Origin of the sequence: Synechococcus sp. Cruz-7E5, assembly GCF_024345995.1 — a bacterium.
Lineage (GTDB): Bacteria > Cyanobacteriota > Cyanobacteriia > PCC-6307 > Cyanobiaceae > Regnicoccus_A.
This window is the reverse complement of the sequence record NZ_JAGQCE010000005.1, coordinates 1-108,606: the sequence shown is the minus strand read 5'-3', so window position 1 is coordinate 108,606 and position 108,606 is coordinate 1. Positions and strand designations below refer to the sequence as shown.

Below are 108,606 nucleotides of genomic sequence, written 5' to 3'. Positions count from 1 at the left end.
GGGTCGCCCTGTTTGATTTCACCCCCCGCCAGGACCACCATGGGCCCCTCCAGGGCCGTGATCCCAACCTCGGCGGCGTCGTAGTTGGTGGCCTTGCTGTCGTTGAACCAGCGCACACCATCCAGCAGTCGGATCTGCTCGAGGCGATGGGGCACCCCGGGAAAGCTGCGCAGGGCGGCCTCGATCACGGCGGGCTCCAGCCCCAGCTTGAGGGCGGCGGCGGCTACCAGCGCCATGTTCTGACGGTTGTGGGCCCCGGGCAGGGCCAGGGCGGTTGCGGGGAACAGTGCCCCGGAGGCTGCCATCACCATCCCCCCGTCGATCCAGAGGCTGGGCTGCAGGCCGTCACCCAGCTGATCCCGGGGGCCAGCGGTGACCCAGTCGGCCCGGACCCAGCTGCCGGCATGGGCGCGCAGATCGGCATCATCGGCGTTGAGCAGTTGCTCTCTGGAGTTATCCAGCAGGGTGCGCTTGATCGCCCGGTACGCCTCCAGCGTTCCATGCCGCTCGAGATGGTCGGGGGTGAGCGTGGTCCAGAGGCCCAGGCGTGGCGCCAGCTCCGCTGATGACTCGATCTGATAGCTGCTCAGCTCCACCACCAGCCAATCGGGCGGGGTGGTTCCGGCCTCGCGGCGCTCGAGCAGCAATTCGGCCGCCGAAATCCCGACGTTGCCCACCATCGGCGCATCCAGCCCGGCGTGGCTCAGAACATGACTGAGCAGATGGGTGACGGTGGTCTTGCCGTTGGTGCCGGTGATGCCGATCCAGGGAATGCTGCCACTGGCCTCCCAGGCCACTGACATCTCGCCACAGACCTGGACGCCCCGCTCTCTCAGGGCCTGCAGCACCGGATGATCCCAGCGGATGCCGGGGCTCACCACCACCCGGTCGTGTCCAGGCTGGAGCTGGGCGAAACGTTCGGCCGCCAGGGGTTGCCCCAGCTCCACCTCCACCCCACCGGATCGCAGAGCCTCGGCCTGCTGCTCCAGCTCGGGGCTGCGGCGACTCTCAAGAACCAGCACCCGCCGGCCGTTCGCCTTCAGGAGACGGGCGGCACCGGTGCCGGAGCGTCCCAGACCGATCACCACCTCCAGGGGGTGTGACGTGCTGGGCATCCTGAACTCCTTGTGCAGAGGATTCAGTGGGCGATACTGGAATCGAACCAGTGACTCCTACCGTGTCAAGGTAGTGCTCTACCTCTGAGCTAATCGCCCGGGTTCGGGAACAGGAATTCCCGTCGGTGCGACCCTGGTGTAACGGCCCTTCAGCGGCTTCACCAGAATCGAAGTCGGCAATTTAGCAGTCGACCTGCCACTACTCAGTGGCGCTCAAGTTCCAGGCGCCAGCGCTGACGCTTGGTGGGTTGGATCGAGAGCACGGTCAGCTCTCCGCGTTTCTCCAGCTGGATGCGGTCCCCGGCTTTGAGGTCCCGGCTGGGGCTGGTCACGGGTTGCCAGTTCACGCGGGCGTCACCACGGCGCACCAGTTCGGCCATGCGGCTGCGGGACAGCCCGAATCCGGCCGATGCCACCGCATCCAGACGCAGGGAGGCCTCCACGGTGGCCAGCTGGCGTGGCTGGGGTCTGGTGGGAAGTTGCAGCTGACCGAGATCCCTGGCCTCCAGCTCCACGTCCACGCTGCGCACCCGGGCCGTGGTGCCCCCCAGGCGGCTGGCCAGCATGGGGTCCACGATCACCTGGGCGCCGCGGTCGCCCCGCAGCCAGAGATCGCCCAGCTCCCCGTCGAGGGCGCCGGCCGCCAGCAGGGCGGCGCGGACATCGCTCGGTTCGGCCGGATCGAAGAGGAAGTTGCCGCTGACATCCAGACCGGCCAGAGGTGCCGGCGGCGGGGTTGACCCCGCAGCGAGATCGCGGCGCTGCAGCAGCAGCCGGCAGCGTTCGGCCTGGGGCCTGCCGCCCTCGGCGTCCAGGTGCAGCTCGCTGAGGCTGCCCAGCCGCTCCATTGCCTCCTCCCGGACCATGGCAGAGAGGAAGCCTGACCAGTGGGGCTGCCAGTCGCGCAGGGCCTGCTCGGCCAGGTCGATCAGTGGCTCGAGGGCCGCCGGATCGCGGCTGCCGCGCAGCAGGTCGGCGCCGGGGGGCGTGCGGCTCATCCTTCCCCGAGCCGCACCACCGCCTGGGGACCGGCCTGCTGAATCAGCAGCCAGGGGATCTCCTGTCCCGGGCTGCTCTCTACCAGCAGCAGCCAGCTGCCTTCCTCCAGCCGGTTGCGCAGGCTGCGGATGCGGTCGTCGGCTTCCGAGCGAACACTGGCGGCTGCGGCGTAGCTGCCCATCCAGCCCGAACCCATGCCCAGCAGCCCTCCGATCAGGGGTTCGCCGTAGGTGCCGGCAAAGGCAAAGGTGTGAAGGTTGGTGATGAGGCTGAACATGAGTCCGGCGAAGAATCCGAACGGCATCAGCCAGCGCACCATGCTGCGTTGCCGCCGCTGCCGAGCCAGGGCCGGGTTGAGCAGTTCGATGGAATCGATGCTGCTTTCTCCTTTCCCAAGGGCCATCAGTTCCCGTGGGGCGGGCTGAAGTTCGGCGAGCTGATCGCGCAACCGCCGCAGCTTGCCCAGGTCGTTCATCACCACCACCACCGACAGTCCCAAGACCGTGCGCCCAAAGGCCCGATTCTCGGGCTTGGAGGGGAGAGCCGTGGCCACCGCTCACTACACTTCACCCCCGGCAGTGTCTGGCGTTCTCCAGACCCCCTCTCTCTCCGCCCCGGGTCATGACAAAGGTTCTGGTTTCTGATCCCATCGACCAGACGGGTATCGACATCCTGTCCCAGGTGGCCCAGGTGGATGTGCGAACAGGGTTATCCCCGGAGCAGTTGCAGCAGATCATCGGCGACTACGACGCCCTCATGATCCGCTCGGGCACCCAGGTGACCGCCGCCATCATCGAGGCCGCCACTCGGTTGAAGATCATCGGCCGCGCGGGCGTCGGCGTCGACAATGTCGATGTGGAGGCCGCAACCCAGCGGGGCGTGCTGGTGGTCAACTCTCCGGAGGGCAACACGATCGCGGCCGCCGAGCATGCCTTGGCGATGATGCTGGCCCTCTCCCGGCATGTGCCCCAGGCCCACGTCAGCACCATGGCCGGCGGCTGGGACCGCAAGAAGTACGTCGGCAACGAGCTCTACAAGAAGAAGCTCGGCGTTGTGGGGCTGGGCAAGATCGGCTCCCACGTGGCCCGTGTCGCCAAGGCCATGGGCATGGAGGTGCTGGCCTACGACCCCTACATCTCCGCTGAGCGCGCGCAGCTGCTGCAGGTGCGCTTGATGGCAGTGGGCCCCCTGTTCGCGGAAGCCGATTTCATCAGCTTGCACCTGCCCCGCACCCCCGACACCGAGAACCTGGTGAACGCGGAGCTGCTGGCCACGATGAAGCCCACGGCGCGCCTGGTGAACTGCGCCCGCGGCGGCATCGTCGACGAGAAGGCCCTGGCCGAGGCCGTCAGCTCCGGCACCATCGCCGGCGCCGCCCTCGACGTGTACGGCAACGAGCCCCTGGAGGCCGATTCCCCCCTGCGCCGGGTGGAAGACCGGCTGATCCTCACGCCTCACCTGGGGGCCTCCACCGAGGAAGCCCAGGAGAACGTGTCGGTCGATGTGGCCGAGCAAATCCGCGACGTGTTGCTGGGGCTCCCCGCCCGCAGTGCCGTGAACATCCCCGGTCTGACCCCGGAGGTGATGGAGCGGCTCAAGCCCCACCTGCAACTGGCCGAAACTCTCGGGCTGCTGCTCAGCCAGCTGGCCGGAGGGTCGATCCAGGATCTGGAGGTGCGGCTCCAGGGTGAATTCGCCCACCATCCCTCCCAGCCGTTGGTGGTGGCGGCCCTCAAGGGCCTGCTCTCCAGCGCCCTCGGCGAGCGCATCAACTACGTGAATGCCGGGATCGAAGCCCGCAGCCGCGGTATCCACGTGCTCGAGGTCAAAGACGACGCCAGCCGCGACTTTGCCGGCGGCTCCCTTCAGCTCACCTGCAGGGGCGGCCAGGGCAGCCACAGCGTCACCGGGGCGGTGTTCACCGACGGCGACCTGCGCATCACCACCATCGATGAGTTCCCGGTCAACGTGATGCCCACCCGGCACATGCTGATCACCCGTCACCGCGACATGCCCGGGATCATCGGCAACATCGGCTCACTGCTGGGCGAGCACAACGTCAACATCGCCTCGATGCAGGTGGGCCGCCGCATCGTTCGTGGTGACGCCGTGATGGTGCTCAGCCTCGACGACCCGATCCCCCCCAGCCTGCTGGTTTCGATCCACGGGATCAACGGGATTCAGGAAGCCCATCCGGTCACGCTCTGAGCCCTGCTGCCATGTCCCCGGCTCCCCGCTGGTGGCGTCTGGAAATGGAGGCCCCTTCCGAGCTGGAGGAGTCGCTGCTCTGGAAGCTGCCCTCCCTCGGCATCCGCCGGGTGGCCATCCAGTTCAGCCCCGAGCAGCCCAGCTCCCACCAGTTGGTGGCCTGGCTGCCGGAGGCCGACTGGCCGGAGCCTGAGCGGCGGCGTCTGGCCGAGGAGCTTGAGCGCCTCACCGAGCCCTTCGCCATGCTCTTGCCGCCCCTCAGCTGGCAGCTGCAGGATGAGGAAGACTGGAGCCTGAGCTGGAAGCGCCACTGGCAGCCCGACCCGGTGGGTGAGCGGCTGCTGATCCTGCCCGCTTGGCTGGAGCCGCCCCAGGAGCATGCCGGCCGTGCCCTGATAAGGATCGATCCCGGCAGCGCCTTCGGCACCGGCAGCCACCCCACCACGCGCCTCTGCCTCGAGGCGTTGGAACGGCTGGCTCCGATTGATCAGCGCGTGGCCGATCTGGGCTGCGGCAGCGGCATCCTCGGCCTCGGGGCCCTGCGCCTGGGGGCACGCTGCGTGGCCGCCGCCGACACCGATCCCTTGGCGGTGCGCGCCACGGGCAGCAACGGCGAACTCAACGGCTATCCCGTGGTTCCAGGCGGGCCGTTGCAGGTGGTGGAGGGATCGGCTCAGGAGCTGGCGGGTCTTCTGGCAGAGGACGGCCCGGCCGATCTGCTGCTCTGCAACATCCTGGCGCCGGTGATCGCTGAGCTGGCCGGGCACTTCCACACGCTGCTGGCACCGGGCGGGGTTGGTCTGCTCAGCGGCCTTTTGGTGGATCAGGCGGAGGAGCTCTGCCGGCAGCTGGCTGCTCATGGCTGGAGCGCCGATCTGGTGGCCTCCCAGGGCGTCTGGGGACTGGTGCAGATCCAGTGGTGCCGGGCTGTGATCCCTGGGGATGTCGCATAAATCACGCTTATGCGTGCTCACCCTTTGATTGGGCTTCCGGGGCTGGGACGCCAGGATCGCCGTCAGCGCCCCTGTCCGATGTAGGACGGTGCTGTCCTACAGGCCCTGAGCACTCAGGAGTCTGTGAGCCCCAATCCTTTCCATGGCTTCCTACAAGGTCACCCTCATCAACGAGAGCGAGGGACTCAACAAGACCATCGAGGTTCCCGACGATCAGTACATCCTGGATGCCGCTGAGGAGCAGGGCATCGATCTCCCCTACTCCTGCCGTGCTGGCGCCTGCTCCACCTGTGCTGGCAAGCTCACCACCGGCACCGTCGACCAGTCGGACCAGAGCTTCCTCGACGACGACCAGATCGAAGCCGGTTTCGTGCTGACCTGCGTGGCCTACCCCACGTCCGACTGCACCATCAAGACCCACGCCGAAGAAGAGCTCTATTGAGCCCCAGGCCAGGCTTGGCTTGAATCCAGATCCCATCTCCGCCACCCTTCGGGGTGGCTTTTTCATGCCCGCGTTGGTGGATACCCTGATGGAGCCTGGCAGCGAGCACTGCAGTCCAGGCGGCCAGTACAGCTTCCGGGTGCTGGGTCCCTGCTGTCGTCTCTTTGACCGCGACGAACTGCCATGGCCCTGTTGCCGCCTGGCCTGGCGCAGCAAGGAGCCCAGCTGGCGCCGAATTGGCCGCCGCTTCGTGGCCGATCTGGCCTCCAGGCGCTGCCCCTCCTACTCCGTGGAGCTGCTCCAGCCCGGCGCCAGGCCCACCTGCACCGTGCTCACTCTCTTCCCCCAGCGCCTGTCACCGGCCCTGCAGGAGTGGTGGTACAGCAAGCAGCCGGGGTCGATGGATGCCGCCAACGTGAGCCCGCCCGATCTGGCGCCTGTGGCCCCATAAAAAACCGTGGCCCAGGGGACCACGGCAAAGTGCTGTCCTTAGCCAGCTGGATTCAGAAGTAGACCTTGCCACCGCCCCACTGGGCGCCATTCACCTTCGGGGCCACCAGGATGTAGCCGGCGATCACTCGCAGGTCATCGTCGTCAAGGTCGCGCATTTTCACGAACACGTCGCTGCTGCGCATGCTCGGGTGGACGTCGGCGATGCTGTACTCCCCGTCGTAGGAGGTTGGATCCTTGATGAAGTCCACCAGGGCCTCCACCGAGTCACGGGAGGGTGTGGCCAGGGCGAGAGTCTCGGGGTCGAGTCCCACGTTGTAGTTGGTCTTGGTGATGCCGCCGGCGTGGCAGGTGCCGCAGCTGTCGTTGAAGAGCTTGCGACCGCTCTTGATCTCCGCTTCGCTGAAGGTGACCAGGTTGCCGTCTGGGTCACCGGGCACCGTGAGGGTGGCGGTGTCCCATTGGGCGGCCTGGGCAGCAGTCACGCAGAAGCCAAGACTGAGCAGAAGCGCCAGGGGCAGAACCAGCAGGGTCCGGGCAACCGCCCGAAGGGCAGTGGGAACGAGAGAGGCCATGAAGGGAGCCGGCGAAAAGGCGGTAGGCACCGCACCTGAGACCTTGTATCACGGGGGAAGGGCCCGTCGGCCGGGAATCAAGAACTGTTGCAGCGATCACCGTTGCCAGGCGATTCCTCACGGACCCTTGCCGTCGCCTCCGGCGCACACCTCGAGGCTCAGAAAGTCTTTGGCCACGAGGGTGTTCGGGAATATCGCCCTGGCTTCGTTCACCAGGTCCTCGGGGGTGAAGGTGTTGCCGGCCACGTAGCGCGGACTGAGATGGGTGAGCACCAGTTGCTTCACGCCAGCGAGCGCCGCTGTCTGCGCGGCCATGGTGCTGGTGGAGTGTTGACGCTGGAAGGCCATCTCAGCTTCGCTGTGGGCGAAGGTGGATTCGTGGATGAGCAGATCGGCTCCGCGGGCCAGTTCCACCGCCGCTTCACAGAACACTGTGTCCGTGCAGTACACCATGCTCACGCCTGGGCGGTCGGGGCCGCATAGGGTCTCCCCCCGGATGATCCTTCCGTCCTCCAGGCACACCTCCCGACCGGCCTTGAGTTCGGCGTAGACCGGCCCTGGCGGGATTCCCAGTTCGCGGGCTTTCTCGATATCAAAACGGCCGGCCCGGGGTTTCTGCTCCACCCGGTAGGCGTAGGCCGGGATGCGGTGGGTGAGCGGGGTGCAGCGCACCATCAGGTCGTCGTCGTCGAGCAGCACGGCCCCGGCGTGGGCTGCCTTGTGGACCCGGTGGGTGCGCAGGGGGTAGCCGATCCTGGTCGAGGAGGTGCGCAGCACGCCTTCGAGGAAGTCGCGCAGGGGATCGGGGCCGTAGAGGTCGACGCCGCTGCAGGCTCCGGCCAGCCCGAGGCTGGCCAGCAGCCCCGGCAACCCGAAGACATGGTCGCCGTGCATGTGGGTGATGAAGATGCGCCTGAGCTGCGACACCCTCAAATCACTGCGCAGGAATTGGTGCTGGGTCCCCTCGCCGCAGTCGAACAGCCAGAGCTCTGCTCGCTGGGGCAAGCGCAGAGCCACCGCTGAGACATTGCGGGAACGGGTGGGTACACCCGAACTGGTGCCCAGGAAGGTGACTTGCACTCCGGATGACCCTTTGGCGCATGCTGCCACGTCAGGCTCTGTCCGGGTGGGCTCTGGCGTTGCCGGGATGGGCTGGTCACAATGGCGCGCACGTTGCATGGTTGCCGCCGTTGATGGCTGATCTCAACACCGGTCGGATCCGCTCCCTGCTGCTGGCCGCGGCCCTGTTGCCCCAGGCGCTGCTGGCTGGGGCAGCTGGGTTGGCAGGAGCCCCGGCCGTGGCCCAGAACGTGGCGGATCTCGACGCGCTCGAGCCCCTGATGGCCAGCCGTGCCACCAATCCTCAGCTGCGGGTGCTGCTGCTGGATCTGCCGGCGATCCGGGTGACCGGCAGCGGTGGTCTGCGCCTGCGCGACGCCAGGGGTGGAGAGCTGCTGCGGATGCCTGCCGGAGCCACCCTGGCCCTGCGCCAGGCCGGTGGCCGGATCCAGGCCCAGCCTTCGGCCACCGCCGGGGTCAGCCCCGGCACACTCAGCCTCAGCGAACTCTGGCTGGAGGCCCTTCCCGATCGGGGCGGCCTCGCCAGCCTGCAGATCGAGAACCGCCGCTACAGGGGGCGGCTGCAGGTGAGGGTTGAGGCCTCGAAGCTGCGGGCCATCAACGTCATTGAGCTGGAAACCTATCTGCCCAGCGTGGTGGGCAGCGAGATGCCCGCCAGCTGGCCCCTGGAGGCTCTGCGGGCCCAGGCAGTGGCGGCTCGCACCTACGCCCTGCGCCACCGCAAACCCTCGGCCGCCTTCGATCTGCACTCCACGGTCACCAGCCAGGCCTACAAGGGCCTGGAGGCGGAGACCGCCTCCACCCGTGAAGCGGTGCGCAGCACCCAGGGCCTGGTGCTCATGCACGGCAACAGCCTGATCAATGCTGTCTTCCACAGCAGCAGCGGTGGCAGCACCGAGAACAGCGGTGATCTCTGGTCGCGCCAGCTTCCCTACCTGGTGAGTGTCCCCGACTACGACAACTCCAGTCCCGTGGCCAGCTGGGAGAAAACCCTCTCCCCCCAGATGCTGGCCAGCGCCTTTGCCGAAATCGGCGGCGTCAGCCGCATCGATGTCCTCTCCACCACGAGCACCGGCCGGGTGCGCCAGGCGCGGGTGATCGGTCCCACCGGAGCACTGGTGCTCACGGGTGCCCAGCTGCGCAGCCGTCTGGGGTTGCGCAGCACCCTGGTGCGCTTCGAGGCTGCCCCCTTCACCTTCACCGCACCGAGCCTGGCCAGCGGCAGCCAGTTGCCAACGGGAATGGGTTCGCCGCTGGCACCACCCCTTCCCCGACCCTTGGCTCCACCCTCGCCGGTGATCATCGCCGTGGGCCGAGGTTTCGGCCACGGGGTGGGCATGAGCCAGTGGGGGGCCTATGCGCTCGCCCAGCAGGGCCGCCGCTTCGAGCAGATCCTGCAGCACTACTACCGCGGCGTTGAAGTGCAGCCGCTGCGTGCCGGATCCGGTCCCCTGGCGTCGGGTGCTGTCGCCGGGCGAGGCTCCTGAGCACCGGTCCTGCGGCTGCAGCGGCGGAGCGGTTGATCCCTACGCCTGCCTGCAGTGCCACTGCCTGCTTCTCCCGCCTGGTTGGCCGACCGCTTCGAGTGTTTCGAGCGGCCGTCGTCCCTCGCTGTGCGCGTCGCCGAGCTCCTGCACCAGGAGTTCAGCGACGGATTGAAGCGTCCTCTGGGTCTGGCCACCGGCCGCACCATGGAGCCTGTGTACTCCGCCCTGGTGGAGCGGCTGCTGGCCCTGCCAGCCGATCAGCTCAGTGACGTGCGCCAGCAGTGGTGCAGCTTCAACCTTGATGAATATGTGGGACTGGGGCCTGGGGATTGTGGCTCCTTCGCGGCGGAGATGGACCGCCAGCTCGCGGTTCCCCTCGGGCTGGAGCCCGGACGGGTGCGGCTCCCGGATGGTCTGGCCGCGGATCCAGCCGCCGAGGCCCGCCGATATGCGGATGCCGTTTGGACGGCGGGCGGCATCGGGTTACAACTGCTGGGGCTGGGCAGCAATGGCCATGTGGGTTTCAACGAGCCCCCCTGCGGCCCGGACGCTCCCAGCCGCAGCCTCAGACTCAGCACTGCCACCCGACGCCAGAACGCGGCGGCCTTCGGGGGGGATCCATCCCGGGTGCCTGCTGGGGCGATCACCCTTGGGATGGAGCAGATCCTGGGGGCCGAGAGAATCCTTCTGGTGGTGAGCGGTGCCGCCAAGGCGGGCATCCTGGCGCGGCTGCTGAAGGAGCCTCCGGGGCCCTCGCTGCCGGCCAGCTGGCTGCAGGACCATCCGGGCCTGCGCCTGATCGTCGATCGCCCGGCCCTGGGGGGCTGAGGGCTCAGCCCATCACGGCATCAAGCAGCTCGGCGTCCGCTTCCAGGTTGGAGGTAAGGCTGCGCACGTCATCGAGATCCTCGAGGGCGTCGAGCATGCGCAGGCAGCGACGCAGCTGGTCTTCGCACTCCAGCCGGCAGGCTATGGCTGACACCCAGCGCGACTCCCAGTCGTGCACGGGCCAGCCCAGCTGCCGCAAATGGTGCTGCAGGGCCTCCAGGTCGGTGGAGTCGCAGAACACCTCGGCGGTCTCCCCCTCAAGGCTGTAACCCTGCACAGGCGGACCGCCCTGATCCTCCAGGCTCAGCAGGCTCTCGAGCAGTCGCTCCTCACTGGGTATCGGTGGCTCCAGCCGCACGACCCCCTGCTGCTCGAACAGGTAGCCCACGCAGCCACTCTCCCCCAGGTTTCCCCCCTGCTTGCTGAAGGCCAGGCGCAGGTCGGCGGCGGTGCGGTTGCGGTTGTCGGTGAAGCACTCCACCAGTACCGCGACCCCGCCGGGGCCATAGCCCTCGTAGCGGACCGCCTCGAACTGATCGGCCTCGCCGCCGCCCTGGCCGGAGCCCTTGGCGATGGCCCGCTCGATGTTGGTGCTGGGCATGCCGGCAGCCTTGGCCTTGTCGATTGCGGTGCGCAGCTGGAAGTTCCCCGCCGGATCGGCCCCGTTGCGGGCCGCTACCGTGATCTCACGACCCAGACGGGTGAAGACCACCCCGCGCCGTGCGTCGACCACGGCCTTCTGGCGTTTGATCTGGGCCCACTTGCTGTGGCCGGCCATGGGGGGTCGATTGAAAAAGAGTGGGAGCGTGGCTGGGAACCAAGGAGCAGCAGGGGGATCCCAGGGAGGATCAGCCCATGGCCTCCAATACCAGCCGGGGCTGGAGCCAGCCGTCGGGGACGGTCCGGGCCATTCCTGCCAGGTTGCCATCCGGATCCAGTATCACCACCACCTGGTCCTCGCTCAGGTGGGCGGGACCGGCCAGGCGTCGCCCACAGCGCCAACTCACCAGATCGCCGGGCTCCAGGGTGAAGGCGGGGTACTGGCCCAGGGCAAGCAGGGGGGCAAGGGGCGGTGGCGGCGGTTCCGCCTCGAGATCCTCCAGGCCCACGGCACCGCTGAGTGTGAAGCCCAGGGCTTCGGTGCGGCGAAGCCTGGCGAGGGCCCCGCCGCAGACGAGGGCCTCGCCCAGGTCCCTGGCCAGGGAGCGGATGTAGGTGCCGGCGCTGCAGCGCACCTCCAGTTCCAGTTGGCCCGAGCTGGGCTCCCAGCTGAGCAGCTCCAGCCGCTCGATCGTGACAGCCCGCTCCTGCAGCTCCGAGTGCTCGCCGCGCCGGGCTCTGGCGTAGGCCCGCTCTCCTTGCACATGCACCGCAGACACCTGCGGCGGCCGTTGCAGGATCGGCCCACGGAAAGGGTTCAGGGCAGCCTCCAGCTCTTGCCGGCTGAGCGGCGGCAGCGGCCTGCGCTCCAGGACAGCGCCCGTGAGGTCGTCGCTGTCGGTGCAGAGGCCCAGCTGGATCACTCCCCGGTAGGCCTTGGCGCCGTCGAGGTAGGGCAGCAGGCGGGTGGCTGACCCCAGCGCCAGCGGCAGCACACCGGTCACTGCCGGATCGAGGGTGCCGCCATGGCCGACGCGCTTGAGGCCATAACGGCGGCGCACCAGCGCCACACAGCCGTGGGAGGTGACGCCGGCCGGTTTGTCGAGAATGAGGAACCCGCAGGGTGCCTGGGACTGGTTAGCGCTGAGGCGGCTGCCGGACGTGGTCATGGCAGGCACTGTTGCATCTGGGGCCCTGGCCTGCAGGCTGGGGGGAGCGCCCGTTTCCTCCTTCACCCGTGACCCTGCAGCAGCGCCGTGATCTGGCTTTTCTCGTGCTGGCCGGTCTCTTTCTCGGCACGATGGGCATGCTCAACATCCTTGGCCTCACCCGCTTTCTCACCCTGGGCTCGATCGGTGGCTGGCCGATCGTGGTGGCTGTGGGTGCCCTGCCTTATCCACTCACCTTCCTCTGCACCGACCTGATCAGCGAGATCTGGGGGGAGCGGCAGGCCAGTCAACTGGTGTGGGTGGGTCTGTTGCTCAACGGCTGGATCGTGTTGATTCTTTGGCTGGGGGGGATCCTGCCTGGGCTGGATGGCCATGGGGGCAGTGCAGGTCTGCCGCTGGCGCTGGCGGGTGAGCGCCTGCCGCTGTTCTATGAGATGCGATCCCTGGCTTTCGGGGCGGTGGGGGCCTCGATGGTGGCCTATCTGGCCGCCCAGTTCACGGATGTACGGCTGTTTCATTTCTGGAAGCGCCTGACCGCCGGACGAGCGCTGTGGTTGCGCAACAACGGCTCCACCCTCGTCAGCCAGCTGGTGGACACCACGGCCGTGGTGCTGATCAGCCACTACGCCGCGCACGTGCTCCCCATTCGGGGCGAGGAGGCGGTGCTGCCCCAGCTGGGGAGCTTCATCGCCAGCGGCTACCTGTTCAAGCTGGTGGCGGCCCTGCTCGACACCCTGCCGTTCTATCTGCTGGTGGCCTGGCTGCGCCGTTGGCTGGAGGTCCCCGGTGCCGGCGCGGAGCTGGAGGATCTGGGCTCGCCGTAACCTGCCTCCAGTTTCAGAAGCGTGTCATTTGCCTGAAGGAGTGAGCCCCCTGCCCGGCCCAGTCGCGACCCTGGACTGTGGGGGCGGTGCGGTGCGTGAGGGACTTGATCTTGAGTCCTTTCTTGGCGATGGATTTGCCTTGCGCCAGCAGCTGGCTTCCTATCTGGGCCTGACTCCTGACCAGCTGGAGGAGCGCCTGCCGCGCAGTTGCGCGGATCTGGCCTCTCTGCATCCCGGTGGGCTGGGTTTCGATCCGCAGCGGGTGGAGGCGTTCTACGAGCAGACCGTGGGTACCGGACATCTGCTGGAGCTGGCTGCCTGGCACCTGGGCAGTGCGGACTACATCGGCGACACCCTGCGGCTTCAGACCCGTTTTGCCCGTGGAACCGTGCTCGATTTCGGGGGTGGCATCGGCACCCATGCTCTGGCTGCCGCGGCAATGGATGAGGTGGAACAGGTCTGGTTCGTGGACCTCAACCCCCATAACCGTGCCTTCGTGGCCCAGAGGGCCGAACGCTTCGGGCTCAGCGATCGACTGAAGCTCTGCCGGGACCTGGGGGATCCTGGCCTGCCCCGGCATTTCGATACGGTGGTGTGCCTGGATGTGCTGGAACATCTGAGCGATCCAGCCGGGCAGCTGGAGCGTTTCGCTGCCCGCATGAAGCATGGTTCCATTGCCCTGCTGAACTGGTATTTCTTCCAGGGCTTTGCGGGGGAATATCCCTTCCACTTTGATGATCCAGCACTGGTGGAGATGTTCTTTAGAACCCTGCAGAGCCGGTTTCTGGAGGTCTTCCACCCCTACCTGATCACCACCCGGGCCTACCGGTTGATGGACTGAGCTGAAGTGGAAGAACTGGATTGCCTGATCGGGATCAAGCGGCTTGGGCCACGTGGATGCGCTTGCGGGCGCGCAGACCGCGTTTGATCGTCTCGAAGCTCACCACACCCGGCACGAGGGCGAAAAGGGTGTCGTCGGAGCCGCGCCCAACATTCACGCCAGGCATCACCGAGGTACCGCGCTGGCGCACGAGGATGGATCCGGCTGTGACGGTTTCTCCGCCGTAGCGCTTGACGCCGAGGCGCTTGGAATTGGAGTCACGTCCGTTGCGTGTGGAGCCTGTGCCTTTCTTGTGTGCCATGGGGGAAGCTGTTGGGAGGGTCTCTTAAATGGGCCGGAGCTCTGACGCTCAGTCGATCGGTTTTCCGTTGACGTTGATTGACTGGACCATCACCCGGGTGAGCTCCTGACGGTGCCCGTTCTTGCGGCGGGTTTTCTTTTTCGGGCGCATCTTGTACACCAGGATCTTCGGACCGCGTCGATGGGCCATCACCTTGAGCTCGATGGTGGCGCCATTGACATAGGGGTGGCCCAGGTTGGTGGCCTGTCCATCGCGGATCAGCAGCACGTTCTCCAAGGTGACTGTCTCATCCACCTCGGCGGCGATGCGGTCGAGGTCGTAGTAGCGGTTTGGCTGGAACCAGAATTGCTGGCCGGAGGCTTCGGCGATCGCGTACAGGTCGGCTCCCGGGGCTACGGCAGTGGAACTTTCCACTGCGATGGCTGGGCTCTCGGTGGCTGGACTCATGGGCTCAGGGGGCGTGGACAGGCCAGTGGGAGTTGGGGAGACCTTCGCCGCTTCCAACTCACCACTGTTTCAGGCCTCTCGCACAACCAATCGATCAACAACGAACGATCATCTCTCTTTGCCTGCCGAGTCGTCAACACTAAGGTCTGTCAACCGCTGCCGCCGTTTCTCTCCCCATGACCCAGCCGGCGCTCACCGTGGCCTCGCTGATCCGCGATGAGCCGTTGCGCCAGGCCTGCAGCACCTGGTTGCCGCAGGGTCGCTATGAGCTCATGGAGCTGGGCCTGCGGCAGAATCCTGCAGCCGAGCTGGAGCGCTGCTGGGATCAGTTCGATGCGGTCCTGCTCGAGCCTGGGGTGCTCTCCGTTGAGGCTTTTCAGCGGCTGCGGGCCCAGGGCATGATCCTGCCGGCGGTGGTGTTGGGGCCGATCAGCGGCCAAATGGAGTACTTCAAGGACGAAGTCCATCTCCCTCCCGACCAGATGGAGCAGCTCAGCTACAGCCTCGATGCGGCCATTTCCCGCTGCCTGCGCCGTAGAAGTTCACCAGGATCGGGGGATGACCTCGAGGCCAGCGATTCCCACGCTGGGGAGAGTGACCAATCCAACTGGAGGCTGCCCCATCGCCTTCGCGAAAGGCTTGGCTACCTGGGGGTGTTCTACAAGCGTGATTCCTCCCGCTTTCTGCGCAACCTCCCTGCGGCTGAGCGGAAAGTGCTTCTGCGTTCCCTGCGGAGAACCTATCGGGATCTGCTGATCAGCTATTTTCATGATCAGACAGCAGCCAATAAAGCCTTGGAAAGCTTCGTGAATACGGCTTTCTTCAGTGATCTACCCATTACCAAAACAGTGGAAATCCACATGGATATGATTGACGAATTCTGGAAAAAACTGCAACTGGAAGGCCACAGGCAGGATTTTCTCAAGGACTATCGCCTTGCCTTGCTTGATGTCATGGCCCATCTCTGTGAAATGTACCGACGCTCACTCCCCCCAGAGACGTCAGTCAAGGTCAACGATGGAATGGTCGGCGGAATGGTCGGCAAGGTCATCACCGCATCCCAGGTGCAATCATGAGTCCACAGAAAACCTACATCCTCAAGCTTTACGTTGCTGGCAACACCCCAAATTCGATGCGGGCTCTCAAAACGCTACGCTTGATTCTTGAGCAGGAGTTCAAGGGGGTCTACGCCCTCAAGGTGATTGACGTTCTCAAGAATCCACAGCTGGCCGAAGAAGATAAGATCCTGGCGACCCCCACACTGGCCAAGATACTGCCGCCACCAGTGCGTCGGATCATTGGCGATCTCTCCGATCGCGAACGGGTGTTGATCGGTCTCGACCTGCTTTATGATGAACTCACTGACCATCAGATCTCCGATGAGATGATGTCTGATTCTGATGACATCTGAATTCTTTAGATCACCCCTTCCTTTTTTGTTCTGTGCCGGACTGGGACCTAGATTCTGGGTCTAGGTCAAACGCCCTATGCAGGATTTCGATGCCGTCAGCCAGCCCAGCATGAGGTTGCAGAAGCTGCCCACAGGTGTGGAAGGCCTTGATGACATCTGTCAGGGGGGCTTGCCGATCGGGCGCTCCACGCTGATCAGTGGCACTTCGGGCACGGGAAAGACGGTTTTTTCCCTTCATTTTCTCCACAACGGCATCCGTCACTTTGACGAGCCTGGGATTTTCGTGACCTTTGAGGAGTCTCCCCTCGACATCATCCGTAATGCCTCCAGCTTTGGCTGGAATCTGCAGGAACTGGTGAATCAGGATAAACTCTTCATTCTGGATGCCTCCCCCGACCCGGATGGCCAGGATGTGGCAGGTAATTTTGACCTGTCTGGCTTGATCGAGAGGATTAACTACGCCATTCGTAAGTACAAGGCCAAGCGAGTGGCCATTGATTCGATCACTGCTGTTTTTCAGCAGTACGACGCCGTTTCGGTGGTGCGCCGTGAGATCTTTCGCCTGATCGCCAGGCTGAAGGAAATTGGTGTCACCACTGTGATGACTACCGAGCGAATTGATGAATATGGCCCAATTGCCCGCTACGGCGTGGAGGAATTTGTCTCCGATAATGTGATTATCTTGCGCAACGTGCTTGAAGGCGAACGTCGACGACGCACCGTGGAAATTCTCAAGCTGCGCGGCACGACCCACATGAAGGGCGAGTTTCCGTTCACCATGGGAGCCCACGGGGTCGCCATCTTCCCACTTGGGGCGATGCAGCTCACTCAGCGCTCTTCGAATGTGCGCATCAGCTCAGGGGTGCCGCGACTCGACGAAATGTGCGGCGGCGGCTTCTTCAAAGATTCGATCATCCTTGCGACGGGTGCCACCGGCACGGGCAAAACGTTGCTGGTGAGTAAGTTCGTCGAAGATGCCTACAACAACAAGGAACGTGCGATCCTCTTCGCCTATGAGGAGTCGCGGGCCCAGTTGCTGCGCAATGCCACCAGCTGGGGAATCGATTTCGAGCAGATGGAGCAGGATGGAATGCTCAAGATTATCTGCGCTTACCCTGAATCCACAGGTCTTGAAGACCACCTTCAGATCATCAAAACGGAGATCGCTCAGTTCAAGCCGGCACGGATGGCAATCGATTCCCTCTCAGCCCTTTCCAGGGGGGTCAGCCACAATGCCTTCAGGCAATTCGTGATTGGGGTTACAGGCTATGCCAAGCAGGAGGAGATTGCCGGCTTTTTCACCAACACTTCGGAGGAGTTTATGGGCAGTCACTCCATCACTGACTCCCACATCTCCACGATCACTGACACCATCATTTTGCTTCAGTATGTCGAAATCCGTGGTGAGATGGCCCGGGCCATCAATGTGTTCAAGATGCGTGGCTCTTGGCATGACAAAGGAATCCGTGAATTCGTGATCACTGGAACTGGCCCGGAAATCAAAGATTCCTTCGCCAACTTCGAGCGCATCATCAGTGGCGTTCCCCACCGGGTCACCACCGACGAGCGAGCGGAGCTCTCGCGCATCGCCCGCGGCATCGATGGCGAGGTCTCGTTCTAGAGCCGACTAGACCTCGGCCAGATACGGCTCAGCCTGACGGGATTTCTGGGAGCGCCGCTCCCCTTCCACCATGAGCTCATCGCTGTCGGCCTGCTCCAGGGGCAGGTCGAACCAGAAAGTGGTGCCTACCCCAGGCTCGCTTGCCATCTGGATGTCCGTGCCGTGTTTCTCGAGGATGCCACGCACGATTGAAAGACCAAGCCCGGTGCCAGCCTCGGTATGAACCGCATTCTCCACCCGGTAGAAGCGTTCAAAGATGCGGTGCTGGTCCTCTCGGGAAATGCCTGCGCCCGAGTCAGCGATCTCGACCCGCAGCCGCGGCAGGGGTGAGCTGAGTTCACAGCTCGGGGCATCACTGGCTGGTTGGTTGGAGGGATCAAAATGGCAGGAGTCGGGCCAGGGATAGGCCCTCAGCATCAGGCTGCCACCGGCCTGGGTGAACTTGAGCCCGTTGCCCACGAGGTTATCGAGAACCTGCAACAGCAGATCCCAGTTGCCCCGCACCCTGGGCAGCTGAGCATCCACCTCCAGCTCCAGCTTCACCCCCTTCTCCTCGGCGTTGAGGCGGTAGTTGCGCAGGGTCTGCTCCATGGCAGGGCGCACCTCCATCGGCTCCAGCATCCAGGTGCGGTCGGACTCCAGCCGCGAGAGATCGAGCACGTCGTTCACAAGCCTGGTGAGGCGGTCGGTCTCGGCGTTGGCGATCGCCAGGAATTCCTGGGTTTCTTCCTCGCTCAGCTGATCGCGCAGGTCGTGCAGAGTTTCGACGTAGCTCTTGATGTTGAACAGCGGGGTGCGCAGCTCATGGGACACATTGCTGATGAAGCGGCTCTGGGCAGCGTTGAGTTCGACCTCTCGAGTCAGGTCCTGCACGGTCATGGCAATGCCCTTCAGGCTTTCCCCCGAGGCATCTTTGACGGTTTGCAGAACGATCCGCAGGGTGCGCGGCGGCTCCCCGAAACTGCAGCGCACATCGGCGCTGTCCTTTTCCCCACATACCAGGGAGTCCAACGGTCCCTGCAGCTCCATCGCCAGCACATCGGGCAGTTCACTGCCCAGTTCGTTGCCTTCGAGGTTGCGGCCTTCCCAGCGGAACAGCCGCCTGGCGGTGGGATTGACCAGGACGATCCGCCCTTCGCCATCAAGCAGGGCCGCGCCATCCGCCATGGTGGCTATAAGGGTCTGCTGCTTCACCTGTGCGGCGGTGAGTTCCTCGATGTTGGCGGCGTCGTAGACCTCCAACTGGGAGGCCATGTCGTTGAAGCCATTGAGAAGCTCTCCCAACTCTCCGCCCACGGGCAGGGCGATGCGGGCCTCGAAATCGCCACCGGCAATCGCGCGCACACCCCGCAGCAATTCCTTCACCGGGCGGGTGATCGTGAGGGCATTGAACACCGCCCCCAGGATCACAAGCACCCAGATCGAGATGAACACCGCCACGGTCACCTCCCGGGTGAGGGCCGCGCTGGCAAGCACCGCTTCGTTGGGGTTGATGCCAAGGGCAAGCACACCCAGATAGCGCCCCTCGCTCACCATCGGCACGAACACATCGGTCACCTGGCCATCGGGGCTGAGGTGTTGCCGGATCAGGGGATTCTGGGGGCGGCGCTGCAGTTCGGCGGGCAGTTCCAGGCGACGGCTCAGCAGCAGCTCGCTGCCGCCGTTGGTGGCGCTGATCGGAATCCCGAGATAGATCACCCCTTCTGGATCGGCGAAAAAGATGTAGCGCAGGCTGCGGCTGGAGCGCCAGAAGCGTTCAGCCACCGCCGCCAGTTCCCGGTCATGCCCTTCCGCCACCAGCGGCGTCACATTGGCCGAGAGCAGCAGGCCCAGATCCCGGGCGAAACGGGTGTCGCTCATGCGCGCATCCCTCTGGATGCCATTGAGCGCAATGAAGGTGATGCCGGTCATCATCAGGCTGACCACCAGGGTGGCCACCGCCAGCAGCTTGGTCTGGAGGCTGAACTCCGCCCACCAGAGCTTGAGTTGCTCCCACCAGCCAGGGGGCAAAGGTATGCCGCCGACGCTGTCGGGGCTGGGGGTCGAGGACGGCAAGGCGTCGTTCACGCCTGGAAGCGAAGCTGCTCTGGCACCCTAGGGGCGCCGGACCTGGTGGCCGATGTCTCGGCGAAAGGTGATGCCTTCGTAATGCACCTGATCAAGGCCGGCGTAGGCACTGGCGAAGGCCGCATCGAAATCCCCTGCCTGCGCCACCACCGCCAGTACCCGGCCACCTGCGGTCACGCAGGTGCCCGACTCCTCCAGGCGGCTGCCGGCATGGAAGAGCTGTCGCTGGGGCGTGGTCAGCGGCTGGGTGTGGATCGCATCCCCCCGGCGCACCTCACCGGGGTAGCCCTCGGCGGCAGCCACCACACAGGCGCTGCAGCCCCCGGCGATCGTCAGGGGCGGCGCCTGATCCAGGCTTCCCTGGGCGCAGGCCAGCAGCACCGCTGCCAGTTCCCCGCCCAGCAGGGGCATCAGGGTCTGGCATTCGGGATCGCCGAAGCGGCAGTTGAACTCGATCACCCTGGCGCCGTCGTCGCTGAGCATCAGCCCGGCGTAAATCACGCCCCGGTAGTCGATGCCCCGCTGGCGCAGGGCCTCCAGGGTGGGTTCGAGCACCACCTGGCGGACATGCTCCAGTGCGGCGGCATCGAGCAGGGGAGCAGGGGCATAGGCCCCCATGCCGCCAGTGTTGGGCCCGGTGTCTCCCTCCCCGATGCGCTTGTGATCCTGGGCCGGTGGCAGCAGCACCATCGTCCGACCATCGGTGAGGGCAAACACCGACACCTCAGGACCGCTCAGCCGCTCCTCCAGCACCAGGCTCTGGCCGGCCTCTCCGAAGCGTCCAGCGAAAATGTCTTCGATAGCGGCGCGGGTGTCCTCAATGCTCTCGGCCACTGTGACCCCCTTCCCGGCCGCCAGGCCATCGGCCTTCACCACCAGGGGCCTACCCTCCCGCTCCAGCACCGCCAGGGCTTCGCTGCGGCTTGAGGCGGCCCAGTAACCCGCGGTGGGCACTCCCGCCTCCAGCATCAGCGCCTTGGCCCACTGTTTGCTGGCTTCGAGCCGGGCGCCGTCGGCCCCCGGCCCGAACACCGCCAGGCCCCCGGCCCGCAGGCGATCGGCCAGACCGTCGGCGAGAGGTCCCTCAGGGCCGACCACCACCAGGGTCACCCCCAGCTCCAGGGCTGCGCGCAGCAGGCCCTCCTGGTCGGACTCGCTGATGGCCAGGGCCTCACATCCCTCCAGCTGGGTCGTGCCTCCATTGCCCGGAGCCACCCAGACACCCTCCACTCCGGGGCACCGTGCCAGTGCCCAGGCCAGGGCATTTTCACGGCCGCCTGAGCCCACCACCAGCAGCCGCTGCAAGCTGGCCTCGGAGGCGGCGGAGGGTGGGAACGGGACCGAAGCTGTCATGGGGCCGGAGCGGCGGATGTGGCCAATCGGTTCCCTTAGGTTGCCCTCTGGTGGACCGCCAGCCGTGTCATTCCTTCTTTACTTGCCGGTGGTTCCCGCTGCACCGCGGGTGTGCCGTGCCCTGGCCCGCCGGGGTGGGCGAGCGGCAGGTCTGCTGACGCTGCTGTTCCTCTGCGCAGGCGTCTGCGTTGGCGCTCGTGCCCAACCACAGCCGGTTTTGCTGCAAGAGCCATTGCCAGAGCCATCTCCAGAGCCAGTGCTGCCTCTGCCGATGGACGAGCAGGTGTTTGCAGCCGCTCTGGCATCCGATCAGCTGGCGGTTCTGGAGCAGGCCTGCCAGGACGCGGCCCGGTTTGATCTGCCCGTGCGGCTCCGCCAACTCAAGGACCGGCTGGTGGCCCTGCGCCCCGCTCCCCAGCCCCTGCCGGTCGTGCTCGCCAATGCCAATGCCCTGATCAGTTGCCTGGCGCCGGAGGCAGCCCTGTCGGTGCTGGATCGCTATGGGCCTGGTCCTGGGCTGGAGCGGCAGCAGTGGCTGACCCTGCAGTGGCGGGCGGCGAATGCAGGCCTGAACCATCGCCGGGCCGCTGAAGCCCTGCGACGGCTGAGTGCCGGGGAGCGCAGCCTCCTGGAGACCATGGCGCTGCCGGTGCGGTTGCGGGATGACGGCAGCCTGGATACCCGCTCGGCGCTCGACGTGCTCGCCTCCCACCTGGCGGCGATGGGCCGCCGGCAGGAAGCGGCTGAAGTGTTGCTGGCCGGGCGCTTGCCTGGTGTGGTGGGGGCTGAGCGGCTGAAGTTGGCGGCTGCGCTGCTCGACGACCTTCCGCTGGCCCAGCGCAACGCCCTGCTGGAGATGGCCCTTGATCAGGCCGCCGTCGCTGGGGCCTGGGGTCTGGCGGCCCAGTTGCTTGATGACCAGCAGGCCCTGCAGCGGCTCGAAGGGGGCGATCCGGAACCAGCTCGGCAGAGGCGGTTGCGCCTCAGTCGCCGCATCGATGACGCCTACGCCGAATGGCTGCTGCAGCGCGATGATCCCTCTGAGGCTGAGCGCAACACAGTCTTGGAGCGGCGCCTTCGCTCTCCGCGTGAGCAGGGAGGCCATGCGCCCTCTGCAGCTCAGCCGGCCACCCAGGAGCCCCAAGAGCCCCAGGAGCCAGTGACCCCATCCGCCCCCGATTCCGCCGAGCCCACCACCCCATGACCGCGTTTCAGCTGGGCCCACTCCTCTACGAAGGCAAGGCCAAGCGGGTCTTCCAGACCGATCAGCCTGACCTGCTGGCCGTGGAGTTCAAAGACGAAGCGACCGCCTTCAACGCCCTCAAGAAGGCCGAGCTGGAGGGGAAGGGTGCCCTGAACTGCCGCATCTCTGCCCTGCTGTTCGAGCACCTTCAGCGCTCGGGGGTGCCCACCCACTACCTGGGGGTGCAAGGCCTGCGCTGGATGCTGGTGCGGCCGGTGCGGGTGATCCCGCTGGAGGTGGTGATTCGCAACCTGGCGGCCGGATCGCTGTGCAAGCAGATGCCGATTGCGCCAGGAGTACCGCTGGTTCCACCGCTTCTCGACCTGTATTACAAAGATGACGCCTACGCGGATCCCTTCCTGAGCGAGGCCCGGCTGGAGCGGCTGGCTCTGGTGAGCAGCCAGGAGCGCCTGGAGCTGGAAGCTCTGGCCCGTCAGGTCAACACGCTGCTGCTGGAGCTGTTTGCCGGCATCGGACTGCAGCTTGTCGACTTCAAGCTCGAGCTGGGTTTTACGGCCGACGGCCAGTTGGTGGTGGCCGATGAGATCAGTCCCGACACCTGCCGCCTCTGGAACCTCGACGTGGCCGACGCCAAGGAGCGCATCCTGGACAAGGACCGCTTCCGCCAGGACCTCGGCGGGGTGATTGAGGCCTATGGGGAGGTCCTCAAACGGGTCCAAGGGGTGATCCAGGGGCCGAGCACATACAAGTAGTGTCACGGCAATTTGCGGCACTGCCGCTTTGACTCGGAGACCCATGGGTGTCATCACCAACGCCCGCACTGGCACTGCTTTCTCCGAGGCTGGGCCTCGTCCCATGCCGCTGACCGTCTGGTTGGGGCTGCCCCTGCTGGCACTCCTTGCGGTCCTGCATCCCCTGAGGGCCGCTGCCCAGAGCCAGCCGGCTGCTGAAGTGGCCCAGGCCGCAGATCCCGCTCCCGCCTCAGAGGCAGAGCCGACCCCTGCCGCTCCAGACGCCGGCGAACCGGCTCCTGACACCACGGCTCCTCAGGATCAACCGTCCACCCCAGACACCGGCACCCCTGTTCCCGATCCTGCTGCAACGCCTGCAACCCCGCCTGCCGGCGCGCCCACTTCGATCAGCCCCGAAAGCCTCACCCCGGCCAAGCCGGATGAACCGCGGGTCCTAGTCAGTGAGGTGGTGGTTCAGGGTCTTGAAGGTCACCCCGAGCGTGAGCGCCTGGAGCTGGCCGTTTACGACGCCATGGTGGTGAGGCCCGGCAGCCGGGTCACGCGCAGCGAGTTGCAGACGGACCTCTCCGCCATCTACGCCAGCGGCTGGTTCTCGGATGTGCGCATCCAGCCTGTGGATGGCCCCCTTGGGGTGCAGGTGGTGGTGATCACCACCGCCAACCCGGTGCTGCAGAAGGTCGAGTTCGACGCCGCCAAGGTCAAGCTGCCGCCAGCTGTCCTGGCGGATACTTTCGCCGCTGACTACGGCAGAACCCTCAACCTCAACACCCTGCAATCCCGCATGCAGGAGCTGCAGAAGTGGTATTCCGATCAGGGCTACTCCTTGGCGAGGGTCACCGGTCCCAATCGGGTGAGTCCCGATGGCACCGTCCTGCTCAACGTGCGCGAGGGCACCGTCGAGGGGGTGGAGGTTCAGTTCCTCAACAAGGAAGGCTCGGCCACCAACGACAAGGGGGAGCCGATCCGTGGCAAAACCAAGCCCTGGGTCGTCAGCCGCGAGATCTCGATCAAGCCGGGCGAAACATTCAACCGCCGCAACCTCGAGGACGACATCAAGCGTCTCTACGGGACTGGCCTGTTCGGTGACATCAAGGTGACCCTGCGGCCCGTGCCGGCCAAGCCTGGTGAAGTGGTGATCGTCCTGGGCATCGTCGAGCAGTCGTCGGGTTCCCTCTCCGGCGGCCTCGGCTACAGCCAGAGCCAGGGGGTGTTCGGCCAGATTCAGCTCCAGGACAGCAACCTGTTCGGCCGGGCCTGGGATCTCGGGGTCAATTTCACCTATGGGCAGTTCGGTGGTCTGGCCGATATCTCCTTCACTGATCCCTGGATCAAAGGAGATGCCTATCGCACGGCGTTCCGAGCCAGGGTGTTCCTCAGCCGCGACGTTCCCCAGGTCTTCCAGAGCCAGGACAACGGCAACATCAACACGGTCTCGGACTTCTACAAAGCTCCGGGTACCAATGTTGCTTACAACATCAACAACAACAACAACCCCGAGAGCAAGACGTTCCGCTCGGTGTCCGAAGCCGAGTCGCAGTCGCCCAACAACAGCTGGTTTGATTACGAAGGCAATTCCGTAGCCATTCAGCGCGCTGGAGGCAACATCCAGTTCGTGCGCCCCCTCAATGGCGGCAACCCCTTCAAGCGGGCGCTCTGGAGTGTGGTTCTAGGCGCCAGTGCCCAGGAAGTCACGCCGATGAACTTCACCGGCTCCAACCGCCGCTTCGGTGTGAGCACCAACAACTTCGATGGCTCGGACGCCCCGGTTGACGATGTGATCTGCATCGCCTTCAACTGTGCCCGCAGCAACCAGTTGGTGGCGTTGCGGGTGGCCGCCACCCGCAACAATCTCAACGATCCCCGCAATCCCACCTCCGGTTCCTTCCTCAGCGTCGGCACCGAGCAATATGTCTCCGTCGGCCCCGATTCGCCCACCTTCAACCGTCTGCGGGCCAGCTACAGCTACTTCATTCCGGTCAACTGGCTGCAGTTCTACAAGGGTTGCCGGCCGAAGCCGGGTGAAACTCCCGATTGCAAGCAGACCCTGGCGTTCCAGTTCTCTGCCGGCACCAACATCGGTGATCTGCCGCCCTACGAAGCCTTCTGCATGGGTGGCTCCAACTCCGTGCGCGGCTACGCCGACTGCGACCTGGGCGTTGGACGCAGCTTTGGCGAATTCACGATCGAATACCGCTTCCCCCTGTTCAGCATCGTCAGCGGCGAGCTGTTCGTTGATGGCGGCACCACCTTCGGCAGTCAGTCGGGTGTGCCTGGTAATCCTGGTTCGCTTCTCGACAAGCCCGGCAGTGGTTTCTCCGTTGGTACGGGCCTGATCGTCACCACACCGGTGGGTCCCCTGCGCCTGGAGGTGGCAAGCGAGGGTTTCACCGGCGACTGGCGCTTCAACCTCGGTGTGGGCTGGAAGTTCTAGTGATCGTCTGGCCTGAGGACTACAGCCAGGCCTGGACCCTGGCGACGGCGGTCGAGCGCACAGGCGTTGGGTTGCACAGTGGCAGCCCCTGCCGAGTGCGCCTTCAGCCCAGCGAGCGACCCGGCTACGTGGTGGGTTGGCTGGATGCCCCGGCACTGGAGCCGGTGGAGCTTCACCCGTCCCAGGTGAGCGACACCCAGCTGTGCACGGCGCTCCGCCTCGATCAGCGCCGTCTCGCCACGGTGGAGCACCTGCTGGCGGCGCTGGCAGGAACAGGCCTTTCCCATGTGGAGTTGCTGGTGGAGGGTGAAGAGATTCCTTTGCTCGATGGTTCTGCCCTGCCCTGGGTCGAGGCCATCGCCGCAGCGGGCCTGCAGCACCTGGGCCCCCGAGCGCCCCTCAGGTCCCTGGATGCTCCGATCACCCTCCAGCAGGGCCTGAGCTTCGCCACCGCCCTGCCCAGCGATGCTCCCCGGATCGGCGCAGCGATCGAATTCAGCCAGCCCGCCATTGGGAGTCAGCTCTACTTCCTTGAACTCACACCCGCCGCCTTCGTGGAGCAGATTGCGCCAGCTCGCACATTCGGCTTCCGCGAACAGATCGATCAACTCCGTGCCGCTGGCCTGATCCGGGGTGGTGATCTGGAGAGTGCTCTGGTCTGTGATGGGGATCGCTGGCTTAACCCCCCCCTGCGTTTCCCCCAGGAGCCGGTGCGCCATAAGCTCTTGGACCTGCTGGGGGACCTGGCGCTGGCGGGCTTGCCCCAGGCCCAGGTCTTCGCCTTCCGTGGATCCCACGGACTGCACACTGCCCTGGCGGCGGCCCTGGCCGCTCCGTCCCGCTCGACCTGAAGCCAGTTGTCCGTTCCTCCCGCTGACGCCCCCCTGCTCACCTCCGAGCAGATCCTGAACCTGCTGCCTCACCGTTATCCCTTCGCTCTTGTGGATCGGGTGATCGAGTACGAACCGGGCAAGCGGGCGGTGGCACTCAAGAACGTCACCCTCAACGAGCCCCAGTTCCAGGGCCATTTCCCTGGCCGCCCCCTGATGCCCGGCGTCCTGATCGTGGAGGCCATGGCCCAGGTGGGTGGCCTGATCGTCACCCAGATGCCGGATTTGCCCAAGGGGTTGTTCGTGTTCGCCGGCATCGACGGGGTGCGCTTCCGCCGGCCGGTGGTGCCCGGTGATCAATTGCGCATCAGCTGCGAACTGCTAAGTCTCAAACGCAAGCGATTCGGCAAAGTGAGGGCTGAAGTCACTGTGGATGGAGGCCTGGTGTGCTCCGGGGAACTGATGTTCTCCCTGGTTGACTGAGGCCATGATCCGCACAGCCGTGGAAACCACGATTCACCCCACCGCGGTGGTCGACAGCCGCGCCCAGCTTGGCCAGGGTGTCCAGATCGGCCCCTTTGCCGTGATCGGCCCCGAGGTGCAGCTCGGCGCTGGCTGCCAGATCGGTCCCCATGTGGTGATCGATGGCCGGGTCACGATGGGCTCTGGAAACCGCATCTTCCCCGGCGCCTGCATCGGCCTCGAACCCCAGGATCTCAAGTACGGCGGTGCCCCAACCGAGGTGGTGATGGGCGACGACAACACCATCCGCGAGTGCGTCACGATCAACCGGGCCACCGCCGATGGTGAGCAGACGCGTCTTGGCAGCGGCAATCTGCTGATGGCCTACAGCCATGTGGGTCACAACTGCCTGCTGGGGAACCGGATCGTGGTGGCCAACAGCGTGGCGATTGCCGGGCACGTGGTGATCGGCGATCGGGCGGTGATCGGTGGAGTGCTGGGCATCCACCAGTTCGTGCACATCGGCAAACTGGCGATGGTGGGGGGGATGAGCCGTATCGACCGCGATGTGCCTCCGTTCGCGATCGTTGAGGGGCACCCCGGCCGGCTGCGGGGTCTCAACCGGATCGGTCTCAAGCGCAATGGCCTGGTGGATCGGGAGGGCGGAGCCGAGCTCAAACAGCTTCTGGCGGTGTGGAACCGGCTCTACCGCAGTCATGAGGTGCTGGCGGAGGCCCTGGCCCACATCCGCGCCGAAACCCTCCTTCCGGCCTCCGAAGAACTCTGCAGCTTCCTAGAGGCCTCGATTGCCCCAGGACGCCGCGGCCCCCTGCCCCACCAGCGCTGATGGTGCGGCTGCTGATCAGCACCGGTGAGGTGTCGGGGGATCTTCAGGGCGGTCTGCTGATCAAGGCTCTTCACGCCGAAGCCCAGCGACGGGATCTGCCCCTCCAGATCGATGCTCTCGGTGGTGAGCGCATGCGCCAGGCCGGCTCCCATCTCCTGGCCAACACCGCTCCGATGGGGGCGATCGGACTCTGGGAGGCTCTGCCCCTGGTGCTGCCCACCCTGCGGCTGCAGCGGCGGGTGGGACGTTGGCTCTCCAGCTGTCCTCCCGACGGGGTGGTGCTGATCGACTACATGGGGGCGAATGTGAGCCTGGGACGTCGTATTCGCCACCGCTTCCCTGCGGTGCCGATCACTTATTACATCGCACCCCAGGAGTGGGCCTTCCGCCTGGGGGAGGGGGGAACCACTCGTCTGATCGGTTTCACCGACAGAATCCTGGCGATTTTTCCTGAGGAAGCCAGCTTCTATGCCTCCCGCGGTGCACGGGTCACCTGGGTCGGCCATCCGTTGCTCGACACCCTCGGCTCCCCGCCCACCCCTGAACAGGCCCGCGGGGAGCTCGGACTGACCCCTGGCCAGCAGCTGCTGTTGCTGCTGCCAGCTTCCCGCCCCCAGGAGATGCGGTACATGATGCCGTCGCTTGTGTCAGCGGCGGCCGAGTTGCAGCGGATGCGTCCAGGGCTGCGGGTGATGGTGCCGGCCGGGCTGGCCAGCTTCGAGGCTCCGCTTGCCAAACAACTGGAGCGGGCAGGGGTAGATGCCACGGTGATTCCAGCCGATCGCGCCGATGCCCTCAAGCCGGTCCTCTGTGCTGCCGCCGATCTGGCCCTGACCAAATCGGGAACAGCCAACCTGGAGCTGGCCCTGCGCGGCGTTCCCCAGGTGGTGGGCTACCGGCTCAGCCGCGTCACAGCCTTCGTGGCCCAACGGCTGCTGGGCTTCAACGTGCCCCACATCTCTCCGGTGAACCTGGTACTTGGGGAGCGGCTCGTGCCGGAACTGCTCCAGGACGACCTGACCGCAGAGGCGATCGTGGCCGCCGCGCTGCCCCTGCTGGACCCAAGCCCAGAGCGGACCCGGATGCTGGAGGGCTATGGCCGGCTGCGCAGCCTGCTTGGGGAGCCGGGTGTGACCTGTCGAGCGGCCTGTGAGATCCTCGATCAGCTGACGGGATCCGAGACGTGAAGCCATCGCTCAGACGCCAGGACGGCTCCGGCCCAGGGTCTGAAGCCAGGCCATTCCAGCTTGAAGCGCCCCGGCTCAGGCTGTCCATGGGGCTCGTTCCATGGCTGCTGACGCTGCTGTTGCTGGTCCTCCCCGCCGCACCAGCGGTGGCTGCCGTCGAGGAGGCCGTGCTGGCCGGCGGTTGCTTCTGGTGCCTTGAGCACGATCTGGAATCCCTGCCTGGGGTTGTGGAGGCGGTCAGCGGCTTCAGCGGTGGCAGTGTCAGCAACCCCACCTATCGCCAGGTGACGGCTGGCGGCACCGGCCACATCGAGAGTGTGCGCGTCCGCTTCGATACGGCAAGGATCAATCTGCCCTCGCTCCTGCGCGCCTACTGGCGGAACGTGGATCCCCTGGATGGCGGCGGTCAGTTCTGCGACCGAGGCCCCAGCTACCGGCCCGTGATCTTCAGCCGCGGCACCGTCCAGCGGGATCAGGCCCGAACCAGCCTGGCCTCGGCCGCCCGGGAGCTGGGACTCAAGCCCAGCGCCATCAAGGTGGAGATCCGGGAGCTCACCAAGTTCTGGCCCGCCGAGCCGTATCACCAGAACTACGCCGATCGCAACAAGGTGCAGTACAGGTACTACCGCTGGTCCTGCGGCCGCGACCGGAGGCTTGATCAGGTCTGGGGCTCACGTGCTCGTGGATCGCTGCCGTGGCGTCAGAAAATCTGAAATCAGTGCCGGCTGGCTGAAAGAGGAATCCTCTGACCCTTCCCAGATCCGTGCGCGCCACCTACGGTAAATCCATACGGAGTCAAGGTTGCGTGGGTTGTATGTATCTGCTGACGATCCGGGACGGTCTGGTGACTCGCCACATCGGGCCTTACACCAGTCCCAAGCAAGCGGTTGATGATCTGGATCGCCTGCTGGCCTCATTTGGCGAGCGGGCCCGCTGGCAGATTCATGAACTGGAGGAACCTGGCAGCGTGCTGGAGAAGCCCAGGGATCCGAGCGGTCGGGAGCCCCAGTCTTTGATGGGCTCGTCGGCTAGTCCTGTGGCTGCCTGAACCTCTCAGTTGGGGTTGCCAGCCCCGGCGCGGGGGCTGCGGGGGTAACCGCGCAGCAGGCCGCTTTCCACCATCAGGCCCACACCTGCGGTCACGCAGATCAGGCCGAGGGTTCCGTACCAGAACCAGGGACCTGGTTCGGCCAGTTTCTGATTGAGCGCCGCCAGTTGCAGGGTGCGGCGGGTGATGGCCTCTCCCACCAGGCAGAGACCCAGCGGCAGGAGCAGGACCCCCAGCTGAGCGCGGATGTACCAGCGGATCTTCTGAGCAGCCATGGCGTCGGAGTCCGGCGTCAGCGGTGCCAACCCTAAGCCGCGCCCCCGCAGCTCACCCACTCCACCAGGGTGCGGACGCCGAAGCCTGTGGCACCAGCGGGGTCCAGGCCCCGTCCCTTGTCGCTCCAGACCGTACCGGCGATGTCCAGGTGGGCCCAGGCCAGATCGGCAGGCACGAAATCCTGCAGGAACAGCGCGGCGGTGATGGCCCCGCCGGGGCGGGGTCCGGTGTTCTTCATGTCGGCGACCGGGCTCTTGAGCCCCTTTTTGTAGGAGGCTTGCAAGGGCATCCGCCAGAAGGCCTCTCCACTGCTGCGGCCCGCCTCAACCAGCGCTTCGGCCAGGTTGTCGCTGGCAGACCACAGGCCGGCGATCTCCTCGCCCAGGGCGATCACGCAGGCCCCGGTGAGTGTGGCCAGATCCACAATGGCATCAGGTTCCAGCTTGGCTGCGTACACCAGGGCATCGGCGAGGGTGAGGCGGCCCTCCGCATCGGTGTTATTCACCTCGATGGTTTTGCCGTTGGAGGCGGTGAGGATGTCGCCCGGATGGATCGCCTCGCCGCTGATCATGTTTTCGCAGGCGGCCACGATCATGTGCACTTCCACGCCGGCGGGCCGCAGTTCGGCGATTGCCCGGGCGGCCCCGAGTACCGCGGCACTGCCGCCCATGTCGTACTTCATCATCTCGATCTGGGAGCCGCCGGTCTTGAGGTTGTATCCGCCGGAATCGAAGGTGAGGCCCTTGCCGATCAACACCAGCCGCCGGTTGGCTTCGCCCTCGGGGTGGTACGTGAGATGAATGAACTTGGGGGGCAGGCTGGAGCCCTGGGCCACCCCGAGATAGGCGCCCATGCCGAGGGCCGCGCAATCGGAGCGCTCCAGCACCTTCAGCTCCAGGCCGAACTCCCCGGCGATGGTCGCGGCGGTGTCGGCGAGGGCCTGGGGGGTGACCACGTTCGGTGGGGCCGCCACCAGCTGCCGTGCCAGCTCCACGCCCGCGCAGGTGGCCGCTACCGCCTCAAGACCGGCGGCGGCCCCTTTGGCCAGGCCCAGCAGGTTGATGACCTCGGGGATGGGCTTGGAGTCGGCCTCACTGCGGAAGCGCTGATCGACGTAAAGACTCAGGCGGACGGCCTCGGCCATGGCCCGCGCCGCTGAACGAGGGTCAAGCCCCTCGGCGGGCAGGGCCAGACCCAGCTTGAGGCCAGGACCCGCAGCAGTGGCGATGGCGGCCGCACCGCTGCGCAGGGCGTCGAGATCGAAGCGGCCCGGTTCTCCCAGCCCCACCAGCACCAGTTGGAGGGGAGTGGGCTGGAGCTGGGTGAGGGTGACGCACTCGCCTGGCTTGCCCTTGAAGCTCTGGCGCTCCAGCAGCGCCTGCAGTCCGGGGCCGAAGCGTGCCTCGAGGGCCACGAGGCGCTCGCCCGTCTCGCCCTGGAACAGGCCGACACCCAGGGTGTCACCGCTCCATTCGGCCAGCGGGGCGGAGGGACAGCTGAACTCCATGGGGGCCGGTCATCGGGCCGCGATCGTAGCGACGGCGCTCAGACGGGATCGCTGGTGAACGGGGTGCTCCAGCGCTGGCGGGTCTCCTTGTTGAACGGTGGCTGCCAGCGGCGGATCAGGGCCTGCTCCAGGGCCCGCCGTGGCCGCACACGGGGAGGCACGTCGCAGCAGAAACGGATGCTGCAGCGGGTTTCCAGGCCCGCTTGGCCCATGGCCTCGCCATAGGCCGCCAAGTAGCCCTTGCAGTCGTGCTCACCTTTCCAGCGCCGGTCGGCCTGGCCGGTCTCGCCCACGTAGAGCAGCAGCGGCGTGGCCAGCCGCGGCGGTCGGTCCATCACCAGGTAGAGGGCAGGACCCAGCTGGGGTGGTTCTGGCCAGCGCCAGAACTGCAGGTTCTGAGCCTGGAAGGCCAGGGGGTCGAAACGGTTGGCTCGCCCCTCGGGATCTTCTTGGCAGCTGTAGCCGGTGCTGTGGTCGGCGCCAAAGAGGCTGGCCTGCTGATGCTCCCTGGTGCTGCCCTCGAACAGCGGCCCTTGAAACTCAGCCAGGCGCCGTTGCCACTCGATCAGCTGGTCTCGCAGCAGGGGAGGCGCCGTTGGGGCCGGGCCGCCACAGCCGGGGGAACCCCCCTGGAACAGTTCCTGCTGGCGTCCCCTTGTCATGCTCAGCGGGAGGCCGGCGGCCGGGGCGGCCTGGGGAGCTCGGGGCCGATGGGTCCCTGGCCGAAGCACACCCGCCCGATCAGGCCCTCCACCAGCTCGGCAGGGAGTTGCAAGCGCTGCTGGAGATCGGCCAGGTCGCGGAACGGTGACCGGCTGCGCTCCTGCAGCAGGCGCCGGCAGCGGGACTCGTCCAGAGCGAGCTGGGCCCCGAGCTGCTCGGCCCTGCAGCGGTTCAGATCGAGCGGTGCCGGGCGTGCCGCCGGCGGGTCGCCATACCAGCGGAATTCCAGCAACGGCGTCCAGCTGCGGATCAGCTCCCCGTCGACATGGAGCAGGTTCTGGAGATCCTCCGTCCCGCTCAGCTGCACGCCACCGTTCTGCAAGCGCAGCAGCAGATCCACCTGACTGGGAGTGCAGCCCGGCAGGCGCAGCCAGTCGGCGGCGGTGGCACGGTTCACATCCAGACGCCAGCCAAGGGCAGCGGCCTGGCGCACCTCCTCAGCACTGCGAAGGCGCAAGCCGGGATTATGGGCAAGTTTGAGGGCCAGCAGGTCGCGCTCGACGCTGTCGTCGCGACGGCTTTCCGGCACAAGGCCTTCCGGCTCACTGCTTAGGGGCTCGCGGCTCTCGGGCCTCTGGCGCTTGGGGCCACGGCGAATCTGACCCGTGGCCTCCAGCAGGCTGCGGGCGAGGGGATCCAACCAGTGCCCCTTGGCCATGGCGCTGGGAAGGCTCCGCGCAACTGGAGGGAAGTTAGCGGCTGCGGCCTGGCTGTTACGCCAATCCGTACTCGCCCCGGGCGCTGGAGGCCCTCAGAATCGTGGTCATCGCCTCACGCCTGGCACGCCCCATGGCCTTCTTCGAATCCGAGATCGTTCAGGATGAAGCCAAGCGGCTGTTCACCGACTACCAGCAGATGACCCAGCTGGGGGGCGACTACGGCAAGTTCGACCGGGAAGGCAAGAAGCTGTTCATCGACCAGATGGAGAGTCTGATGGGCCGCTATCAGGTGTTCATGAAACGCTTCGAGCTCTCCGAGGATTTCCAGGCGAAGCTCACCGTGGAGCAGCTGCGCACCCAGCTGGGGCAGTTCGGCATGACGCCTGAGCAGATGTTCACTCAGATGCACCAGACCCTGGAGCGGATGAAGCGCGAACTGGAGGCCAGCGCCTGAGCCTGGCCGGCGGCTTCCTACGATCCGACCTGACGCAGGGTGCACGGATGGGGGAGGGTTTGCCGCCTTGGCTGGAGCGTGGACTGGCCGATCTCTTTCCCGCCGGAGCGCCGGGGGATCCGGATCAATCCCTGGCTGAGCGGCTTAAGCAGGCCGCCAATGACGCGCGTCCCCTGCGCATCAAGCTCGGAATCGATCCCACCGGCACCGACATCCATCTCGGTCACTCGATCCTGTTCCGCAAGCTGCGCGCCTTCCAGGATGCCGGCCACACGGCGGTACTGATCATCGGCGACTTCACCGCCAGGATTGGGGATCCCAGCGGCAAGAGCGCCACCAGGGTGCAGTTGAGCGCGGCCGAGGTTGAAGCCAATGCCGACACCTACCTGGTTCAGCTGGGACTGGGGCAACCTCCGGAGCGGGCTTTGCTCGATTTCACCACTCCCGGCCGGCTGGAGGTGCGCCGCAACAGTGAGTGGCTGGCAGGTCTGGATCTGCCCCAGGTGATCGAGCTGTTGGGCACGTCCACCGTGGGTCAGATGCTGGCCAAGGAGGAGTTCGCCAACCGCTATGGATCAGGCACCCCCATCTCACTGCACGAATTCCTCTACCCGCTGCTCCAGGGCTACGACTCGGTGGCGGTGGCCTCCGACCTCGAGCTGGGGGGCACCGATCAGAAATTCAACGTGGCCATGGGCCGCGACCTGCAGCGCCACTTCGGCCAGCGGCCCCAGTTCGGTCTGCTGCTGCCGATCTTGCCGGGGCTTGACGGGGTGCAGAAGATGAGCAAGAGCCTGGGCAACTCCGTGGGCCTGAATGAGGGGCCGCTGGCGATGTATTCCAAGCTGGAAAAGGTGCCTGATGCGGTGGCTGATCAGTATCTGACCCTGCTCACCGACCTGGATCCGGCCCACTGGCCAACAAGCCCAAGGGAGCGCCAGAAGGCCCTGGCTCTGGCGATCACGGCGTCGTGTCATGGCCTGGACGCCGCGAGCACCGCCCAGGCCGATGCTGCCCACCTGGTGGCCGGAGAGATGGCGGCCCGGACTGTACCGGAGGCCTCGCTCGCCGCCCTCAGCTTCCCCGCCAAGGCCTTCCATCTGCTCAGCGCCCTCGGCCTCTGCGTGAGCAGCAGTGAGGCACGGCGCCAGATTCAGGGCGGCGGGGTGCGCCTCGATGGCGAGAAGCTCACGGATGTGAACCGCAGCTTCAGCACCGCCTCCGAGCTGGAGGGCAGGGTGCTGCAACTGGGCAAGAAGACCTTCCTGCGGCTGGTGGCGTGAGCGTCAGCACCACGAGCACTCCTGGGACCGGAGGGCCAGCTGCCGAGAAGATCATCCTGGCGCTCGATCGGCCCGATGCCCCCTCTGCCCTGGCGCTGGTGGCCTCGATTCCCGATCTGCGCGTGGTGAAGGTGGGGCTGGAGCTGTTCTGCTCCGCTGGCCCCGAGGTGGTGCGGCAGCTGCGAGGCGAGGGCCTGCGGGTGTTCCTCGATCTCAAATTCCACGACATCCCTGTGACCATGGCCGGGGCCTGCCGCAGCGCCGCCCGGCTCGGAGCGGAGCTGATCACGGTCCATGCCAGCGCAGGCCGGGAAGCTCTTGAGGCGGCCCAGGCCGGTGCTCTCGAGGGGGCGGCCCTGGAGGATCTTCACCCGCCCACCCTGCTGGCGGTCACCGTGCTCACCAGCTGGGAGGCGTCACGCTTCAAGGCCGAGCTGGCGGTGGCGGAATCTCCTGAGGTCTACGTGCCCCGTCTGGCGGCGCTGGCGGTGGCCGCCGGCATCGGTGGGGCGGTCTGCTCCCCCCAGGAGGTGGCGGCCTTGCGCCGCGCCCACCCCGAGCCCTTTGCCCTGGTCACCCCCGGCATCCGTCCTGCCGGGGCGGCGGCTGGTGATCAGAGGCGGGTGATGACCCCTGCGGCCGCCCTCAGTGCGGGAGCCAGCCGGTTGGTGATCGGCCGGCCGATCAGTGCCGCCGCCGATCCAGCTGCCGCCTTTGCTGCCTGCTGCGCCGAGCTGGGTTGAACTTCGCAGAGGCAGCCAGGGTCCGTTTTCCAGCGTTGGCTGGCGATATGTCCATACTTGGCTGGTGATCACCCGGGCCTGGACGATGCGACGGATCCTTGGTGCCCTGGGGGCCGTTCCGCCGCTGCTGGTGCTGCTTGTGCTGCTGCTATGGCCTGGCCAGGGGGCCTGGGCGGCGGCGCCAGCCTTCACGCTCCCGGCTCTCCCCTATCCCGCCAATGCCCTGGAGCCGGCGATCGATGCCACCACGATGACGATCCACCACGACCGCCATCACCAGGCCTACGTGGACAATCTCAACGCCGCCGTGGCCAGGGATCCGGCCCTGAAGGGTCTCAGCCTGGAGGACCTGCTGGCGCGGGCCTCCAAGGCCACGGCGGCCGTGCGCAACAACGCTGGTGGCCACTGGAACCATTCATTCTTCTGGGCCTCCCTCACCCGGCCCGGGCAGGGGGGTGAGCCCAGTGAGGAGTTGCAGGAGGCCCTGGTGCGTGACTTCGGCTCGATCGAGCAGTTCCGCTCAGCTTTCCGGGCCGCAGGCCTGGCTCGCTTCGGCTCAGGCTGGGTCTGGCTGATCACCGATTCCGAAGGCAAGCTCGAGGTGAACTCCACCCCGAACCAGGACAACCCCCTTATGGACCTGGTCCCCGGGGGCGGCACACCGCTGCTGGCCAACGACGTCTGGGAGCACGCTTACTACCTCAAGTACCAGAACCGTCGCGCCGACTACCTCGATGCCTGGTGGTCCCTGGTGGATTGGTCGGTGGTATCCGACCGCTACAGCGCCCGTTAACGCCTCCCTCTGACCGCTGATGCCCCGCGCCGGGATCCTGGCCGCCCAACCGGCTCTTCGTTTCATCCCGCCGCAGTACAGCCGCTGGGTGCACCGGCTCTGCCGGGCTGCCTTGCCCATGCTGTTGCGCTCCCGGGGTCTGGTGCGTTTCGAGACCAGCGGCAGTGAGTGCCTTGCCGCCCTGTTCGCCGAGGCCCAGAGCGGCCGCAGCCGCTTGCTGATCGCCTTCCGCCATCCCAGCACCACTGACCCGCTGGTGATGGCCCAGCTGCTCTGGCGGGAGGTGCCCCGGGCGGCCAGAGCAGCTGGGCTGAGCCTCAAGGCCCCGGTCCACAGCCAGTTTCTCTACGACCGCGGCATTCCCCTCTGGGCGGGGGAGGCCGCCGGCTGGATCCTCTCGAAGCTGGGAGGCATCCCGATCCAGCGGGGCAAGCTGGACCGTCTTGCCCTCAAGACGGCCCGCGATCTCTTCGCCCACGGCCCCTTCCCCCTGGCGATCGCCCCGGAGGGCGCCACCAACAACCACGGCGAGCTGCTCAGTCCCCTGGAGCCAGGCCTGGCCCAGATGGCCTTCTGGTGCTGTGAGGATCTGGCGGCGGAGGGGCGCCACGAGCGGGTGCTGATCGTGCCGATAGGGCTTCAGTACCTCTCCACCAGCGACGACTGGGGACCTATCGATCGCCTGCTGGGGTGCCTGGAAGACCTGCTCGGCCCATCCACCACCTCCCCGACGGCCACATCCACGATGGCAGCCTCCCCGTTGCCCGCTGATCCCGACCAGGCCCAGCAGCAGCGCTACCAACGGCTTATCGCCCTCTCGGAGCGGCTGCTCTCCCTGCTGGAGGGCTTCTATCAGCGCAGTGATGGCGCGCCCTGGAAGCCGGCTGAGGAGGAGTGCGCTCCAGCCGCTGACTTCCTCGAGCGGTTGAGCCGACTGCGAGAGCAGGCTCTGGCCGTGGCCGAGGCCCATTTCCAGCTCTCCCCCAGGGGCAGCGTGAGCGAGCGCTGTCGCCGCATCGAGCAGGCGGGCTGGGCCTGCATCTACCGCGACGACCTGGACGATCTGTCCGAGGTGGAGCGTTGCCTGGTCGATTGGTCGGCGCGGGAAGCGGACATCCGCATGGGCCACATGCGCCTGGTGGAGCATTTCGCCACGGTGAGCGGCTCCTATGTGGCCGAGAAGCCCAGCATCGACCGCTACGGGGAGGTACTGATGATCCTCTGGCGGGCGATCGCCTGGATCCGTGGCCGTGAGGGTGAGCGTCCGCCTCTGCTTGGTCCTTGGCGGGTGCGCGTGGTGGTGGCGGAGCCCATCGATGTGGGCGAGAGCAGCACCGTCTACCGCCGCGACCGCCGCGGGGCTGTGGAGAAGCTCACTGCCGAGCTGCGCCAGCGACTGGAAGCGGCGATCGGCTGAGGCTCAGGCGGCAAGGCTGCCCTGGGGCACCAGCTCGGCGTAGAGCTCCTCGAGCTGCTTGATGTTGCGGGCCAGGGTGTAGCGCTCCAGGACCCGCTCCCGGGCCCGGCGTCCCAGCTCGGCGGTCAGCACCGGTTGATCGCGCAGCACCGGCAGCAGCGTGCGCAGCTGGGTGGTCACGCCTTGGGTGCTGATCACGATGCCGGCGCCTCCCTCCAGCACTTCGCCGTCGGCGCCGGCATCGGTGGCCACGCAGGCGGTGCCGCTGGCCATTGCCTCCAGCAGGGCCAAGGAGAGCCCCTCAACCAAGGAGGGCAGCAGGAAGACATCGGCTGCCTGCAGCAGAGCCACCCGCTGGTGCAGGTTCGCTTCGTAGCCCCACCAGAGCACGTCCTGCTCGTCGCTGTTGCCCTGCAGGGCCTGGCGCAGGGGGCCATCACCGACGATCACCAGCAGACAGCCTGCCGGCCGCACCAGCCGCCAGGCCCTCAGCAGCGCTTCCACGTTCTTCTCGGTGGCCAGCCGTCCCATGTAGAGGAAGAGGCGGCGCTGGCCAAGGCGGTCCCGGAGACTGGCCAGTTCCCGCGATGGTGCCGCCGGATCGGGGGGGCACCACAGACCGGGATCAACCCCGTTGGGGATCACGGCCAGCCGCTCCTCGCGCACGCCCAGTCTGGCCAGCACCTCTGCTTGAAGTTCAGAGAAGACGATCACCCGATCGAAGCGGGCCAGGGCCGGGGCGTAGAGCTGGTAGGTGAGCTGCTGGGTTCCGGCGGTGATGTTGCGCAAGCCGGCGTCGAAAGCGGGATGGAACGTGGCTACCAGCGGTACCCCCAGGTGCTGGCAGAGATCCGGCAAGCGGAAATCCAGGGGGGAGAGCGTCAGGCTGGCGTGCACCAGGTCGGGGCGCAGGCGCTCCAGTGATTCCCTCAGCTCCCGCTGGGCTCCCGGCGAGGGAATCGTGTACACCTGGGATTTGACCAGGTAAGGCAGAGCCACCTCATCAGCCCCAGCCCGGGGGTAATCCGTTGGGACCAGGCTCCGCGGTTGAATCCCGTCCAGTTGTTGGCCGGGATCCAAGGAGCGCCCGAGGCCAGTGGCGGGAGTATCAAAATGAATGAAACTGACCTGATGGCCGTGTTGCCGGAGCCGCTCGGTGGTTGAGAGGCTGTAGGTGACGTTGCCGCAGAAGGGTGACTTCTTACCCAGCCACGCGATGTGGGCCAACAATTCAGGCCTCGACCTGGAGAGAACGCTAGCAGCGCTGCCAGGGCTTCTCGATCAGGGCCGCCACCAGGGTGATCGCTGCCAGTCCCCACAGCACCGGCATCAGTCCATAGCGGCTCACCACAGCTCCGGCCAGTACCAGGGGCAGGCTGAGTGCCACGTTGATCAGGTTGTTCTGCAGACCGAAGACTTTGCCGCGCATCGCTTCCGGGGTGTCGTCCTGGATGGTGGTCTGGGAGGGGATGGCCACCAGCGCCGCGCCGATGCCGAGCAGGCCGCAGAGTCCGAGAGTGAGCAGAAGGCTTCCCCGTCCCTGGCCAAGCAGCACCAGGCTGAAGGCAATCAGCATCAGGCCTGTTGAGGCCATGCGCCGGCGGTTGAGGCCCTGGCCCAGCTGGGCCACACCAAGGGCGCCGCAGGCCATTCCCACGCCGCTCATGGCCAGCAAGGTGCCGAAGCGGGTCGGTCCCAGCCCTTCGATGGCGGAGGCCAGGCTGATGGCGAGCACATAGAGCGCCGCCAGGATGCTGTACAGGAGAACCAGTTGCAGCAGGGCCCTCCGCACACTTGCCCGTTCGCGCAGCACCTCGATTCCCTCGGCGATCTCACTCCAGACGCTGGTGCCCCGCTCCACCCGTTCCGGTTCCTCCATCCGGATCGTGCTGATGCACAGGGCCGCCAGCCCGTAGCAAAGCGGCAGCAGGACGAATTCCCCGCCGCCGATGCCGATCTCCTTGAGGCTGGAGCGCAGCAGCCGCAGCACCGGATCACCGATGGCGAAGCCCACGATGGTGGCCCCCATGCTGGTGGCCTGATACAGCGACATGGCCGCAAGCATGCGCGGCCTTGGCACCAGCAAAGGGATTGCGGCCTGCTCGGCCGGTGCGAAGAACTGGGTGAGCACGGACTCCAGGAAGGTCATGACTACCAGACCCCAGTAGCCCCAGCTCAGCCCCAGCCACTGGGGCCCTGGCAACAGAGCAAGAGGGGCCAGCAGGGTGAGCCCGGCTCGCAGTCCGTTGGAGGCCACCATCACCTGGCGCTTGGGCCAGCGGTCGGCCCAGACACCGGCCACTGTGCCCAGCACCATCGCCGGCACGGTGTTCGCCACGTAGATCCCCGTGGCCAGCAGGGTGATCATCTGGGCTCGTGTGTCCAGATCAAGCCTCAGACTGGCCGCCGCCTCGGCCAGAACCATGTTGTTCTGGGGGGTGTCCGTCACCCAGTACTGGGCGATCAGGAACACCATCAGCACGATGTAGAACTTGTCGGCCAGCTGGGAGAAGACCTGCCCAAGCCAGAGCCTCCGGAACTCGGGCAGGGCCAGCACGGCCTGCAGACCGGGGGTGCCCGATCCAGACTCCGGGTCTGATCCGGAGGCGGGGCCCGTTTCAGTGGCTGGGCTGGTGCCTTCGGAAGGTTCCGGAAGGGGCGTGGCGGTCGGCCGGGACAATCCGCTTCAGGTGTCATTCGTTCGGAGTCAATGATGGCGCAGCGCCATGGGGCTCCTTAGCCACGGAGCTGAAGCAGCCCTGCAGCAGGCGCAGGGCCTTCCCCCGGCAGCCCAGGTGCTCCTGGCACCACACCTGCAACAGTTCCAGCAGCCGCAGCCAGACCCAGGCCGGTCCCATCAGGCTGCCGTCCCGGCAGCGGGGCAATCCGGGTCGTGGCAGCCGTTGCAGCAGGGCCAATTCAGAAGCGTTCAGCACCAGCATCGCCCCGGCCACCGAGCCGATCGCCAGCCCCTCGCTGGGCAGCAGGCTGCAGCGCCATTCGCGGTTGCCCAGGGGAGGGGCCAGGGGCTCACCACTGCGGGCACAGCGCTGCAGCGGCAGCCCGTAGCCCCCCAGCGCCAGCAGGTGCACATGCCCTTGCACGGCGATCGCCAGCGCCTCAAGGCTGTCCTGACGCTCGCTCACCACCGATTCCAGACGACGCAGCTGCAGGGTTAGGTCGTCGAGGGCTCCGGCCACCCCATCCCCGTCGGGCACCAGGCGCAGGCAGAGCTCCGCCAGCGACTGGGCGGCTGCCAGGGCTTCGAGGCGCTGGCCTAGCTGGCTGAAGCTGTGAATCACCCGAAGCTGGCGCACCCGCCGCAGGCCACGGCCACCGCCGACCTGGAGCCGCAACTGGGACAGAGGCACGGCCGCCGCCAGGCTGCTGCGGGGCCGCCGGGCGCCAGGCACCGCCAGGCGGCTGAGGCCACCTCCTTCGCTGAGCAGGGTGAGCAGCCGGTCGTGCTCTCCGAGGGGGCCACATTTCAGCGAGAGACCCTCCAGCGATTCCTCGGGCATCAGGCCGGGGCGCGCATGGCCTCGATCAGGGCCACTCCGCGGCTGGTGCCAAGGCGTGTAGCACCGGCGGCCACCAGATCAAAGGCCTGCTCCAGCACGGCGATGCCACCGGAAGCCTGGATTCCCGCCCGCCCCCTGGCCAGCTCGCGCAAGTGGGCCACCTGCTCTGGGGTCACGGGAGATCCGAAGCCACTGCCGGTCTTGAGGTAGGCGGCTCCGGCATCGATCGAGGCCTCGACCAGCAGCTCCAGGGCGGCGGGATCCAGTCGTCCCACGTCCTGAATCACCTTGACCGGCAAGCCGAGTTCCACGATCGTCCCCAGCTCCTGATAAATCAGACTGCCATTTCCATCGGCAAGGGCGCCGTAATCGGGCACAACATCAAGCTCGTCAGCGCCAGCGCTGGCGGCGGCCTCCGCTTCTGCCAGCTTGATCAAGGCCGGCACCGCGCCGAAGGGGAAGGCCACCACGGCCACCAGCTTGACGCTGCCAGATCCGCCGAGCCGTTCGCGGGCGGCAGCAACCCAGCGAGATGAAACGCAGACTGCCGCAAAGCCGTAGTGCCGCGCCTGATCACAGGCCTGGTGCACATGCTCCAGGCCCCGGTGAGGATCCAGGAGAGCATGTTCAATGAGTGGGGCCAGATCGGGCAAGGGGCCCCTGAACCTTGAGTCACGCATCACCGGGGCCGAGGGGAGTCAGGATGGATCAGGATTCCTTCGGCTGGATCACACCAAATCCACCATGGTTGCGGCGATAGACCACCTGGATACCACCGCTGGATTCCTCCCGGAACACATAAAAATCGTGGTCGATCAGCTCCAGCTGGTGCAGGGCCTGATCCAGGCTCATGGCAGGCATTGAGAAGTACTTGCGCCGAACGGCGGGAACAGGCAGGGTCGGCTCCCGGCCGGCGATCAGATCATGGGGAAGGACTCCTTCCAGGCTGGGGGGTTCGGTATCGTCGCCAATGGCTGCTGCTGATCCGGCTCCGTGATGATCACTGAGGCGATCCTTGTAACGGCGGAGTTGACGGCTCAGCTTGCTCGCCACCATGTCGATGCTGGCGTAGAGGTTCTCACTGCGTTCCTGGGCACGGATCACCACCCCATTGGCAAAGACCGTGACCTCAGCGGTCTGTTGCGCCACCCTGGGATTGCGCGCCACGGAGAGATGAACATCGGCTTCTTTGACCAGCCCTTCGTAGTGATTGATGGCCCGTCCAAGCTTCGCTTCCGTGTAATCGCGGATCGCCGGCGTGACATCGAGATTGCGGCCGTGAATCAACAGCTTCATCGAGCAGTCCCCTCGCTGGTCGTTGTGGTTCAACTGTAGGAAGCCTTTCGCACATGACTCCGGCCCTCGACGCAATCCTTGTTGAACCACCCCTGCCCGTGCCTTTTGACCAGGCCTGGGCCTGGCAGCGGCAGCTGCAGGCGCGGCTGCTGAGCGACCCCGATGGCCCAGAAGCTCTGCTGCTGCTCCAGCATCCCCCCTGCTACACCCTGGGCCGCGGCGCCAGCGAGGGATTCCTTCGCTTCGATCCCGCCGATCCTCCCGCCCCCCTCTTCCGCATTGACCGCGGTGGCGAGGTGACCCACCACCTCCCCGGCCAGTTGGTGGCATACCCGGTACTGGCTCTGCAGCGCCACGGCGGCGATCTCCACCTTTACCTTCGCGACCTGGAGGGAGCGGTGCTGGAGGTGCTGGCAGCCCTCGGGCTTCGAGGAGAGCGACAGAAGGGCCTGACCGGTGTCTGGCTGGAAGGGCGGAAGGTGGCGGCGATCGGCGTGGGTGTGCGCCGCTGGATCAGCCAGCACGGCCTGGCTCTCAACGTGACCTGCCCGCTGGAGGGTTTCAGCGCTATTGTCCCCTGCGGATTGACGGGTCATGGGGTGACGCGACTGAGCGACTGGTGCCCGGGGCTGACCACCGCGACGGTTCAGATCCTGTTGCGCCAGTCCCTGGCCCGGCGGTTCGGGTTGGTGCTCCGGCCACCGAAGCCCACGGAACTGCCCTGGCGGTGATAAGCCTGGGCCACGCTCAGGACGCAACCATGGACGGCAAGGCCTCTGCTGGCAGGCTTTCAGACAGCACAGCCTCGATTCTCTGGTCGGGGGATCGGCTCGATGAACAGGCCCTGTCCAAGCGTGATGACTGGTATGGACTTCAGGGGCTGGAGGGCCTCTGGCCGATCCTCGCCCAGCGTCATGGCGAGGCGATCGCCCTCGATGCCCCCCACGCCCGTCCGCCGGAGCAGCTCTCCTTCCGCGAACTCAACGCCCGCATCGAGTGGGCTTCAGCGGCCTTCACGCTCCTTGGGCTGGGGGAGGGCGAGGTGGTGGCCCTGTTCGCGGAGAACAGTCCCCGCTGGCTGGTGGCTGATCAGGGGATCATGCGCTGCGGGGCGGCGGATGCCGTGCGCGGCAGCAGCGCACCTCTGGAGGAGCTCCTCTACATCCTTGACGACTGCGGGGCCGTCGGGATGGTGGTGGAGTCCGCGGCTCTGCTGGAGCGTCTGGCCCAGAAGCCCGGAGCCCTGGCCCGGCTGCGCTTCGTGGTGCTGCTGGAAGACGAAGCTCCAGTAACCGACAGCAGCACCTCATCACCTGGGCCGCGTCAGCTGAGCTGGGAGGCCTTCGAGACCCTGGGCCGTGGGGAGAACGCCCCCGTGCCGCCACTGCCGAGCCGGGGCCCTGAGCGCCTGGCCACCCTGCTCTACACCTCAGGCACCACTGGCCGACCCAAGGGTGTCCCCCTCAGTCACACCAATCTGCTGCACCAGCTGCGCACCCTGGGGGTGGCTGTGGCTCCAAGCCCGGCCGATCGAGTGCTCAGCGTGCTGCCGATCTGGCATGCCTACGAACGCACTGCCGAATACTTCCTGCTCTCCTGTGGCTGCCGCCAGAGTTACACCACCCTCAAGCATCTGCGCCCTGATCTCCAGCGGGTGAGGCCGCAGTACATGATCAGCGTGCCGAGGCTGTGGGAGGCCCTGCTGGCCGGCTTTGAGGACGCCCTTGAGGCCATGCCTCCCTCCCGTCAGGGCTTGATCCGCCAGGCCCTGCGGCTGAGCCGCTGGCATTGCCAGTCGCGCCGTCGCGCCCTTGATCTCACCCTGGAGCCCGAATCGCCGCCAGGACGTCTGGGCGCAGGGCTTGCCTGGTTGCTGAGCTGGCCGGGGCACCGCCTGGCTGCTGCCCTGCTCTGGCCCAAGGTGCGCCAGCAGCTCTCGGGCGGAGCCCTGCGCACGGCCATCAGTGGTGGAGGTGCACTTGCCCTGCATGTGGATGGCTTCTTCGAAGCGATCGGCATCGAGCTGCTCGTGGGCTATGGACTCACCGAAACCAGCCCGGTGCTGGCCTGTCGCCGACCCTGGCGGAACCGTCGTGGCAGTGCGGGGCAGCCCCTGCCGGATACGGAATTGCGCATCGTCGATCCCGAGAGCGGCGCGCCGCTGGGCTGGCGCCAGCGGGGCCGGGTTCTCGCCCGGGGCCCCCAGGTGATGGCTGGATACTTCGGCAAGCCCGAGGCCACCGCCGCAGTGCTGGATGGCGCCGGCTGGTTCGACACGGGCGATCTGGGCCAGCTTCTGGCTGATGGAACCCTGGTGCTCACCGGCCGGGCCAAGGACACAATCGTTCTCAGCAGTGGCGAAAACATCGAGCCGGGTCCTCTGGAGGAGGCCCTGGTGGCCCATCCTCTGGTGGAGCAGGTGATGCTGGTGGGCCAGGACCGCCGTCAGCTCGCTGCCCTGGTGGTTCCCCGCCCGGAGCCGCTGGCCGCCTTCGCCAGGGCGCGGGAGCTGACCGACCCGGGTGGAGCTGTTTCAGTAGCCGATCGGGCCCTGCTGAGGGCCCTCAGTGGTGAATTCAACCGGTTGCTGGCGGCCAGGTCCGGATCGCGGCCCGATGAACGCCTGGCAGGGGTTGCCCTGGTGGAGCCCTTCTCGATCGAGAATGGGCTGCTTACCCAGACCCTCAAGCAACGCCGGGATCGCATCAGCGACCGCGACGCAGCGGCCATCGAGGCGATCTACCAGGCCTGAGCTCCCCGCCCCCCGCGGTTGACCGCTGGACGCCTGGCTGAGAGCCTGGTCTCTGCGATCCCCCTCCCATGACTGAAGGCCACAACCTCACGATCAAGCGCACGATCACGGTGCGGGCCGTGGTCACCCCCCGCTGGAAGGAGGACGCCGAGCGGGAGCTGAGTGCCGCTCTGAGCAACAGTGATCAACAGCTTTCCCAGCTGGAGCAGGAGGGCCAGCAGCTGGTGGATGAGATCCGCCGACAGAGCCTGAACCCGCTCGATCCGCGCGTACAGGAGCAGGTTGCCTCCGTGCAGCAGCAGGTGGCGGCCAAGCGGGCCGAGTTCGAGGACCAGAAGCGCACCCTGCTGGAGCAGCAGCGCCAGGTGCGCGATCTCGAGTTCGATCAGATCGTCGACCAGGGCCAGATCGAGGGCACCTGCAAGATCAAGGTGGGCGACAATCTGGTGGAAAAGCTGCAGGTGGCAGTGCTGGTGCGCGACGGCGTGGTGGAGGCGATCGAGGGGGGCTGATCTTCTGGCTCGGTGCTCGGAGGGTTCCCACGTAAAATCCTGACGCAGCCTGCATTGGGATCAGGACTTTGGCGACCCACGAAATCTTCATGCCCGCCCTGAGCTCCACGATGACGGAGGGCAAGATCGTGGAGTGGCTGAAGAAGCCCGGTGATCGCGTCGAGAGGGGCGAATCGGTGCTGGTCGTGGAGTCCGACAAGGCCGACATGGATGTGGAGGCCTTTCAGGAGGGCTTCCTCGCTTCGGTGCTGCTTCCCTCCGGCGGCACCGCCCCGGTCGGTGAAACCATCGGCCTGATAGTTGAAACCGAGGCAGAGATCGCGGCGGCTCAGGCTTCGGCGCCGGCGGCACCGGCTACGGCTGCTCCGGTTGCGGCAGCACCTGCGGAGGCCCCAGCCCCTTTGGCTGCTGCCGCTTCTGCTCCTGCCGCTGCTGCTGCAGCGGCTCCGGCTGCTGTGGCTACGGCAGTGCCCGAACCAGTGGCTGCTCCTGTGGCCAGCGGCGGGCGGCTGGTGGCCACCCCGCGCGCGCGCAAGCTCGCCGCTCAGCTGGGTGTGGCTCTTGAAAGCCTGCGGGGCAGTGGCCCCCATGGCCGCATCCAGGCCGAAGACGTTGAGCGGGCCGCTGGTCAGGCCGCCAGCCTGCCCCGCGTGGCGGAGGGCACTGCTCCGGCGGTCTCGGCCACGCCTGCCGCCGCCGGGTCTGCCAACGGCTCAGCGGCACCGGCTCCCGTCGGTCAGACCTTCGGCAACCCTGGCGACACGGTGGCTTTCAACACGCTGCAGGCGGCGGTCAACCGGAGCATGCTGGCCAGCCTGGCAGTGCCCTGTTTCCACGTGGGCTACACGATCACCACCGACCGGCTCGATGCGTTCGCCAAGACGGTGAAGAGCAAGGGTGTCACCATGACGGCCCTGCTCGCCAAGGCGGTGGGTGTGGTCCTAGCCCGTCACCCCCAGGTCAATGCATCCTTCAGCGAGGCCGGCATGATCTATCCCCCCGCCATCAATGTCGCCGTGGCGGTGGCCATGGATGATGGAGGTCTGATCACTCCGGTACTGGCCGCGGCCGACCGCACCGATCTCTACAGCCTCTCGCGCTCGTGGGCCGACCTGGTGGCTCGCTCCCGCTCCAAGCAGCTCAAGCCCGAGGAGTACAGCACCGGTACCTTCACCCTCTCCAATCTGGGGATGTATGGCGTCGACCGCTTCGACGCGATCCTGCCACCGGGCACAGGGGCGATCCTGGCCGTGGCGGCTTCCCGTCCAGCCGTGGTGGCAGGCAAGGATGGCTCCATTGCTGTCAAACGCCAGATGCAGGTGAACCTCACGGCCGATCACCGGGTCATCTATGGCACCCATGCCGCCGCATTCCTCAAGGATCTGGCCCAGCTGATCGAGACGGCGCCAGAAAGCCTGGCCCTCTGACTTTCGTTGTTTCCTCGGCCCCTCCGGGGCCTGCACACCTGAGCGATCTGTCAGCTGATCTGCGGCTCTCCAGTTACACCTACGACCTGCCGCCGTCGTTCATCGCCCAGACGCCCGCGGAGCCCCGCCACAGCGCCCGCTTGCTGGCCCTGGGTCCCGCTGGCGAGGGCTCAGGCGCAGAGCAGCAGGTCAGACATCTCAGTGTCTGGGACCTGCAGGGGGAGTTGCGACCAGGTGATCTGCTCGTGGTCAACGACACCCGGGTGCTCAAGGCCCGGCTGCAGGCCCGCCGCGCCAGTGGAGGTGCCGTGGAGCTGCTGGTGCTTCAGCCCCACAACAATGCCGCTCCACGGGAGGCGGCTGCGGCTTCCAGCGAGAGCTGCTGGATCTGCCTGGTGCGTCCGGGTAAGCGGGTGCGGCCTGGTGAGGTGCTCCAACTTGAAGCCGCCGGCCAGCCGTCCCTGCCGCTGGAGGTGGTTGCGCTCGATGAGACCACAGGTGGACGGGTGATCCGCTTCCCCCCCGGCTGCACCGACGCCGCTTCGATCGAAGCTCTGTTGCAGCGCTACGGGGCGATGCCGCTGCCCCCTTACATCCAGCATCCGGATCCTGAGCAGGAAAGCCGCTACCAGACCCGCTATGCCACCAGGCCCGGAGCGGTGGCCGCCCCGACGGCGGGCCTGCACCTTAGTGATGAGCTGCTGGAGGCGATCCGCGCCAGGGGCGTGGAAATCGCAACCGCCACGCTGCACGTGGGCATCGGCACCTTTCGCCCCCTGGAGGAGGAGGACCTCTCCAGCCTGGATCTGCACAGCGAGTGGGTGGAGATCAGCGAGGGTCTGGTGGATGCGGTGGCCGCGTGTCGGTTGCGGGGCGGGCGGGTGATCGCGATCGGCACCACCAGCGTCCGCAGCCTTGAAGGTGTGGCGGCGCTCCACGACGGCAACCTGGTGCCCTTCCGTGGACCGGTCAACCTGGTGATCCAGCCTGGATTCCGCTTTCAGGTGGTGCAGGGACTGCTCACTAATTTCCACCTGCCCCGCAGCTCGCTGTTGCTGCTGGTGAGTGCCCTGATCGGTCGGCCACGGCTGCTGGAGCTTTACGAGGAGGCCAAGCGGCAGGGTTACCGATTCTTCTCCTATGGCGATGCCATGTGGATCGCTCCTGAAGCGGTTGAGGAGGCGGCTCGCCCCTGAGCAGGCGGCCACCTCCGGTTGGATGGCCCCCAAGGGAAGGGGCCGGGGAGAATCAGGCGGCGGCGAGGTTGGCGGCCACGAAGTCCCAGTTCACCAGCTTCTCAAGGAAGGTGGTCATGTAATCCGGGCGCCTGTTCTGATAGTCGAGGTAGTAGGCATGCTCCCAGACATCCATCGTCAGGAGTGCTTTCTGACCGTGGGCTAGGGGCAGATCAGCGTTGGCGGTCTTGGTGATCTTCAGAGTGTCGCCATCAAGGATCAGCCAGGCCCAGCCGCTGCCGAACTGGGTGGCACCAGCGGTCTTGAACTGCTCAACGAAGGCATCGAAACTGCCGAAGTCGGCGTTGATTTTATCGGCGAGGGCTCCGCTGGGCTGGCCGCCACCACCGGGTTTCATGCACTGCCAGTAGAAGCTGTGGTTCCACACCTGGGCCGCGTTGTTGAACACCCCAGCCTTGGAGGCATCTCCGGCCACGCTTGTGATCACCTCCTCAAGGCTCTGGCCGTCAAGGTCGGTACCTTCGATCAGTTTGTTGAGGTTGGTGACGTAGGCGGCGTGGTGCTTGCCGTGATGAAACTCGAGGGTGTTCTGCGAGATATGGGGTTCGAGCGCGTTGATGTCGTAGGGGAGAGCGGGCAGCGTGTGGGCCATGAACAGTGCAACGAAGGGGGAAAGGGCGGAGCCCATGGGGGACCGCTTGTTGAGGCGGCATGGCACAGGCCTGTGGCTGAGTCCCGGCGGCACGTCGAGAAAAGGCGAGCCGGATCTGTCACCAATGTGACCATGAACAGCTTGACCGGCGGTCCACCGGAGCTCTCATATTAACGAGATGAGCCCTGGCCCAGTTGCAGGGCGAGGCTCAGCCTCCGACCCCGAGCAGTTCCACCTCGAAGGTGAGGGTTGCGTTCGGGGGAATGACGCCGCCGGCGCCCCGTTCGCCGTAGGCCAGATCCGGTGGGATCACCAGTTTGCGCTTGCCGCCCACCTTCATACCGGCCACGCCTTCATCCCAGCCCTTGATCACCCGACCGGCTCCAAGCGGGAAGGAGAAGGGGCCACGGCCGTAGCTGCTGTCGAACTCCTTGCCGCTGGCGAGGGTGCCGCGATAGTTAACCTGGACGGGCTGGCCGCTCACGGCTTCGGCACCCTCGCCGACCACCAGATCGGTGATACGCAGGCCACTGGGGGTGACCACTTCCTTTGCGGCCACCAATTCGCCTCCCAGGCCGGATGCACCCACTTGGGCAACGGAGGCGTCGGCGAGGGCGGAGGTGTCGTTGGGACTGTCGGAGGCCATGGTGAACAGCGAGGGATTCGGATCGTCGGGGTCGAGCTCGATCCGACCGCTGGGTGCTGCAGGTGCCTTATTGATGGCTGAGCTGACCGAAGCGACGGCAGCTGAGCCAACGGAGGCAGTGCTGACAGCACCGCTGCCGCTGGCCTCGACTGTGCTGGGAGAAATCAGCTGACTGGCCAGGGCCAGCAGCAGGCAGGCGACGCAGACGCCGGTGCTGATCAGGATGTCACGCATGGATCGGTGTCGGCTGCCTGGCCGGAACGAGCTGGCAGGCATTCTGCCAGCGCCGGGGATGACGACTCCTGTGCCGCGTCAGTCGGGCACTTCGGCCCCTTCCCGTCGGCTGCGCAGCTGTTGCTCCAGCCGGTCGATGCGGCCCCTCAGCTCATCCACCTCGCGCTGGCGGGCCAGCCCCAGGTCCTGAAGGAAGTGATCGATGCCTCGCTCCATGGTGCGCTCGGCCTGCTTCTCCAGTTCGGGGTTCTCCCCCCGCAGCGAGCGCATCACGTCGTCGACGAGCACCGTGGCTTCGCCGGGATCAAGGCGGCCGCTTGTCACCCAGGCCTGGGTGACGTTGCGCAGACGGTCGGCCACCAGGGAACTGGTGCCCAGTCCACGCAGGATCAGTTGCTGGAGCAGATTGTCCCGGTCCATGGCGGCAAGCGCTGACCATCTGATGATGTCGTTGCATGCCTGCGCAGGCCATGGGAGATGACCGGCGCCTGAGGGTGATCACCGCCCTTGCCGGTGCCCTGGCGGGGCTCTCCCTGGCACCCCTGGGCCTGCCGCCGCTGCTCTGGCTGGCCCTGGTTCCCCTCTGGGGAGCCACTCCTGCTGCTGCCGGCCTCTGGGGGGGCGCTGCGGTGCTGGTCAGCCATCGCTGGCTGCTTTGGTTGCATCCCCTCGACTGGATCGGTGTCCCCGGCCCCCTGAGCCTGCCGATCTGCCTGGCGCTCTGGTTGGCCTGCGGTCTGGCCGGGGGGGGGCTGGTGGCGATCTGGGGCTGGCTGGTACGCCGCCTTGACCCCCGCCTCCTCGCCACGGCGCTGCTGGCCTCCGGGCTCTGGGGGCTGGCGGAAGTGCTCCTGGCCGCCGGACCCCTGTTCTGGATCGGGCTGGGTGCCTCCCCCCTGCCCGCCGATCGGGCTCTGGCCGGGCTGGCGGCTGTGGGCGGATCCGGCCTGGTGGCTGCCGTTCAGCTGTTGATCGGCTGGTTCTGCTGGCGCACTTTGGTGGCGCCTGCGGTCAGCCGGCGTGGCTGGGGCCTGGGTATGGCCGCTCTGCTGTTGTTCAGCCATGGCCTCGGCTGGAGCCAGCTGCGGGCCGATCGGGTGGAGCGGGGGGAGTCCTTCCGGGTGATGGTGCTGCAACCAGCGCTGCCCACCCGGGAGAAGTTCGAGCCCGAGCGCCAGCGGGATCTGCTGGTGCAGATTGCCAGGGCCCGTCAGCAGGCGGCCGCCCTGGGGGTGCCCCTGCTTCTGCCGGAAGGAACGTTGGTGCTCGGGCAGGTCATGCCCGAGGCCGAGGCGGAGGTCCTCAGTGGTGGCTTCCGCCTTGAAGGGGAGGAGTTGCGCAGCAGTGTCCTCCGCTTCGAGCCCAGCTCGAGTGAAGCCTCCAGTTGGGTCGACAAGGCCAGGGTGGTGCCTCTGGGCGAATGGGTGCCCCTGGCGCGCTTCTGGCGCTGGGGTGGACTGTCTGCCGTGGGGGGGGTGGAGCCGGGGCCGCCCGCTCGGCTGCTCAGACGCAGCGGCGCGGATCCGGCGGTGGCGATCTGCTACGAGCTGGCCAATGGCGAGGGCCTGCGCGAGGCCACCGCGGCGGGGGCCAGTTGGTTGATGGCCAGCGCCAATCTCGACCCCTATCCAGCTCTGCTGCGTGATCAGTTCACGGCCCTGGCCCAGCTGCGGGCGATCGAAGTGGGCCGCTGGTTGGTGAGCACCGCCAACACAGGCCCCAGTCTGGTGATCGACGCTCAGGGGGTGGTTCGCGCTGCCTTGCCACCGGGGCGGGCCGAGCTGGGGGTGTTCGAACTGGAGCGGCTGAAGCGGGCCACGACCTATCAAATCTGGCGCGAAGCACCCCTGATCCTGATGATTCTGCTGGGGGGGGCAAGCTGGTGGTTCCGGTTTCAGCGACCTCGCCACGGTCATTCCCACTGAACGGATCAGATCGGGTTTGCGAGTGCAGAGAGGATCCTGCAACTTCTGGGCCATGACTCACCTGATCAGAATCAGGATGTCCTGACCGGAAATGTGCGATGACCAGGATCTTCGTTGGATCTGAACTGGGCTGGCCAGGTTGCTGTTTCCGCCAACCTCAACGAACCCACGCCATTCAGTATGTTGTCTGTGATGTTCTTAAGCAATGCCATGTTGACTGGTGCCGATCTGCTCGCCAAGGTCAAGGAGCTGGGTGAGGTCAGCAAATCAGAGCTGGTGCGCTCTGCCGGCTACGTCAGCACCAAGAAGGACGGCAGTGAGCGATTGAATTTCACGGCGTTTTACGAAGCTCTGCTGGAGGCCAAGGGCGTCAACCTCGGCTCCAGCGGTGGCGGTCAGGCAGCCGGCAAAGGTGGACGCAAGCTCAGCTACATCGCCACTGTTCAAGGCAACGGCAACCTGCTGGTGGGCAAGGCTTACACGGCGTTGCTTGACCTCAAGCCAGGGGATGAGTTCGAGCTGAAGATCGGCCGCAAGCAGATCCGCCTGGTGCCTGTCGGCGCTGAAGACGAAGGTGAGGAGTGATCCTTTACCCATCTGCCTGAGCAGTTGGGGTGCCCTGCCTGCTTGCTGTTGAGGGTGCCCCAACAAAAAAACCCCGCCTTGGCGGGGTTGATCAAAGTTCCAGAGTCAGGCGAACCTTTATCTGGAGGCTTTGGAAGACTCAGTAGCGGCTGCGACCACCGCCGCCGCCGCCGTAGCCGCCACCACCGCCACCGCCGCCGTAGCCACCGCCACCGCCGCGATTGCCACCGCCGCCGCCGCCACCACCGCGGGGCTCTGCCTTGTTGACCCGGATCATCCGGTTCATCCATTCGACGTTCTGAAGATCGTCGATGGCTTTCTGCTCTTCGGCGTCGTTCGCGAGTTCCACGAACGCGAAGCCGCGCTTGCGTCCAGTTTCCCTGTCAAGGGGCAGGCTGCACTGGCGCACTTCTCCGTACTGACTGAAAAGGTCACGGAGATCCTCTTGCTCGGCATCGAACGAGAGGTTGCCTACGTAGATTGTCATGTAACTTTAAATAACTTGAACGGATCCGTCGACGGCTGGAAGTGTTGCTCTCACCAGTGATCGAAAAATCAAAGATCACTCTACACGCGCCCCCGGCCCCAGGTCCCCCTCCAACCCCCTCTGGTGCCATGACTCCCCGTGAACAGTTGCTCGAAGGGTTGTGCAACCCCGCTGCGCTCGGCGATCAGCGGATCCGCTCCCTGATCGAATCTCTTGAGCGGGAGTCACCCGCTGATCTGCTGCAGCGGCCGGAGCATCTGGAGGGGGTCTGGGAGTTGCGCTGGAGCAGCAGCAAGGCTCCCTACCTGCGGGTTGCCCCTTGGATTGACAACCTTCAGGTACTGGTTCCTGCCCGTGCCCGTGCCATGAACCTGCTGCGCCTCACCGGTGCCTTTTCTGGCCTGGGTGGCATCGCCGTGCTGGCGCGGATTGCCGTTCAGGGGCCCCAGCGGGTATCGGTGAGCTTTGAGCGGGGAGGTTGGATCGGCCCGGGGCTGGGACCGATGCAGTTGCGCCTGTTGCGTCAGGTGAGCCAGAGCTACCCGGCCTGGCTGGACATCACCGTTCTGGATCAGGAGTTGCGCATCTGCCGGGGACAGACCGGGACTCTCTTTGCCCTGCGCCGTCGGGAAGAGCTGTGCTGCGACGACCTGCTCGCCCTGGCTGAACCTGTGCACCAGCCCTGACCCGAGCGGGTGCGGCGGTTGGCGCCGCTGGGCTGCCCATGGCACCGTGATGGCATGGATCGGTTTCCCGACTTGGCTCCCGAAGTCGTTCTGATGGAGCCACGCCGTTTTGAGGACGTCCTGCAGGCGGTTCAGGCCGTGCGTGAGCGCAAGACCGTTGTGCTCAATTTCGGTTCGATGCCACCCGAGGAGGCCCAGCGCTCGGCGGATTTTGTCTCCGGCGGGGTTTTTGCTCTGGATGGGCACCAGGAGCGACTAGGGGAGATGGTTTTTCTCTTCGCCCCCTTCGGAGTGGATGTGAGCCGGGATCCCGGCAGCAGCGCCGAGCCGTGAGCCGCCTCTTAACAATGCTCAAAGATTTGTGTTACGCTTCGCAAAGCACTTCGCTCTCCTCCAATGGCTGACTCCACCACCCGCTTCGGTTTTGTTGCGTTCGCCGAAACCTGGAATGGCCGTCTGGCCATGCTTGGCTTCGTGATTGGCCTGGCTACTGAGGTCCTCACCGGCCAAGGCATCCTCGGCCAGATCGGCCTGGGCTGATCGGGGCATCCACGAGCAACAGGTGCCCGTCATGACGGGCTCATCACCGGCCATGACTACCACCCTGGCGTTCACATTCAGTCTTGCTCCTCCCCAGGAAGGGGAGGAGTCCATTGGCTGGAGCCAAGTAGTTGCAGATCATCAGTCGTCCATCTGTGATGCAAGGGCACTGCGCATCCTGCGCTGCCCCAAGGCATGGAGCGGCAGCCTCGATTCCCTCGTACAGGCTGGGCAGGCCACGATCAGCTGTGAAGATCCTTTCGTCGGCATGCCCAACACCGGTCCTGCGCGGGAACGACTTCTCTGTGATGCCGTCATTCCTCGTTTTGACGCCTCTCGCCTCTGGTTGCAGGTTCACCTCCTGGAAGCCGGTCAAGGTGTTTCGCCTACCGATGCTCCGCTTGGACGCAAACGGCTCGATGCGTTTCCGCTCCAGCAGTTGAGCAACGAAACCTGCTGGTTCTACCCAACCGAGGATGGCGATTACCTTGCGTCGGAACGAACCATTGATGTGCGTTTTGGTCCTGGGGTGATGGCTGAATCATTGCCGACCTCCCAGCCGTTGTCCTATGACCGCGGTGATCTACGCCTGCTCTGGTCGCTGATGGCAGATGACGAGGATCTCAGTTGTGTAGGACTCACCTATCAGCGCCGCCGGATCGAATTCCCCCTCCAGGTTGAACAGCCGGCCACCACGGCCACCTGGTCCTCCTTCCGGGTCGACGGCATGGCCAGTCCCTCTTTCCAGCGCCTCTCGACCATCTCCACCTACGGCTGATCAGACAGCTTTAGGTCGAGCAGCAAGTCCGGATGAGGCGCCGTCAGATTTTTCAGATCCGAGGCTTGAGCGAAAGCCAACCGAATTATCGAGGCGATGCCCCTCAACAGGATCGGCAGGATCGATCGCCTCGTACTGCGGCAGCCTGCTGTCGGCGTACTTCAGGCGGATTGAAGATGGGATTTGATCCGCGCAGCTGGGCCCGTGCGCCGGCCCGGGGCGCCCAGGTCACCGCCAACATTGACGCGCTGCTCGCCGAGAACGAAGCCCTGCGCCGTGAGGTACGTCTTCTGCGGCAGCAGCTCCTTCGCCAGCAGGCCCAAGGATCCGTTTTCAGGGGCGAAGTCAGTGTCGAGCGGGTGGAGGCCTGGGGTCAGGCTCTCGCCCGTCATCCCCGCTGGCGCGAGCTTCGGGTGGGCGCCTCGGCTCGGGTGGGGGAGACGATGGTCTTCAGCGGCCTGCGTGGCCTGCTTGAGCATCTGAGCAGCCAGTGGAGCGATCCCCGCGCCCAGCTGGAGGAGGAGCTTGATCGCCGCCTGCCAGGTCTCGGCAGCGCCCTGCGACAGGCGCTGCGCGGCCCGCAGACCAAGGCTCGCCTGGCGATACGTGTTGCCTTTGCGATGTATGGCGTGCGGGCAACTGAATGGCTCTCGGAATCGCCTTTGCGTGTGGTCGACGACCTGCTGGAGCGGGTTGCGGCCCTGGAGCAGGCGGCCTGCCCGGCTCCGGCCGAGGACAGCACCGATCCAGAGCGGGCAGCCGCCTTTGCGGTGCTTGGTCTGCGCTGGGGTGCCTCGAGCGAGGCCATCAAGCGGGCCCACCGCCGCCTGGTGAAGACCCACCATCCCGACCAGGGTGGAGCCGTTGATGACTTCCGCCGTATCCATGCGGCTTATCAGCTGCTGATGGCCTGAGAACATGGCCAAGCTCCCTGCTGGAGCGGATCGGCGCCCTTAGCCTGGAGACCTCAGGCTGCTTCTGGCATGCCAGCGCTGAAGTGTTGATCTGGTGATCTGATGAAGCGCCGCTCGCTGGCAGGTTCGATCACCGGGCTGATGCTCTCGCTCGGGGGATTCGGGGGATGGCTCGTCGGCTCCCCTGAAGTGAAGGCGGATGTGATCCTGCATGCCTTTGACTGGTCGTACGCGGATATTGCCGAGAAAGCCGAGGCGATTTCGGCAGCCGGCTACAAAGCGGTGCTGGTGACACCCCCCTTGAAATCACCGAAATCAGGGAGTTGTGAGTGGTGGCTGCGTTATCAGCCCCAGGATTTCCGGGTGATCGACCATTGCGATGGCAATAAGGAATCCCTGGTGCTGGCGATTCAGGCGCTCAAGGCCAGGGGCGTGAAGACCTACGCCGATGTGGTGGTCAACCACATGGCCAATGAGAGAAACGGCGCAACCACCTTTCCTGGCGATCTCAGCCTGAGCCAGTATCAGAATGATTCACTGTATTGGAGCAGGCAAATTCTTTATGGCGACAGCAATGGCAATGGGGTACTAGATAATGGAGTGCTGCCTGATGATGGCATTCCCGATGGGCTGTTCGGAACCCAGGATTTTCACTCTGCAGCCTGCATCCGCGACTACAGCAACTCAATTTCGGTAGTTCGTGATCGCATCTGCGGTCCTTATCCTGATCCCGGACTGCCCGACCTCGTTGATACCGACCCAGGCAGGCACTGGGTGAATGATCAGCGCAGGCAGTATGTACAGGCACTTTATGACCTCGGCATCCGCGGTTTCCGCATTGATGCGGCCAAGCACATGCCGAATAGCGCCATCAGCTCGTTCATCCCTGACGAGGTGACCAGAAACTCCCATCTCTTTGCCGAGATCATCACGTCGGGTGGAGCCAGCTCGGGTGATTATCAGCAGTTTCTCGAGCCCTACCTACGGGAATTGCCGCCGCAGTTTGGTGCCTATGACTTTCCCCTGTTCAATGCGCTCAAGCAGGCCTTCTCGTTTGGTCGCCCTCTCTCGGATGTGGCTTTTCCCTATGCCACCGGCAATGCCCTGGAGAACAGCCGCGCCGTCACCATGGTGGTCACGCACGATATTCCCTACAACGATGTGTTCCGGTCGCTGATCTTTGATCAAGATGCGCCGTCGTCAGTGGATGAAGGGCTGGCCTATGTGTACATCATGGGCCGCGATGGTGGAACCCCCCTGGTGTTTGACGACCAGTCGGATGGCCGCTCCAACAACGGTCGCTGGCGCGATGTGTGGAGCAGCGATCGCATGCGCCGCATGATCGCCTTTCACAACCGCATGCAGGGCAAGCCCATGGAGGTGCTGGCTGCTGATGCCTGCACCCTGCTGTGGCGCCGGCAGGAAGACGGCATCGTGGCCATCAACAAATGTGATCAGCAGCGCTCAATCACGGTGGACACCCGCTTTAAGCTCAAGTGGAATCACCCCTACCGCGACATGCTCACGGACACGCAGCTGCCGGAGATAGTGGGCCCCAGTTACACCTTCAATCTCCCACCGCGCACCGCCCGAATGTGGTTTGCGCTGGAAGACAGGTAATCAATCTTGAGCCCTTGTATGCCGGCAGCTGCATCCTGAGTTGGCTTGCCCAGGCAAGTTAGAAGAATTGCCGGCCCAACCGCTTTTGGTTATGGACAGCGAGCCAACAACTTGTCTTCGGAAATCCTTGGCAGCTGTTCTCATCAAGCGGAGCTGACCCCGAAGTGAGAACCTGGAAAATGATATGGAGCCAAGCGGATTCGAACCGCTGACCCCCTGCATGCCATGCAGGTGCTCTACCAGCTGAGCTATGGCCCCATGGTTGGCCTGGCGAACCGAACGCTGGTCGATCGGCTGGACCCTTGGGCCCTCGCTTTGGCACAGGAAAGCTTACAACGCAGCGGTTCGCCTCATCCAAGGTTCAGGCTCTGGGCAGTGCAGCCACCTGGCGCCAGACCGCCACCATGCGGCCCTGGACGGTGACCTGCTCAGCCTCAAGCTCGATCGGGGCGTAGGCGGGGTTGGCCGCCTCCAGACGCACCTTGCCGCCCTTGCAACTGAAGTGCTTCAGGGTGGTGCCGCTGCCGGCCACGTGGGCGGCCACGATCGTGCCGGGCCGGAGCCGGGCCGGATCGCTCACAGGCTCCATCAGCACGATGTCGCCATCGTCGATGTGGGCATCCACCATGCTGTCGCCGTTCACGGTGAGGGCGAACAGGCCACGGGTGTCCAGCAGCGGTGTGAGATCGAGTCGCTCGCGCACGTCGTCGAAGGTTTCGATCAGGCCGCCGGCGGCCACAGAGCCCAGCACGGGAATGCCCCCGGCGCTGGCGGGACCCAGCAGCTGCAGGGTGCGGGCCTGGCCTTCCTGCCAGGTGATCCAGCCCTTCTGCTGCAGGTGCCGCAGCCTGCTCTGGATCGGCGCCGGGGAGCGCAGCCCCATCGCCTCCATCATCTGGCGGATCGAGGGGCTGTGGCGGTGGTGCTGGATGTACTGCGCCAGCCAGTCGTAGAGCTGCTGCTGGGCGCTGGTGAGGTCCTGCCCGCTGGGAGCGGTTGGCCTGGAGGAGACAATCACCGGCAGTACGCATGAACCATGACACCAGTGTTCCCCCGGGCGTGCCCGTTGTCCAGCCCCTAGGCAGGTTGGCGCTTCAGAGGCAGGGCGTTTCGGGATCGGCCAGCAGGGCCGCCAGCAAGGCCTGCTGCACATGCAGACGGTTCTCCGCTTGATCGAACACCCGGCTGGAGCTGCCTTCAATCACGCCGGCGCTGATCTCCTCGCCGCGGTGGGCGGGCAGGCAGTGGAGAACGATGGCGCGGGGGTCGGCTTCCGCCAGCAGAGCCTCATCGAGGCAGAAGCCCGCGAAGGCCTGCAATCGCTGCTGCTGTTCCTGCTCCTGGCCCATCGAAGCCCACACATCGGTGTAGAGCACCTCGGCGCCTCGCACCGCCGGCAGCGGCTGATGCAGCACCGAAATCGTGGCTGCGCTGCCTGCCAGTGCCTGCGCCTCTGAAAGCACGGCGGGATCGGGAGCAAAACCCTCCGGGCAGGCCAGCCGCACATTCATCCCGAGCAGGGCGCCGCAGAGCATCAGCGAGTGGGCCATGTTGTTGCCATCTCCCACGTAGGCCAGGGTGAGGCCCGAAAGGGATCCGAAGCTTTCGCGGATGGTGAGCACATCAGCCAGTGCCTGGCAGGGGTGCTCCAGGTCGGTGAGGGCATTGATCACCGGAATCGAGGCCCAGTGGGCGTAATCGGCAAGCTCCTTCTGCTCGAAGGTGCGGATCGCCAGGGCGTCGACGTAGCGGCTGAGCACCCGGGCGGTGTCGGCCACAGGCTCACCGCGACCCACCTGGGTGACGGAGGGGTTGAGGTCGAGTACCTGGCCCCCGAGCCGGCCCATTGCCACGGAAAAGCTCACGCGCGTGCGGGTGGAGGCCTTGGTGAAGATCAGGCCCAGAGCCTTGCCGCTCAGGTCGAGGTGAGCAGAGCCACTCTTGAAGTCAGCCGCGAGCTCCAGCAGCGCCAGGGTTTCATCGTTTGCCAGATCCGCTGAAGACAGCAGATCCCGGCCGCGCAGCCCAGCGAGACCGGGATAGCGCTGAGCGAAGTGCGGGCCCATGACCCCATTTCAAAGAACCCTTATCGGGGAGAACGTGCCCCCCCGTCAAGGGGCGGATCAGACTGGAGCCAGGACGGCTTCGCTGGGAAGGGTGCTGGAGGCGAGCAGATCCCTGAGCTCATCCCCCTCGATCACCTCCTTGTCGAGGATCTTGCCGGCAATGTCCTCGAGCAGGCCACGGTTGCCATGCAGGATCGCCAGGGCTCGCTCGTGGGCTCGGTCCACCAGGGCTCGCACCTCCTTGTCGATAGCCTGGGCTGTGGCATCACTCACGGAGCGGCGTGGGTTGTTGCCGCCGCCGAGGAAGCGGCTGCCGCCCTGCTTGTCGTAGGCGAGAGGGCCGAGGGTATCGCTCATGCCGTATGTGCCCACCATCTGCTCGGCGATGTCGGTGGCGCGTTGCAGGTCGTTGGCGGCACCGGTCGTGACCTCGCCGAAGACGATCTCCTCGGCGGAGCGGCCGCCCAGCAGGGTGGCGATCTGGCCTTCTAGGTCTTCCTTGGAATTCAGGAAGCGCTCTTCGGTGGGCAGTTGCAGGGTGTAGCCCAGGGCCGCCATGCCGCGGGGCACGATCGAGATCTTGGCCACCTTGCTGCCGCCGGGCATCAGGTGCCCCACGATCGCGTGGCCCACTTCGTGGTAAGCAACCACTTTCTTTTCATCGGGCTGGAGCACCCGGCTCTTCTTCTCGAGGCCCGCCACCACCCGCTCGATCGCTTCGTTGAGGTCGCTCTGCTCAACCTCCTTGCGGTAAGCGCGCGCCGCGAGCAGGGCCGCCTCGTTGACGAGGTTGGCCAGGTCGGCTCCGGCGAAGCCGCTGGTGGCCTGGGCGATTTTGTCGATATCGATGCTGGCGGCCAGCTTCACTTTCTTGGCATAGATGTCCAGGATCTTCTTGCGGCCGGAGAGGTCTGGGCGATCCACCAGCACCTGGCGGTCGAAACGGCCTGGGCGCAGCAGGGCGGCATCGAGGGTTTCGGGCTGGTTGGTGGCCGCCAGCACGATCACCGGCTTGTCCTGGCCGGTGAATCCATCCATCTCGGTGAGCAGCTGGTTGAGGGTCTGCTCGCGTTCGTCGTTACCGCCAACGACGCCCATCGAGCCCGAGCGGCTCTTGCCGATGGCGTCGAGTTCGTCAATGAAGATGATGCAGGGAGCCTTTTTCTTGGCCTCTTCGAACAGGTCACGCACCCGGGCCGCCCCGGCGCCAACAAACAGCTCCACGAACTCAGAGCCGGAGATGATGAAGAAGGGCACACCGGCCTCCCCGGCCACAGCCTTGGAAAGGAGAGTCTTGCCGGTGCCGGGAGGACCAACCAGCAACACTCCCTTCGGGATGCGGGCGCCGATGGCGGCGTAGCGCTCGGGAGTCTTGAGGAAGTCGACGATTTCGTTGAGCTCGGTCTTCGCCTCATCCACACCGGCCACATCAGCGAAGGTGACGCGGGACTCCTCATCAGGCACGTAGACCTTGGCCTTGGATTTGGTGAAGCTCAGGGCACCCTGTGCACCGCCACCCATCTGCCGGCGGGCGAAGAACTGGAGCACCAGGATGAAGATCAGGGGCGGCACCACCCAGCTCAGCAAGGTGGTGAAGAAGTTGGGGCGCTTCGGGGGTGCGGCAGCGAACTCCACACCTTTCTGCTCCAGGCGCTGGGGCAGATCCATGTCGAAGATCGGTGTGGTGGCAAGCACCGATGGCGCGCCTTCCTCGGCGTCGGTGATCTCGTAGCGGATCTGGTCCTGGGTGATGTAAGCCCGCTTCACATGGCCATCATTCACCTGATCGATGAACAGGGAATAGGGCACCCTGGGCACCTGGGATCCCTGATTGGGCAGGAAGTTGCTGAGCAGCAGCAGGACCCCGAAGCCGATCAGCACCAGGTTGATGATCCCGAAGCGCCTGTTCGGGGGGTTGTCGTCCTGGCGGATAGCCATGGTGGCGGGGCACGTCGATAGAGCCAAACTAAGCGCAGGGGTCGGGGCGCCGGCCCGGCTGGCGGGGGTGAGAACCGAACGTCACGTCGGCCTTAACGTGTGCTTCAGCCTTCTCTGGCCGCCATGTGTGGTCGGTTCTGTCTCACCACCCAGCTTGATCAGCTTCTGCCGAGGTTGGCTGGTCAACTGCCGGCGCAGTTGGAACGCCACTACGCACCCCGTCCCCTGATCCTGCCCGGCGAGCCGGTGCTGGCCCTGCGCCAGGAGCACGCTTCGATCGCCAGCGCCCTGATGCTCTGGGGTCTGTTGCCGGAGTGGGCGAAAGATCCCCTCAACGCGCCCAGGCCATTCAATGCCCGCAGCGAGACCGTGGCTGAGAAGGCCTCCTTCCGTGGCGCCTGGCGGCACCGCCGCTGCCTGCTTCCCGCCGATGGCTTTCTGGAGAAGGGCTGGCTGATTCGCCGTCTTGACCGCCAGCCCTTCTGGCTGGCAGGGATCTGGGACCGCTGGATCGGCCCCGACGGCAGCGAACTGGAGAGCTGCTGCGTACTTACCACAAGCCCCAACGCCCTGGTGAAACCCCTGCACCAGCGCATGCCGGTGCTTCTCCCCGATGGCCTTGAGCAGGCCTGGCTGGCCCCGGCCGATGGGGCGGGCCTGCGGGCTTTGGGCCCCCTGCTCAGCGGCTGGGATCCCAGCGGCTGGGAGGCGCTGCCGCCCCAGCAGTCCAGGGAGCAGCTCTCCCTCTTCACCTGAGCCGCTGGCTCTGCGCCGTGCCTTCGTCACAATGCGACTCAGGCCCGCCGGCCTGCCGGACCGTCCACTGGAGCTCCGCTGATCCCTTTGCGCTTCCCACTTCGCGCCAGCCTCTCCAGCGAGGCACGACTGCGGCGGCGTCACCGCTTCTATGCCCACCTGCTGCTAATCACCCTGTTCGTGATGGCCTGCCTGGCACTGCCCAGCAACCTGCAAAGCCTCGGTGGGATCGGCTACAGCCTGGCCACCATGCTGTTGATGGTGGAGCTGGAAGGCTCGATCCGCCATGACGGCAAGAGCAATCCCAGGGATCTGCCTTACCGAGTGCTGGGTCTGCTCACGCTGTTGGCTCAGTGGTTCTGGTACTTCACGCCCTTGTCACATCGCGAAAGCGGCTGGCCCCTGCTCGTGCTCACCACCCTGTTCGTGGGCTGGAGTGTGATGCGTCTGGTGGGATTTCTGGCGGAGGAACGGCAAGTGAACGGAAGTGTTCTGATGGGGGCTATCTCGGGATATCTGCTGCTGGGCCTGACTGCCGGCCTGTTGTTCACGGCTCTGGAAACGATCCAGCCCGGCAGTTATGCGAACCTGCGCGAAACGCCTTCGTCCCTGTTCGCGACTGGCCCTATCAGCACGGCCAATTCCCAGCTGCAGTCTATTCATTTTGCCCGGCTCAACTACTTCGCCTTTGTCTGCCTGAGCACTGTGGGCTTCGGTGACGTGTTGCCGACCACTCCTTTCTCCCAGATGAGTGCCGTGGCCTTCAGTGTGATCGGCCCGATCTACATGGCCATCGTGATGGGATTGCTGATCGGGCGCTATGCCTCAGACAAGGCAGTCCGGAGTGACCGTGACGAACCCCCTGGCGAGTGAAGTCGTCGCCGGGCCACCGGCTGGGCTAATACAGAGGAGATATGGATCTCTTGCCGTGAGCCTTGAGCAACTGGACGCCTTCCTGCTCCACGCCCGCAGCTCAGCGTCTCTGCAGGAGCGACTGCAGCAACAGCTCGACCTGGAGGCCTTCCTGCAGCTGGCCCGGCAGGAAGGTTTTCCCCTCGAAGAACGTGATGTGCTGGCCGCCCAGCAGCGGGAGGAAGCCCAGCTGAGCGACGTGGAACTGCAACATCGAGCCGGCATGGAAGCTCGCCGGCTGCGCTCTTTCATCCCCGGCTGAGAGACTCATCCCTGGCCGAGACGTCGCTGTCAGCGCAGACGGTCCTGCTCCTGGCCAAAGGGAATCTGCCTGGGCTGCGGTTGCTCGCTCAGCCAGGCCAGCAGCGCACTGAGGATCAGCAGCAACGCCACCGGCATCAGCCAGTTCCGACGATGACCCCGGCCACCACTTCCCAGCGGGTTCAGGCGCCGCAGGCCACTGGAGGCCTGGCGGGCGCCTGGTCCCAGCGGCAGGCTGCAGCGGCCGCAGACCATACGGCCCGCCAGGCTGCGGTCGCGGCGAACTTCCCAGCTTCCGCAGCGGGGGCAGGACATCAGCGCCTCATCTCCCCGCGAAGCTGGAGGGTTCCCTGTAGACCGCCAGGGCGGCGAGCACTCCACCGGCGAAGCCGCTGAGGTGGCCGATCCAGCTCACCCCGGCCGGGGTGAAGAAGGGCAGCAGGCCTGGCAGGAAACCGCCATAGCTCACGAGGCTGAACAGCGAGAGCAGCAGGGGCAGGGGGCGTCGCTCCAGGAAGCCGATCACGATCAGGTACCCCACCAACGCGAAGACCACGCCGGAGAGCCCATGGTTGCCGTTGCTGGAGAACAGCCACACCGGTATCGCCATCACGTACACCCCCACCCAGACCGCCAGGTAGTCGTGCCAGCTCTTGAGCAGCACCAACCAGGAGAGGGGCAGGAACCAGAGGCTGTTGCCCAGCAGGTGGCCTAGATCGCCGTGGCTGAACGGGGCGGTGAGCACCCCCAGGAACGAGCCTCCGGGCAGCATCGGCAGGTTCCAGCGCCCCCCGAACACGATCTGGTCGATCAGTTCCTGGCCCCAGGCCACCGAGAGAATCAGCAGAGGGATGATGGAGGTGCCGCCGAGCCGGTTCAGGAGGCGATCCAGGCCTTGGCGCGGGCGCTGGCGAATGGGTGTGGGGTTAGCCATGCTGACCATTGTCATGGCCAGGGACGGCGAATGGGGAGCAGCGAGCCGTTGGAGAGCCAAGAACGAGAGCGCGTCTGTGACTATCCGCGTCCACCGGCGCTGGAGCCCAGCGGGGCGTTGGTCGAGGTGCGGGCTCTGGGGAAGCTGCTGGCGGAAACCCGTCGCTCGCTGCGGGTGCTCGAGACCTTCCATCCCCCCACCTATTACCTGCCGCCCGAAGACGTGCGCCTGGAGCTGCTGGAGCCCGCGATAGGACGCAGCTTCTGTGAATGGAAAGGACTGGCCCGCTACTACGACGTGGTGGTGGGTGATCGCAGGCTGGAGCGGGCGGTGTGGTCGTATCCGCAGCCCACAGCAGCTTTTGCGGCTCTAGCCGGTTGGTTCGCGCTCTACCCGGCCCTGATGGATGGCTGCTGGCTTGACGGCGAGGCGGTGATCCCCCAGCCCGGAGGGTTCTACGGGGGTTGGATCACATCCCAAGTGGAGGGGCCGTTCAAGGGGGATCCGGCCCATCCCGAGCTGATCTGAGACAGTTCTCTCAAGCGGCGGCGGCAGGGACGCGGCAACCGATCTGGATGCGGCCGGAGTCGAGAAGACGCCCAAGCTTGAGCGCCGCAGCCTCCTCCTGGCGGTTGAAGCCACTCTGCTGAGCCGCCACCCAGGTGATCTCGTCTTCCGTGATCACACCGGTGGAAAGGCTCTCGAGAAAGAGTTCGCCCATGCCCATGGCGTCTCCTGTGCGTGGAATCTGCAGAACTTATCCCTGGGGTCAGCTGAGGGCCAGGGATGCCACAGCTTTTTTAAGAGCACTGCCCCAGACGGTTGGTCTGGGGCAGTGCTCTGCTCAGTTCGAGAAGCTGGGGATGGGCTGAAGCATTTCCCCCTCCCGGTCCCACAGCACGTACTTGAAGCAGCGTCGGATGTCGGCGATGGTCAGGCGCGTTGCCCCAGTCAGCAGGGCAGCATTGCGTTCCTGACAGGCCCGCAGGTGGTAGTTGGGAATGCGCTCGCAGAGGTGATGGATGTTGTGGCAGCCGATGTCAGCAGTGAACCAGTTCAGGATGCCTGGAAGCACCAGCAGGCTGGTACCGGCGATCGCACCCTCGATCGGGTCCCACCCATCGCTGCGGTGGGCGTAGGACCCTTCGAAGTTGTGCTGAACGAAGAAAATGCAGATGAACAGCGCTGCTGAAGCGGCCATCACAACTGCATAGAGGCTCCAGAACAGGCCGGCCCCGATCCAGTGGCACAGCAGTACCCAGCTGGCGACCACGCAGATGTTGTTGAGCAGCAGATCGATGAATTCTGCCCCGCTGTACCAATGGCTGGATTTGAACGACAGGACGAGTTCGGACCAAGGTGTGCGCCAGTCGGCGCGGAGCCTGGTGCTCACATGGCCGAGGAACTGGGCTGTTCCCAGCAGCAGGGCCAGCCTGGGCTTGATGACCAGATAGAAGAAGCCGCCCGGGAAGAGCATCAATGGGTGGCGCAGCAGGCGGTACACCAATTGACCGCGCGGGCTCAGCTGCTCGTACTGCTCCAGGCTGATCAGGGCTGAGGGTCCCCGGTAGAGGTCCCAGTTGCCGTTGTGCTTGTGGTGGTAGGCATGTCCCTGCGACCAGGGGTACTGAGGAATGGCGTTGATGACGCCCAGCAGAAAGCCCACGGCCCTGTTCAGCCGTTTCGAGCGGAACAGGGAGTAGTGGCCGCAGTCGTGCATCAGCGAGAAGCAGCGCCCTGAGAGCAGTACCAGCAGCAGCAGCAGCGGCGGGGTGAGCCAGAGCCATTGCCGAGCGACCACCACGGTGACGGCCCAGAGCAGCAGGTAAGCCCCGACTGTGCTCAGGATCTGCCAGGTGGCGAGGCGATCGTCGCTGGCGATGAAGGGCTTGAGAACGAAATCTCCATACCGGACGCCGGTGGCAGACGGGCTGGAGCGGGACTCGGGGGGAGAAGTCTCGAGCAGAGGGGAGACGCGCAGAACCCTGACTTTGTAAGGATTTACACCATAGGCAGGGGCTCCGGGGCTGGCGGGCCTCCGTCTTAAGCCAATCCGCTCATTTGTGTCCGGTTTCGTCTGCCCTCAGGGAAACTTTGGGCCGATGGCTCTGTTCGGCAGCATGGTTGGCAGCAGCGCCGCTCCCTCTCGATCTCCATGAACGACCCCAACGGCCCGGCCTGGCAGCGGCTGAGCCACTCCGTTCTGCTGCGTTTCCTGTTGCTTGTGGCCTGTGGCTGGGCGGTGGTGCAGCTGATCGACTATTTCCGAGTGGTGCTGTCCCTGTTCACCGCGGCGGCGGTGCTGGCGGTGGTGCTGGATTATCCGGTGCGGCGGCTGGGGCGTCTGGGCTGCAGCCGTGGGCTGGCGATCCTGCTCACCCTGCTGGCCGGCATCGGGGTGGCCAGCTTTTTCGTGGCGGTGCTTGGCTTCCAACTGATCAACCAGGGCAGCAGCCTGATCAATGATCTGGTGCTGGGTCTGCAACGCCCCGATCTTCCCTTTCACGGGTTCCTGAAAACGATCAACCTCCAGCAACTGCTGGAGCTGTTGCGCGCCAGCCTCGGCACGGGCCTGGGGGTGATCGGCGGCGCTTTCTCCAACGTCTTCGGCGGAGTGTTTCTGCTGGTGATCGTGGCCTACATGCTGATCGACAACGGGGCCACCTGGAGCCAGGTATTGCGCCTGCTTCCGGAGGATGTGCGCGAGCGCTTCGATCGCAGCGTGCAGAAGAACGTGCTGGGTTTTCTGCGCGGTCAGATCACGCTGATGATCTTTCTCAGCCTCGCCAGTTTGCTGGTGTACGCCGTGCTGGGGGTGAAGTTCTCCCTGATCCTGGCGATCCTGGTGGGAGTGCTGGATGCCATTCCAGGCATCGGCGCCACCCTTGGGGTGATCGTGGCCTCCAGCCTGGTCTTCCTGACCCAGGGGCAGTGGCTGGCCCTGCAGGTGGTGATCGCCTCGGTGGTGCTGCAGCAGATCCAGGACAACTTCATCCATCCCCGGGTGATGGGCCGCGCCCTGGAAATCCGGCCTGTGGTTCTCTTCTTTGCCCTTTTCATCGGCGAGCGGCTGGCGGGTCTGCTGGGGGTGTTCCTGGCGATTCCCGTGACCGGCATGATCCTGGGCTGGGGCAAGGAGAACGAGGAGGCCGACTCTCCGGCCCAGGCGGATTCCACCCAGCAGGCGGCCAATCCTTAGCCCATCAAGCTGCCAGCATCGGGACCCTTCCGCTTACAGCCCGCCCGTGCCCAGCTTCGATCGCCGCGCCACCCTGCTGGCGCGCAATGCCGGCCACTGGGAAGGCAGCTTCATTCGCCTCGATAGCCAGGGCCTCGAGAGCGAGCGCTTCGGCACACGCCTGCATGTGCGGGAGACGGACGGCCAGATCGAAGCGGCTCTCACTTACCTGAACACCGGCAAGGTGGCGACGATGCGCTTCGCCGAGCCGCCGGCCTTGATGGCGATCAGCCCCGATGGACACTGGAGCCTCGGCCCCGACAAGACTGGTCCCTGGCCGGCGGTGATGGAGCTGTGCCTGGTGGATGGCCAGCGGCGGCGGCGGCTGGTGGTGCGTCACGGCGCCGAGCGGCTCGAGAGCGTGGTGGTGGTGGTGGAGGCCCGCCCCGGGGTAGTGGATCCGGCTCCGGCGGCGCCCCTTCGGGCAACTGTTCTGCCGGGTGGCGATGGTTCAGGCCTCGGCTGCTGGCAGCTCACGGACGATCTCAGCCTCACCACCGCCCTGGAGCGCCGCTTTGGAGACCCCCTGGCGGTGAGGCTGTGCTGGCGGCCCCAACCGGGGCGGGAGCTGGTGCTGGAGCGTGCCTATGGCGCCAACGGACTGCCCCAGCCGGAGCCGCTGCTGGTCTGAGGGCGGAATCAGCTCACGCGCACGCCCTTCCAGAAGGCCACCCGGCCCTTGATTTCACTGGCGGCCTGCTTGGGTTCGGGATAGAACCAGGCGGCGTTCACGTTCACCTGATCCCCTACCACCACGTCGTAGTAGTGGGCTTCGCCCTTCCAGCCACAGACGCTGCGATGTGAGGAAGGCCGCAGGTGCTCTCTGACCAACGCCTCGGCGGGGAAGTAGGCGTTGCCTTCCAGTTTCACGATGTCGTCACTGCTGGCGATCACGGCGTCGTTCCAGCGGGCTTCCATGGCAGGGCAGCAGAGGCCTTTCATCCTGGAGCCCAGGTGAGCCCGTTGTGGTGGTCAGTGGCGGATCTGCTCAGGCCTGCTTCAGCTCCTCGGCCGCCGCAATCAGTCGCTCCCTGGTGGCCGCGTAGATGCGTTCAGCTTCTTCGGGACTGCGGCCGATGCAGGTCATGCCCAGCTTGCCGAATTCCGAGAGGCAGCCCAGCAGGTGGAACACGCTGCCGTGCAGTTCGGCCGGGTCGAAGTGCAGCCCGGCGGCGGCCACGATGTCGATCAGGTCGACCGGCAGCAGACCCCGCAGCCTCGGGTCGCAGAGGTTATCCGTGGCGGCATAGAACAGCGATTGGCCGGTGGGGGAGCGGAACAGGCCGCTGGCGCCATCGATGCGGCCGTTGGTGGCATAGCGCAGGGCCATGTAGGGGTGGGTGGTGCCGCCCTTGCGCAGGTTCACCTCGATCGCCTGCAGATCCCAGTGCTGCCCGAAGCGGCGCGCCACGAAATCCACCGCGTAGCGCTCCAGGGCGCCCTCTGCCGCCAGGGCCTGACCCACCGCCAGCCCGTGACGCATCAGCTCGGCCCGGTACTGCGTCTGGGCGGGAAAGCTGCAACCCAGGTAGGTCTGTCCGCTCACACCGCCGAGTACCTGCTCATGGGTGGAGAGCACCTCCACCGCCCCGCCTGGGTGGATCATCCCCTGCACGCTCGGTGAGGCCAGCTCGTCGCCCCCCAGCAGCCAGGCCTCCACCAGGGCCCCCTGCTCCTGCAGCAACTGGCGCCACTGGGGTGGTGGCATCGCCAGGGTCTCGAGGGCCTCGCGCAGGCGAGCTCGGCGCTCCCGGCCGCTGAGCTCCGACAGTTGCAGGGGCCCCAGCTCCAGGGGAGCATTGCCTTCGCCGCTGAATCCCTGGTCCAGCTTCACCACCACCCGGCTCAGCTCAGGGTTGGCCTCCCACAGCTCGGCCGCGACTTCGGCGAGGGCGTCGAGGTCATGGACCAGGGCGCTGCCGGGCGGATGGGGCACAGCGCAGCGGCGGAACAGCTCGCGGCTGCCGGCTTTGCCGCCCCAGTGACTCAGGGCTGGATCAGTGCCCAGCAACGGCACCTGCAGGCGCTCGGAGAGTTGCTTCTCCTGCTCCGTCACGTTGAAGCAGGTCATGAAGCTGCGCCCGGGCCGCAGGCGCTCGCGGATGCGCCCCAGCAGCGCCGGCCGCTCCAGCAGCTTCTCGGTCAGGGGCCGATTGGAGGCGTCGTCCGTGTCGAAAAGATGCAGGCGCCGGCGGGCGTGGGAGGCGGGCACCCCCGGCAGCAGCTCCAGCACGGAGTCCACCACCAGTTCAGGCAGCAGCTTGCTGGTGATGTAGACCGCCCGCACGCCGGGGTCGCGCAACCGGATCAGGGAGAACAGCTGCCGTTCCTCGTAGTGGTGGGCCCCGGTCACCAGTGCCATCTGATGGTGATCGAGGCTGAGCGAGGGCACCACCAGCAGATCCCAGCCCTCGTTGCCGCTATCGCCGCCACTGTTCTGGCCGCTGCCTGGATGGAACTCACCCCATTCAGGCCGCAACTGTCGCTGGAGTTCGCTGAAACTGAGGGCCATGGTGAAATCAGCCCCTGATCAGGCTGCGCGTGGGGAAGGGCATTCCCGCCTGATGCTTCTCCACCACCTCACCGACGCGCAACAAAAGCTCCTGTTGCAGATCCCAGGCGGCCTGGATGTCGCCACCGGCCACGTAGCAGAGCAGGCGCAGGTTGAGACTCGATTCGCCATAGCCAACGAAATGCACCGCCGCTGCCTTGTCGTGATCAATACTGGTGTTCGAATCCAGCTGCTCACGCAGCTCGGCGATGATGGGCTCGATCGCGGCCCGGTCGTCGTAACGCAGGCCGAAGTCGATCCAGACCCGCCGGCTGTCGATCCGGGCGACGTTGATGATCGGCTTCACGGTGAAGATCGAATTGGGGATGAAGATCGGCTGCCGCTCCGGATCACGCAACTCCGTGTAGAACCAGCTGATTGTTTGCACGGTGCCGTTGACATCTTCTGCGGGGATCCGGATGAAATCTCCCACCACGAAGGGTCTGTTGATGTAAAGGCTGATGCCGCTCAGTCCATTCTCCACGATCGTGCGGGCGCCGAAACCCAGGGCAGCGGCACCGAAGCCACCGGCGGTGGCCAGCAGGGCGGTGGGGGTGCCCAGCAGCCGCAGCAGCTCCAGGCTGATGATCACCATCACCAGCACCGTGAGCAGCTTGTCGCTGAGATCGAAGAGGTACAGGCGCTCCCGCTGGGGAAGATTCGGGAACACCTGCTGGGAGTAGGTGTCGGCCTTGCGCCAGATCTCGCCCTTCCAGCGCAGCAGCGTCCAGATCAGGCCGATGAAGATCAGCTCATTGCGCACGTCGATGCTGCCCATGCCCATGGGCAGCAGCTCTGGGCCCAGCAGGGTCAGCAGCCACCAGGCGATGAAACTGACCAGGAGCGTGAGCGTGAGGCTGAGGCGGCTGCGCAGCACCAGGGCGCGACCCAGCGATTCACTGGGAAGCCGCTTGCCAACCAGTTGCAGGCTCAGCCAGGCTCCTGCCGCCAGCAGGATCCCCAGCAGGGGAATCGGCAGGCTCAGCTGGAGGGGATTGAGCATGGCCGGACTCTAAGGACGGTCGTCCAATGCCCTCAGCCGTCATGTCCGTTCAGCTCCCAGATCAGATCGGCTCCCGAGCGGCTGAGCCCCAGCTCCCGCCAGGAGGGAGCCATCGCCATCGAGCTCAGCTGCAGATCCCCCAGCGGTGTGCGGGCGGCGATACCCCCCAGCAGCTTCGGGGCCACCACCGCCACCAGCCGCTGTACACAACCCTGGCGCAGCGCCGCTGCCGCCAGCTCTGGCCCGCACTCCCAGAGCACCTGGTTGCAGCCCCTCCGGGCCAGGGCCTGCATCAGCTCCAGCGGTTCGCAGCAGGCAAGCTCCAGCCGCTCCACACCCAGCCCATCCAGTCGCTGTCGTGCTGGCTCGGGGGCCTCGGGCCCATGGGCCACCAGGGTGGGAGCCGCGCGCTGGTCCCAGAGCTGGGCCCGCTCCGGCATGATCAGGCCGCGGCTGATCACCACCCGCAGCGGCTCGATCGCGCGCCGCCCCCGGCTGGTGAGCAGGGGATCATCCGAGCGCACGGTGCCGCCGCCCACGATCACCGCATCGCAGCGCGCTCGCAGCTCGTGCACCCTCTGCCGCGATTCTGGCCCGCTGATCCACTGGCTTGATCCGTTGGGCAGGGCCGTGCGTCCGTCCACGCTCATCGCCCACTTGAGGATCCCCAGTGGCCGGCCGGTGCACACCCGATGGCAGAAGGCGGCATTCAGGTTCTGGGCCTCGGCCTGGCGCACCCCCACCAGCACTTCCGTCCCGGCCTGGCGCAATGCCTTGATGCCTTCGCCCGCCACCCGCGGATCGGGGTCTTCCATCGCCACGATCACCCGCCGGATCCCGGCGGTGATCACGGCCTCGCTGCAGGGGGGCGTGCGGCCGTGGTGACAGCAGGGCTCCAGGGTCACCACCAGGGTGCCCCCTCGGGCCCGATCTCCCGCCTGAGCCAGGGCTCCCACCTCGGCGTGGGGCATTCCGGCAGCGACGTGGAAGCCCTCCCCCACCAGCAGGCCGCTGGCATCGAGCACCAGGGCACCCACCAGGGGATTGGGGCTGGTGCGACCCTGCGCCAGGGCGGCCAGGCCGAGGGCCCGCTCCATCCAGGTGCTCCAGGGGCACCCCCTGCTCATGCCGGAGCTCTCACCAGGCTGCGCCACTCGGCCACCACGAACGGAGGCACCGGCAGCTCCGTGAACACCCCCGGCAGCCGCAGCCGCAGCGGACGGTTCTGGCTCAGTTCGGCCAGCAAAGGGCTCAGATCGAATTCAGCGGCGGCGGAGCGGCCGTCGTTACTCAATGCCTGGCTCTCGAGGGTGAGATCCTCCAGCTGCCACTGGAACGGACCCGAGCGCACCTGCAGCGACGTGGGGTGATCGAGCCGCACCTTGCCGGGATAGCCCACCACCCGCAGGCGCAGGGCAGCTCCGGGCGGTCCGTCGCGAAAGGCCACCAACTGCCAGGCCTGATCATCGAGATCGCGCACGCTCACCAGGCTGCGCAGCACCGGGCTGCCGGTTTCGCTGGGGTGTTGGTGCAGCTGGGCTGTCGCTGGCGCCACCAGCGCGAACAGGCCAGCCAGCACCAGGCTCAGTGCCAGCAGCAGCCGACCCGCTCGGCGGATCATCCCGCTCATGGTTCGCGCTCGGCTCCAGGGATCGGCTGCCACTGGGTGTGGGTGGCCCAGAGCGCCCAGATCGCCATCGCCCGCAGGTAGTGGCAGGCCCGGAACGTGCCCACCGCCGTGATCGCCTCGGGCGTGCGGAACTGCAAACCTCCCGCATACACCTGGCCCACCACGGCGCCGCTGATCGCCATGGCCGTGTCGGTCTGACCCATCAGGCGGTAATAGGCCGCCAGACCGAAATTGATGCCGGTCCATATCTCCAGCGGGTGGGTGCCGTTGGGATCGAGCGGCGTACCGTCGCGGCGCAGGCCGTTGGCCACCCCCAGCCGCCCCCCTTCGAAGCGCTCGAAGCAGGCCTCACGAATCGCCGTCAATGCGGAGAGGGCCCGCTCATCGCTCACCACCGGCGGCAGCCCGAGCAGGCGGGCGTAGAAATCGCCGCAGAGCTGGTCGGCCATCACCACCGGTGTGCCGCTGCTGGCATCAATCCGGTAGTACTCCCCGTTCCAGAGCAGCCGATCGAAGTTGGCCCGTGACGGCTCCAGCCAGCTGCCGAATTCCCGCTGTTCGGCGCCGGTGTCGAGGCCAAGGTCGAGCTGCAGCCGCTGGGCCATCGCCAGGGCCGCCTCCAGGGCCGCGATCCAGAGGGCACCGCAGTAGGCGCTCACCCCCTGCAGTGGCCAGTCGTCAAAGGTCTGATCCGGCGCGCCGCCGTTGTCGGGCAGGCCGTCGTCGTTGATGTCGAACTGCTTTAGATAACGAAGCGACTCCACCACCGCCGGCCAGCAGTCGGCCAGGAAGCGCAGGTCTTCCCCCGATGGGGAGAGGCGGAACAGCCGCCAGACCTGCAGAACGAAGTCTGAGGCCAGGTCCTTCCAGAGGTTGCAGTCTTGATAGGCGGTGTAGTTGGTGGCATCGAAGGGCCGCTCGTTGGGGGCGCCCAGGTCGTGGGGGGTGGCGCCGGCCAGCTTGCGGGCCGCTTCCACCCGGCCCCGCCCCTGGGTGAAATACCAGCCGATCGGCCGGGGGGTGGCATCGGCGGCTGGAATGGCCCGCGCGAAGCTTCTCAACACCGCCTTGTCGAGTTCTGGCCAGAGCTGCAGCAGGGCGAAGGAGCCGTACAGCCGCACATCCAGGCTTTCGTACCAGGCGTAGTCGAGGCACTCCAGCACCCCGAAACGGCCCACCGGATCCGTGGAGCTGGCGGCGGTCCAGAGGCTGCCTCCGCTGGCCAGGTCGTAGAGCTCATTGAGCAGGGCCATGCGCAGGGGCTCAGGCAGGTCGCTGCGCTCCAGCACAGGTTTCTGCCAGGCCTCGATGGCGTCGCGCCACTGCCGCCACGCGCCCAGAGCCTCGGCGGCGATGGCGGTGGCGCTGGTGCCGGTGGCCCCGAAAAAATCCGTGTAGCGGCGCAGGGCGGACGTGCCTGTGGCGAAGGCGGTCACTGGCAGATCCCAGCTGATCACCACAGGTAGCTCGATTTCAGCCCCCGGCTCCAACCTCAGCCGCAGGGCGATCGCGGCGCTGGCCTGCTCGCTGCCGGTGCTGCGGCGGTCGTTGTTGCTGTTGGGGATCGAGCCGTCGCGGGAAAACGCCTCCCAGATCTCGCCGCCATCGCCGCTTGGATCCCAGCGGCTGCAGCGCATCACCTCCACCCCCTCCAGCTGGTCGGGGACCGCCAGGCACCACTGACCCTCCCCCTCGGCGATCGGCTGACTCGGCGCCCCCTCCAGCAGCACGCCCGTCAGGCCCGGTGTGTCGATCCAGCGGTTGCGCTGGCCCACCCCCGCTCCGATGGCGGGCAGGTAGTTGTGCTCCGGGCTGCCGTCGTCGCGGAACGTCACGGCGGCGCTGGGATCGGTGTTGGTGAACCAACCCACGGTGTTGCGCCAGCTCAGCAGCAACGAGAGATCCAGGGGGACCTTGGTGGGGTTGGCCAGCCGCCAGCGGAACACCGCCACCGGATAGCTGGTGCGCTGATAGTCGCCGGGGAGGATCGGGCTGAAGGCCTCGCAGCTGGCCTCGGCGCGGAAGTCGGACTGATAATCGAACCAGTGCAGCGGATAGCGGGCGGAGTAGGTGCCGGCCGTGGCGCTGGTTTCGTTGTCGTCGCTGGTTTCGGCCCCCAGCCATTGCCAGCGGCCCAGGGGGCTCTTGCTGGCCTCCGGCCTGGAGTCGTCGCGCTCAGGGGTCATGGCCAGGGCCCGCGCCCGGCTCACTGTGCCGTCGTGCTCGAACAGGGCGAACTGGCAGTCGGGCAGCACCCCGAACCAGTGCTCACCCCCATCGAGGTGCCAGAGGTTGAAGTTGCCGTCGGGTCCGCGGCCGATGCAGCCCGCGCCGAAGCCTCCGAGTGGGGCGCCGTGGTTGGGACCGTCGTCGAGGTTGCTGGCGTAGCGCACCTTGTAGGGGGCCTCCCAGCCCTGGCCGATCGGCCGTTGCCAGCTGGCGGGGGGGGCCTGGGCGGGCCGACCGGCGCCGGGCCCGCGCAACAGCGTGGAGAGGGCGGACAGGCCGAACGGAGCCATGGTGCTCATCGAGATGGCGCCAGCTTGTCAGAGCTGGCCGGCCCCGGCGGCCACTTCCTGCTCGATCAGGGCATCAAGGGTGATTGCCGAGCGCACCACCGCCTGGTAGCGCTGTACCACCCGCCGGTTCCGCTCCAGCCAGAGGCCGGCATCCTCCCCGCCGCCGCCGGTGGCTTCGGGGCTGAGCAGCTCGATCTCGGCCTGCCGCGCCAGCAGGGCCAGGGCCAGCTCATGCACGCGCTGACGGCGGGAGGGGGGCTCAGGTGCGGCCATGGGCGCTTCAACTCGCGGGCATCATGGCGGGGCCCGGCCAGCCGCCGCACCGGAGTCGCCACGTGCATCAACCGCTCCAGCAGCATCGTCTCGAGGTGATCGGCAGCGACGCCGGCGGGCTGGCCTCCCTGCCAGCGGCAGCGGCGGCCCTGGTGCGCCAGGCCGATCTGCTGGCGGCACCCGCCAGGCTGCTGCCTGGGCTGCGCCAGGTCCTGGCGGAGGAGCTCAAGCCGCCGGAGTTAGTGGCAAGTGATCGCCCGGAGCAGCTGTTTCCCCAGCTGGAGCGAGCCCTGGCCGCCGGTCGGGCGGTGGTGCTGCTCGCCAGCGGCGATCCCCTCTGGTTCGGCATCGGTCGCCTGCTGCTGGGTCGCTTTCCCCCCGAGTGCCTTCGCTTTCATCCCGCCCCCTCCAGCCTGCAGCTGGCCTTCGCCCGCCTCGGCCGCCCCTGGCAGGACGCGGAGTGGCTGAGCCTGCATGGCCGCGACCCCGAACCGCTGGCGGGCCGTCTGCAGCAGCGTCCGGCGGCCCTGGCGGTGCTCACCGATCCAGGCCGCGGCGGGGTCGAGGAGGTGCGGCGGATCCTGGCCGCCTCCGGTCTGGAGGCGGCCTATGCCCTCTGGTTGTGTGAACGGCTCGGCCACCCCGAGGAGAGGGTGCTCCGGCTTGCACCCCGGGCGGCGCTGCCGGCCGATCTCGATCCGCTGCACCTGGTGCTGCTGATTGCCGAGCCGCCTCCGCCTCCCAATCCCGCCAGCCTGCCGCTGTTCGGCCTCGATGATGGCCTCTGGCTGCAGCAGCCCGATCGTCCCGGCCTGATGACCAAGCGGGAGGTGCGCATCCAGTTGCTCGCTGACCTGGAGCTGCCCGCCAGCGGCGTGCTCTGGGATGTGGGGGCCGGGGTGGGCTCGGTGGGCCTGGAGGCCCTGCGGCTGCGTCCGGGCCTGGAACTCTGGGCCCTTGAGCGGCGAGGCGGTTCAGCGGCCCTGATCCGGGCCAATGCCGAGCGGCTCGACGTTGAGCCAGCGGGGGTGCTCGAAGGCGATGCCCTCTCCGTGCTTCAGCAGGGCGGTCCCCCCGATCCCGACCGGGTGCTGCTTGGTGGCGGCGGCCGCCAGCGCCTGGCCCTGCTCGAGATCGTGCTGCGGCGCCTGCGTCCCCTCGGACAGGTGGTGATTCCCCTGGCCACCCTCGAAGCCCTCGCGGAGTTGAGGCCGCCGCTGGAGCAGGCCGGGCTGAGGGTGCAGGTGAGTCAGCTGCAGGCCTGGCGGGGCTCCCCTCTGGCCGATGGCACTCGCCTGGCCCCGCTCAATCCGGTGCTGGTGCTTAAGGGCCGCAAAGACTGAGATCGAAGTTATGGAGCTTCCGGCTCCCGGAGCCTGATCACAGCAGCGCTGCCCTCGCCGATGCCCAGGGCCGCCGCCTCGCCCGCGTCGAGCTCCACCACCCCATCGGCCGGTTCGCCGGGGCCGTAACTGGGGCAGGGCAGCCGCGGGCAGGGTTGCACGTTGGTCTGGATGGCGATCACCCTCCCCTCGCGGAGGAAAACCATGTCGAGCGGGGTGAGGGTGCGGTGCATCCAGAAGCTCACGGCCTGCGCCGGCTCAAACCGGAACCACATCCCCCTCAGGCGTCCCAGCGCCGGCCGCTGCATCAGGCCCCAGGCGTACTGACGGGGGGTGCGGGGCACCTCCAGCTGGATACAGGTCGGTGGCAGCGTGCTCGCCGCGGTCTCGGCACGCTCCAGGCACCATTCCGCCTCGATAGGCAGGAACTGGGGGGGAGCGGCTGGCGAACGGCTGTCCGCCATGGCGGGCCGATGGTCCGTGTGAAACCCCGCCGCCAGCAGCCCGGTCGTCAGCAACCCCGTCGTCAAACCGAGGGCGAGCAGGGAACCAGCTCTCAACGGGCTTCCCATCACGCTGCAGGACGTCTCATGTCGCCGGCCGCTCCGGCTTCGGCGGCCGTTCGCACAGGCAGTAGCCCCGGCCGCGCACGGTGTGGATCAGGCGTTGCTCACCCTGTTCCTCCAGCTTCTGGCGCAGGTAGCGGACATACACCTCCACCACGTTGCTGGCGGCTCCCCCCTGGTCGTTCCACACCTCGGCGAGGATCTGCTCGCGACTGAGCACCATCCCCGGCTGTCGCATCAGGGTGAGCAGCAACTGGTACTCGCGGGCGGTGAGCGCGAGCAGACGCCTCCCCCGCCGCACCTGCCTGCTGGCGGGATCCAGATGCAGATCAGCGAGTTGCAGGGGCGGCAGCTGGTCGCGGTTGCCGCCGCGGATCTGCAGGTGCAGGCGCAGTCGCATCAGCAGGTCACTGCCGCCGGCACTGGAGAGCCAGAAGTCGTCGGCGCCGGAGCTGAAGCAGCGGGAGCGAGCCTCGACGCTGTCGCTCACCAGATCCAGCAGGATCGGCACATCCTCCAGAATCATGCGCAGGGTTGGAATCGTGGCCACCCCATCTGCTCCCGACACCAGCACCGCCGCCGGCGGATCGGGCAGGGCACCCACCGGCGCGGTGCGGTAACCGGAGGCCTCCAAGCGCGGCGCCAGCGCTTCGGCCTCCTCCCCAACCAGCAGGATCAGGGGTCCGTTCACGGGCGTGCACCGGCGCCGGGGCCGTCGCGGCCGCCTAACTCCCCATTGTCGGGCTTGGCCACATGGGGTAGCCCCCAGCCCAGCTTGTTGCGCAGCACCTGGAAGAACTCGTGGTCCTGCAGGCGCACGAACCGGGCTGGATGGGGGCTGCGGCGGATCAGCACGCGATCTTCCGGCCACACGTAGCAGCCGGCGCTTCCGTCCACCACCATCATCAACCGCTCGGGGGTGGCTGGAAACACCGTCACTGGTTCCTGGTCGCTGAACACCAGGGCGCGGGATGCGAGCGAATGGGGTGCGATCGGGGTGAGCTGCAGCACCGGGCAGTCGGGGGTGATCACAGGTCCGCCGGCGCTGAGGGCATAGGCGGTGGATCCGGTGGGGGTGGAGAGGATCACCCCATCGGCGGAGATGTCCACCGGCACGTGGCGACCGATGGCGATCTCGAAATGGCACATGCTGGTGAGCGGTTCCCGGTGCAGGGCCATCTCGTTGAGGCAGAGCACCTCCCAGCGGCGCTGGTCGCCTCGCATGACGCTCACAATCAGCATCGTGCGTTCTTCCACGGTCCAGCGGCCGGTGAGGAGCTGCTCCATCGCCCCATCCAGCTCGCTGAGGTAGGCCTCGGCCAGGAAGCCCAGGTGGCCGGTGTTGACCGTGAGGATCGGCACGCCGATCGGAGCGGTCTGGCGCGCGGCGGAGAGCACGGTGCCGTCGCCCCCCAGCACCACCGCCAGGCTCATGTCCGGGTGAAAGCTCGCCGGCACGCAGGCGCTGAAACCACGGCTGCGCAACTGGTGGTCGGGATTGGCGAAACCAACCATCCCGCCGGAGCTGCTCACTCGCAGCACGCTGGTGCCGGCCGCTTCCAGTCGGCTCTGGATGACATCGGCCGTCTTGACGGCCAGATCCTTGCCGTCGTTGACGATCAGTCCGACGCAGGGCACCGGTCGGAGGCGAGAACCTGTCGAGTTTATGAGGAGCCTTCCGGCCGCGGCCCGATTGCCATCAGAACTGCTCCAGGAAGCGCAGGTCGCTGGTGAACAGCCGGCGGATGTCGTCGATGCTGTGGCGCACCATGCAGAACCTCTCCACCCCCAGGCCAGCGGCGAAACCGCTCCAGCGCTCGGGATCCAGCCCCAGTCCCTCCAGCACCGCCGGATCCACCATCCCGCAGCCCATCACCTCCAGCCAGCGCCCCCGCCATTGCACGTCCACCTCAGCAGAAGGCTCGGTGAAGGGAAAGTAGCTGGCCCGGAAGCGCACCGGCAGATCGCCGAAAAACTGCTGTAGAAAGGTGGTGACGGTGCCGCGCAGGTGGCTGAAATCCAGCCCCTCATCGATTGCCAGCACTTCCACCTGGTGGAACACGGGCGAGTGGGTGGCATCCACCGCATCGCGCCGGTACACCCGGCCGGGCGCCACGATCCGTACCGGTGGCGGGTTGCTCTCCAGATGGCGGATCTGCACCGGCGAGGTATGCGTGCGCAGCAGCCGGTCACCGGGTAGATAGAAGGTGTCCTGCATGTCCCGGGCCGGATGGTGCGGCGGGATGTTCAGGGCCGTGAAGTTGTAGTAGTCGGTTTCCGCCTCGGGCCCCTCTTCAACCCGGTAACCGAGACCGGAGAAGATGTCGACGATCTCCTCGATCGTTCGGATCAGCGGGTGGCGATGCCCCACCGGCACGTAGCGGCTCGGGGCAGTCACATCAAGCCGTTCCCCCGCCAGCTTTTCGGCCATGGCGGCGCCCCGCAGCCCCTCCAGCCGCTGGCCCATCAGCGCCTGCACCTGCTCCTTGAGCACGTTGGCCCGCTGGCCCACCAGGGGCCGCTCGGACGCATCGAGCTTGCCCATGGCCCCCAGCACCGCCGAGAGGCGCCCCTTCTTGCCCAGCAGTCCCACCCGCAGCCCTTCCAGCTCAGTGGTGTCTGCTGCTGCGGCGATCGAGGCCGCCGCTTCGGCTTCGAGAGCATCGAGCTGGTCGGTGAGCTGCTGCAGGCTGATCGTGGCGCTCACGAATCGGGGGCGGTAACGATCGACTGTACGGAGCGAGCCTGCCTAAGTTGCCGCCTGCGCCCCTGCCCCTGCCGGTCCCGATGTCCAGCCTGCGGATCCTGATCAGCAACGACGACGGGGTGTTCGCCGAGGGGATTCAAACCCTGGCGGCCGAGGCGGTTGGGCGTGGCCATGTGGTCACGGTGGTCTGCCCCGACCAGGAGCGTTCCGCAACCGGCCATGGCCTCACCATGCAGACACCGCTGCGGGCGGAGCGGGCCGACCGGCTCTTCGCCGATGGCGTCACCGCCTGGGCCTGCAGCGGCACCCCTTCCGACTGCGTCAAGCTCGCCCTGGGCCGGCTGCTGAGCACTCCGCCCGACCTGGTGCTCTCCGGCATCAACCACGGCCCCAACCTTGGCAGCGACGTCTTCTATTCCGGCACGGTTTCGGCGGCGATGGAGGGCACCCTCGAGGGGCTGCCGGCCCTGGCGGTCAGCAGTGCCTGCTTCGACTGGCGCCAGTTCGCTCCGGCTGCCGTGCTCGCTCTCGATGTGGCCGAAGCGGCCCTGGCCGGCGCCTGGCCGGAGGGCCTGCTGCTCAACCTCAACGTGCCGGCCCTGCCGATCGAGCGGATCGGTTCCCTGCGCTGGTGCCGCCCGGCTGTGCGCCGCTACCGTGACCAGTTCGACCAGCGCACCGACCCCCGCGGGCGCACCTATTACTGGCTGGCTGGTGAGGTGGTCGATGACCTGGAATCCGCCACCGCCGGCCCCCGCGACTGGCCCACGGACGTGGCCCAGATCCATGCCGGCGGCGCTGCCCTCACCCCGCTGCAGCCTGAGCTGTTCTGGCGGGGTGGTCTGGAGGACCTTCCGGTTCAGCTGGGGCGGTGAACGCGCTGCAGCAGCCAGAGGCTCATCCACAGGCCGATCAGGTGGGCGAACAGCACCTGGGTGTTGCTCAGCACCGAGAGCATCTCGAGTGAGGTGATCGGCAGCCCCATCAGGCCGCCGCGGGTGCCGGGCGGTACCGCCAGCTGCGCCCCGAAGAAGCCTGGGACCTGCATGGAGGCCTGCACGAACAGGCTGCCGGCCAGGGCCTGATAACCCACCGCTGCCAGGGTCAGCCCGGCCAGATCGGCCAGAGCGCCCCGTTTGATCAGGCGGCTGGTTTCGCCGCGGCTGGGGCGGGCGGGGCTGGCCAGGGCCTGGCCGCAGCGCACCACCAGCCAGCTCTGCCAGAGGCACCAGAGCAGCACGAAAAACGACAGGGTGGTCAGCGACAGGCCGGGACCGAGTCCGAGGGAGCGGGCACTGTTGGCCGCCAGGCGGCCGCCGATGTTGTTGAACAACAGCACCCCCACTACCACGACCCCGAGGGCCAACTGGGTCCAGAAGCGGATCCAGCCCACCCGGCGCAGGGCAGCCGAGACCAGCTGAAGATCGAGGCGGTCAACCATCTGAGCGCGGAACCGGGGGGCGGAGCGTCACAAACTTGCCATGGCCAGCAGCGCCGGCCCTCCCCCATGGCTGGAACCCCCATGGAAGGATGGTTTCCAAGCCGGGCCCTGTCCGATTCCTTGATTCCCCTGCGCTCCCCCCAGGACGCGATGCGCCCCACCGCCGTCGCCCTGGGCAGTTTCGATGGCCTGCACCAGGGGCACCGCCGGGTGATCGCCGCCATCGCCGCCGCCCCCACCCCAGGGCTGATTCCCACGGTGGTGAGTTTCTGGCCCCATCCGCGCGAGCTGCTTTACGGCGAACCGCGCCTGCGCCTCGATCTCCCCGGCGAGAAGCTGACCCTGCTCGAGCCCTACGGCATCCGCCAGCTGGTGCTGGTGCCCTTCACCCGCGGCCTTTCCCTGCTCAGTCCTGAGGCGTTCGTGGAACAAGTGCTGGTGGGTGAGCTCCAGGCCAGGGAGGTGGCCGTGGGCGAGAACTTCCGTTTCGGCCATGACCGGGCCGGTGATACCGCCAGCCTGCGGGAGATCGGAGGGCGCCATGGCCTGCGGGTGCTGGTCTCCTCGATGCTTTGGGACGGGGCCGAGCGGATCAGCAGCAGCCGCATCCGCCGGGCCCTGGCCGCCGGCGCCATCGACGAGGCCAACCGCCTGCTGGAGCGTCCTTACCGCTTCAGCGGCCGGGTCGTGCGCGGGCGGGGGCTGGGCCGGCAGCTCAGTTGGCCCACGGCCAATCTTCAGGTGGACGGCCGCAAGTTTCTGCCCCAGGAGGGGGTCTATGCCGCCTGGGTGCGCATCCTCGGGCCCGTCGATGCTGGCGACATGTTGCTGCCCTCTGGCGCTCCTATGGCTGCAGTGATGAACCTGGGTCCCCAGCCCACGGTGGACCCTCTGGCCCCTTCGGCGGTGGAAGTGCACCTGCTGGACCGTGACCTGGAGCTGGTGGGCCGTGATCTGGAGGTGGAGCCGGTGCAGCTGCTGCGCCGCCAGCAACGTTTTGCCAGCCTGGAGGAACTCAGCCACCAGATCGGCGTGGACGCGGCGCTGGCCCGTAGCCTGCTCTCCCTGGAGTCTCAGGGGGCGTAAGCGTTGCTCAGACCCCAGCCGATGAAGGCGGCGATGCCCCCGAGCAGCAGGATTCCTGAGATCAGCACCAGCATCGGACTGTCACCACCGCCGAAATCCATGGCCACCCAGCTGGAGTCGCCATCACCTTACGCAGGTTCCGCTCCCGTGACTGCCGCCCCGACTACGCCTGAGCCGGCAGTGCTGCGCCTGCTCGATGCCAATCTCGACCGTTCCCGCGAAGGCCTGCGGGTGCTCGAAGACTGGTGCCGCTTCGGCCTCGACCGCCAGGATCTGGTGGCTCGGCTCAAGGACCTGCGCCAGCGCCTGGGCCGCTGTCACCTCCCCGCCTACAAGGCGGCCCGCCACACCGCCAGCGATGGGGGAGCGGGCCTGGCCCATCCAGCCCAGGCCGAGCGAACGCAACCCGCCCAGGTGGTGGCCGCCAATGCCGGCCGTGCCCAGGAGGCCCTGAGGGTGCTGGAGGAGTTCGGCCGCGCCAGTGATCCGCTCCTGGCCTCCGAGGCTGCAGCCATCCGCTACGCCCTCTACGACCTGGAGCTGGATCTGATGCGGGCCTGTGGTGCTGCCGCGGGCCGCCGTGAGCAGCTGCTGCGCTGCCATCTGTATCTGATCACCACCCCATCGACCCACCTGCTCGAAACCGTGGCCGCGGCCCTTGATGCGGGGGTGCGTCTGGTCCAGTACCGCGCCAAGGAGAGCGCCGACGTGGACCGCTGGCAGGAGGCCCGTGCCCTGCGTCAGCTCTGCTCACGCCATGGCGCGCTGTTCATCATCAACGACCGGGTGGATCTGGCCATGGCAGTGGAGGCCGATGGGGTGCACCTGGGCCAGGGGGATCTGCCCCCCGCAGAGGCGCGCCGCCTGCTGGGCCCGGATCGCCTGATCGGCCGCAGCACCCATCGGATCGAGCAGTTGCGTCAGGCGGTGGCCGATGGCTGCGATTATGTGGGCGTTGGCCCCATCAACGCCACCCCGACCAAGCCCGGCCGTGAGCCCGTGGGTCTGGCCTACGTGCGTCAGGCAGCGGCTGAAAGTCCGATTCCGTTCTTCGCGATCGGAGGGATCGATGCCACCACGCTGGCGCCGGTCCAGGCGGCCGGTGGCCGCCGGGTGGCGGTGGTGAGAGCGATCATCGAGGCGAGCGATCCGGGCGCGGCCAGCCTCGAGTTGCTCAAGACCCTGGGGGAGGAGGCATGAGCGAGGAACACGGGGCCAGCGGCAGCCTCATGATCCAGCTCAACGGGGAAGCGCGCACCTGCCCGGCTGAGCTCCCACTGCTGGAGGTGTTGCGCCACTTCGGCTATGAACCTCGGCTGGTGGTGGTGGAGTTCAACGGCGAAATCCTGCCCCGCACGGCCTGGGCCCAGCAGGCGGTTGGTGAGGAGGCCGTACTGGAGGTGGTCACCATCGTGGGGGGTGGTTCCTAGATTCAGCGCACTCGCTTCGGGTGACACCTGTGTCCCCTCGTCCTTTTCCGATCGCTTTCGCCAGGCTGCGCCGGCTTTCCCTGCTGGTCCTGGTGCCGCTCCTGGCGAGCGGCCTGCTGCTGTTGTCATCGCCAGCTCCCAGCTGGGCCGCCCGCGGTGGGCGCATCGGTGGCGGCAGCTTCCGCTCCGCTCCCTCCATGCCTCGCAGTTACAGCGGCGGTGGCGGCGGCTATCAGGGCGGCTATGGCGGTGGCGGTTACCGCGGTGGCTATGGGGGCGGGATCGGTTTCCCCTTCCTGATCCCCATTTTCGGCTTTGGTGGCGGGGGCCTGTTCGGCTTCCTGATCCTGATGGCGATCGCTGGCTTCCTTGTCAACACCCTTCGCGGCGGCGGCGGCGGCATGACCAGTGGCGGCGGTGGTTCCCTGGCTGCGGCTCCCCGCGCAGATGGACCGGTCACCATTGCCCAGTTGCAGGTGGGTCTGCTGTCTTCTGCCCGTGAACTGCAGGACGATCTGCGCCGCCTGGCCGCCACCGCCGACACTACTGGCAGCAGCGGTCTGCAGCGCCTGCTGCAGGAAACCAGCCTGTCCTTGCTGCGCCAGCCCGACCTCTGGGTTTATGCCAACAGCGAACTGGGTCAGGTGCCCTTCGCCAGCGCCGAATCCACCTTCAATCGTCTCTCGATGACCGAGCGCAGCAAGCTGCGCAGTGAGGTCACCTCCAACGTGAGCGGTCGGCGCTTCCAGGATGAAGCCGCCACCAGTGGCCCCACTGATGCCACCAGCGATTTCATCGCCGTCACCCTGCTGGTGGCCAGCCGGGGCCGCATCCCCATCAAGACCATCAGCAGCGCCGACGATCTGCGCGACGCCCTTGGCGTGATCGGCGCGGTTTCGGTCGGAGATCTGATTGCCCTGGAGGTGATCTGGCAGCCGGAGGGCAAGGGAGAAGTCCTCAGCACCGAGGAGTTGCTGACGGCCTATCCGCAGCTGCAGCACCTCTGAGGGCCAGCAGGATGCGCAGGGCCGCCATGGCGGCCCCGTAGCCATTGTCGATGTTCACCACACTCAGCCCAGGGGCGCAGCTGGCCAGCATCCCGTTGAGGGCGGCCGCTCCGCCGGCACTCACGCCGTAGCCAACCGACACCGGAACGCCGATCACCGGCTGGGGCAGCAGCCCCGCCAGCACGGTTGGCAGGGCGCCTTCCATGCCGGCGCAGGCGATCAGCACCTGGGCGCCCCGCAGCCGCGGCAGCTCATCCAGTAACCGGTGCAGACCGGCCACACCCACATCCACCACAAGTTCGGTACGCACTCCATGGCAGCGCAGGGCCAACTGGGCTTCGTGGGCCACGGGCAGATCACTGGTGCCGCCGCAGAGCACATGCACCAGCCCCAGGGCCGGATCCGCGCTGGGCAGGATGCCGCTGGTGAGACAGCGTGCCTGGCGGTGGTGACCCAGGTCGGCGGCGATCTGGGGTCGTGCGCGCTGGAGCCATTCCTCGATCGCTGCGGCTTTCTCGGCGGTCACCCGGGTGACCAGGGCGAGCTCCCCGGCCTGGTGCAGGCGCTCGAGGATCACCGTGATCTGATCGACGTCCTTGTTCTCACCCCAGACCGCTTCCAGCATCCCCAGCCGCTCGCGCCGCCCCAGATCAAGCCGCGCCAGTTGCTCGGGTGGGGTCATTGGGGGATCAGCTCACCGCTGAATAGCAATGGAAAAGGATGGGGATCGCTGCGGCCGGTTCCGCGGCGCGCCAGCTGATCGAAGCGTTCCTGCACCCGCTCCACCTCGGCGGCGGCGATGCCCTGCCACTGTTGGCGGCTGGCCCAGCGGATCAGCAGCACTCCCTCTTCGCTGGTGGAATCCCAGTAAACCCGACGCTCAAGGAAGCCGCTCTGCTTCTGCAACCAGGGCTCCCAGCTCTGCCGCTCAGCCACCAGCCAGGCCTCCCGATCGGCAGCGGGCACCTTCAGGCGCAAGATCTCCACCACCTCCTGCAGTTCGACAACGTCGCCGGCAGCTGTGTCTGTGGAGCTGGTGCTCACGGTGGATGGGGGCGCTGAAGCGCCTGCAGCTGCCACGGTCGTGGGTGTCACACCCAGAAGCATGGTCACCATGAACAGGGCCAGAACCCAGACCCTACCCATTCCCATCTCCTGAGGGCGCCAGCAACGCCACGGCGTGGCAGGCGATTCCCTCTTCACGTCCAGTGGGACCAAGGGTCTCATTGGTGGTGGCCTTGATGCCCACCTGGTCGGGATTGAGTCCCATGCGTTGGGAGAGCGCGGCGCGCATGGCGGCGATATGGGGCCGCAGCTTCGGGCGCTCGGCGACCACCACCGTATCCACGTTCACCACCTGCCAGCCGCGCTCGCGCACCAGGTCCATCACCTGCTCCAGCAGCACCAGGCTGTCCGCACCGCGCCAGCGCTCGTCGTCCGGGGGGAAATGCTGGCCGATGTCCCCCAGGCTGAGTGCCCCCAGCAGGGCATCCATCAGGGCGTGCACCAGCACGTCGGCGTCGCTGTGGCCATCGAGGCCCAGCCCGGCGGGGTGTTCCAGAGTCTGGCCTCCCAGGATCAGCGGGCGGCCCGGCACCAGCCGGTGGATGTCGTAGCCGTTGCCGATCCGCATCTGCATGCCCCCATCCTGAAGGTTGGCGGCCTCCAGCCCTGCCGCGCTCTGTTGCTCCCGCCAGCGGCGGTGCAGGTCGGGGCGCCGCTGCTTCGTGCGCTCCTGTTGCTGCTGGGCCCGCCAGCGGGCGATGGCGCCGTGGTCGCCGCTGCGCAGCACCTGAGGCACCGCCAGGCCCCGGAACTCGGCCGGACGGGTGTAGTGGGGGTGCTCCAACAACAGTGAGCTGTGGCTTTCCTCCAGCAGCGACTCGGCGCAGCCCACCGTGCCCGGCAGCAGCCGCACCACGCCGTTGATCAGCACCATGGCTGCCAGCTCGCCGCCGGTGAGCACGAAATCCCCCAGTGAAACCTCCTCGTCAGCGAGGTTGCGGATGCGCTCGTCGAAGCCCTCGTAGTGGCCGCACAGCAGCACGAGTTGGTCGTGCTCCCGGGCCCAGCGCTGCAGGTCGGCCTGACGCAGGGGCTGACCCTGGGGGCTGAGCAGCAGCACCCGGCGCCGCTCCAGCACGGGGATCGACTCGAAGGCCGCGAACACCGGCTCCGGCTTGAGCACCATGCCCGCCCCGCCGCCGTAGGGCTGGTCGTCGACCTTGCGATAGCGATCGCTGGCGTGATCGCGGGGGTTGTGGGTATGCAGTTCGGCGATCCCGGCGTTGAAGGCCCGCCCGATCACGCCGAGGCTGGTGAGCGGCGCAAACGACTCGGGAGCCAGGCTCACCACATCCAGCCGCATCGCGCTCAGCTCTCCACTGGGGCCGGGCGGCTGACGCGGCGGATCTCCGAGCAGAAACTTGCCTGCTCAGGCTGGCCATCGGCGCCGTTGATGATCACGCTGCGCAGGCGCAGGTTCGGTTTGGTGAACCAGATCCGCTCGCGCTGCTCCTGACCACCGCTTGCGATCACCAGCTCCAGGCTGCCGTCGGGCCACAGCTGCCAGTGGCCGATGCTGCCCTCGGCGCCCAGCAGGATTCCGCCGGCCTCGAAGTCGAGTTGTCGTGCCTGGCCATCGGGAGCCGTCACCTCCAGTCCGCCCAGGGAGCGGCCCGGTGTGCCCGGGCGCAGGCTCACTCCCAGGTCGCCGCGGTTGCTGTCATGCCAGGCGTCATCGTCCCCGCTGGCGGCCGTGGTGGCCTCCATCCGGCTGCGCAGCACCATCCACTGACCAGCGCAGAGGTCTAGAAAAGCTGGCAGGTCCTCGGGGGGGAAGGCGGGGCTGGTGCCGTTCACGGCGGGGGCGCGCTCTGGCCCTCCATCCTCTCAGTCGCCGTAGCAGGCCGCAGAGGCGGCCTTCAGTCGCCGCGGTAGCCGAGTTCTGCCAGCCGCGCCGGGTTGCGCCGCCAGTTGGGCACCACTTTCACGAACAGTTCCAGGTACACCGGCCCGTCGAACACTTTCTGCATCTGGGCCCTGGCCCCGCTGCCGATCTCCTTGAGCATCTGGCCGCGCTTGCCGATCAGGATTCCCTTCTGGCTGGAGCGCTCCACCAGCACCGTTGCCAGCACGGCGATGCGCTTGCCGTCTTCCACGATCCGCTCCACCTGCACGGCCACGGAGTGGGGCACCTCCTCCCGGGTGAGAGTCAGGACCTGTTCGCGGATCAGCTCCGCCAGCAGCAGTTGCTCGGGTTGATCGCTGACCGCATCCGGGGGATAGAGATGGGGGCCGAGGGGCAGCCGAGTAGCCAGGGCCTCCACCAGCTCGGCGCAGCCCGCACCGGTGCTGGCGCTGCAGGCCAACAACGGCCAGTCGCTGCGGCGCTGACCGGGATCGGCCGGATCGGCGCGCTGATCGGAGAGCGTCAGCAGCTCCCGGTAGCTGGCTTCCAGTTCGGCCGCTCTGGCAGGGTCCATCAGATCGATCTTGTTGAGTGCCACCAGCACCGGCGCACGACTGAAGCGGAGCAGCTCCACGATGAAGCCATCGCCGCGTCCTGCCGGCTCGCTGCCATCCACCAGCAACAGCACCACATCCACATCGCCGATCGCGGCGCGAGCGGTTTTCACCAGACGCTCCCCCAGCAGGTGATGGGGCTTGTGGATGCCGGGGGTATCCAGCAGCACCAGCTGGGCGCTGGGGGTGGTCAGGATGGCCCGCAGCCGGTTGCGGGTGGTCTGTGCAACGGGGGAGGTGATTGCCACCTTCTCGCCCACCAGGCGATTGAGCAGGGTTGATTTGCCGACGTTGGGGCGGCCGATCAGGGCCACGAAGCCGGAGCGAAAGCCTTCGGGGGCGTGCTGCGGAAGAGGCAGAGGCAGCGGCACAGGCAGCGCTGCGCCCAGCTGCTGATCCGGTTCGGTCTCGCTCGGGCCAGGCTTGTCCATAACCTCAACACTGCCAGCCCACCGATCCGTGATGACGGCTTCCAACCCTGCGACCCCCACCTTTCCCCAGGCGATGGAGATCGCGGCGGCCTGGCTGGGCCATTGGGAGAACGGCGAGCTCAGTGATGAGGTGCTGGCGGATCGGGTGGGAGAGCTGGTGGCCAGCCTCGATGGCGCTCGTGGTTTCTTCGTGGTGGCCCTCACCCATGACGCCCCCCTGATGGACCGGCTGCCGGAGGCACTGGTGCTGAGCCTGCGCCAGGCCGGCGATGGGGTGGTTGACCTCAGTGCCCGCAACCTGGCCATGAGCACTGCCATGGCCCTTCATCACCAGCGAGCCGGTGATGAAGGCCAGCGAGCCGGATCCATTCGCGTAGGCCGCCGTTGCACCGAACTGCTGCGGCTGCTTGAGCCAGTGGCGGTGAAGCGTCGGTTGGAGCTGCTGCTGGCCGGCGCCGAGGGATCCGGGGATGATGTGGCCTTCCTGGATCGCTGGGGCTACGACCAGGACCAGCGTCAGGCCATCCGAGCAGCGGTGCTGGCGGTGGCCGACGCCTGAGGCCCGAGAGCTCGATGGCTCAGTCGCGTCGACCGCCGCCGTTGAGGGCGATGATCAGCCGCAGGATGAAGATGAACAGGTTGATGTAGGTGAGGTACATGCCCAGGGCGCCGGCCAGGTACTGGTCGTCGTTGTAGGTGCGGGGCATGGTGTAGAAGTCGAGGAAGGCGGCTCCCACGAACAGCACGGTGCCGAAGCCGGCGATCAGCAGCTCAAAGCCGCTTCCCCCGAAGCCGGGGATGAAGATGCCGCCCACGATCTGGATGACCATGGCGATGATCAGGCCGATGATGCCCAGGCCCACCACGCCGGCCAGGGCCTGACCGATGGAGTCGCTCATGCGACGTCCCACCACCGAGGCGATCAGGAAGGTGATGCCGGTGGCCAGGGTGGCGGTGCCGATGGCGCCGACTCCAGCGACGCTGAGGGCGTAGGCCACGATCCCGCTGAGGGTGAAGCCGGTGATCAGGCTGTAGGCCGTGAGGATCGGCAGGGCCGTGCCGTTGTTCCCCTTGGTGGCAGCGTTCTGGGCCACGAAGAAGAGGATGAAGTTGCCGATCAGGGCCACCCAGAACAGGGGCATGAACAGCCCCGGGCTGCTGGCCATCAGGGTGAGGCCCCCCATCACGCCGGCGGCGGTGAGCACCATGCCACCACCCACGTAGGGCAGTGCCTTGTTGACGACGTTGGGACCGACCAGCGCGCCCTGCTGGGCCTCGCGGATCGCTTCCTGGAAATTGCTGCTGGCTGGCATGGGACCAGTTAATTCGGTTCTCACCATCCTGCCAGTGCCGGCGGGGCGGGGGTGTGCGGATCTCCCTATCCCCGTTGAGCACTCCGGGCCGGTGCAGCCGCATCGCGGCGGGCGTAGGCGTGCACCATGCGCTGGACCAGCGGGTGACGCACCACATCGGCAGCTGTGAGGTGGCAGATCGCCACTCCCTCCACATCCGCCAGTACGCCGGCGGCTTCCACCAGGCCACTGAGCTGGTCCCTGGGCAGATCCGACTGGGTGGGATCCCCGGTGACCACCATCCGCGAGTTCTCTCCCAGCCGGGTGAGCACCATGCGCATCTGGGCGGTGGTGGTGTTCTGGGCCTCGTCAAGGATCACGAAGGCATCGGCCAGGGTGCGGCCGCGCATATAAGCCAGCGGCGCCACCTCAATCACCCCTTTCTCCAGCAGAGCTGTGGTGCGCTCCGCCCCCAGCAGCCCGTGCAGGGCGTCGTAGAGCGGCCTGAGGTAGGGGTCGACCTTCTGCTGCAGATCCCCGGGCAGGAAGCCCAGTCGCTCGCCGGCCTCCACCGCGGGCCGGGTGAGGATCAATCGCTCCACCCGCCGCTCCTGGAGCATGCGTACAGCCTGGATCGTGGCCAGAAATGTCTTGCCGGTGCCAGCTGGTCCCAGGGCGAGCGTGAGATCGTGGCGCTCCATCGCCTCGACGTAGGCCTTCTGGCGCACCGTGCGGGCGCGCAGCAGCTTGCCGCTCTGGCTGCGGGCCAGCACCTGCTGAGATAGTTCGCGATGCTCGCTGCTGCGGCCGGTGTCGAGGGCGGTGAGGGCGGTCTGCAGATCCACGGCGCCGATTGCCTGACCCTCCGCCCAGAGGGGCCGCAACAGCTCCACCAGGGCCGAGGCCCGCTCCAGCTGAGGGGTCTTGGCCTGGATCACCAGTTGCAGCCCCCTCAGTACCAGCGAGGCCCCGGTGAGGGCCTCAAGGCGATGCAGGGTGGCTTCGGCCTCACCTGCCAGGGCAAGGGCGGCTTCCTGGTGAGGAAGATCGATCGAAAAGCAGGGAAGCGTTTCAGCCCCGGCCATGGGCCGTCCGCTCAGGCATCGGCGCTGACGGCCTCGGTTTCAGACTCGGCGGCAGCCGCTGCTGCGGTTTCAGCAACCTTGGCTGCTTCGGCAGCAGCAGCCTCGGCTGCAGCGGCAGATTCAGCAGCAGCGGCCTTAGCGGCTTCCTTCACCACAGACTCGCGGGCGGCGGCCTGCTTGGCCTTGCCGACGGTTTCACCGGGACGGATGGTTTTCTCGATCAGGCCGCCCTTCTCGAGCAGAGACCGGACGGTGTCGGTGGGTTGGGCGCCTTGGCTCAGGCGCACCCGGATGGCCTCGGCGTCCAGGCGGGTTTCCTTGGTGCGGGGGTTGTAGAAGCCCAGCTCCTCAAGCGGCAGACCGTCCCGCCGGGACGTGCTGTTGGTGGCTACCAGACGGAAACTCGCTTCCCGCTTCTTGCCGAACCGCTTCAGGCGGAGCTTGATCATCGTTGCCTTGCTGACTTGGTGAATGGGGTGGACGGAAATTCCGCCTGGCGGTTGGTTCACCCGCCAATTGACGACCATACCTTGCCGCCTATCAGAGCTGGCCGAATCCCTTGCGCTTCTTGGCTGGACGACTGGCCTTGCGGGAGCCACCGCCCCGTCCTGCCGCGGCGGGCATTCCAGGCATTCCAGGCATCCCCGGCATTCCGGGCATGCCACCGCCCATGCCGGGGAACCCCCCGCCCATACCAGGCATTCCAGGCATACCGCCGCGGGTCATCTGCTGCATGAAGCCGCGCATCTTCTGGAAGTCGGCGAGCACCTTGTCGACATCGGCGGGGCTGTGGCCGCTGCCCGCCGCGATCCGCCGCCGCCGTGAGGGCTGGGCCGCCAGCAGTTGGGGCTGCTCCCGTTCGGCCGCGGTCATCGAGCCGATCATCGCCTCGATCTTCCTGAGCTGCTCTTCCCCCTGCTTGAGCATGCCGTCGTCGATCTTGTTCATGCCCGGGATCAGCTTCATCAGGCCGCCCAGGGACCCCATGCGCTTGATCAGGCGCATCTGCTGCAGGAAATCAGAGAAGTCGAACGAGGCTTCCTGCAGCTTCTGCTGCATCCGCTCCACATCGGCCAGCTCCACCTCCTTGGAGGCCTTCTCCACCAGGGTGAGCACGTCGCCCATGCCCAGGATGCGGCTGGCCATCCGCTCGGGGTGAAAGGGCTGCAGCGCCTCCACCTTCTCGCCAGTGCCGATGAACTTGATCGGAGCACCGCTCACCTTGCGGATCGAAAGGGCTGCTCCACCGCGGGAGTCGCCGTCGAGCTTGGTGAGCACGGCCCCGGTGAGGCCCACCTGCTCGTGGAAGGCGCGGGTGAGCTCAGCCGCCTCCTGGCCGATCATCGAATCCACCACCAGCAGCACCTCATCGGGCTGGCAGGCAGCGCGGATGCGCACCATCTCCTCCATCATCGATTCATCGATCTGGAGCCTGCCGGCGGTGTCCACCAGCACCGTGTCGAAGCCTTCCTCCTTCGCTTTGGCAATTCCGGCGGCGGCGATGTCTTCGGGTCTGGCGTCAGCTCCGAGGCTGAATACCTCCACCCCGATCTGCTTCCCCAGCGTCTGCAGCTGGTCGATGGCGGCGGGCCGGTAGACGTCGGCGGCCACCAGCAGCGCCCGTTTCCCCTGGTCCTTGAGGTGCAGCCCGAGCTTGGCGGTGGCGGTGGTTTTGCCAGCCCCCTGCAGACCCGCCATCAGAATCACCGTGGGGGCCTGATCCGCCACCGCCAGCGGGGCGTTCTCGCCGCCCATCACCTCAACCAGGGCCTGATGCACAAGCTGGATGAACTGCTGGTCGGGGCTGACGCCACGCACCACCTCGGCGCCCACCGCCTTGGCGCGCACCTCTTCGATGAACCCCTTGACCACCTCCAGGCTCACATCGGCCTCGAGCAGGGCGCGGCGCACCTGTTTGAGAGCCCCCTCCACGTTGTTTTCCGTGATCCGGTCCTGGCCCTTCAGGCTCTTGACCGCATCCTCAAAACGCTGGGAAAGCTCGTCGAACATGGCTTAGTTGAAGGGATGAGCCCAGGCGGCTGGATCGTTGAACCAGACCCTGACACAAAGGCAGCTGGCTCTGCCGATCAGGGCATCAACCCTCAGCGGCGACTGCGGAAATCAGCCAGTTTCCAGGTGCCTCCATCGCGGGCGAACACATAGATGTTGCGCAGTTCGGCCTTGGTTCTGGGCTGGATAACCTTGCCGCCTGCACGGCGCTCCTCGCTGTAGTCGAGCTGCACATCGGCTTCGATCCGCCGTGGAGTCTGGTTGATGACCTGGAACTGCTGAATCCTGGCCTGCACCTGTTGCTGCTCCCCCCTGGCTTTGAGTGTTCGGGCCTGGGAGAGCAGATCGGCCACCAGGGCCGGACGGGCGAGCTGATCGATGTTGGCCTGGCTGCTGCCTCCGCCTAGAAGGGTTGCCTTGGCCGCTAACCAGTCCTCCAGCAGGCGGCGCATCTCCTCTTGGCTGGGGGCGGCACTGGTGAGAGGAGCTGGGGAGGCGGCGGTCGGCGGCGGCGGGCTGGTGCGGGTGGGGGCCTGGCCGCTGACGGGGGCGGGAGCCGGCGGGGCTGCCGCCGGCCGGGGACGCATCACCAGCCAGAGGCCGGCGATCAGAGCGGCCCCAGCGGCCAGGGCGATCCCGGCCAGGGCCAGAGGCCGGGTGGATCTGGTCCGTGGCTCGCTGACCACCGCTTCAGGGGGCGGCTCCAGGGCTGGGGGGCTGAGTACCTCGCGTCTGTCCGGGCCGCCAGGCTCAAGTTCGGGCATGGCCCAGCCCGCAGCGGTCGCCGCGATTGGATCCGCCGCTTTGGTCCCCACAGCCTGGCCGCGGGCCTGACGGCGATCCTGCTGATCCACGAAGGCCTGCACATCGCGGTCTGCGAAGTAGGCCTCGAGATCGGCATCCACCTCGATGTCCCGGTAGCCGGGGAGGACGTCCCGGGCCAGCCAGTCGCGGCAGTAAGCGCAGAGCTGGGCGAGGGGGTCATCGGCCTGTTCCTCTGCCCAGGCCTTGAGATCGGGCCCCGCTCCGGAGCTGAAATGCTGGACGGCCGGCTCGATCTGGCCGAGCAGCAGATGCAGGCAGGCCAGCAGGGGCTGGATGCCGGGCTGGGCGCAGGCCTCCAGGCGGCCCTGGGCGGCAGCGATGCGCTCGGGCTTGCGCTGGGCGAAGCCTGAGGCAGTGAGGGCGTAGCTGGCCAGGAACTCCGCTGCCGCCGAGCCGCCCCGGGCCCAGCGGTCGAAGAGATCCACCTGTTCCTGGACGGTGAGGAAGAGCCGGATCTGCTTGATGAAGGCCTGGAAGTCGTCGCGGGGCAGGGTGGGATCGTCTTCGCCCTCCAGGCCTCCGCGGCGCTTCACCAGGCTCTCGAGGAGCTCCAGACCTTCGCCCCGCTCCTGGGTGGCTGTGAGAGGCCGGCTGACCAGACCCAGCACCCGGAAAGGCAGCAAGGCGTGCAGGTCGTTGGAGAGCTGCAGCCGCTGATCAGGCAACTGGCCCATGCGTTGCAGTTGCTGGAGACCTTGCTGCAGGAGCTTGGCGGCGGCCTCGTAGTGGCGCTGGTCACGCATCTCGGCAGCGGCGGCGCGGCAGGCCAGGGCCGCCAGCAGGCAGAGGTCGGCTTCGCGGCCGCTGCCCAGGGCCGGAGCCTGGGGAGGCTGCAGGCAAGCGATGGTGGCCTCGAAGGCCTCCAGCGGCATCCCCGCCTCCAGCAGCAGCATCAGGCCACCGAGTTCCTTGGATGGCGCCACGTCGAGGCCAGCTGCCACCCCTTCCCCTTCGCTTCCCTGCTCGATCTCCATCAGCTGGGCCTCGTAGGCCTCGCGGCGCTGGGGATCGGAGAGCACGTCGGCACTGGCCTCAAGCAGATCGGCCCGGGCCCGGATCGCTTCCAGGGTGAAGCCCTGATCCGGCGCCTTCTCCAGCCGATGCTGAAGGGTGTGCAGCACGTTCTGGGCATCGCTCGCCGGGCTCACGCCGAGCAGACGGAAGTGGTCGATCGGCAGTTCCAACCCCGGCAGCTCGCGGGCCCTTGATCCTGGGCGTTGGGGCGAGTGTAGGCAGCGGCATCGATTTTGACCTTTCCTGCTCAGGCCTCCCCCTACAGTTGGGTTCAACAGCATCGACTCCCTTTGCCATGACTCAGGAGATCGCCGCCACGCTCCAGAGCGCCGTCGATGGGGCAGCCGCAGCCGGCAGCCACGCCGAACGCCTGGCGGCGCTCTACCCGGCGGGTCCGGCCACGGTGAGCCGTGAGGAGGGGCTCACCCTCTACCGCGACATGACCCTCGGTCGCCGCTTCGAGGACAAGTGCGCCGAGATGTATTACCGGGGCAAGATGTTTGGCTTCGTTCACCTTTACAACGGCCAGGAGGCCGTTTCCACCGGGGTGATCAAGGCGATGCGCGCCCAGCACGACTGGTTCTGCAGCACCTACCGCGACCACGTCCATGCCCTCAGCGCCGGGGTTCCCGCCCGCGAGGTGATGAGTGAGCTGTTCGGCAAGGCCACTGGCTGCAGCAAGGGCAGGGGCGGCTCCATGCACCTGTTTTCCAAGGAGCACCATCTCCTCGGGGGTTATGCCTTCATCGGCGAAGGCATTCCGGTGGCTCTCGGCGCCGCCTTCACCAGCCGCTACAAGCGCGATGCCCTCGGTCAGACCGACAGTGATGCTGTCACTGCCGCGTTCTTCGGCGATGGCACCTGTAACAACGGTCAGTTCTTCGAGTGCCTGAACATGGCGGCGCTCTGGAAGTTGCCGATCCTGTTTGTCGTCGAGAACAACAAATGGGCGATCGGTATGGCCCACGATCGCGCCACCAGTGATCCGGAGATCTGGCGCAAGGCCGCCTCCTTCGGCATGGCGGGTGAAGAGGTCGACGGCATGGATGTGCTGGCGGTGCGCGCCGCAGCCCAGCGGGCTGTGGAGCGTGCCCGTGCCGGAGAGGGTCCCACCTTGCTGGAGTGCCTCACCTACCGCTTCCGCGGCCATTCCCTGGCCGACCCCGACGAGCTGCGCAGCGAAGCGGAGAAGGACTTCTGGGCCAAGCGGGATCCACTCAAGTCCCTGGCAGCCCATCTCACCAGTCATGGTCTGGCCAGCTCCGATGACCTCAAAGCGATCGAGAAGGAGATCGACGCCGAGGTGACCGACGCCGTTCAATTCGCCGTCGCTGCACCCGAGCCCGACCCCAGTGAGCTGACCCGCTACATCTGGGCCGAAGACTGAAACTTCGGGGCTGATTCAGAGCTGGTTGGGCAGCCTGCTCGTGAGGCCGCGCAGTTTGCGCAGTGCCTTCAATTCCACCTGCCGCACCCTCTCCCGTGACACCTCGAGCAGGCGCCCGATTTCAGCAAGGGTGTGACGATCATGCCCATCCAGGCCGAAGCGCAGGTCAAGCACCTGCCGTTCCTGCTCGGTTAGGTAACTGAGCCAGCGCTCCAGCTGCTCGTGGTGCATGCCCCGCTCGACCTGGTCGAGTGGTTCGTCATGGCTGGAATCGGCGATCAGATCACCAAGGAAACTGCGCCCCTCCTCTCCATTCACAGGAGCATCCAGGCTGGAGGTGGTCAATGACTGGCGCAGCAGCCCATCGAGTTCCTCGATCGGGATCGCCATCGCTTCAGCGATCTCGCTGCGGCTGGGCATGGCCCCGAGTTTGTGGGCCAGCTCCAGACTGACGCGGCGCACGGCGCTGAGTCGTTCGCTCAGGTGCACCGGCAGACGGATCGTGCGCGACTGGCAGGCGATCGCGCGGGTCATGCTCTGGCGGATCCACCAGAAGGCATAAGTGGAGAATTTGTAGCCGCGGGTGGGATCGAACTTTTCCACGGCCCGCTCCAGGCCCAGGGAGCCTTCCTGGATCAGATCGAGAAGCTCCAGTCCCTTGCCCTGGTACTTCTTGGCGACACTGACCACCAGACGCAGGTTGGCCTTCATCATGCGCTCTTTGGCGCGACGACCCACGCGCAGGAGCTGCTTGTGGCGAACGCTGGGCGGATCCTCCACACCCGAATCGATCAGCTGCATCATGGCCTGCACCTGGTTGCCCAGTTCAATCTCCTCGGCTGGAGTGAGCAGGGGCACCCGTCCGATCGTGCCCAGATACCAGCTGATTGGATCGCTCCCCCGCCGCCGCTGCTCGCGGGGCTGAAGGGTGGAGGCTGTCATGAGCCGATCCGGAAAGTCCATTCAATGTCTGATGAACTAGATAGCAAGTGATGTGATTTCAACAACCTTTCAAGGTTGTGCAAGTAAAACGACACAATGAATCCTCGTCAGGACTGTTCCCATCTGAACATCACTGACCCAGGGTTGCTGCCAGAGCCTGGGGCGTCACCTGGCCTGGCCCGAGCCGCTCCCGGGCCGCCAGCCCCGCCTGGGCGTGGTTCAGGGCGGCCAAGGCCAGGGTGGAGGCCTCCCCTGGTGAGACCCCGGCGGCCATCGCCACGGCCCCCCGCCCCGCTGCGAATCCAGCCAGTACATCGCCGGCGCCTGCCCGCGCCGCCTCCGGCGCCGCCTCCAGCAGCTGCCAGCGCCTGCCGTCGGGCGCGGCGATCACGCTGCGGGCGCCCTTGAGCAGCAGGGCCGCGCCGCAGCGAGCGGCGGCGGTGGCGGCGGCCTCAAGCGGCGGCTCGCTGGCCAGATCGGGGAACAGACGGGCGAATTCAACGCCATGGGGTGTCAGCCAGGTGGCTCCTCGCCGCGCCTGCAGCCAGGCCATTGGCTCGCCGCAGGCCCCGGCTGCCAGTTGGTTGAGGCCATCTGCATCGATCACCACCAGACCCGCGAAGACCTGCAGGGCCTCCCAGAGCGGCTGGGTGGCAGGCCGCTCCGCTGTGGCTGCTGCTCCCAGGCCCGGGCCAATAAGCACGGCATCGAAGCGATCGAGGGCGCCCGGCTCCCCTGGGGGCGGCCCCAGAACCACATGGGGCAGCAGGCTCCAGAGCTGCTGGGCCACTGGCTCGGGCACGGCCGCCCGCAGGCTGCCGCAACCGCTGGCGCTTGCCCCCAGCAGGCTGAGCAGGGCAGCACCGGGATAGGCGGCGCTGCCGCTCACCACCAGCAGGCGGCCACGGCCATACTTGGCTGCCTCTGGCGCCGGCTCCAGGGGTGGGGCGCTGATCTGATCCAGGCCGCTCAGACCGAGGGGCTGAGTTGGCGGCAGTTGTTCCAGCAGAGCCGGCGGCAGGCCCAGGTCGAGCCGCACCAGCTGCCCCACCCAGGCCAGGGCACGATCCTGGACCAGCCCCTGTTTGAGCAGGCCCAGGCAGTAGGTGCTGCGGGCCCGGGCGGCCCAGCTCCCCAGCAGCCTGCCGCTGTCGGCGCAGAGGCCGGTGGGTGTGTCGATGGCCACCAGCTGATCGGGCCTCAGCCGCGCCCGATCGCCCAGCAGGGCCTCGATCGTCTCCCCAGGAGAGCGCCGCTGGCCGATGCCGAACAGACCATCGATCCAGAGGGTGCCCTCGGCGGGATCAGGGCTGGAGCTCAGTCGCTCGATCCCCAGCCAGCGGGCGTGGCGCCAATGGGAGTCGGTGAGCGGTTTATGGCGCTCGAAGGGGCTCCAGAGCCGGACCCGCACCCCGGCCAGGTGCAGTTCCCGGGCCACCACCAGGGCATCTCCGCCGTTGTGCCCCGGGCCCACCAGCAGCAGCACCCCCTGGCGCAGGGCTTCGGGCTCACGCAGCAGTCGGGCACTGATCGCCAGGGCGGCTTTCTCCATCAGGGCTTCCACCGGCAGTCCGCTGGCGAACAGCTGCTGCTCCAGCTGCGCCATCTGCTCGGAGCTCACCAGCAGATGGGCGGCATCCCGGCGGGGCCAGGCGATCGGGGGGCTGCTGCTCAAGGGGCTCCAGGGCGAGGAGATGGCGGGGCGCCCGCCGCCGGGTCCCTGGCCCCATGATGGGAACTTCGTCCTGTCGTGTTCCTCCCCCGCTCCGGAGGGTTCCGGTTTTGACCACCACCGCCCCTGCTGCCGGCCCAGGTTCCGCCGGTTGCGCCCATTCCTCTCTCTCTGCTGCCAGCGGAGCCGTCACCGCCGCCGGTGCAGAGGCACTCGAGCGCTTGCGCGCCTGGCCCGGAGAGCATCGGCTGGCTGTGGGGCTCTCCGGGGGGGTGGACAGCTCCCTGACCGCCGCGCTGCTGGTGGCGGCCGGTTGGCAGGTGGAGGGCCTCACCCTCTGGCTGATGAGCGGCAAGGGGGCCTGCTGCGCTGAGGGCTTGGTGGACGCCGCCGGCCTCTGTGAGCAGCTCGGGGTCCCGCACCATGTGGTCGACAGCCGCGAGCGCTTTCAGCAGCAGATCGTCGACTTTCTGGTGGAGGGCTATGGGGGCGGGGTCACCCCGCTGCCCTGCTCCCGCTGCAATCGTGAGGTGAAGTTCTCGCCGATGCTGGAGTGGGCCGAGGCTGAACTTGGCATCGGCCGCCTCGCCACCGGTCACTACGCCCGGGTCCGTCTGGCTGACCCCGGCGCGCCGGCCGGCCGCCACCAGTTGCTGCGGGGTCTTGATGGCCACAAGGACCAGAGCTATTTCCTCTACGACCTCCCCCAGGAGGTGCTCTCCAGGCTGGTGTTTCCCCTCGGTGAACTCACCAAGGCCGACACCCGCCTCGAGGCTGAGGCCCTCGGGCTGCGCACCGCCCGCAAGCCCGAAAGTCAGGATCTCTGCCTGGCCGACCACCACGGCTCGATGAAGGCCTTTCTCGATGCCTACCTGCCGCCCCGCCAGGGTCAGATCGTTCTGGTCGACGGCACGGTGGTAGGTGACCACGACGGCATCGAGCACTTCACGATCGGCCAGCGCAAGGGACTCGGGGTGGCCTGGAGCGAGCCTCTGCATGTGGTGCGCCTCGATGGGGCGATGAACAGGGTGGTGGTGGCCCCCCGCTCCGAGGCAGCCCGCAGCAGCTGTGTCGTGGGCGCGATCAACTGGATCTCGATCCCCCCGCCCGAGGCACCCATCGAGCTGGAGGTGCAGGTGCGCTATCGCAGCGCACCGGTGGCTGCCCAGCTCATCCCCCTTGAGCCCACGGCCGCCGATGGGGCTGCGGGCCGTCCCTACCGAGCTCGGCTGGTCTTCCTCGAGGAGCAGTTCTCAATCACCCCAGGCCAGGCAGCGGTGTTCTATGCCGGCGAGGTGGTGCTTGGTGGCGGTCTGATCCAGGGACACCCGAGCGATCCGGTTCACCAGTAAGGATCGGTGGCCAGCTCCACCGTCAGCTCACCGCTGCGGCTGGAGGGCACCGTTGCGATGCAGGCGCGAACCACCCTGCCGTTCACCTCGATTTCGCAGGCGCCGCAACTGCCACCCAGGCAGCCGGTGGGAATCCGCAGCCCCGCCTCGGCGGCTGCCTGAAGCCAGTCGGTTCCTGGGGGCACCAAGGTGCTGCCTCCATCGGGCCAGTGCACATGAACTGGTGGAGCAGCGGACGTCATTCCGGCTTCAGCAGGGGGGCCAGGTTCACGTGGGTCTCGAAGGCCTCGGCGAGGCGATCGAGCAGTGCCTCCCGCTGCTGACCGTGGTTGGGTGGCTGCTCCCCCAGGGGTGGCAGGCCGCGGCGGCGGCGCAGCTGGTTCAGCCAGCGCCGCCGCCAGGGGCCCGAGTCGAACACCCCGTGCAGGTAGGTGCCAGCCACCACGGCACCGTTCTCCTCAGCCCGCCACCAGCCAAGGCCTTCGCGCTCGGCGATGGGCCGGCACTGGTCAGGCTCCTGGCACTCGCTCTGACCCCGGTGCAACTCGAACCCCTCCAGAGCCAGGCTGCTGCCCGGCGGCCAGAGGGCCGGGGCATAGACCTGCCGGGTTGATTTGTCGTGGCCGTAGCGGGTGACCAGGGGCAGCAGAGCCAGCCCGGTGTGATCGCCGCTGCCACCGCTGCCACCGCCGTCGCTGCTGTCGCAGTCGCTGCCGCCATCGCCTTCGAGCCCGTGGGGGTCCAACAGACGCCGGCCCAGCATCTGCAGGCCGCCGCAGAGACCGAAGAGATGGCCGCCGCTGGCCAGATGGCGACGCAGGTCGGTGGCCAGGCCACTGGCGTTGAGGGCCTCCAGGTCGCGCAAGGTCTGCTTGCTGCCGGGGATCACCACGGCATCGGGGCTGCCGAGCGCCTCGCCGGGGCGAACCCAGCGCAGCCGCACGCTGGGTTCCGCTTCGAGCGGATCGAGATCGGAGAAATTGCTGATCGAGGGCAGGCGCAGCACGGCGATCTCCAGCTCGGCATCGGGTTTGCGTGCCTTGCGCTCCAGCAGGTCAAGCGAATCCTCGGGAGGGAAGAGTTCATCGAGCCAGGGCATCACCCCCAGCACAGGCAGGCCGGTGTGGCGCTCCAGCCAGGTGCGGCCCTCATCGAACAGCTCCCGTCGGCCGCGGAAGCGGTTGATCAGGATGCCCCGGATCAGGGGCCGCTCCACCGGGCGCAGCAGGGCCAGGGTGCCCACGATCTGCGCGAAGACTCCCCCACGCTCGATGTCGGCGACCAGCAGGCAGCGAGCCCGCAGGAACTGGGCCAGGCGCAGGTTGGTGAGATCCCGGGCCTGCAGATTCACCTCCACGGGGCTGCCGGCCCCTTCCAGCACCAGACGACCGTTGGGATGGCGGGCCTGCAGATCGCCCAGACCCTGACGGATCGCGGCCCAGCCCGGGCGGAACCAGTCGCGGTAGTAGTGCTCGGCGCGGCACACTCCCACGGAGCGCCCCAGGTGGATCACCTCGCTCGTGCTGTCGCCCTGGGGCTTGAGCAGCACGGGATTCATCGCCACCGCCGGCTCCAGGCCCGCCGCCCAGGCCTGCAGGGCCTGGCTGTAGGCCATCTCGCCGCCAGCGGCATCCACCCATGCATTGAGGCTCATGTTCTGGCCCTTGAAGGGCAGGGGCGTCTCGCCCCGTCGCAGCAGCACCCGGCAGAGGGCTGCTGCCATCAGCGATTTGCCCGCGCCACTGCTGGTTCCGAGCACCATCAGTGCCGGGTGTTCAAGCCGGTCTGGGCTCACAGGCGCGGCCAGCGACGGCGCAGGCCATGGCGGATCCGCTCCAGTGGAGCGGCCCTGGGAATCTCCCCGCTCCAGCGGCTGAGCAGTTCCCGGCCCATTGGTGTCAGCCGCACCCGCTCCGTCAGCCCCTGGCCATCCACCTCCCGACGCAGCACCCCAACCCGGATCAGCCAGATGAAATGGTCTTCGGCCCGGTCACTCGTCAGGGGGGCGAAGCTGAGCTGCGCCTGGTCGTCCCGTCGGTGGAGCTCCTCGCTGCTGATCGCCTCGCCGCTGAGCAGTTCGTAAAAGGCCCGCCGGAACGGCAGGCAGCACAGGGCACTGGCCGCCCGCTCCAGGGAGCGGTGGTCGTTGATGCTCGCATCCATGCCGGCGATTCTCCCGCATGCCACCGGAGGATGGGGGTGGATCTCTCTCCCGCCGATGCTTCCGCTGCTGCTCGCTTCCGCTTCCCCGGCCCGTCGCCGCCTGCTCGAGCAGGCCGGCATCCCCCATCGGGTGCAGGCCAGTGGGGTGGATGAGAAGGAGATCAGCCACACCGACCCGACCCAGCTCGTCCAGCTGCTGGCGCGGGCCAAGGCGGCAGCGGTGAGCGATCAGCTCCGTGATCGGACCGGCGACCGAGATATCACAGGCGTGCTCGGTTGCGATTCTGTGCTGGTCTTCGGGGAGGAGGTGTTCGGCAAGCCGGTGGATGCCCCGGAGGCCATCCACCGCTGGCGGCGGATGGCTGGCAGCTGGGGAGAACTGCATACCGGCCACTGTTTCCAGGCCGGGCCGGCGGCCGCCGCTTGGATGGAACATGAACGCCTCGCCACGGTGACCACGCGGGTTCGCTTCGCCAGCCTCAGCGACGCCGAGATCGAGGCCTATGTGGCCACGGGTGAGCCCCTGCAGTGCGCCGGTGGGTTTGCCCTCGAGGGGCGCGGCGGAACGCTGGTGGAGCGGATCGACGGCTGCTTCTCGAACGTGATCGGCCTGAGCCTGCCGTTGCTGCGGCGTTGGCTGCAATCTTTCCTCCGCTGAGGCCGCCCGATGCGCCCCGCACGATGGTTCAGCTGCTGGAGAGGCGGTGGTCCTCTGTTGATGACGGGTTGGCTCTGGGGTGTGCTTGTGGCGCTGCTGGTGCTCCTGTTGCAGAGTCCCCTCTGCGCTGCGAACGCCCCGACGCCGGAGTCGAAAGCGAGTCAGGCCGATCGGGCCATGGCAGCCGGCAGCTACGAGGTGGCTCCGGTGCGGATTCTCGGCATTCCCGCCATCGTGGTGGCTTCTCCCCAGCTCCACGGTGAAGGCACTGTGGTGGTGGCTCGCCGCCGGGCCGAGCTGATCGAGGGCAATCTGCGCCTCCTCTACGAACCGCGCAGTCTCTGCACTGCTTCGGAGCGCCTGTCGGAGGAGCTGCTGGAGGGGTTGGTGCTGGGTGGCCCCCGTCGACAACTCCTCTGCAGCGGCGATCGCTGGGGCCTGCTTGGTCGTAGCCAGGACCTGCGGGTGGAGGCGCAGCCGTTGCAGGACGGGGCGGTGATGCTGCAGGCAAGGCTGCCGGGGCGGTCGGTGGCGATTCCCCTGCTGACGGTCACCGCGGCCGATGCCCAGCTCCACGGCCTCTCGACAACCCAGCTCGCGGCCGACTGGCGCGAGGTGCTTGAACGGAGAGTGCGCCATGCCCGGCGGATCATGCAGCCGGAACAGCTGGAGCTGAGGCTGGGAATCACGCTGGTGGTCCAGCTGATCCTGGCCGCCTCCACAGCCCGATCCCTCTGGCTGTGGAGTCGCAGCCGGCGAGCCCTCCACCGTCACCAGCTGCTGGCCCGAGCCTCGAAGGATCTGCAGGCCAGCAGGGCCAGCCGCCTTCAGACCACCAGCCACGTCCTGGTGACCCTGACACTCGTGCAGGTGGTGCTGATGGTGGGCCTTGGGCTGGCAGCGGTGCCGGGCCGGCTGCCGCTGGCCGTGGCGGTGCTGCTGCAGCCGCTGACGATGCTGATCAAAGCCATCCTGGTGGCAGCGGTGGTATGGGTGCTGCGTCAGCTGCTGCATGTGCTGCTGTGGCAGTGGCTGAGCAACCGGTCGGCGCCACTGGAGCAACGGGCGCGCCGCGAGCAGCGCTATCGGAATCTGCTCCAGGTCGGCCGGCGCCTGATCAACCTTTCGGGACTAATCGTTCTGGTGGTATGGGTGGTTTCAGGGTTGCCCGGGCTGGAGGCAACACCCGTGGCCACCTGGCTTGCCGGAGGTGCCGTGCTCGGTGCTCTGGCGCTGGTGTTCCAGGGCCTGTTGCGCGACTTCGTGGCCGGACTGGTGGTGCTGTTCGAAGACCACTACGCCGTGGGCGATTACGTGGAGATCGACGGCCTCGGCGGTGATGTGGAGGATGTGGGAGTGCTGGCGACGGTGCTGCGCACCGTCGATCAGCGGGTGGTGGTGTTGCGCAACAGCCGCCTCGAGTTGCTGGTGAATCACACCAAGCTGCGTTCCGGCGTTGAACTCACCCTGCCCCTCGATCCGGCCTGCCCGCGCCTGGATGAGGTGGTGGCTCTCGTGCGGCAGGAATGTGAGGGCTTTGCCGCCGATCCAGTCTGGAAGGACCTTTTGCTCAAAGATCCCATCGTGCGTGGCGTGCGCCGGGTCACGCCGTTGGCTGTGGAGCTGAGCATCCTGGTGCTCACTAAAGCCGGTCAGCAGTGGGCGGTGGAGCGGGAATTGCTGGGTCGCCTGGTTCGACGCCTGGAGCGCGAGGGCGTGGCTCTGGCGTCGTCACAGCTGTCGTCAGTGCTGTCGTGACGTTATCGGAACTTGCTGCATTCACCGCTGTGCCCGGTTCCGCAGGGATCAGCGGAACAGATTGTTGATCAGGTCGAACAGCACCTGCCCGGAGGGGTTGACCAGCGGGGTGCCTCCGTCAGACCAGGATCCAGCTCCGCCGCGGCGGGCCGAGAGTTCCATGTCCGACCAGCGAAATTCGCCCCCGGTCCCCCTGCGGCGGTAAGCCACGGGCCAGGTTCCGTTGCGATTGGCCATTATTAGCTGGCCCCGCCGGTCGTAGAAGCTGTACTCGCGTCCATTGCCGAGGTTGACGAGATAGGCCGTGCCATTTGCGGTGGAACGTTGTTGCAGGTCGCAGTTGCCCGAGAAGATCCGTCTGCCGCGTTGGTTGAGTTCACAGAACCCGGAGTTAAGAGCGGTGGGTTGACCCCAGCTGTTGCTTCCCCAATTGTTGTTCTCCCAATTGTTGGTTCCCCAACCGTTCTTGCCACGGCCATTGTTTTCCCAGCTGTTGTTGCTCCAGCCGTTGTTTCCCTTGCCGTTGGCCCTCGCCCAGTCGCCGTTGTCACCGAACAGCTGGCGGCTGAGGCGCTTGCTGATGTTGGTGCGGCTCCGGCCGTCATCCCAGCAGATCTGGCGACGCAGATCGCAGGCCTCTCCACTGCTGAAACGCACATCCCAGGCGTTTGGGCGGCCTGAGATCTGCCGACGCAGGTTCTGCTCGGAGCGTTGCCCGAATTCACGCCGCGTCATCGTCAGCGAGGGACCCTGGCGGTCGTAGCAGATCCTGCTGCCGCGGTCGCAGACGATTCCGTTGCCTGTGAGTTTGAGGCTGTTGCTCTGAGTCCAGCCGGGCTGGGGCACCACCGTTGTGAGCAGGGCCAGCCATCCGGCTGCCAGCGCCAGAGAGGCATGGGCAGGCCTGGATGGGATCAGGGGGTTGGTCGTCATGGGTCAGCGATCAGCGGTCGCCCCGCAACCTATGGGCCATGGGCGCTGAAGGTGCAACCAGAGTCTGTCTGGGGTCGCCCCAGAGGTGACAAGGTTCAAGCGCCCAGTGCTGACGCATCATCTGAGCGTTCAGGTGATCAAAAAACTGGGTGAGTTTCACCTAACTCAGCGACGCGGAAATCGCTGACTTCGTGCCCGCTGGCTGGCAGCACAAGAGCCCTGGGCAGCCGCTGTTGAGGTGCGACTGTCAGCGGAACATGGTGTTGAACAGGTCCTGGAGGAAGTTGCCCGTCGGGTTGAAATCGCTGCTTCCCCCCTGCGGCCCCTGGTTTGCCCAGCGGCGGTCGCGTGTCACCAGTTGCCGGTCGGCCCAGCGGAAGTTAACGTCGCCGTTGCGGTTGCTGATCTGGACTGGCCACAAGCCAGATGAATCCTGGAGCACGAGCCTGCCTTGACGGTTGTAGAAGCTGTATCGCTGGCCATCAGCGAGCTCGACGTTGTAAGCAACGCCGTTGGACGACTCGCGTCGATTCAGCAGGCAATTGCCCTCGAAAAGACGACGGTTCCCCTGGCGAAGTTCACAGGAGCTGGTGGCTTGCTCGGGTTGCTGCCAGTTGTTGTTGTTTCCCCAGCCGCTGCTGCCGGATCCGTTGTTGTTCCAGGCGCCCCTGTTGCCGAACAGCTGTGTGGTCAGCGATTTGCTCACGTTCTTGCCAGCCTGGCCGTCATCCCAGCAGGTTTGCCGCCGCACGTCGCAGGCTTTCCCATCGCTCAACGCGAACTGGGTGGGCCGTCTGTTGCCCGACAGCGTGGGAATCAGATCACGCTCGGCGTAGCTGCCGAAAAACTCGCGGGTGAGCGGCACGGAAACGCCTTCGGAGTTGAAGCACCTCTTTGTGGGCAGGTCGCAGACCACGCCTTGGCGAGGAAAGTCGACCGTGTTGCTCTGGGCGGCCACAGGCAGCGCCCCGGCGACCATGGGCAGTAAAGCCAGGGGAAGGGCCGCACGGGAAAGGGCGCGGCCGGTGAATGTCTGGATGTCCAAGGGATGACCTCGTCGGTAGCTCAAACGTAGGAACGATCCATTCGCCCAAGCATGTCTCGACTGTTTCTGTCCGGCCTGTGGGGATGACAAGGCTGGTCTGGCATGTCTTTGCCCATAAAAAACCCTCCCGCGATCGCGGGAGGGTTAGGGGTGATGCCGTGGTGAAGCGGCAGCAAAGAATCAGTCGAGATCCGGCATGGCCAGGGTGGGCTCGGCCTGACGGTCGATACCTTTCTCGAAACCGGCTGCAGCGGCGCGGGCTCGACCGGCGTGCCAGAGGTGACCGACCAGGAAGAAGAAGGCCAGCACGAACTGAGTGGCGGAGAGCCACTGACGCACGTTCACGAAATTCACCGAGTTGGGCTCTGTGATGATGCCGCCCACGGAGTTGAGGGAGGCATTGGGAGCGTGGGTCATGTATTCAGCCGCGCGGCGTACTTGCCAGGGCTGAATGTCGTTCTGGAGCTTGTCGAGGCTGAGGCCGTTAGGGCCGCGCAGGGGCTCGAGCCAGGGACCGCGGAAATCCCAGAAGCGCATGGTTTCACCGCCGAAGATGATTTCACCGGTGGGGGAGCGCATCAGGTACTTGCCAAGGCCGGTGGGGCCCATGGCGGAACCGATGTTGGCGCCAAGGCGTTGGTCACGCACCAGGAAGGTGAAGCTCTGCGCCTGGGAGGATTCGGCGTTGGTGGGGCCGTAGAACTCCGAGGGATAGGCGGTGTTGTTGAACCAGATGTAGGCCGAGGCGATGAAGCTCATGAAGCTCAGAGCGCCGAGGCTGTAGCTCAGATAGGCCTCACCGTTCCAGATGAAGGCGCGACGCACCCAGCCGAAGGGCTTTGTGATCACGTGCCAGATGCCACCGAAGATGCAGATCAGGCCGAGCCAGATGTGGCCTCCGATGATGTCTTCCATCGAGTTGACCCCGATGATCCAGCCCTCGCCACCGAAGGGGGCTTTGAAGAGATAGCCGAAGATGACAGCCGGGCTCAGGGTGGGGTTGGTGATGATGCGCACATCGCCGCCACCGGGGGCCCAGGTGTCATAGACGCCGCCGAAGAACATGGCCTTGAAAACCAGCAGCAGGCAGCCCACACCCAGAAGGATGAGGTGGTAGCCGATGATGTTGGTCATCTGGTTCTTGTCGCGCCAGTCCTGGGAGAAGAACGAGGAATAGTTCTCCAGGATTTCAGGACCGCGCAGGGCGTGGTAGAGGCCGCCGAGCCCAAGTACTGCGGAGCTGATCAGGTGCAGTACACCGACCACAAAGAACGGATAGAGGCTGGTGACCTCGCCGCCGGGGCCGACGCCGTAGCCGAGGGTGGCCACATGTGGGAACAGGATCAGGCCCTGCTCGTACATGGGCTTGTCGAAGCTGAAGTGACTCACTTCGAAAAGCATCATCGCTCCGGCCCAAAAGACCATCAGACCCGCGTGGGCCACGTGGGCGCCGAGCAGGCGACCGGAGAGATTGATCAGGCGAGCGTTACCTGCCCACCAGGCGTAACCGGTGGAGTCGAGGTCTTTGCCCCCGACGGCCACCATGGACGAATTAAAGGGCGTTTCCACGGGGCAGGACCTCTTCAGGGAATACGAAGTTTTCATGCGGCTGGTCGGCCGGTGCCATCCAGGCACGCAGTCCTTCGTTCAGAAGAATGTTCTTCGTGTAGAAGGTCTCGAATTCAGGGTCCTCAG

General features: G+C 66.6%; 116 protein-coding genes, 2 tRNA genes and 1 pseudogene (1 of these 119 only partly in view). 55 read left to right on the top strand and 64 right to left on the bottom strand.

The features are described from left to right. The 4 genes from murD to KBY77_RS08045 all read right to left on the bottom strand — a co-directional run. Positions 1–1,115, bottom strand: partial view of a UDP-N-acetylmuramoyl-L-alanine--D-glutamate ligase gene (gene murD, locus KBY77_RS08060; RefSeq protein ID WP_255103019.1) — the 5' portion only. 277 nt of this gene lie to the left of the window's left edge; only the first 1,115 of its 1,392 coding nucleotides appear in the window; its start codon is at positions 1,113–1,115; the stop codon falls past the left edge of the window. Between the two features lie 27 nt (positions 1,116–1,142). Further along, positions 1,143–1,214, bottom strand: a tRNA-Val gene (locus KBY77_RS08055). A 104-nt stretch (positions 1,215–1,318) separates the two neighbouring features. Continuing rightward, complete coding sequence (locus KBY77_RS08050; RefSeq protein WP_255103018.1) at positions 1,319–2,113, bottom strand: photosystem II S4 domain protein; 795 nt, start codon at positions 2,111–2,113, stop codon at positions 1,319–1,321. Next, positions 2,110–2,589, bottom strand: a complete 480-nt coding sequence (locus KBY77_RS08045) for a hypothetical protein (protein WP_399212521.1) — start codon at positions 2,587–2,589, stop codon at positions 2,110–2,112. The genes KBY77_RS08050 and KBY77_RS08045 overlap by 4 nt, the downstream gene beginning before the upstream one ends. A 146-nt stretch (positions 2,590–2,735) precedes the next feature. Between KBY77_RS08045 and serA the strand changes: the two genes are divergently transcribed. The 4 genes from serA (at position 2,736) to KBY77_RS08025 (ending at position 6,168) form a co-directional block, all read left to right on the top strand. Then, on the top strand, positions 2,736–4,322 hold the full coding sequence (gene serA, locus KBY77_RS08040; RefSeq protein WP_255103017.1) for a phosphoglycerate dehydrogenase: 1,587 nt from the start codon (positions 2,736–2,738) through the stop codon (positions 4,320–4,322). An 11-nt stretch (positions 4,323–4,333) separates the two neighbouring features. Next, the gene (gene prmA / locus KBY77_RS08035; protein WP_255103016.1) at positions 4,334–5,275 is read left to right on the top strand and encodes a 50S ribosomal protein L11 methyltransferase; all 942 of its coding nucleotides are present in this window, start codon (positions 4,334–4,336) and stop codon (positions 5,273–5,275) included. A 142-nt stretch (positions 5,276–5,417) separates the two neighbouring features. Further along, positions 5,418–5,717, top strand: coding sequence for a ferredoxin (locus tag KBY77_RS08030; protein ID WP_006171932.1), 300 nt, complete (start codon positions 5,418–5,420; stop codon positions 5,715–5,717). Positions 5,718–5,781: 64 nt separating this feature from the next. Continuing rightward, complete coding sequence (locus KBY77_RS08025) at positions 5,782–6,168, top strand: hypothetical protein (protein ID WP_255103174.1); 387 nt, start codon at positions 5,782–5,784, stop codon at positions 6,166–6,168. A 52-nt stretch (positions 6,169–6,220) separates the two neighbouring features. Here KBY77_RS08025 and psbV read toward each other — a convergent pair whose 3' ends face one another. Next, positions 6,221–6,742: a photosystem II cytochrome c-550 gene (psbV, locus tag KBY77_RS08020; RefSeq protein ID WP_255103015.1), complete on the bottom strand. Its 522-nt coding sequence runs from the start codon at positions 6,740–6,742 to the stop codon at positions 6,221–6,223. A gap of 117 nt (positions 6,743–6,859) precedes the next feature. Next, positions 6,860–7,822 (bottom strand): ribonuclease Z, encoded by a 963-nt coding sequence (gene rnz / locus KBY77_RS08015; RefSeq protein ID WP_255103014.1) that lies wholly within the window; start codon positions 7,820–7,822, stop codon positions 6,860–6,862. Between the two features lie 113 nt (positions 7,823–7,935). Between rnz and KBY77_RS08010 the strand changes: the two genes are divergently transcribed. Together KBY77_RS08010 and KBY77_RS08005 are read left to right on the top strand one after the other, a co-directional pair. Then, on the top strand, positions 7,936–9,309 hold the full coding sequence (locus KBY77_RS08010) for a SpoIID/LytB domain-containing protein (RefSeq protein ID WP_255103013.1): 1,374 nt from the start codon (positions 7,936–7,938) through the stop codon (positions 9,307–9,309). Positions 9,310–9,390: 81 nt separating this feature from the next. Next, the gene (locus KBY77_RS08005; protein ID WP_255103012.1) at positions 9,391–10,137 is read left to right on the top strand and encodes a glucosamine-6-phosphate deaminase; all 747 of its coding nucleotides are present in this window, start codon (positions 9,391–9,393) and stop codon (positions 10,135–10,137) included. Positions 10,138–10,141: 4 nt separating this feature from the next. On the opposite strand, the gene KBY77_RS08000 is transcribed toward KBY77_RS08005, so the two are convergent. Continuing rightward, positions 10,142–10,915: a YebC/PmpR family DNA-binding transcriptional regulator gene (locus tag KBY77_RS08000; RefSeq protein WP_255103011.1), complete on the bottom strand. Its 774-nt coding sequence runs from the start codon at positions 10,913–10,915 to the stop codon at positions 10,142–10,144. A gap of 70 nt (positions 10,916–10,985) precedes the next feature. Then, the gene (gene truB, locus KBY77_RS07995; RefSeq protein ID WP_255103010.1) at positions 10,986–11,906 is read right to left on the bottom strand and encodes a tRNA pseudouridine(55) synthase TruB; all 921 of its coding nucleotides are present in this window, start codon (positions 11,904–11,906) and stop codon (positions 10,986–10,988) included. 68 nt (positions 11,907–11,974) lie between these two features. Here truB and KBY77_RS07990 point away from each other — a divergent pair, with 68 nt between their 5' ends. Further along, positions 11,975–12,730: a queuosine precursor transporter gene (locus KBY77_RS07990; RefSeq protein WP_255092532.1), complete on the top strand. Its 756-nt coding sequence runs from the start codon at positions 11,975–11,977 to the stop codon at positions 12,728–12,730. Positions 12,731–12,779: 49 nt separating this feature from the next. Next, complete coding sequence (locus KBY77_RS07985; protein ID WP_255103172.1) at positions 12,780–13,571, top strand: bifunctional 2-polyprenyl-6-hydroxyphenol methylase/3-demethylubiquinol 3-O-methyltransferase UbiG; 792 nt, start codon at positions 12,780–12,782, stop codon at positions 13,569–13,571. A 34-nt stretch (positions 13,572–13,605) separates the two neighbouring features. On the opposite strand, the gene rpmA is transcribed toward KBY77_RS07985, so the two are convergent. Both rpmA and rplU read right to left on the bottom strand, forming a co-directional pair. Further along, positions 13,606–13,872, bottom strand: coding sequence for a 50S ribosomal protein L27 (gene rpmA / locus KBY77_RS07980; RefSeq protein ID WP_094554711.1), 267 nt, complete (start codon positions 13,870–13,872; stop codon positions 13,606–13,608). Between the two features lie 48 nt (positions 13,873–13,920). Beyond that, a complete protein-coding gene (gene rplU, locus KBY77_RS07975) occupies positions 13,921–14,319 on the bottom strand; it encodes a 50S ribosomal protein L21 (protein WP_255103009.1) in 399 nt (132 codons plus the stop codon). A 176-nt stretch (positions 14,320–14,495) separates the two neighbouring features. Here rplU and KBY77_RS07970 point away from each other — a divergent pair, with 176 nt between their 5' ends. The 3 genes from KBY77_RS07970 to kaiC all read left to right on the top strand — a co-directional run bounded on the left by KBY77_RS07970 (position 14,496) and on the right by kaiC (position 17,351). Next, positions 14,496–15,395 (top strand): circadian clock protein KaiA, encoded by a 900-nt coding sequence (locus KBY77_RS07970; RefSeq protein WP_255103008.1) that lies wholly within the window; start codon positions 14,496–14,498, stop codon positions 15,393–15,395. Beyond that, the gene (gene kaiB, locus KBY77_RS07965) at positions 15,392–15,730 is read left to right on the top strand and encodes a circadian clock protein KaiB (RefSeq protein WP_255103007.1); all 339 of its coding nucleotides are present in this window, start codon (positions 15,392–15,394) and stop codon (positions 15,728–15,730) included. Before KBY77_RS07970 ends, kaiB begins: the two co-directional genes overlap by 4 nt. A gap of 76 nt (positions 15,731–15,806) precedes the next feature. Then, positions 15,807–17,351: a circadian clock protein KaiC gene (kaiC, locus tag KBY77_RS07960; protein WP_255103006.1), complete on the top strand. Its 1,545-nt coding sequence runs from the start codon at positions 15,807–15,809 to the stop codon at positions 17,349–17,351. 6 nt (positions 17,352–17,357) lie between these two features. Here kaiC and KBY77_RS07955 read toward each other — a convergent pair whose 3' ends face one another. Both KBY77_RS07955 and purD read right to left on the bottom strand, forming a co-directional pair. After that, positions 17,358–19,361: an ATP-binding protein gene (locus tag KBY77_RS07955; RefSeq protein WP_255103170.1), complete on the bottom strand. Its 2,004-nt coding sequence runs from the start codon at positions 19,359–19,361 to the stop codon at positions 17,358–17,360. Between the two features lie 84 nt (positions 19,362–19,445). Continuing rightward, complete coding sequence (purD, locus tag KBY77_RS07950; RefSeq protein WP_255103005.1) at positions 19,446–20,771, bottom strand: phosphoribosylamine--glycine ligase; 1,326 nt, start codon at positions 20,769–20,771, stop codon at positions 19,446–19,448. A 64-nt stretch (positions 20,772–20,835) separates the two neighbouring features. Here purD and KBY77_RS07945 point away from each other — a divergent pair, with 64 nt between their 5' ends. The 9 genes from KBY77_RS07945 (at position 20,836) to KBY77_RS07905 (ending at position 29,532) form a co-directional block, all read left to right on the top strand. Next, positions 20,836–21,975 (top strand): hypothetical protein, encoded by a 1,140-nt coding sequence (locus tag KBY77_RS07945; protein ID WP_255103004.1) that lies wholly within the window; start codon positions 20,836–20,838, stop codon positions 21,973–21,975. Beyond that, on the top strand, positions 21,972–22,727 hold the full coding sequence (purC, locus tag KBY77_RS07940; RefSeq protein ID WP_255103003.1) for a phosphoribosylaminoimidazolesuccinocarboxamide synthase: 756 nt from the start codon (positions 21,972–21,974) through the stop codon (positions 22,725–22,727). The genes KBY77_RS07945 and purC overlap by 4 nt, the downstream gene beginning before the upstream one ends. Positions 22,728–22,830: 103 nt before the next feature. Further along, complete coding sequence (locus KBY77_RS07935; protein ID WP_255103002.1) at positions 22,831–25,158, top strand: BamA/TamA family outer membrane protein; 2,328 nt, start codon at positions 22,831–22,833, stop codon at positions 25,156–25,158. Next, on the top strand, positions 25,158–26,009 hold the full coding sequence (gene lpxC / locus KBY77_RS07930; RefSeq protein WP_255103001.1) for a UDP-3-O-acyl-N-acetylglucosamine deacetylase: 852 nt from the start codon (positions 25,158–25,160) through the stop codon (positions 26,007–26,009). The genes KBY77_RS07935 and lpxC overlap by 1 nt, the downstream gene beginning before the upstream one ends. Positions 26,010–26,015: 6 nt before the next feature. Further along, on the top strand, positions 26,016–26,471 hold the full coding sequence (gene fabZ / locus KBY77_RS07925) for a 3-hydroxyacyl-ACP dehydratase FabZ (RefSeq protein ID WP_255103000.1): 456 nt from the start codon (positions 26,016–26,018) through the stop codon (positions 26,469–26,471). Positions 26,472–26,475: 4 nt separating this feature from the next. Beyond that, complete coding sequence (gene lpxA, locus KBY77_RS07920) at positions 26,476–27,297, top strand: acyl-ACP--UDP-N-acetylglucosamine O-acyltransferase (protein WP_255102999.1); 822 nt, start codon at positions 26,476–26,478, stop codon at positions 27,295–27,297. Beyond that, a complete protein-coding gene (gene lpxB, locus KBY77_RS07915) occupies positions 27,297–28,484 on the top strand; it encodes a lipid-A-disaccharide synthase (RefSeq protein ID WP_255102998.1) in 1,188 nt (395 codons plus the stop codon). The genes lpxA and lpxB overlap by 1 nt, the downstream gene beginning before the upstream one ends. 86 nt (positions 28,485–28,570) lie before the next feature. Then, positions 28,571–29,197, top strand: coding sequence for a peptide-methionine (S)-S-oxide reductase MsrA (gene msrA, locus KBY77_RS07910; protein ID WP_255102997.1), 627 nt, complete (start codon positions 28,571–28,573; stop codon positions 29,195–29,197). A gap of 101 nt (positions 29,198–29,298) precedes the next feature. Beyond that, positions 29,299–29,532, top strand: a complete 234-nt coding sequence (locus tag KBY77_RS07905; protein ID WP_255102996.1) for a hypothetical protein — start codon at positions 29,299–29,301, stop codon at positions 29,530–29,532. Between the two features lie 5 nt (positions 29,533–29,537). Here KBY77_RS07905 and KBY77_RS07900 read toward each other — a convergent pair whose 3' ends face one another. Genes KBY77_RS07900 through KBY77_RS07885 form a run of 4 tightly spaced genes read right to left on the bottom strand, consistent with a single transcriptional unit; the run spans position 29,538 to position 32,696 of the window. Next, positions 29,538–29,807, bottom strand: coding sequence for a hypothetical protein (locus KBY77_RS07900; protein ID WP_255102994.1), 270 nt, complete (start codon positions 29,805–29,807; stop codon positions 29,538–29,540). A gap of 32 nt (positions 29,808–29,839) precedes the next feature. Then, positions 29,840–31,315, bottom strand: coding sequence for a leucyl aminopeptidase (locus tag KBY77_RS07895; protein ID WP_255102993.1), 1,476 nt, complete (start codon positions 31,313–31,315; stop codon positions 29,840–29,842). Positions 31,316–31,353: 38 nt separating this feature from the next. Then, a complete protein-coding gene (locus KBY77_RS07890) occupies positions 31,354–31,977 on the bottom strand; it encodes a GIY-YIG nuclease family protein (RefSeq protein WP_255102992.1) in 624 nt (207 codons plus the stop codon). Between the two features lie 2 nt (positions 31,978–31,979). Next, complete coding sequence (locus tag KBY77_RS07885; RefSeq protein ID WP_255102991.1) at positions 31,980–32,696, bottom strand: hypothetical protein; 717 nt, start codon at positions 32,694–32,696, stop codon at positions 31,980–31,982. Between the two features lie 131 nt (positions 32,697–32,827). On the opposite strand from KBY77_RS07885, the gene KBY77_RS07880 reads away from it, so the two are divergent. The 5 genes from KBY77_RS07880 to KBY77_RS07860 all read left to right on the top strand — a co-directional run bounded on the left by KBY77_RS07880 (position 32,828) and on the right by KBY77_RS07860 (position 37,387). Continuing rightward, complete coding sequence (locus KBY77_RS07880; RefSeq protein ID WP_255103167.1) at positions 32,828–33,151, top strand: DUF1825 family protein; 324 nt, start codon at positions 32,828–32,830, stop codon at positions 33,149–33,151. A gap of 47 nt (positions 33,152–33,198) precedes the next feature. Continuing rightward, on the top strand, positions 33,199–34,434 hold the full coding sequence (gene tyrS, locus KBY77_RS07875; RefSeq protein ID WP_255102990.1) for a tyrosine--tRNA ligase: 1,236 nt from the start codon (positions 33,199–33,201) through the stop codon (positions 34,432–34,434). Beyond that, positions 34,431–35,177 (top strand): orotidine-5'-phosphate decarboxylase, encoded by a 747-nt coding sequence (pyrF, locus tag KBY77_RS07870; protein ID WP_255102989.1) that lies wholly within the window; start codon positions 34,431–34,433, stop codon positions 35,175–35,177. Before tyrS ends, pyrF begins: the two co-directional genes overlap by 4 nt. 85 nt (positions 35,178–35,262) lie before the next feature. Then, positions 35,263–35,970 carry a superoxide dismutase gene (locus KBY77_RS07865; RefSeq protein ID WP_255102988.1) on the top strand — a complete coding sequence of 236 codons (708 nt, stop codon included), beginning with the start codon at positions 35,263–35,265 and terminating at the stop codon, positions 35,968–35,970. A 19-nt stretch (positions 35,971–35,989) separates the two neighbouring features. Beyond that, a complete protein-coding gene (locus tag KBY77_RS07860) occupies positions 35,990–37,387 on the top strand; it encodes a 1-acyl-sn-glycerol-3-phosphate acyltransferase (RefSeq protein WP_255102987.1) in 1,398 nt (465 codons plus the stop codon). 3 nt (positions 37,388–37,390) lie between these two features. Here KBY77_RS07860 and KBY77_RS07855 read toward each other — a convergent pair whose 3' ends face one another. From KBY77_RS07855 to hpf, 5 genes are read right to left on the bottom strand one after another with little or no spacing between them, the layout of a single operon-like run. After that, positions 37,391–38,614 carry a glycosyltransferase family 4 protein gene (locus tag KBY77_RS07855; RefSeq protein WP_255102986.1) on the bottom strand — a complete coding sequence of 408 codons (1,224 nt, stop codon included), beginning with the start codon at positions 38,612–38,614 and terminating at the stop codon, positions 37,391–37,393. 28 nt (positions 38,615–38,642) lie between these two features. Next, positions 38,643–40,067 (bottom strand): MFS transporter, encoded by a 1,425-nt coding sequence (locus KBY77_RS07850; protein WP_399212471.1) that lies wholly within the window; start codon positions 40,065–40,067, stop codon positions 38,643–38,645. A gap of 13 nt (positions 40,068–40,080) precedes the next feature. Next, the gene (gene recO / locus KBY77_RS07845; protein ID WP_399212517.1) at positions 40,081–40,911 is read right to left on the bottom strand and encodes a DNA repair protein RecO; all 831 of its coding nucleotides are present in this window, start codon (positions 40,909–40,911) and stop codon (positions 40,081–40,083) included. Continuing rightward, positions 40,908–41,588: a deoxyribose-phosphate aldolase gene (gene deoC, locus KBY77_RS07840; RefSeq protein WP_255102984.1), complete on the bottom strand. Its 681-nt coding sequence runs from the start codon at positions 41,586–41,588 to the stop codon at positions 40,908–40,910. Before deoC ends, recO begins: the two co-directional genes overlap by 4 nt. A gap of 28 nt (positions 41,589–41,616) precedes the next feature. Continuing rightward, positions 41,617–42,204 (bottom strand): ribosome hibernation-promoting factor, HPF/YfiA family, encoded by a 588-nt coding sequence (hpf, locus tag KBY77_RS07835; RefSeq protein WP_255102983.1) that lies wholly within the window; start codon positions 42,202–42,204, stop codon positions 41,617–41,619. Between the two features lie 53 nt (positions 42,205–42,257). Here hpf and lipB point away from each other — a divergent pair, with 53 nt between their 5' ends. From lipB to queA, 5 genes are all read left to right on the top strand, one after another. After that, positions 42,258–42,935, top strand: coding sequence for a lipoyl(octanoyl) transferase LipB (lipB, locus tag KBY77_RS07830; RefSeq protein ID WP_255102982.1), 678 nt, complete (start codon positions 42,258–42,260; stop codon positions 42,933–42,935). Positions 42,936–42,964: 29 nt separating this feature from the next. Beyond that, positions 42,965–44,956 (top strand): AMP-binding protein, encoded by a 1,992-nt coding sequence (locus tag KBY77_RS07825; RefSeq protein WP_255102981.1) that lies wholly within the window; start codon positions 42,965–42,967, stop codon positions 44,954–44,956. 68 nt (positions 44,957–45,024) lie between these two features. Continuing rightward, positions 45,025–45,468 carry a YlqD family protein gene (locus tag KBY77_RS07820; protein WP_255102980.1) on the top strand — a complete coding sequence of 148 codons (444 nt, stop codon included), beginning with the start codon at positions 45,025–45,027 and terminating at the stop codon, positions 45,466–45,468. A 68-nt stretch (positions 45,469–45,536) separates the two neighbouring features. Further along, a complete protein-coding gene (locus KBY77_RS07815; RefSeq protein ID WP_255102978.1) occupies positions 45,537–46,895 on the top strand; it encodes a dihydrolipoamide acetyltransferase family protein in 1,359 nt (452 codons plus the stop codon). 47 nt (positions 46,896–46,942) lie between these two features. Then, a complete protein-coding gene (gene queA, locus KBY77_RS07810) occupies positions 46,943–48,091 on the top strand; it encodes a tRNA preQ1(34) S-adenosylmethionine ribosyltransferase-isomerase QueA (protein ID WP_399212515.1) in 1,149 nt (382 codons plus the stop codon). A gap of 52 nt (positions 48,092–48,143) precedes the next feature. On the opposite strand, the gene KBY77_RS07805 is transcribed toward queA, so the two are convergent. From KBY77_RS07805 to KBY77_RS07795, 3 genes are all read right to left on the bottom strand, one after another. Beyond that, on the bottom strand, positions 48,144–48,743 hold the full coding sequence (locus KBY77_RS07805) for a superoxide dismutase (protein ID WP_255103159.1): 600 nt from the start codon (positions 48,741–48,743) through the stop codon (positions 48,144–48,146). Between the two features lie 208 nt (positions 48,744–48,951). Further along, positions 48,952–49,623 carry an FKBP-type peptidyl-prolyl cis-trans isomerase gene (locus KBY77_RS07800; RefSeq protein ID WP_255102976.1) on the bottom strand — a complete coding sequence of 224 codons (672 nt, stop codon included), beginning with the start codon at positions 49,621–49,623 and terminating at the stop codon, positions 48,952–48,954. 78 nt (positions 49,624–49,701) lie between these two features. Beyond that, the gene (locus KBY77_RS07795; protein ID WP_255092566.1) at positions 49,702–50,043 is read right to left on the bottom strand and encodes a phasin family protein; all 342 of its coding nucleotides are present in this window, start codon (positions 50,041–50,043) and stop codon (positions 49,702–49,704) included. 35 nt (positions 50,044–50,078) lie between these two features. On the opposite strand from KBY77_RS07795, the gene KBY77_RS07790 reads away from it, so the two are divergent. Both KBY77_RS07790 and KBY77_RS07785 read left to right on the top strand, forming a co-directional pair. Next, on the top strand, positions 50,079–51,548 hold the full coding sequence (locus KBY77_RS07790; RefSeq protein WP_255102975.1) for a nitrilase-related carbon-nitrogen hydrolase: 1,470 nt from the start codon (positions 50,079–50,081) through the stop codon (positions 51,546–51,548). 210 nt (positions 51,549–51,758) lie between these two features. Next, entirely contained in the window at positions 51,759–52,133 is a 375-nt protein-coding gene (locus KBY77_RS07785; protein ID WP_255102974.1) for an AbrB family transcriptional regulator, read from the top strand. A 139-nt stretch (positions 52,134–52,272) separates the two neighbouring features. On the opposite strand, the gene KBY77_RS07780 is transcribed toward KBY77_RS07785, so the two are convergent. Further along, positions 52,273–52,620, bottom strand: coding sequence for an RNA-binding protein (locus KBY77_RS07780; RefSeq protein ID WP_255102973.1), 348 nt, complete (start codon positions 52,618–52,620; stop codon positions 52,273–52,275). Between the two features lie 128 nt (positions 52,621–52,748). On the opposite strand from KBY77_RS07780, the gene KBY77_RS07775 reads away from it, so the two are divergent. The 6 genes from KBY77_RS07775 (at position 52,749) to KBY77_RS07750 (ending at position 57,158) form a co-directional block, all read left to right on the top strand. Then, on the top strand, positions 52,749–53,306 hold the full coding sequence (locus KBY77_RS07775) for a PAP/fibrillin family protein (RefSeq protein ID WP_255102972.1): 558 nt from the start codon (positions 52,749–52,751) through the stop codon (positions 53,304–53,306). Positions 53,307–53,360: 54 nt separating this feature from the next. After that, a complete protein-coding gene (locus KBY77_RS07770; protein ID WP_315856470.1) occupies positions 53,361–53,639 on the top strand; it encodes a cell division protein SepF in 279 nt (92 codons plus the stop codon). 63 nt (positions 53,640–53,702) lie between these two features. Next, the gene (locus tag KBY77_RS07765) at positions 53,703–53,846 is read left to right on the top strand and encodes a chlorophyll a/b-binding protein (protein WP_094554677.1); all 144 of its coding nucleotides are present in this window, start codon (positions 53,703–53,705) and stop codon (positions 53,844–53,846) included. A gap of 31 nt (positions 53,847–53,877) precedes the next feature. Further along, the gene (locus tag KBY77_RS07760) at positions 53,878–54,624 is read left to right on the top strand and encodes a hypothetical protein (protein ID WP_255102971.1); all 747 of its coding nucleotides are present in this window, start codon (positions 53,878–53,880) and stop codon (positions 54,622–54,624) included. A 176-nt stretch (positions 54,625–54,800) separates the two neighbouring features. Then, positions 54,801–55,538, top strand: coding sequence for a J domain-containing protein (locus KBY77_RS07755; RefSeq protein ID WP_255102970.1), 738 nt, complete (start codon positions 54,801–54,803; stop codon positions 55,536–55,538). Positions 55,539–55,640: 102 nt separating this feature from the next. Then, positions 55,641–57,158, top strand: coding sequence for an alpha-amylase family protein (locus tag KBY77_RS07750; protein ID WP_255102969.1), 1,518 nt, complete (start codon positions 55,641–55,643; stop codon positions 57,156–57,158). Between the two features lie 185 nt (positions 57,159–57,343). On the opposite strand, the gene KBY77_RS07745 is transcribed toward KBY77_RS07750, so the two are convergent. The 4 genes from KBY77_RS07745 to ftsH all read right to left on the bottom strand — a co-directional run bounded on the left by KBY77_RS07745 (position 57,344) and on the right by ftsH (position 61,162). Next, positions 57,344–57,416, bottom strand: a tRNA-Ala gene (locus KBY77_RS07745). A gap of 103 nt (positions 57,417–57,519) precedes the next feature. Then, positions 57,520–58,176 carry a transcriptional repressor LexA gene (gene lexA / locus KBY77_RS07740; RefSeq protein ID WP_255102968.1) on the bottom strand — a complete coding sequence of 219 codons (657 nt, stop codon included), beginning with the start codon at positions 58,174–58,176 and terminating at the stop codon, positions 57,520–57,522. Positions 58,177–58,252: 76 nt separating this feature from the next. Continuing rightward, a complete protein-coding gene (gene argF / locus KBY77_RS07735) occupies positions 58,253–59,224 on the bottom strand; it encodes an ornithine carbamoyltransferase (RefSeq protein WP_255102967.1) in 972 nt (323 codons plus the stop codon). A gap of 57 nt (positions 59,225–59,281) precedes the next feature. Continuing rightward, complete coding sequence (ftsH, locus tag KBY77_RS07730; RefSeq protein WP_255102966.1) at positions 59,282–61,162, bottom strand: ATP-dependent zinc metalloprotease FtsH; 1,881 nt, start codon at positions 61,160–61,162, stop codon at positions 59,282–59,284. Positions 61,163–61,285: 123 nt separating this feature from the next. Between ftsH and KBY77_RS07725 the strand changes: the two genes are divergently transcribed. From KBY77_RS07725 to KBY77_RS07715, 3 genes are all read left to right on the top strand, one after another. Continuing rightward, positions 61,286–61,918: an SOS response-associated peptidase gene (locus KBY77_RS07725; protein WP_255102965.1), complete on the top strand. Its 633-nt coding sequence runs from the start codon at positions 61,286–61,288 to the stop codon at positions 61,916–61,918. Positions 61,919–62,005: 87 nt separating this feature from the next. Beyond that, positions 62,006–62,791, top strand: coding sequence for a potassium channel family protein (locus KBY77_RS07720; protein ID WP_255102964.1), 786 nt, complete (start codon positions 62,006–62,008; stop codon positions 62,789–62,791). A gap of 55 nt (positions 62,792–62,846) precedes the next feature. Further along, positions 62,847–63,092 (top strand): Nif11-like leader peptide family RiPP precursor, encoded by a 246-nt coding sequence (locus tag KBY77_RS07715; protein ID WP_255102962.1) that lies wholly within the window; start codon positions 62,847–62,849, stop codon positions 63,090–63,092. 29 nt (positions 63,093–63,121) lie between these two features. Here KBY77_RS07715 and KBY77_RS07710 read toward each other — a convergent pair whose 3' ends face one another. Together KBY77_RS07710 and KBY77_RS07705 are read right to left on the bottom strand one after the other, a co-directional pair. Continuing rightward, the gene (locus tag KBY77_RS07710; protein ID WP_255102961.1) at positions 63,122–63,406 is read right to left on the bottom strand and encodes a transcriptional regulator; all 285 of its coding nucleotides are present in this window, start codon (positions 63,404–63,406) and stop codon (positions 63,122–63,124) included. A 7-nt stretch (positions 63,407–63,413) separates the two neighbouring features. Then, positions 63,414–64,040 carry a rhomboid family intramembrane serine protease gene (locus tag KBY77_RS07705; RefSeq protein WP_255102960.1) on the bottom strand — a complete coding sequence of 209 codons (627 nt, stop codon included), beginning with the start codon at positions 64,038–64,040 and terminating at the stop codon, positions 63,414–63,416. 15 nt (positions 64,041–64,055) lie between these two features. Here KBY77_RS07705 and KBY77_RS07700 point away from each other — a divergent pair, with 15 nt between their 5' ends. Continuing rightward, positions 64,056–64,553 carry a DUF427 domain-containing protein gene (locus tag KBY77_RS07700; protein WP_255102958.1) on the top strand — a complete coding sequence of 166 codons (498 nt, stop codon included), beginning with the start codon at positions 64,056–64,058 and terminating at the stop codon, positions 64,551–64,553. 10 nt (positions 64,554–64,563) lie between these two features. On the opposite strand, the gene KBY77_RS07695 is transcribed toward KBY77_RS07700, so the two are convergent. Together KBY77_RS07695 and KBY77_RS07690 are read right to left on the bottom strand one after the other, a co-directional pair. Then, positions 64,564–64,746, bottom strand: a complete 183-nt coding sequence (locus KBY77_RS07695; RefSeq protein ID WP_255102957.1) for a hypothetical protein — start codon at positions 64,744–64,746, stop codon at positions 64,564–64,566. 123 nt (positions 64,747–64,869) lie between these two features. Beyond that, complete coding sequence (locus KBY77_RS07690) at positions 64,870–65,829, bottom strand: fatty acid desaturase (RefSeq protein WP_255102956.1); 960 nt, start codon at positions 65,827–65,829, stop codon at positions 64,870–64,872. Positions 65,830–66,180: 351 nt separating this feature from the next. On the opposite strand from KBY77_RS07690, the gene KBY77_RS07685 reads away from it, so the two are divergent. Beyond that, positions 66,181–67,224: an AI-2E family transporter gene (locus KBY77_RS07685; RefSeq protein ID WP_255102955.1), complete on the top strand. Its 1,044-nt coding sequence runs from the start codon at positions 66,181–66,183 to the stop codon at positions 67,222–67,224. Positions 67,225–67,270: 46 nt separating this feature from the next. After that, a complete protein-coding gene (locus tag KBY77_RS07680; RefSeq protein ID WP_255102954.1) occupies positions 67,271–67,894 on the top strand; it encodes a DUF3598 family protein in 624 nt (207 codons plus the stop codon). An 8-nt stretch (positions 67,895–67,902) separates the two neighbouring features. On the opposite strand, the gene KBY77_RS07675 is transcribed toward KBY77_RS07680, so the two are convergent. The 7 genes from KBY77_RS07675 to KBY77_RS07645 form a co-directional block, all read right to left on the bottom strand. After that, entirely contained in the window at positions 67,903–68,181 is a 279-nt protein-coding gene (locus tag KBY77_RS07675) for a DUF427 domain-containing protein (protein ID WP_255103157.1), read from the bottom strand. A 70-nt stretch (positions 68,182–68,251) separates the two neighbouring features. Beyond that, complete coding sequence (locus tag KBY77_RS07670; protein WP_255102953.1) at positions 68,252–69,775, bottom strand: peptide ligase PGM1-related protein; 1,524 nt, start codon at positions 69,773–69,775, stop codon at positions 68,252–68,254. A 7-nt stretch (positions 69,776–69,782) separates the two neighbouring features. After that, positions 69,783–70,817, bottom strand: coding sequence for a mechanosensitive ion channel family protein (locus KBY77_RS07665; RefSeq protein WP_255102952.1), 1,035 nt, complete (start codon positions 70,815–70,817; stop codon positions 69,783–69,785). Between the two features lie 32 nt (positions 70,818–70,849). Further along, the gene (ribD, locus tag KBY77_RS07660; protein ID WP_255102951.1) at positions 70,850–71,944 is read right to left on the bottom strand and encodes a bifunctional diaminohydroxyphosphoribosylaminopyrimidine deaminase/5-amino-6-(5-phosphoribosylamino)uracil reductase RibD; all 1,095 of its coding nucleotides are present in this window, start codon (positions 71,942–71,944) and stop codon (positions 70,850–70,852) included. Beyond that, positions 71,941–72,447 carry a DUF3122 domain-containing protein gene (locus tag KBY77_RS07655; protein WP_255102950.1) on the bottom strand — a complete coding sequence of 169 codons (507 nt, stop codon included), beginning with the start codon at positions 72,445–72,447 and terminating at the stop codon, positions 71,941–71,943. The genes ribD and KBY77_RS07655 overlap by 4 nt, the downstream gene beginning before the upstream one ends. Then, a complete protein-coding gene (locus KBY77_RS07650; RefSeq protein ID WP_255102949.1) occupies positions 72,444–74,966 on the bottom strand; it encodes a GH116 family glycosyl hydrolase in 2,523 nt (840 codons plus the stop codon). The genes KBY77_RS07655 and KBY77_RS07650 overlap by 4 nt, the downstream gene beginning before the upstream one ends. A gap of 27 nt (positions 74,967–74,993) precedes the next feature. Next, positions 74,994–75,239 carry a hypothetical protein gene (locus KBY77_RS07645; RefSeq protein ID WP_255092592.1) on the bottom strand — a complete coding sequence of 82 codons (246 nt, stop codon included), beginning with the start codon at positions 75,237–75,239 and terminating at the stop codon, positions 74,994–74,996. A 62-nt stretch (positions 75,240–75,301) separates the two neighbouring features. Here KBY77_RS07645 and cbiE point away from each other — a divergent pair, with 62 nt between their 5' ends. Further along, entirely contained in the window at positions 75,302–76,582 is a 1,281-nt protein-coding gene (gene cbiE / locus KBY77_RS07640) for a precorrin-6y C5,15-methyltransferase (decarboxylating) subunit CbiE (RefSeq protein ID WP_255102948.1), read from the top strand. Positions 76,583–76,590: 8 nt separating this feature from the next. On the opposite strand, the gene KBY77_RS07635 is transcribed toward cbiE, so the two are convergent. From KBY77_RS07635 to pheS, 4 genes are all read right to left on the bottom strand, one after another. Continuing rightward, positions 76,591–77,142, bottom strand: coding sequence for a DUF192 domain-containing protein (locus KBY77_RS07635; protein WP_399212457.1), 552 nt, complete (start codon positions 77,140–77,142; stop codon positions 76,591–76,593). A gap of 28 nt (positions 77,143–77,170) precedes the next feature. Further along, on the bottom strand, positions 77,171–77,839 hold the full coding sequence (locus KBY77_RS07630) for a response regulator transcription factor (protein WP_255102947.1): 669 nt from the start codon (positions 77,837–77,839) through the stop codon (positions 77,171–77,173). After that, positions 77,836–78,786 carry an NAD(+) kinase gene (locus tag KBY77_RS07625; protein WP_255102946.1) on the bottom strand — a complete coding sequence of 317 codons (951 nt, stop codon included), beginning with the start codon at positions 78,784–78,786 and terminating at the stop codon, positions 77,836–77,838. The genes KBY77_RS07630 and KBY77_RS07625 overlap by 4 nt, the downstream gene beginning before the upstream one ends. Before the next feature lie 61 nt (positions 78,787–78,847). Further along, positions 78,848–79,855, bottom strand: a complete 1,008-nt coding sequence (gene pheS / locus KBY77_RS07620) for a phenylalanine--tRNA ligase subunit alpha (RefSeq protein WP_255102944.1) — start codon at positions 79,853–79,855, stop codon at positions 78,848–78,850. A gap of 80 nt (positions 79,856–79,935) precedes the next feature. Between pheS and surE the strand changes: the two genes are divergently transcribed. Then, complete coding sequence (gene surE, locus KBY77_RS07615) at positions 79,936–80,730, top strand: 5'/3'-nucleotidase SurE (RefSeq protein WP_255102943.1); 795 nt, start codon at positions 79,936–79,938, stop codon at positions 80,728–80,730. Here the strand turns inward: surE and KBY77_RS07610 are convergent. Next, a complete protein-coding gene (locus KBY77_RS07610) occupies positions 80,715–81,296 on the bottom strand; it encodes a DUF3611 family protein (protein ID WP_255092598.1) in 582 nt (193 codons plus the stop codon). The two genes, surE and KBY77_RS07610, sit on opposite strands and share 16 nt — an antisense overlap. Before the next feature lie 81 nt (positions 81,297–81,377). Between KBY77_RS07610 and KBY77_RS07605 the strand changes: the two genes are divergently transcribed. The 4 genes from KBY77_RS07605 to KBY77_RS07590 all read left to right on the top strand — a co-directional run bounded on the left by KBY77_RS07605 (position 81,378) and on the right by KBY77_RS07590 (position 84,819). Next, positions 81,378–82,382 carry a bifunctional riboflavin kinase/FAD synthetase gene (locus tag KBY77_RS07605; RefSeq protein WP_255102942.1) on the top strand — a complete coding sequence of 335 codons (1,005 nt, stop codon included), beginning with the start codon at positions 81,378–81,380 and terminating at the stop codon, positions 82,380–82,382. 147 nt (positions 82,383–82,529) lie between these two features. Then, positions 82,530–83,582, top strand: a complete 1,053-nt coding sequence (locus KBY77_RS07600; protein WP_255102941.1) for a thiamine phosphate synthase — start codon at positions 82,530–82,532, stop codon at positions 83,580–83,582. Continuing rightward, the gene (gene thiS / locus KBY77_RS07595) at positions 83,579–83,812 is read left to right on the top strand and encodes a sulfur carrier protein ThiS (RefSeq protein ID WP_255102940.1); all 234 of its coding nucleotides are present in this window, start codon (positions 83,579–83,581) and stop codon (positions 83,810–83,812) included. The genes KBY77_RS07600 and thiS overlap by 4 nt, the downstream gene beginning before the upstream one ends. A gap of 29 nt (positions 83,813–83,841) precedes the next feature. After that, positions 83,842–84,819 (top strand): DUF1517 domain-containing protein, encoded by a 978-nt coding sequence (locus tag KBY77_RS07590; RefSeq protein ID WP_255102939.1) that lies wholly within the window; start codon positions 83,842–83,844, stop codon positions 84,817–84,819. On the opposite strand, the gene larB is transcribed toward KBY77_RS07590, so the two are convergent. The 5 genes from larB to era form a co-directional block, all read right to left on the bottom strand. Beyond that, entirely contained in the window at positions 84,770–85,501 is a 732-nt protein-coding gene (gene larB / locus KBY77_RS07585) for a nickel pincer cofactor biosynthesis protein LarB (protein ID WP_255102938.1), read from the bottom strand. The two genes, KBY77_RS07590 and larB, sit on opposite strands and share 50 nt — an antisense overlap. Next, the gene (locus KBY77_RS07580; protein WP_255102937.1) at positions 85,498–85,965 is read right to left on the bottom strand and encodes a TIGR03792 family protein; all 468 of its coding nucleotides are present in this window, start codon (positions 85,963–85,965) and stop codon (positions 85,498–85,500) included. Before KBY77_RS07580 ends, larB begins: the two co-directional genes overlap by 4 nt. Beyond that, complete coding sequence (trmD, locus tag KBY77_RS07575) at positions 85,958–87,196, bottom strand: tRNA (guanosine(37)-N1)-methyltransferase TrmD (protein ID WP_255103154.1); 1,239 nt, start codon at positions 87,194–87,196, stop codon at positions 85,958–85,960. Before trmD ends, KBY77_RS07580 begins: the two co-directional genes overlap by 8 nt. After that, positions 87,193–87,681, bottom strand: a complete 489-nt coding sequence (locus KBY77_RS07570) for a phycobiliprotein lyase (protein ID WP_255102936.1) — start codon at positions 87,679–87,681, stop codon at positions 87,193–87,195. Before KBY77_RS07570 ends, trmD begins: the two co-directional genes overlap by 4 nt. A 62-nt stretch (positions 87,682–87,743) precedes the next feature. Continuing rightward, positions 87,744–88,775 (bottom strand): GTPase Era, encoded by a 1,032-nt coding sequence (gene era / locus KBY77_RS07565; RefSeq protein WP_255102935.1) that lies wholly within the window; start codon positions 88,773–88,775, stop codon positions 87,744–87,746. A 31-nt stretch (positions 88,776–88,806) separates the two neighbouring features. Between era and KBY77_RS07560 the strand changes: the two genes are divergently transcribed. Then, complete coding sequence (locus tag KBY77_RS07560; RefSeq protein ID WP_255102934.1) at positions 88,807–89,334, top strand: hypothetical protein; 528 nt, start codon at positions 88,807–88,809, stop codon at positions 89,332–89,334. A 19-nt stretch (positions 89,335–89,353) separates the two neighbouring features. On the opposite strand, the gene KBY77_RS07555 is transcribed toward KBY77_RS07560, so the two are convergent. The 5 genes from KBY77_RS07555 to KBY77_RS07535 form a co-directional block, all read right to left on the bottom strand. Continuing rightward, the gene (locus tag KBY77_RS07555; protein ID WP_255102933.1) at positions 89,354–90,088 is read right to left on the bottom strand and encodes a Bax inhibitor-1 family protein; all 735 of its coding nucleotides are present in this window, start codon (positions 90,086–90,088) and stop codon (positions 89,354–89,356) included. Positions 90,089–90,153: 65 nt separating this feature from the next. Further along, positions 90,154–91,152: a PhoH family protein gene (locus tag KBY77_RS07550; RefSeq protein WP_255102932.1), complete on the bottom strand. Its 999-nt coding sequence runs from the start codon at positions 91,150–91,152 to the stop codon at positions 90,154–90,156. An 11-nt stretch (positions 91,153–91,163) separates the two neighbouring features. Next, entirely contained in the window at positions 91,164–91,601 is a 438-nt protein-coding gene (gene rpsP / locus KBY77_RS07545; protein WP_255102931.1) for a 30S ribosomal protein S16, read from the bottom strand. A gap of 91 nt (positions 91,602–91,692) precedes the next feature. Further along, positions 91,693–93,162 carry a signal recognition particle protein gene (gene ffh, locus KBY77_RS07540; RefSeq protein ID WP_255102930.1) on the bottom strand — a complete coding sequence of 490 codons (1,470 nt, stop codon included), beginning with the start codon at positions 93,160–93,162 and terminating at the stop codon, positions 91,693–91,695. Positions 93,163–93,254: 92 nt separating this feature from the next. After that, the gene (locus KBY77_RS07535; RefSeq protein ID WP_255102929.1) at positions 93,255–95,171 is read right to left on the bottom strand and encodes an IMS domain-containing protein; all 1,917 of its coding nucleotides are present in this window, start codon (positions 95,169–95,171) and stop codon (positions 93,255–93,257) included. A gap of 125 nt (positions 95,172–95,296) precedes the next feature. Between KBY77_RS07535 and pdhA the strand changes: the two genes are divergently transcribed. Next, the gene (pdhA, locus tag KBY77_RS07530; RefSeq protein WP_255102928.1) at positions 95,297–96,388 is read left to right on the top strand and encodes a pyruvate dehydrogenase (acetyl-transferring) E1 component subunit alpha; all 1,092 of its coding nucleotides are present in this window, start codon (positions 95,297–95,299) and stop codon (positions 96,386–96,388) included. Between the two features lie 15 nt (positions 96,389–96,403). Here the strand turns inward: pdhA and KBY77_RS07525 are convergent, their stop codons facing one another. Beyond that, positions 96,404–97,330, bottom strand: a complete 927-nt coding sequence (locus tag KBY77_RS07525; RefSeq protein WP_255092611.1) for a sigma-70 family RNA polymerase sigma factor — start codon at positions 97,328–97,330, stop codon at positions 96,404–96,406. Positions 97,331–97,460: 130 nt separating this feature from the next. Continuing rightward, positions 97,461–99,005 carry an NAD(P)H-hydrate dehydratase gene (locus tag KBY77_RS07520; RefSeq protein ID WP_255102927.1) on the bottom strand — a complete coding sequence of 515 codons (1,545 nt, stop codon included), beginning with the start codon at positions 99,003–99,005 and terminating at the stop codon, positions 97,461–97,463. A 218-nt stretch (positions 99,006–99,223) separates the two neighbouring features. On the opposite strand from KBY77_RS07520, the gene mnmA reads away from it, so the two are divergent. Then, the gene (gene mnmA, locus KBY77_RS07515) at positions 99,224–100,354 is read left to right on the top strand and encodes a tRNA 2-thiouridine(34) synthase MnmA (RefSeq protein WP_255103151.1); all 1,131 of its coding nucleotides are present in this window, start codon (positions 99,224–99,226) and stop codon (positions 100,352–100,354) included. Here the strand turns inward: mnmA and KBY77_RS07510 are convergent. From KBY77_RS07510 to KBY77_RS07500, 3 genes are read right to left on the bottom strand one after another with little or no spacing between them, the layout of a single operon-like run. Beyond that, a complete protein-coding gene (locus tag KBY77_RS07510; protein ID WP_255102926.1) occupies positions 100,345–100,596 on the bottom strand; it encodes a 2Fe-2S iron-sulfur cluster-binding protein in 252 nt (83 codons plus the stop codon). The genes mnmA and KBY77_RS07510 overlap by 10 nt on opposite strands. Further along, a complete protein-coding gene (locus KBY77_RS07505; protein ID WP_255102925.1) occupies positions 100,593–102,116 on the bottom strand; it encodes a cobyric acid synthase in 1,524 nt (507 codons plus the stop codon). The genes KBY77_RS07510 and KBY77_RS07505 overlap by 4 nt, the downstream gene beginning before the upstream one ends. Positions 102,117–102,145: 29 nt before the next feature. Next, positions 102,146–102,517, bottom strand: coding sequence for an Npun_F0494 family protein (locus KBY77_RS07500; protein ID WP_255102924.1), 372 nt, complete (start codon positions 102,515–102,517; stop codon positions 102,146–102,148). 55 nt (positions 102,518–102,572) lie between these two features. Here KBY77_RS07500 and KBY77_RS07495 point away from each other — a divergent pair, with 55 nt between their 5' ends. Both KBY77_RS07495 and KBY77_RS07490 read left to right on the top strand, forming a co-directional pair. Next, a complete protein-coding gene (locus tag KBY77_RS07495) occupies positions 102,573–103,175 on the top strand; it encodes a nucleoside triphosphate pyrophosphatase (RefSeq protein WP_255102923.1) in 603 nt (200 codons plus the stop codon). 60 nt (positions 103,176–103,235) lie between these two features. Further along, entirely contained in the window at positions 103,236–104,933 is a 1,698-nt protein-coding gene (locus KBY77_RS07490; protein WP_255102922.1) for a mechanosensitive ion channel family protein, read from the top strand. A 48-nt stretch (positions 104,934–104,981) separates the two neighbouring features. Here KBY77_RS07490 and KBY77_RS07485 read toward each other — a convergent pair whose 3' ends face one another. From KBY77_RS07485 to KBY77_RS07470, 4 genes and pseudogenes are all read right to left on the bottom strand, one after another. Beyond that, positions 104,982–105,866: a YcgJ family protein gene (locus tag KBY77_RS07485; protein WP_255102921.1), complete on the bottom strand. Its 885-nt coding sequence runs from the start codon at positions 105,864–105,866 to the stop codon at positions 104,982–104,984. Between the two features lie 247 nt (positions 105,867–106,113). Further along, positions 106,114–106,911 (bottom strand): YcgJ family protein, encoded by a 798-nt coding sequence (locus KBY77_RS07480; RefSeq protein ID WP_255102920.1) that lies wholly within the window; start codon positions 106,909–106,911, stop codon positions 106,114–106,116. 180 nt (positions 106,912–107,091) lie between these two features. Continuing rightward, on the bottom strand, positions 107,092–108,456 hold the full coding sequence (gene psbC / locus KBY77_RS07475; protein WP_255102919.1) for a photosystem II reaction center protein CP43: 1,365 nt from the start codon (positions 108,454–108,456) through the stop codon (positions 107,092–107,094). A 7-nt stretch (positions 108,457–108,463) separates the two neighbouring features. Beyond that, positions 108,464–108,606, bottom strand: a pseudogene (locus KBY77_RS07470) (photosystem II D2 protein (photosystem q(a) protein)); the annotation flags it as partial.

Coding starts and splice junctions, on each gene's coding strand:
- KBY77_RS07790 (WP_255102975.1), top strand. CDS start 50,079: ATGCCTGCGCAGGCCATGGGAGATGACCGGCGCCTGAGGGTGATCACC.
- deoC (WP_255102984.1), bottom strand. CDS start 41,588: ATGCGTGACTCAAGGTTCAGGGGCCCCTTGCCCGATCTGGCCCCACTC.
- KBY77_RS07775 (WP_255102972.1), top strand. CDS start 52,749: ATGACTCCCCGTGAACAGTTGCTCGAAGGGTTGTGCAACCCCGCTGCG.
- lpxB (WP_255102998.1), top strand. CDS start 27,297: ATGGTGCGGCTGCTGATCAGCACCGGTGAGGTGTCGGGGGATCTTCAG.
- prmA (WP_255103016.1), top strand. CDS start 4,334: ATGTCCCCGGCTCCCCGCTGGTGGCGTCTGGAAATGGAGGCCCCTTCC.
- purC (WP_255103003.1), top strand. CDS start 21,972: ATGACCGCGTTTCAGCTGGGCCCACTCCTCTACGAAGGCAAGGCCAAG.
- KBY77_RS07750 (WP_255102969.1), top strand. CDS start 55,641: ATGAAGCGCCGCTCGCTGGCAGGTTCGATCACCGGGCTGATGCTCTCG.
- rpmA (WP_094554711.1), bottom strand. CDS start 13,872: ATGGCACACAAGAAAGGCACAGGCTCCACACGCAACGGACGTGACTCC.
- KBY77_RS07800 (WP_255102976.1), bottom strand. CDS start 49,623: ATGCGTGACATCCTGATCAGCACCGGCGTCTGCGTCGCCTGCCTGCTG.
- KBY77_RS07500 (WP_255102924.1), bottom strand. CDS start 102,517: ATGGATGCGAGCATCAACGACCACCGCTCCCTGGAGCGGGCGGCCAGT.
- KBY77_RS07495 (WP_255102923.1), top strand. CDS start 102,573: ATGCTTCCGCTGCTGCTCGCTTCCGCTTCCCCGGCCCGTCGCCGCCTG.
- KBY77_RS07865 (WP_255102988.1), top strand. CDS start 35,263: ATGCGACGGATCCTTGGTGCCCTGGGGGCCGTTCCGCCGCTGCTGGTG.
- KBY77_RS07555 (WP_255102933.1), bottom strand. CDS start 90,088: ATGCCAGCCAGCAGCAATTTCCAGGAAGCGATCCGCGAGGCCCAGCAG.
- KBY77_RS07860 (WP_255102987.1), top strand. CDS start 35,990: ATGCCCCGCGCCGGGATCCTGGCCGCCCAACCGGCTCTTCGTTTCATC.
- KBY77_RS07700 (WP_255102958.1), top strand. CDS start 64,056: ATGGGGAGCAGCGAGCCGTTGGAGAGCCAAGAACGAGAGCGCGTCTGT.
- KBY77_RS07510 (WP_255102926.1), bottom strand. CDS start 100,596: ATGACGTCCGCTGCTCCACCAGTTCATGTGCACTGGCCCGATGGAGGC.
- KBY77_RS07645 (WP_255092592.1), bottom strand. CDS start 75,239: ATGGCCGCACCTGAGCCCCCCTCCCGCCGTCAGCGCGTGCATGAGCTG.
- KBY77_RS07905 (WP_255102996.1), top strand. CDS start 29,299: ATGTATCTGCTGACGATCCGGGACGGTCTGGTGACTCGCCACATCGGG.
- KBY77_RS07825 (WP_255102981.1), top strand. CDS start 42,965: ATGGACGGCAAGGCCTCTGCTGGCAGGCTTTCAGACAGCACAGCCTCG.
- KBY77_RS07820 (WP_255102980.1), top strand. CDS start 45,025: ATGACTGAAGGCCACAACCTCACGATCAAGCGCACGATCACGGTGCGG.
- hpf (WP_255102983.1), bottom strand. CDS start 42,204: ATGAAGCTGTTGATTCACGGCCGCAATCTCGATGTCACGCCGGCGATC.
- surE (WP_255102943.1), top strand. CDS start 79,936: ATGTCCAGCCTGCGGATCCTGATCAGCAACGACGACGGGGTGTTCGCC.
- KBY77_RS07675 (WP_255103157.1), bottom strand. CDS start 68,181: ATGGAAGCCCGCTGGAACGACGCCGTGATCGCCAGCAGTGACGACATC.
- KBY77_RS07970 (WP_255103008.1), top strand. CDS start 14,496: ATGACCCAGCCGGCGCTCACCGTGGCCTCGCTGATCCGCGATGAGCCG.
- KBY77_RS07525 (WP_255092611.1), bottom strand. CDS start 97,330: ATGACAGCCTCCACCCTTCAGCCCCGCGAGCAGCGGCGGCGGGGGAGC.
- KBY77_RS08000 (WP_255103011.1), bottom strand. CDS start 10,915: ATGGCCGGCCACAGCAAGTGGGCCCAGATCAAACGCCAGAAGGCCGTG.
- KBY77_RS07765 (WP_094554677.1), top strand. CDS start 53,703: ATGGCTGACTCCACCACCCGCTTCGGTTTTGTTGCGTTCGCCGAAACC.
- era (WP_255102935.1), bottom strand. CDS start 88,775: ATGGACAAGCCTGGCCCGAGCGAGACCGAACCGGATCAGCAGCTGGGC.
- KBY77_RS07505 (WP_255102925.1), bottom strand. CDS start 102,116: ATGGTGCTCGGAACCAGCAGTGGCGCGGGCAAATCGCTGATGGCAGCA.
- KBY77_RS07490 (WP_255102922.1), top strand. CDS start 103,236: ATGACGGGTTGGCTCTGGGGTGTGCTTGTGGCGCTGCTGGTGCTCCTG.
- lipB (WP_255102982.1), top strand. CDS start 42,258: ATGACTCCGGCCCTCGACGCAATCCTTGTTGAACCACCCCTGCCCGTG.
- KBY77_RS08045 (WP_399212521.1), bottom strand. CDS start 2,589: ATGAACGACCTGGGCAAGCTGCGGCGGTTGCGCGATCAGCTCGCCGAA.
- pdhA (WP_255102928.1), top strand. CDS start 95,297: ATGACTCAGGAGATCGCCGCCACGCTCCAGAGCGCCGTCGATGGGGCA.
- KBY77_RS07760 (WP_255102971.1), top strand. CDS start 53,878: ATGACGGGCTCATCACCGGCCATGACTACCACCCTGGCGTTCACATTC.
- psbV (WP_255103015.1), bottom strand. CDS start 6,742: ATGGCCTCTCTCGTTCCCACTGCCCTTCGGGCGGTTGCCCGGACCCTG.
- tyrS (WP_255102990.1), top strand. CDS start 33,199: ATGGGGGAGGGTTTGCCGCCTTGGCTGGAGCGTGGACTGGCCGATCTC.
- KBY77_RS08050 (WP_255103018.1), bottom strand. CDS start 2,113: ATGAGCCGCACGCCCCCCGGCGCCGACCTGCTGCGCGGCAGCCGCGAT.
- truB (WP_255103010.1), bottom strand. CDS start 11,906: ATGACCACGTCCGGCAGCCGCCTCAGCGCTAACCAGTCCCAGGCACCC.
- KBY77_RS07770 (WP_315856470.1), top strand. CDS start 53,361: ATGGATCGGTTTCCCGACTTGGCTCCCGAAGTCGTTCTGATGGAGCCA.
- KBY77_RS07560 (WP_255102934.1), top strand. CDS start 88,807: ATGACGGCTTCCAACCCTGCGACCCCCACCTTTCCCCAGGCGATGGAG.
- thiS (WP_255102940.1), top strand. CDS start 83,579: ATGAGCGAGGAACACGGGGCCAGCGGCAGCCTCATGATCCAGCTCAAC.
- KBY77_RS07935 (WP_255103002.1), top strand. CDS start 22,831: ATGCCGCTGACCGTCTGGTTGGGGCTGCCCCTGCTGGCACTCCTTGCG.
- KBY77_RS08010 (WP_255103013.1), top strand. CDS start 7,936: ATGGCTGATCTCAACACCGGTCGGATCCGCTCCCTGCTGCTGGCCGCG.
- KBY77_RS07895 (WP_255102993.1), bottom strand. CDS start 31,315: ATGGAGTTCAGCTGTCCCTCCGCCCCGCTGGCCGAATGGAGCGGTGAC.
- argF (WP_255102967.1), bottom strand. CDS start 59,224: ATGGGCCCGCACTTCGCTCAGCGCTATCCCGGTCTCGCTGGGCTGCGC.
- KBY77_RS07695 (WP_255102957.1), bottom strand. CDS start 64,746: ATGGGCGAACTCTTTCTCGAGAGCCTTTCCACCGGTGTGATCACGGAA.
- purD (WP_255103005.1), bottom strand. CDS start 20,771: ATGACAGCTTCGGTCCCGTTCCCACCCTCCGCCGCCTCCGAGGCCAGC.
- KBY77_RS07710 (WP_255102961.1), bottom strand. CDS start 63,406: ATGTCCTGCCCCCGCTGCGGAAGCTGGGAAGTTCGCCGCGACCGCAGC.
- KBY77_RS07885 (WP_255102991.1), bottom strand. CDS start 32,696: ATGGCCAAGGGGCACTGGTTGGATCCCCTCGCCCGCAGCCTGCTGGAG.
- msrA (WP_255102997.1), top strand. CDS start 28,571: ATGGGGCTCGTTCCATGGCTGCTGACGCTGCTGTTGCTGGTCCTCCCC.
- KBY77_RS07900 (WP_255102994.1), bottom strand. CDS start 29,807: ATGGCTGCTCAGAAGATCCGCTGGTACATCCGCGCTCAGCTGGGGGTC.
- larB (WP_255102938.1), bottom strand. CDS start 85,501: ATGACCCCACCCGAGCAACTGGCGCGGCTTGATCTGGGGCGGCGCGAG.
- KBY77_RS08030 (WP_006171932.1), top strand. CDS start 5,418: ATGGCTTCCTACAAGGTCACCCTCATCAACGAGAGCGAGGGACTCAAC.
- rplU (WP_255103009.1), bottom strand. CDS start 14,319: ATGAGTCCAGCCACCGAGAGCCCAGCCATCGCAGTGGAAAGTTCCACT.
- KBY77_RS07650 (WP_255102949.1), bottom strand. CDS start 74,966: ATGGCTCCGTTCGGCCTGTCCGCCCTCTCCACGCTGTTGCGCGGGCCC.
- KBY77_RS07670 (WP_255102953.1), bottom strand. CDS start 69,775: ATGGCCCTCAGTTTCAGCGAACTCCAGCGACAGTTGCGGCCTGAATGG.
- KBY77_RS07655 (WP_255102950.1), bottom strand. CDS start 72,447: ATGAGCGGGATGATCCGCCGAGCGGGTCGGCTGCTGCTGGCACTGAGC.
- KBY77_RS07610 (WP_255092598.1), bottom strand. CDS start 81,296: ATGGTTGACCGCCTCGATCTTCAGCTGGTCTCGGCTGCCCTGCGCCGG.
- KBY77_RS07785 (WP_255102974.1), top strand. CDS start 51,759: ATGTTGACTGGTGCCGATCTGCTCGCCAAGGTCAAGGAGCTGGGTGAG.
- psbC (WP_255102919.1), bottom strand. CDS start 108,456: ATGGTGGCCGTCGGGGGCAAAGACCTCGACTCCACCGGTTACGCCTGG.
- KBY77_RS07805 (WP_255103159.1), bottom strand. CDS start 48,743: ATGGCCCACACGCTGCCCGCTCTCCCCTACGACATCAACGCGCTCGAA.
- ffh (WP_255102930.1), bottom strand. CDS start 93,162: ATGTTCGACGAGCTTTCCCAGCGTTTTGAGGATGCGGTCAAGAGCCTG.
- serA (WP_255103017.1), top strand. CDS start 2,736: ATGACAAAGGTTCTGGTTTCTGATCCCATCGACCAGACGGGTATCGAC.
- KBY77_RS07795 (WP_255092566.1), bottom strand. CDS start 50,043: ATGGACCGGGACAATCTGCTCCAGCAACTGATCCTGCGTGGACTGGGC.
- KBY77_RS07685 (WP_255102955.1), top strand. CDS start 66,181: ATGAACGACCCCAACGGCCCGGCCTGGCAGCGGCTGAGCCACTCCGTT.
- KBY77_RS07485 (WP_255102921.1), bottom strand. CDS start 105,866: ATGACGACCAACCCCCTGATCCCATCCAGGCCTGCCCATGCCTCTCTG.
- KBY77_RS07605 (WP_255102942.1), top strand. CDS start 81,378: ATGGAAGGATGGTTTCCAAGCCGGGCCCTGTCCGATTCCTTGATTCCC.
- KBY77_RS07725 (WP_255102965.1), top strand. CDS start 61,286: ATGTGTGGTCGGTTCTGTCTCACCACCCAGCTTGATCAGCTTCTGCCG.
- KBY77_RS07890 (WP_255102992.1), bottom strand. CDS start 31,977: ATGACAAGGGGACGCCAGCAGGAACTGTTCCAGGGGGGTTCCCCCGGC.
- KBY77_RS07665 (WP_255102952.1), bottom strand. CDS start 70,817: ATGCTCAATCCCCTCCAGCTGAGCCTGCCGATTCCCCTGCTGGGGATC.
- kaiB (WP_255103007.1), top strand. CDS start 15,392: ATGAGTCCACAGAAAACCTACATCCTCAAGCTTTACGTTGCTGGCAAC.
- KBY77_RS07580 (WP_255102937.1), bottom strand. CDS start 85,965: ATGGGTAGGGTCTGGGTTCTGGCCCTGTTCATGGTGACCATGCTTCTG.
- rpsP (WP_255102931.1), bottom strand. CDS start 91,601: ATGATCAAGCTCCGCCTGAAGCGGTTCGGCAAGAAGCGGGAAGCGAGT.
- kaiC (WP_255103006.1), top strand. CDS start 15,807: ATGCAGGATTTCGATGCCGTCAGCCAGCCCAGCATGAGGTTGCAGAAG.
- KBY77_RS07705 (WP_255102960.1), bottom strand. CDS start 64,040: ATGACAATGGTCAGCATGGCTAACCCCACACCCATTCGCCAGCGCCCG.
- KBY77_RS07755 (WP_255102970.1), top strand. CDS start 54,801: ATGGGATTTGATCCGCGCAGCTGGGCCCGTGCGCCGGCCCGGGGCGCC.
- ftsH (WP_255102966.1), bottom strand. CDS start 61,162: ATGGCTATCCGCCAGGACGACAACCCCCCGAACAGGCGCTTCGGGATC.
- KBY77_RS07550 (WP_255102932.1), bottom strand. CDS start 91,152: ATGGCCGGGGCTGAAACGCTTCCCTGCTTTTCGATCGATCTTCCTCAC.
- KBY77_RS07880 (WP_255103167.1), top strand. CDS start 32,828: ATGGCCTTCTTCGAATCCGAGATCGTTCAGGATGAAGCCAAGCGGCTG.
- KBY77_RS07780 (WP_255102973.1), bottom strand. CDS start 52,620: ATGACAATCTACGTAGGCAACCTCTCGTTCGATGCCGAGCAAGAGGAT.
- KBY77_RS08025 (WP_255103174.1), top strand. CDS start 5,782: ATGCCCGCGTTGGTGGATACCCTGATGGAGCCTGGCAGCGAGCACTGC.
- ribD (WP_255102951.1), bottom strand. CDS start 71,944: ATGAGCAGGGGGTGCCCCTGGAGCACCTGGATGGAGCGGGCCCTCGGC.
- lpxA (WP_255102999.1), top strand. CDS start 26,476: ATGATCCGCACAGCCGTGGAAACCACGATTCACCCCACCGCGGTGGTC.